The organism is Streptococcus rifensis (assembly GCF_053203525.1).
The window spans coordinates 1-115,343 of record NZ_JBRUCW010000002.1 but is presented as its reverse complement, the minus strand read 5'-3'; the positions used below and the strand labels follow the sequence as shown (position 1 = coordinate 115,343).

Annotated in this window: 107 protein-coding genes, 3 tRNA genes, 1 other RNA gene and 4 pseudogenes (1 of these 115 running past the window's edge); 84 read left to right on the top strand and 31 right to left on the bottom strand. The window is 41.5% G+C overall.

Annotation, left to right across the window (positions count from 1 at the left end; genetic code table 11):
- The 4 genes from ACVRYP_RS01755 to ACVRYP_RS01740 all read left to right on the top strand — a co-directional run.
- Positions 1 to 668, top strand: the 3' end of a protein-coding gene (locus tag ACVRYP_RS01755; protein WP_447467054.1) for a xylulokinase. 922 nt of this gene lie to the left of the window's left edge; 668 of the gene's 1,590 nt are visible here — the last part of the coding sequence; the start codon falls outside the window, past its left edge; the stop codon is at positions 666 to 668.
- Between the two features lie 8 nt (positions 669 to 676).
- Positions 677 to 1,372: an L-ribulose-5-phosphate 4-epimerase gene (locus tag ACVRYP_RS01750; RefSeq protein ID WP_447467053.1), complete on the top strand. Its 696-nt coding sequence runs from the start codon at positions 677 to 679 to the stop codon at positions 1,370 to 1,372.
- A 45-nt stretch (positions 1,373 to 1,417) separates the two neighbouring features.
- Positions 1,418 to 2,839 carry an L-arabinose isomerase gene (araA, locus tag ACVRYP_RS01745; protein WP_447467052.1) on the top strand — a complete coding sequence of 474 codons (1,422 nt, stop codon included), beginning with the start codon at positions 1,418 to 1,420 and terminating at the stop codon, positions 2,837 to 2,839.
- A gap of 158 nt (positions 2,840 to 2,997) precedes the next feature.
- Positions 2,998 to 4,350 carry an MATE family efflux transporter gene (locus ACVRYP_RS01740; protein ID WP_447467051.1) on the top strand — a complete coding sequence of 451 codons (1,353 nt, stop codon included), beginning with the start codon at positions 2,998 to 3,000 and terminating at the stop codon, positions 4,348 to 4,350.
- 134 nt (positions 4,351 to 4,484) lie between these two features.
- Here ACVRYP_RS01740 and ypfJ read toward each other — a convergent pair whose 3' ends face one another.
- Together ypfJ and ACVRYP_RS01730 are read right to left on the bottom strand one after the other, a co-directional pair.
- Positions 4,485 to 5,399: a KPN_02809 family neutral zinc metallopeptidase gene (gene ypfJ / locus ACVRYP_RS01735; protein ID WP_447467050.1), complete on the bottom strand. Its 915-nt coding sequence runs from the start codon at positions 5,397 to 5,399 to the stop codon at positions 4,485 to 4,487.
- 71 nt (positions 5,400 to 5,470) lie between these two features.
- Complete coding sequence (locus ACVRYP_RS01730) at positions 5,471 to 6,346, bottom strand: MurR/RpiR family transcriptional regulator (RefSeq protein ID WP_447467049.1); 876 nt, start codon at positions 6,344 to 6,346, stop codon at positions 5,471 to 5,473.
- Positions 6,347 to 6,518: 172 nt separating this feature from the next.
- On the opposite strand from ACVRYP_RS01730, the gene ACVRYP_RS01725 reads away from it, so the two are divergent.
- From ACVRYP_RS01725 to ACVRYP_RS01695, 7 genes are all read left to right on the top strand, one after another.
- On the top strand, positions 6,519 to 7,685 hold the full coding sequence (locus ACVRYP_RS01725; RefSeq protein WP_447467048.1) for an MFS transporter: 1,167 nt from the start codon (positions 6,519 to 6,521) through the stop codon (positions 7,683 to 7,685).
- Between the two features lie 115 nt (positions 7,686 to 7,800).
- Entirely contained in the window at positions 7,801 to 8,169 is a 369-nt protein-coding gene (locus tag ACVRYP_RS01720; protein ID WP_447467047.1) for a Lin0368 family putative glycerol transporter subunit, read from the top strand.
- Entirely contained in the window at positions 8,166 to 8,498 is a 333-nt protein-coding gene (locus tag ACVRYP_RS01715; protein ID WP_447467046.1) for a Lin0368 family putative glycerol transporter subunit, read from the top strand. Before ACVRYP_RS01720 ends, ACVRYP_RS01715 begins: the two co-directional genes overlap by 4 nt.
- Before the next feature lie 135 nt (positions 8,499 to 8,633).
- Positions 8,634 to 10,070 (top strand): 6-phospho-beta-glucosidase, encoded by a 1,437-nt coding sequence (locus tag ACVRYP_RS01710; RefSeq protein ID WP_447467045.1) that lies wholly within the window; start codon positions 8,634 to 8,636, stop codon positions 10,068 to 10,070.
- 334 nt (positions 10,071 to 10,404) lie between these two features.
- Complete coding sequence (locus ACVRYP_RS01705) at positions 10,405 to 11,232, top strand: alpha/beta hydrolase (RefSeq protein ID WP_447467044.1); 828 nt, start codon at positions 10,405 to 10,407, stop codon at positions 11,230 to 11,232.
- 280 nt (positions 11,233 to 11,512) lie between these two features.
- Positions 11,513 to 12,253: an esterase family protein gene (locus tag ACVRYP_RS01700; RefSeq protein ID WP_447467043.1), complete on the top strand. Its 741-nt coding sequence runs from the start codon at positions 11,513 to 11,515 to the stop codon at positions 12,251 to 12,253.
- Positions 12,254 to 12,265: 12 nt separating this feature from the next.
- Positions 12,266 to 13,429, top strand: coding sequence for an ATP-grasp domain-containing protein (locus ACVRYP_RS01695; protein WP_447467042.1), 1,164 nt, complete (start codon positions 12,266 to 12,268; stop codon positions 13,427 to 13,429).
- 106 nt (positions 13,430 to 13,535) lie between these two features.
- Here ACVRYP_RS01695 and ACVRYP_RS01690 read toward each other — a convergent pair whose 3' ends face one another.
- A complete protein-coding gene (locus ACVRYP_RS01690) occupies positions 13,536 to 13,949 on the bottom strand; it encodes an OsmC family protein (RefSeq protein ID WP_447467041.1) in 414 nt (137 codons plus the stop codon).
- A 116-nt stretch (positions 13,950 to 14,065) separates the two neighbouring features.
- Here ACVRYP_RS01690 and ACVRYP_RS01685 point away from each other — a divergent pair, with 116 nt between their 5' ends.
- The 6 genes from ACVRYP_RS01685 (at position 14,066) to ACVRYP_RS01660 (ending at position 18,974) form a co-directional block, all read left to right on the top strand.
- A complete protein-coding gene (locus ACVRYP_RS01685) occupies positions 14,066 to 14,440 on the top strand; it encodes a RidA family protein (RefSeq protein WP_447467040.1) in 375 nt (124 codons plus the stop codon).
- Between the two features lie 14 nt (positions 14,441 to 14,454).
- Positions 14,455 to 15,222 carry an alpha/beta fold hydrolase gene (locus tag ACVRYP_RS01680; RefSeq protein WP_447467039.1) on the top strand — a complete coding sequence of 256 codons (768 nt, stop codon included), beginning with the start codon at positions 14,455 to 14,457 and terminating at the stop codon, positions 15,220 to 15,222.
- Positions 15,223 to 15,260: 38 nt separating this feature from the next.
- Entirely contained in the window at positions 15,261 to 16,151 is an 891-nt protein-coding gene (gene rapZ, locus ACVRYP_RS01675) for an RNase adapter RapZ (RefSeq protein WP_447467038.1), read from the top strand.
- Positions 16,148 to 17,122 carry a gluconeogenesis factor YvcK family protein gene (locus ACVRYP_RS01670; RefSeq protein ID WP_447467037.1) on the top strand — a complete coding sequence of 325 codons (975 nt, stop codon included), beginning with the start codon at positions 16,148 to 16,150 and terminating at the stop codon, positions 17,120 to 17,122. The genes rapZ and ACVRYP_RS01670 overlap by 4 nt, the downstream gene beginning before the upstream one ends.
- Positions 17,119 to 18,030 (top strand): DNA-binding protein WhiA, encoded by a 912-nt coding sequence (gene whiA, locus ACVRYP_RS01665; protein WP_447467036.1) that lies wholly within the window; start codon positions 17,119 to 17,121, stop codon positions 18,028 to 18,030. The genes ACVRYP_RS01670 and whiA overlap by 4 nt, the downstream gene beginning before the upstream one ends.
- 68 nt (positions 18,031 to 18,098) lie before the next feature.
- Entirely contained in the window at positions 18,099 to 18,974 is an 876-nt protein-coding gene (locus tag ACVRYP_RS01660; RefSeq protein ID WP_447467035.1) for an aldose 1-epimerase family protein, read from the top strand.
- A 306-nt stretch (positions 18,975 to 19,280) separates the two neighbouring features.
- On the opposite strand, the gene ACVRYP_RS01655 is transcribed toward ACVRYP_RS01660, so the two are convergent.
- Complete coding sequence (locus ACVRYP_RS01655; RefSeq protein WP_447467034.1) at positions 19,281 to 20,285, bottom strand: LacI family DNA-binding transcriptional regulator; 1,005 nt, start codon at positions 20,283 to 20,285, stop codon at positions 19,281 to 19,283.
- 144 nt (positions 20,286 to 20,429) lie between these two features.
- Between ACVRYP_RS01655 and ACVRYP_RS01650 the strand changes: the two genes are divergently transcribed.
- The 7 genes and pseudogenes from ACVRYP_RS01650 to rplS all read left to right on the top strand — a co-directional run bounded on the left by ACVRYP_RS01650 (position 20,430) and on the right by rplS (position 27,430).
- Positions 20,430 to 21,605 (top strand): galactokinase, encoded by a 1,176-nt coding sequence (locus tag ACVRYP_RS01650; RefSeq protein WP_447467033.1) that lies wholly within the window; start codon positions 20,430 to 20,432, stop codon positions 21,603 to 21,605.
- A 22-nt stretch (positions 21,606 to 21,627) separates the two neighbouring features.
- Positions 21,628 to 23,094, top strand: a complete 1,467-nt coding sequence (gene galT, locus ACVRYP_RS01645) for a UDP-glucose--hexose-1-phosphate uridylyltransferase (RefSeq protein WP_447467032.1) — start codon at positions 21,628 to 21,630, stop codon at positions 23,092 to 23,094.
- 201 nt (positions 23,095 to 23,295) lie between these two features.
- Complete coding sequence (locus ACVRYP_RS01640) at positions 23,296 to 24,252, top strand: ABC transporter permease (protein ID WP_447467141.1); 957 nt, start codon at positions 23,296 to 23,298, stop codon at positions 24,250 to 24,252.
- Entirely contained in the window at positions 24,245 to 25,210 is a 966-nt protein-coding gene (locus tag ACVRYP_RS01635) for an iron chelate uptake ABC transporter family permease subunit (protein ID WP_447467031.1), read from the top strand. Before ACVRYP_RS01640 ends, ACVRYP_RS01635 begins: the two co-directional genes overlap by 8 nt.
- Positions 25,207 to 25,956: an iron ABC transporter ATP-binding protein gene (locus ACVRYP_RS01630; protein ID WP_447467030.1), complete on the top strand. Its 750-nt coding sequence runs from the start codon at positions 25,207 to 25,209 to the stop codon at positions 25,954 to 25,956. Before ACVRYP_RS01635 ends, ACVRYP_RS01630 begins: the two co-directional genes overlap by 4 nt.
- 21 nt (positions 25,957 to 25,977) lie before the next feature.
- Positions 25,978 to 26,934 (top strand): annotated as a pseudogene (locus tag ACVRYP_RS01625) (siderophore ABC transporter substrate-binding protein).
- A gap of 148 nt (positions 26,935 to 27,082) precedes the next feature.
- Positions 27,083 to 27,430: a 50S ribosomal protein L19 gene (gene rplS / locus ACVRYP_RS01620; protein ID WP_447467029.1), complete on the top strand. Its 348-nt coding sequence runs from the start codon at positions 27,083 to 27,085 to the stop codon at positions 27,428 to 27,430.
- Positions 27,431 to 27,652: 222 nt separating this feature from the next.
- Here rplS and ACVRYP_RS01615 read toward each other — a convergent pair whose 3' ends face one another.
- Genes ACVRYP_RS01615 through ACVRYP_RS01600 form a run of 4 tightly spaced genes read right to left on the bottom strand, consistent with a single transcriptional unit; the run spans position 27,653 to position 30,334 of the window.
- Positions 27,653 to 28,468, bottom strand: a complete 816-nt coding sequence (locus ACVRYP_RS01615) for a hypothetical protein (protein WP_447467028.1) — start codon at positions 28,466 to 28,468, stop codon at positions 27,653 to 27,655.
- A gap of 13 nt (positions 28,469 to 28,481) precedes the next feature.
- Entirely contained in the window at positions 28,482 to 29,252 is a 771-nt protein-coding gene (locus ACVRYP_RS01610; protein WP_447467027.1) for an ABC transporter permease, read from the bottom strand.
- A gap of 13 nt (positions 29,253 to 29,265) precedes the next feature.
- On the bottom strand, positions 29,266 to 29,967 hold the full coding sequence (locus tag ACVRYP_RS01605) for an ABC transporter ATP-binding protein (protein WP_447467026.1): 702 nt from the start codon (positions 29,965 to 29,967) through the stop codon (positions 29,266 to 29,268).
- A 1-nt stretch (position 29,968) separates the two neighbouring features.
- Positions 29,969 to 30,334 carry a GntR family transcriptional regulator gene (locus tag ACVRYP_RS01600; protein WP_307120910.1) on the bottom strand — a complete coding sequence of 122 codons (366 nt, stop codon included), beginning with the start codon at positions 30,332 to 30,334 and terminating at the stop codon, positions 29,969 to 29,971.
- Between the two features lie 147 nt (positions 30,335 to 30,481).
- Between ACVRYP_RS01600 and lepA the strand changes: the two genes are divergently transcribed.
- The 4 genes from lepA to ACVRYP_RS01580 all read left to right on the top strand — a co-directional run bounded on the left by lepA (position 30,482) and on the right by ACVRYP_RS01580 (position 34,944).
- Positions 30,482 to 32,305, top strand: coding sequence for a translation elongation factor 4 (gene lepA, locus ACVRYP_RS01595; protein ID WP_447467025.1), 1,824 nt, complete (start codon positions 30,482 to 30,484; stop codon positions 32,303 to 32,305).
- A gap of 76 nt (positions 32,306 to 32,381) precedes the next feature.
- Entirely contained in the window at positions 32,382 to 33,137 is a 756-nt protein-coding gene (locus ACVRYP_RS01590; RefSeq protein WP_447467024.1) for an alpha/beta fold hydrolase, read from the top strand.
- Positions 33,138 to 33,298: 161 nt separating this feature from the next.
- Positions 33,299 to 34,324 (top strand): YeiH family protein, encoded by a 1,026-nt coding sequence (locus tag ACVRYP_RS01585; protein WP_447467023.1) that lies wholly within the window; start codon positions 33,299 to 33,301, stop codon positions 34,322 to 34,324.
- A gap of 122 nt (positions 34,325 to 34,446) precedes the next feature.
- Positions 34,447 to 34,944, top strand: coding sequence for a YkgJ family cysteine cluster protein (locus ACVRYP_RS01580; RefSeq protein WP_447467022.1), 498 nt, complete (start codon positions 34,447 to 34,449; stop codon positions 34,942 to 34,944).
- Between the two features lie 77 nt (positions 34,945 to 35,021).
- Here ACVRYP_RS01580 and ACVRYP_RS01575 read toward each other — a convergent pair whose 3' ends face one another.
- On the bottom strand, positions 35,022 to 35,984 hold the full coding sequence (locus tag ACVRYP_RS01575) for an NAD(P)H-dependent flavin oxidoreductase (RefSeq protein WP_447467021.1): 963 nt from the start codon (positions 35,982 to 35,984) through the stop codon (positions 35,022 to 35,024).
- Between the two features lie 99 nt (positions 35,985 to 36,083).
- Positions 36,084 to 36,464 carry a winged helix-turn-helix transcriptional regulator gene (locus tag ACVRYP_RS01570; protein ID WP_447467020.1) on the bottom strand — a complete coding sequence of 127 codons (381 nt, stop codon included), beginning with the start codon at positions 36,462 to 36,464 and terminating at the stop codon, positions 36,084 to 36,086.
- Positions 36,465 to 36,612: 148 nt separating this feature from the next.
- Here ACVRYP_RS01570 and ACVRYP_RS01565 point away from each other — a divergent pair, with 148 nt between their 5' ends.
- From ACVRYP_RS01565 to ACVRYP_RS01530, 8 genes are all read left to right on the top strand, one after another.
- The gene (locus ACVRYP_RS01565) at positions 36,613 to 37,941 is read left to right on the top strand and encodes an NtaA/DmoA family FMN-dependent monooxygenase (RefSeq protein ID WP_447467019.1); all 1,329 of its coding nucleotides are present in this window, start codon (positions 36,613 to 36,615) and stop codon (positions 37,939 to 37,941) included.
- An 87-nt stretch (positions 37,942 to 38,028) separates the two neighbouring features.
- Positions 38,029 to 38,922, top strand: coding sequence for a MurR/RpiR family transcriptional regulator (locus ACVRYP_RS01560; RefSeq protein ID WP_447467018.1), 894 nt, complete (start codon positions 38,029 to 38,031; stop codon positions 38,920 to 38,922).
- 143 nt (positions 38,923 to 39,065) lie between these two features.
- Positions 39,066 to 40,904, top strand: a complete 1,839-nt coding sequence (locus ACVRYP_RS01555; RefSeq protein WP_447467017.1) for a beta-glucoside-specific PTS transporter subunit IIABC — start codon at positions 39,066 to 39,068, stop codon at positions 40,902 to 40,904.
- Between the two features lie 61 nt (positions 40,905 to 40,965).
- On the top strand, positions 40,966 to 42,426 hold the full coding sequence (locus ACVRYP_RS01550; RefSeq protein WP_447467016.1) for a glycoside hydrolase family 1 protein: 1,461 nt from the start codon (positions 40,966 to 40,968) through the stop codon (positions 42,424 to 42,426).
- A 33-nt stretch (positions 42,427 to 42,459) separates the two neighbouring features.
- Positions 42,460 to 43,239, top strand: coding sequence for a sulfite exporter TauE/SafE family protein (locus tag ACVRYP_RS01545; RefSeq protein WP_447467015.1), 780 nt, complete (start codon positions 42,460 to 42,462; stop codon positions 43,237 to 43,239).
- A gap of 199 nt (positions 43,240 to 43,438) precedes the next feature.
- The gene (locus ACVRYP_RS01540) at positions 43,439 to 44,443 is read left to right on the top strand and encodes a hypothetical protein (RefSeq protein WP_447467014.1); all 1,005 of its coding nucleotides are present in this window, start codon (positions 43,439 to 43,441) and stop codon (positions 44,441 to 44,443) included.
- Positions 44,440 to 44,631, top strand: coding sequence for a hypothetical protein (locus ACVRYP_RS01535; protein ID WP_447467013.1), 192 nt, complete (start codon positions 44,440 to 44,442; stop codon positions 44,629 to 44,631). Before ACVRYP_RS01540 ends, ACVRYP_RS01535 begins: the two co-directional genes overlap by 4 nt.
- A 172-nt stretch (positions 44,632 to 44,803) precedes the next feature.
- Positions 44,804 to 45,490, top strand: coding sequence for a YjjG family noncanonical pyrimidine nucleotidase (locus tag ACVRYP_RS01530; RefSeq protein ID WP_447467012.1), 687 nt, complete (start codon positions 44,804 to 44,806; stop codon positions 45,488 to 45,490).
- A 45-nt stretch (positions 45,491 to 45,535) separates the two neighbouring features.
- Here ACVRYP_RS01530 and ACVRYP_RS01525 read toward each other — a convergent pair whose 3' ends face one another.
- Positions 45,536 to 45,700 carry a hypothetical protein gene (locus ACVRYP_RS01525; RefSeq protein ID WP_447467011.1) on the bottom strand — a complete coding sequence of 55 codons (165 nt, stop codon included), beginning with the start codon at positions 45,698 to 45,700 and terminating at the stop codon, positions 45,536 to 45,538.
- Positions 45,701 to 45,904: 204 nt separating this feature from the next.
- Between ACVRYP_RS01525 and uvrC the strand changes: the two genes are divergently transcribed.
- The 3 genes from uvrC (at position 45,905) to ACVRYP_RS01510 (ending at position 50,472) form a co-directional block, all read left to right on the top strand.
- Complete coding sequence (uvrC, locus tag ACVRYP_RS01520; RefSeq protein ID WP_447467140.1) at positions 45,905 to 47,719, top strand: excinuclease ABC subunit UvrC; 1,815 nt, start codon at positions 45,905 to 45,907, stop codon at positions 47,717 to 47,719.
- A gap of 86 nt (positions 47,720 to 47,805) precedes the next feature.
- A complete protein-coding gene (tpx, locus tag ACVRYP_RS01515; protein ID WP_447467010.1) occupies positions 47,806 to 48,303 on the top strand; it encodes a thiol peroxidase in 498 nt (165 codons plus the stop codon).
- A 405-nt stretch (positions 48,304 to 48,708) separates the two neighbouring features.
- On the top strand, positions 48,709 to 50,472 hold the full coding sequence (locus ACVRYP_RS01510) for a CAP domain-containing protein (protein WP_447467009.1): 1,764 nt from the start codon (positions 48,709 to 48,711) through the stop codon (positions 50,470 to 50,472).
- Between the two features lie 67 nt (positions 50,473 to 50,539).
- Here the strand turns inward: ACVRYP_RS01510 and ACVRYP_RS01505 are convergent, their stop codons facing one another.
- Positions 50,540 to 51,133 (bottom strand): TVP38/TMEM64 family protein, encoded by a 594-nt coding sequence (locus tag ACVRYP_RS01505; RefSeq protein ID WP_447467008.1) that lies wholly within the window; start codon positions 51,131 to 51,133, stop codon positions 50,540 to 50,542.
- Between the two features lie 73 nt (positions 51,134 to 51,206).
- Between ACVRYP_RS01505 and ssrA the strand changes: the two genes are divergently transcribed.
- From ssrA to thiI, 4 genes are all read left to right on the top strand, one after another.
- Positions 51,207 to 51,553: a transfer-messenger RNA gene (gene ssrA, locus ACVRYP_RS01500) on the top strand.
- Between the two features lie 144 nt (positions 51,554 to 51,697).
- Positions 51,698 to 54,175, top strand: a complete 2,478-nt coding sequence (locus ACVRYP_RS01495) for a bifunctional DnaQ family exonuclease/ATP-dependent helicase (RefSeq protein WP_447467007.1) — start codon at positions 51,698 to 51,700, stop codon at positions 54,173 to 54,175.
- Between the two features lie 104 nt (positions 54,176 to 54,279).
- Positions 54,280 to 55,425 carry a cysteine desulfurase family protein gene (locus tag ACVRYP_RS01490; RefSeq protein WP_447467006.1) on the top strand — a complete coding sequence of 382 codons (1,146 nt, stop codon included), beginning with the start codon at positions 54,280 to 54,282 and terminating at the stop codon, positions 55,423 to 55,425.
- Positions 55,426 to 55,432: 7 nt separating this feature from the next.
- On the top strand, positions 55,433 to 56,647 hold the full coding sequence (gene thiI, locus ACVRYP_RS01485) for a tRNA uracil 4-sulfurtransferase ThiI (protein WP_447467005.1): 1,215 nt from the start codon (positions 55,433 to 55,435) through the stop codon (positions 56,645 to 56,647).
- 113 nt (positions 56,648 to 56,760) lie between these two features.
- Here thiI and plsY read toward each other — a convergent pair whose 3' ends face one another.
- On the bottom strand, positions 56,761 to 57,399 hold the full coding sequence (gene plsY, locus ACVRYP_RS01480; protein WP_447467004.1) for a glycerol-3-phosphate 1-O-acyltransferase PlsY: 639 nt from the start codon (positions 57,397 to 57,399) through the stop codon (positions 56,761 to 56,763).
- 104 nt (positions 57,400 to 57,503) lie between these two features.
- Between plsY and parE the strand changes: the two genes are divergently transcribed.
- From parE to parC, 4 genes are all read left to right on the top strand, one after another.
- Positions 57,504 to 59,459 (top strand): DNA topoisomerase IV subunit B, encoded by a 1,956-nt coding sequence (gene parE / locus ACVRYP_RS01475; RefSeq protein ID WP_447467003.1) that lies wholly within the window; start codon positions 57,504 to 57,506, stop codon positions 59,457 to 59,459.
- 9 nt (positions 59,460 to 59,468) lie between these two features.
- Positions 59,469 to 60,074 carry a protein adenylyltransferase Fic gene (gene fic / locus ACVRYP_RS01470; RefSeq protein WP_447467002.1) on the top strand — a complete coding sequence of 202 codons (606 nt, stop codon included), beginning with the start codon at positions 59,469 to 59,471 and terminating at the stop codon, positions 60,072 to 60,074.
- Positions 60,075 to 60,161: 87 nt separating this feature from the next.
- The gene (locus tag ACVRYP_RS01465; RefSeq protein WP_447467001.1) at positions 60,162 to 60,575 is read left to right on the top strand and encodes a YkvA family protein; all 414 of its coding nucleotides are present in this window, start codon (positions 60,162 to 60,164) and stop codon (positions 60,573 to 60,575) included.
- A 268-nt stretch (positions 60,576 to 60,843) separates the two neighbouring features.
- Positions 60,844 to 63,300 carry a DNA topoisomerase IV subunit A gene (gene parC, locus ACVRYP_RS01460; protein WP_447467000.1) on the top strand — a complete coding sequence of 819 codons (2,457 nt, stop codon included), beginning with the start codon at positions 60,844 to 60,846 and terminating at the stop codon, positions 63,298 to 63,300.
- 62 nt (positions 63,301 to 63,362) lie between these two features.
- On the opposite strand, the gene ACVRYP_RS01455 is transcribed toward parC, so the two are convergent.
- Complete coding sequence (locus ACVRYP_RS01455) at positions 63,363 to 64,358, bottom strand: MBL fold metallo-hydrolase (RefSeq protein WP_447466999.1); 996 nt, start codon at positions 64,356 to 64,358, stop codon at positions 63,363 to 63,365.
- 300 nt (positions 64,359 to 64,658) lie between these two features.
- Here ACVRYP_RS01455 and ACVRYP_RS01450 point away from each other — a divergent pair, with 300 nt between their 5' ends.
- The 5 genes from ACVRYP_RS01450 (at position 64,659) to rpsA (ending at position 67,645) form a co-directional block, all read left to right on the top strand.
- Positions 64,659 to 65,681 (top strand): branched-chain amino acid aminotransferase, encoded by a 1,023-nt coding sequence (locus tag ACVRYP_RS01450; RefSeq protein ID WP_447466998.1) that lies wholly within the window; start codon positions 64,659 to 64,661, stop codon positions 65,679 to 65,681.
- Between the two features lie 68 nt (positions 65,682 to 65,749).
- Complete coding sequence (locus tag ACVRYP_RS01445; protein ID WP_447466997.1) at positions 65,750 to 65,983, top strand: DUF2969 domain-containing protein; 234 nt, start codon at positions 65,750 to 65,752, stop codon at positions 65,981 to 65,983.
- A 49-nt stretch (positions 65,984 to 66,032) separates the two neighbouring features.
- Positions 66,033 to 66,113: transfer RNA gene (locus tag ACVRYP_RS01440), tRNA-Tyr, on the top strand.
- Between the two features lie 138 nt (positions 66,114 to 66,251).
- A tRNA-Gln gene (locus tag ACVRYP_RS01435) sits at positions 66,252 to 66,323 on the top strand.
- A 122-nt stretch (positions 66,324 to 66,445) separates the two neighbouring features.
- Positions 66,446 to 67,645, top strand: a complete 1,200-nt coding sequence (rpsA, locus tag ACVRYP_RS01430) for a 30S ribosomal protein S1 (RefSeq protein ID WP_447466996.1) — start codon at positions 66,446 to 66,448, stop codon at positions 67,643 to 67,645.
- 293 nt (positions 67,646 to 67,938) lie between these two features.
- On the opposite strand, the gene ACVRYP_RS01425 is transcribed toward rpsA, so the two are convergent.
- Positions 67,939 to 68,124 (bottom strand): 4-oxalocrotonate tautomerase, encoded by a 186-nt coding sequence (locus ACVRYP_RS01425; RefSeq protein WP_447466995.1) that lies wholly within the window; start codon positions 68,122 to 68,124, stop codon positions 67,939 to 67,941.
- A gap of 127 nt (positions 68,125 to 68,251) precedes the next feature.
- Here ACVRYP_RS01425 and ACVRYP_RS01420 point away from each other — a divergent pair, with 127 nt between their 5' ends.
- From ACVRYP_RS01420 to pyk, 11 genes are all read left to right on the top strand, one after another.
- Positions 68,252 to 68,470: a hypothetical protein gene (locus tag ACVRYP_RS01420; RefSeq protein ID WP_447466994.1), complete on the top strand. Its 219-nt coding sequence runs from the start codon at positions 68,252 to 68,254 to the stop codon at positions 68,468 to 68,470.
- Between the two features lie 583 nt (positions 68,471 to 69,053).
- Positions 69,054 to 69,632 (top strand): thymidine kinase, encoded by a 579-nt coding sequence (locus ACVRYP_RS01415; protein WP_447466993.1) that lies wholly within the window; start codon positions 69,054 to 69,056, stop codon positions 69,630 to 69,632.
- A gap of 14 nt (positions 69,633 to 69,646) precedes the next feature.
- Complete coding sequence (prfA, locus tag ACVRYP_RS01410; protein ID WP_447466992.1) at positions 69,647 to 70,726, top strand: peptide chain release factor 1; 1,080 nt, start codon at positions 69,647 to 69,649, stop codon at positions 70,724 to 70,726.
- Positions 70,727 to 70,728: 2 nt separating this feature from the next.
- Positions 70,729 to 71,565 (top strand): peptide chain release factor N(5)-glutamine methyltransferase, encoded by an 837-nt coding sequence (gene prmC, locus ACVRYP_RS01405; protein WP_447467139.1) that lies wholly within the window; start codon positions 70,729 to 70,731, stop codon positions 71,563 to 71,565.
- Positions 71,552 to 72,172 carry an L-threonylcarbamoyladenylate synthase gene (locus tag ACVRYP_RS01400; RefSeq protein ID WP_447466991.1) on the top strand — a complete coding sequence of 207 codons (621 nt, stop codon included), beginning with the start codon at positions 71,552 to 71,554 and terminating at the stop codon, positions 72,170 to 72,172. The genes prmC and ACVRYP_RS01400 overlap by 14 nt, the downstream gene beginning before the upstream one ends.
- Positions 72,173 to 72,423: 251 nt before the next feature.
- Positions 72,424 to 73,683: a serine hydroxymethyltransferase gene (glyA, locus tag ACVRYP_RS01395; RefSeq protein WP_447466990.1), complete on the top strand. Its 1,260-nt coding sequence runs from the start codon at positions 72,424 to 72,426 to the stop codon at positions 73,681 to 73,683.
- A 22-nt stretch (positions 73,684 to 73,705) separates the two neighbouring features.
- The gene (locus ACVRYP_RS01390; protein ID WP_447466989.1) at positions 73,706 to 74,680 is read left to right on the top strand and encodes a nucleoid-associated protein; all 975 of its coding nucleotides are present in this window, start codon (positions 73,706 to 73,708) and stop codon (positions 74,678 to 74,680) included.
- Positions 74,677 to 75,279, top strand: a complete 603-nt coding sequence (locus ACVRYP_RS01385; RefSeq protein ID WP_447466988.1) for a lysozyme family protein — start codon at positions 74,677 to 74,679, stop codon at positions 75,277 to 75,279. Before ACVRYP_RS01390 ends, ACVRYP_RS01385 begins: the two co-directional genes overlap by 4 nt.
- Positions 75,280 to 75,531: 252 nt before the next feature.
- Positions 75,532 to 78,645 carry a DNA polymerase III subunit alpha gene (locus ACVRYP_RS01380; protein WP_447466987.1) on the top strand — a complete coding sequence of 1,038 codons (3,114 nt, stop codon included), beginning with the start codon at positions 75,532 to 75,534 and terminating at the stop codon, positions 78,643 to 78,645.
- 82 nt (positions 78,646 to 78,727) lie between these two features.
- Positions 78,728 to 79,738, top strand: a complete 1,011-nt coding sequence (pfkA, locus tag ACVRYP_RS01375) for a 6-phosphofructokinase (RefSeq protein ID WP_447466986.1) — start codon at positions 78,728 to 78,730, stop codon at positions 79,736 to 79,738.
- 52 nt (positions 79,739 to 79,790) lie between these two features.
- A complete protein-coding gene (gene pyk, locus ACVRYP_RS01370; RefSeq protein WP_447466985.1) occupies positions 79,791 to 81,296 on the top strand; it encodes a pyruvate kinase in 1,506 nt (501 codons plus the stop codon).
- A gap of 518 nt (positions 81,297 to 81,814) precedes the next feature.
- Here the strand turns inward: pyk and ACVRYP_RS01365 are convergent.
- Positions 81,815 to 82,050, bottom strand: a pseudogene (locus ACVRYP_RS01365) (GNAT family N-acetyltransferase); the annotation flags it as partial.
- A gap of 585 nt (positions 82,051 to 82,635) precedes the next feature.
- Here ACVRYP_RS01365 and ACVRYP_RS01360 point away from each other — a divergent pair.
- The 7 genes from ACVRYP_RS01360 to ACVRYP_RS01330 all read left to right on the top strand — a co-directional run bounded on the left by ACVRYP_RS01360 (position 82,636) and on the right by ACVRYP_RS01330 (position 85,955).
- Complete coding sequence (locus tag ACVRYP_RS01360) at positions 82,636 to 83,283, top strand: GntR family transcriptional regulator (protein ID WP_447466984.1); 648 nt, start codon at positions 82,636 to 82,638, stop codon at positions 83,281 to 83,283.
- A 231-nt stretch (positions 83,284 to 83,514) separates the two neighbouring features.
- Positions 83,515 to 84,120, top strand: a complete 606-nt coding sequence (gene amaP / locus ACVRYP_RS01355) for an alkaline shock response membrane anchor protein AmaP (RefSeq protein WP_447466983.1) — start codon at positions 83,515 to 83,517, stop codon at positions 84,118 to 84,120.
- Between the two features lie 9 nt (positions 84,121 to 84,129).
- Entirely contained in the window at positions 84,130 to 84,324 is a 195-nt protein-coding gene (locus ACVRYP_RS01350; RefSeq protein ID WP_447466982.1) for a DUF2273 domain-containing protein, read from the top strand.
- Between the two features lie 43 nt (positions 84,325 to 84,367).
- Positions 84,368 to 84,925, top strand: a complete 558-nt coding sequence (locus ACVRYP_RS01345; RefSeq protein ID WP_447467138.1) for an Asp23/Gls24 family envelope stress response protein — start codon at positions 84,368 to 84,370, stop codon at positions 84,923 to 84,925.
- Positions 84,926 to 84,978: 53 nt separating this feature from the next.
- Positions 84,979 to 85,173 (top strand): CsbD family protein, encoded by a 195-nt coding sequence (locus ACVRYP_RS01340; RefSeq protein WP_447466981.1) that lies wholly within the window; start codon positions 84,979 to 84,981, stop codon positions 85,171 to 85,173.
- A gap of 47 nt (positions 85,174 to 85,220) precedes the next feature.
- Positions 85,221 to 85,763 (top strand): Asp23/Gls24 family envelope stress response protein, encoded by a 543-nt coding sequence (locus tag ACVRYP_RS01335; protein WP_447466980.1) that lies wholly within the window; start codon positions 85,221 to 85,223, stop codon positions 85,761 to 85,763.
- Between the two features lie 120 nt (positions 85,764 to 85,883).
- A tRNA-Arg gene (locus tag ACVRYP_RS01330) sits at positions 85,884 to 85,955 on the top strand.
- A 98-nt stretch (positions 85,956 to 86,053) separates the two neighbouring features.
- Here the strand turns inward: ACVRYP_RS01330 and rpsN are convergent.
- The 4 genes from rpsN to ACVRYP_RS01310 all read right to left on the bottom strand — a co-directional run bounded on the left by rpsN (position 86,054) and on the right by ACVRYP_RS01310 (position 89,317).
- Complete coding sequence (rpsN, locus tag ACVRYP_RS01325; RefSeq protein ID WP_447466979.1) at positions 86,054 to 86,323, bottom strand: 30S ribosomal protein S14; 270 nt, start codon at positions 86,321 to 86,323, stop codon at positions 86,054 to 86,056.
- A 109-nt stretch (positions 86,324 to 86,432) separates the two neighbouring features.
- Entirely contained in the window at positions 86,433 to 87,266 is an 834-nt protein-coding gene (locus ACVRYP_RS01320; RefSeq protein WP_447466978.1) for a PepSY domain-containing protein, read from the bottom strand.
- Between the two features lie 79 nt (positions 87,267 to 87,345).
- Complete coding sequence (locus ACVRYP_RS01315) at positions 87,346 to 88,665, bottom strand: HAMP domain-containing sensor histidine kinase (RefSeq protein ID WP_447466977.1); 1,320 nt, start codon at positions 88,663 to 88,665, stop codon at positions 87,346 to 87,348.
- Complete coding sequence (locus ACVRYP_RS01310) at positions 88,646 to 89,317, bottom strand: response regulator transcription factor (protein WP_447466976.1); 672 nt, start codon at positions 89,315 to 89,317, stop codon at positions 88,646 to 88,648. The genes ACVRYP_RS01315 and ACVRYP_RS01310 overlap by 20 nt, the downstream gene beginning before the upstream one ends.
- A 223-nt stretch (positions 89,318 to 89,540) precedes the next feature.
- Between ACVRYP_RS01310 and ACVRYP_RS01305 the strand changes: the two genes are divergently transcribed.
- On the top strand, positions 89,541 to 90,728 hold the full coding sequence (locus ACVRYP_RS01305; protein ID WP_447466975.1) for a cation:proton antiporter domain-containing protein: 1,188 nt from the start codon (positions 89,541 to 89,543) through the stop codon (positions 90,726 to 90,728).
- 61 nt (positions 90,729 to 90,789) lie between these two features.
- Here ACVRYP_RS01305 and ACVRYP_RS01300 read toward each other — a convergent pair whose 3' ends face one another.
- On the bottom strand, positions 90,790 to 91,053 hold the full coding sequence (locus ACVRYP_RS01300) for a chorismate mutase (RefSeq protein ID WP_447466974.1): 264 nt from the start codon (positions 91,051 to 91,053) through the stop codon (positions 90,790 to 90,792).
- A 464-nt stretch (positions 91,054 to 91,517) separates the two neighbouring features.
- Here ACVRYP_RS01300 and ACVRYP_RS01295 point away from each other — a divergent pair, with 464 nt between their 5' ends.
- The 8 genes and pseudogenes from ACVRYP_RS01295 to ACVRYP_RS01260 all read left to right on the top strand — a co-directional run bounded on the left by ACVRYP_RS01295 (position 91,518) and on the right by ACVRYP_RS01260 (position 95,876).
- The gene (locus ACVRYP_RS01295; protein ID WP_447466973.1) at positions 91,518 to 91,826 is read left to right on the top strand and encodes a hypothetical protein; all 309 of its coding nucleotides are present in this window, start codon (positions 91,518 to 91,520) and stop codon (positions 91,824 to 91,826) included.
- Between the two features lie 57 nt (positions 91,827 to 91,883).
- Entirely contained in the window at positions 91,884 to 92,393 is a 510-nt protein-coding gene (locus ACVRYP_RS01290; RefSeq protein ID WP_447466972.1) for a DUF3278 domain-containing protein, read from the top strand.
- 14 nt (positions 92,394 to 92,407) lie between these two features.
- Positions 92,408 to 92,962 (top strand): annotated as a pseudogene (locus ACVRYP_RS01285) (DUF3267 domain-containing protein).
- Between the two features lie 23 nt (positions 92,963 to 92,985).
- Positions 92,986 to 93,201 (top strand): helix-turn-helix transcriptional regulator, encoded by a 216-nt coding sequence (locus ACVRYP_RS01280; protein ID WP_447466971.1) that lies wholly within the window; start codon positions 92,986 to 92,988, stop codon positions 93,199 to 93,201.
- Positions 93,198 to 93,965 carry a DUF3169 family protein gene (locus tag ACVRYP_RS01275; RefSeq protein ID WP_447466970.1) on the top strand — a complete coding sequence of 256 codons (768 nt, stop codon included), beginning with the start codon at positions 93,198 to 93,200 and terminating at the stop codon, positions 93,963 to 93,965. The genes ACVRYP_RS01280 and ACVRYP_RS01275 overlap by 4 nt, the downstream gene beginning before the upstream one ends.
- A 24-nt stretch (positions 93,966 to 93,989) precedes the next feature.
- On the top strand, positions 93,990 to 95,072 hold the full coding sequence (locus ACVRYP_RS01270) for a hypothetical protein (protein WP_447466969.1): 1,083 nt from the start codon (positions 93,990 to 93,992) through the stop codon (positions 95,070 to 95,072).
- Positions 95,073 to 95,168: 96 nt separating this feature from the next.
- Positions 95,169 to 95,531: a hypothetical protein gene (locus ACVRYP_RS01265; RefSeq protein ID WP_447466968.1), complete on the top strand. Its 363-nt coding sequence runs from the start codon at positions 95,169 to 95,171 to the stop codon at positions 95,529 to 95,531.
- Between the two features lie 33 nt (positions 95,532 to 95,564).
- Complete coding sequence (locus ACVRYP_RS01260) at positions 95,565 to 95,876, top strand: CPBP family intramembrane glutamic endopeptidase (RefSeq protein WP_447466967.1); 312 nt, start codon at positions 95,565 to 95,567, stop codon at positions 95,874 to 95,876.
- A 112-nt stretch (positions 95,877 to 95,988) separates the two neighbouring features.
- Here the strand turns inward: ACVRYP_RS01260 and nrdF are convergent, their stop codons facing one another.
- The 4 genes from nrdF to ACVRYP_RS01240 form a co-directional block, all read right to left on the bottom strand.
- Positions 95,989 to 96,948: a class 1b ribonucleoside-diphosphate reductase subunit beta gene (nrdF, locus tag ACVRYP_RS01255; protein WP_447466966.1), complete on the bottom strand. Its 960-nt coding sequence runs from the start codon at positions 96,946 to 96,948 to the stop codon at positions 95,989 to 95,991.
- A 22-nt stretch (positions 96,949 to 96,970) separates the two neighbouring features.
- The gene (nrdE, locus tag ACVRYP_RS01250; RefSeq protein ID WP_447466965.1) at positions 96,971 to 99,130 is read right to left on the bottom strand and encodes a class 1b ribonucleoside-diphosphate reductase subunit alpha; all 2,160 of its coding nucleotides are present in this window, start codon (positions 99,128 to 99,130) and stop codon (positions 96,971 to 96,973) included.
- Between the two features lie 45 nt (positions 99,131 to 99,175).
- Positions 99,176 to 99,394, bottom strand: coding sequence for a glutaredoxin-like protein NrdH (gene nrdH, locus ACVRYP_RS01245; RefSeq protein WP_447466964.1), 219 nt, complete (start codon positions 99,392 to 99,394; stop codon positions 99,176 to 99,178).
- 147 nt (positions 99,395 to 99,541) lie between these two features.
- Positions 99,542 to 100,663: an NAD(P)/FAD-dependent oxidoreductase gene (locus tag ACVRYP_RS01240; RefSeq protein WP_447466963.1), complete on the bottom strand. Its 1,122-nt coding sequence runs from the start codon at positions 100,661 to 100,663 to the stop codon at positions 99,542 to 99,544.
- Between the two features lie 145 nt (positions 100,664 to 100,808).
- On the opposite strand from ACVRYP_RS01240, the gene ACVRYP_RS01235 reads away from it, so the two are divergent.
- Together ACVRYP_RS01235 and lepB are read left to right on the top strand one after the other, a co-directional pair.
- A complete protein-coding gene (locus ACVRYP_RS01235) occupies positions 100,809 to 101,486 on the top strand; it encodes a P-II family nitrogen regulator (protein ID WP_447466962.1) in 678 nt (225 codons plus the stop codon).
- 125 nt (positions 101,487 to 101,611) lie between these two features.
- Complete coding sequence (gene lepB / locus ACVRYP_RS01230) at positions 101,612 to 102,169, top strand: signal peptidase I (RefSeq protein ID WP_447466961.1); 558 nt, start codon at positions 101,612 to 101,614, stop codon at positions 102,167 to 102,169.
- Positions 102,170 to 102,553: 384 nt separating this feature from the next.
- Here the strand turns inward: lepB and pulA are convergent, their stop codons facing one another.
- The gene (gene pulA / locus ACVRYP_RS01225; RefSeq protein ID WP_447466960.1) at positions 102,554 to 104,653 is read right to left on the bottom strand and encodes a type I pullulanase; all 2,100 of its coding nucleotides are present in this window, start codon (positions 104,651 to 104,653) and stop codon (positions 102,554 to 102,556) included.
- Between the two features lie 186 nt (positions 104,654 to 104,839).
- Here pulA and malQ point away from each other — a divergent pair, with 186 nt between their 5' ends.
- The 3 genes from malQ to ACVRYP_RS01210 all read left to right on the top strand — a co-directional run bounded on the left by malQ (position 104,840) and on the right by ACVRYP_RS01210 (position 108,982).
- Positions 104,840 to 106,378, top strand: a complete 1,539-nt coding sequence (gene malQ / locus ACVRYP_RS01220) for a 4-alpha-glucanotransferase (RefSeq protein ID WP_447466959.1) — start codon at positions 104,840 to 104,842, stop codon at positions 106,376 to 106,378.
- A 4-nt stretch (positions 106,379 to 106,382) separates the two neighbouring features.
- Positions 106,383 to 108,650 (top strand): glycogen/starch/alpha-glucan phosphorylase, encoded by a 2,268-nt coding sequence (locus tag ACVRYP_RS01215; RefSeq protein WP_447466958.1) that lies wholly within the window; start codon positions 106,383 to 106,385, stop codon positions 108,648 to 108,650.
- A 167-nt stretch (positions 108,651 to 108,817) separates the two neighbouring features.
- Entirely contained in the window at positions 108,818 to 108,982 is a 165-nt protein-coding gene (locus ACVRYP_RS01210) for a hypothetical protein (RefSeq protein ID WP_447466957.1), read from the top strand.
- 119 nt (positions 108,983 to 109,101) lie between these two features.
- Here ACVRYP_RS01210 and glgB read toward each other — a convergent pair whose 3' ends face one another.
- The 5 genes and pseudogenes from glgB to ACVRYP_RS01185 form a co-directional block, all read right to left on the bottom strand.
- Positions 109,102 to 110,964: a 1,4-alpha-glucan branching protein GlgB gene (gene glgB, locus ACVRYP_RS01205; protein ID WP_447466956.1), complete on the bottom strand. Its 1,863-nt coding sequence runs from the start codon at positions 110,962 to 110,964 to the stop codon at positions 109,102 to 109,104.
- 13 nt (positions 110,965 to 110,977) lie between these two features.
- Positions 110,978 to 112,420 (bottom strand): glycogen synthase GlgA, encoded by a 1,443-nt coding sequence (glgA, locus tag ACVRYP_RS01200; protein WP_447466955.1) that lies wholly within the window; start codon positions 112,418 to 112,420, stop codon positions 110,978 to 110,980.
- 130 nt (positions 112,421 to 112,550) lie between these two features.
- Positions 112,551 to 113,669 carry a glucose-1-phosphate adenylyltransferase subunit GlgD gene (gene glgD, locus ACVRYP_RS01195; protein WP_447466954.1) on the bottom strand — a complete coding sequence of 373 codons (1,119 nt, stop codon included), beginning with the start codon at positions 113,667 to 113,669 and terminating at the stop codon, positions 112,551 to 112,553.
- Between the two features lies 1 nt (position 113,670).
- On the bottom strand, positions 113,671 to 114,828 hold the full coding sequence (locus tag ACVRYP_RS01190) for a glucose-1-phosphate adenylyltransferase (RefSeq protein ID WP_447466953.1): 1,158 nt from the start codon (positions 114,826 to 114,828) through the stop codon (positions 113,671 to 113,673).
- A gap of 337 nt (positions 114,829 to 115,165) precedes the next feature.
- A pseudogene (locus ACVRYP_RS01185) lies at positions 115,166 to 115,343 on the bottom strand (5-methyltetrahydropteroyltriglutamate--homocysteine methyltransferase); the annotation flags it as partial.

Sequence of the window (115,343 nt, the reverse complement as noted above, 5' to 3'; positions counted from 1 at the left end):
ATACTGTCGCAATGGTTCACGCCAATAACTGTAGTTCAGATATCAACGCCTGGGTGAAACTGTTCCATGAATTTAGCCGATTAGCAGGCCAAGACTTGTCTATGGATTCTACTTACCAATTGCTCTTTAAAGAAGCATTAAAAGGTGAAAAAGATTGTGGTCAACTCTTGAGCATCGGTTACTATTCAGGAGAAAGCATTACAGCTATCGATGAAGGACGTCCGATGTTAGTCCGCACACCAGAAAGTCGGTTGACAGTGGCCAACCTCATGCGCAGCCATATCCTATCAGCCTTTGCGACCCTGTCCTTAGGGATGGATATCTTAACCCAAGAAGAAAAAATCCAAATTGACCGTATTTTAGGGCATGGCGGTATCTTTAAAACCCCAGAAGTGGCTCAACGCCTCTTGGCTTCAGCTATTGAAACACCGGTTTCTGTCATGGAAACAGCTGGAGAAGGGGGAGCTTGGGGAATCGCCCTCTTGGCAGATTACCTCAACCATTCAGATCTTTCATTGGCAGAGTATCTGGAAACGAAAGTGTTTGCTACAGCTGCAACGGAAACTATTGCACCAGAAGCAGATGATATTGAAGGCTTCAAGCAATTTATGGAGCGCTACCAATCAGGTTTAGAGCTGGAAAAATTAGCTGTTGATCTGATCAAATAGGAGGAAACATGTTAGAAGCATTAAAAGAAGCCGTATTTCAGGCCAATCTTGAACTACCTAAGCGTGACTTGATTAAGTACACTTGGGGAAATGTCAGTGCCGTCGATCGTGAATCAGGATTGTTTGTCATTAAGCCATCTGGCGTTGACTATGACATCATGACTGCCGATGATATGGTAGTTTGTGATTTTGACGGAAATGTCGTTGAAGGTAAATTACGCCCGTCATCTGATATGCCAACGCACGCAGTCTTATATAAAACCTACGACAGCATTGGCGGTATCGTCCATACCCATTCACCGTGGGCAGCTAGCTGGGCCCAATCTGGTCAAGATGTTCCTGCTATGGGGACAACACATGCCGATACTTTTTATGGCACGGTACCTTGTGCTCGCTTTTTAAGCAAAGAAGAATTAGATGCTGGTTATGAGCATGAAACCGGTAATGTGATCGTTGAAACCTTTGAAAAACGCGGTCTTGATCCTGTTGCTATACCAGGTATCTTGCTACAAGGTCATGGTCCCTTTACGTGGGGGAAAGATGCAGCTGACGCTGTCATGCATGCCGTTGTCCTAGAAGAAGTGTGTAAAATGAATTTCTATACCCGCATGCTTAATCCATTTGCCCCTGAACTGCCACAATATGTCTTGGATAAACACTACCTCCGTAAGCACGGTAAGAATGCTTACTATGGTCAAAAATAATCGTAAACAAAAAATAAGAATCATCTCAAAAAGGAGAAATACAACATGTCTGATAATAAAGTTTTTTGGTTTGTCATCGGTTCCCAACACCTTTATGGTGAAGATGCGCTAGAAGAAGTACGCAAACACGGTCGTGAAATGGCTGATGTGCTTAACAAGTCTGGTCATTTGCCATATCCTGTTGAATTCCAAGAAGAATTAGCTGTCTCAGCAGATGTGATTACAAAGCTCATGAAGGAAGTGAACTACCGTGATGAAGTAGCCGGTGTTATCACTTGGATGCATACCTTCTCACCTGCTAAAATGTGGATTCGTGGCACAAATCTTCTTCATAAACCATTGCTTCACTTGGCGACCCAATACAATGAGTCTATTCCATGGGCAACCATCGATATGGACTTCATGAACTTGAACCAAGCTGCTCACGGGGACCGTGAATATGGCTTCATCAACGCTCGCCTCAAGAAAAACAACAAAATCATCGTTGGTTACTGGCAAAATGAGTCTGTCCAAAAAGACATCGGTGCCTGGATGGATGTTGCAGTTGCTTACAATGAAGGATTTAACATCAAGGTAGCGCGCTTTGGCGACAACATGCGTGACGTTGCTGTAACAGATGGTGACAAAGTCGAAGCTCAAATCAAATTTGGTTGGACAGTAGACTACTATGCAGTTGGTGATTTGGTTGAAGTGGTCAATGCTGTTACAGATGAAGAAGTCAATGACTTATTCGCAACTTACGAAGAGTTGTATGACTTTGACTATGCTGACTATGACAAAGAAACATGGGAACACCATGTTAAGGAACAGGCGAAATATGAAATTGCTTTGAAACGTTTCTTAGACGAGGGTGGCTACACAGCCTTTTCGAGCAATTTCCAAGACCTGTATGGTTTAGAGCAATTACCAGGGCTTGCCGTACAACGGTTGATGGCTGATGGTTATGGGTTTGCAGGAGAAGGGGACTGGAAAACAGCAGCTCTCGATCGCTTCATGAAGATTATGTCTCACAACCAAAACACTGGTTTCATGGAAGATTATACTTATGAAATGGGACTTGGTAAAGAAGCCATCTTGCAATCACACATGCTTGAAGTAGACCCAAGTCTTGCGAAAAACAAGCCAAAAATCTTGGTATCGCCATTAGGTATCGGTGGGAAAGCAGATCCAGCCCGTCTTGTGTTTGATGGTAAGGCTGGTGACGGTGTCGTTGTGTCAATGGCTGACTTTGGTTCTGAGTTTAAACTCTTGATCAACGAAGTGACAGCCTTTGAACCGACTGTTGAAGCACCAAATCTCCCAGTAGCGCGTGTGCTTTGGGAAGTTAAACCCAACTTCCAAGACGGCATTAAAGCTTGGATCGAAGCTGGTGGTGGTCACCATACAGTTGTTTCTCTTAACTTAACCAGTGATCAAATCATCACTTGGGCTAAGTTAGTTGGATTAGACTACGTGTTGATTAAATAGACAGTTTGAACTGAAGAACCCTCCCTATAAAATAGAATGCTGGAAGACAGAAGGCGTCTTCTAGCATTTCTATTAGTATTTCATTATTGACATCCCTATCTAATTAGGGTATTCTGGTTCATGCAATTAAAGATTTAGTGGAATTTTAGGAGATAAGCATGCATGATTTAACCAAGGGGAAGCCGATAAAGGTTATTCTCTTATTTACCATTCCTCTTGTTATAGGAAGTATTTTTCAATTATTTTATAACTTCGCAGACAGTATGATTGTCGGTCATACCTTAGGAGAACAGTCTTTTGCAGCTGTGGGAGCAACAGGCAGTATTGTCTTTTTCATTCTTGGTTTTGCCCAAGGGTTAACAGGAGGTTTCTCTGTTATCTTGGCTCAACGCTATGGAGCCAAAGATGATACAGATATTAAGCGATCATTTATTACGGGCTTGACACTCTCCCTTGCCATTGGGTTAGGTTTATCCCTCATCGCCCTTACCTTTTTGGGTAATCTTTTAGAACTCATGCAAACACCTTCTGAGTTAATCGATCAATCAAAACAATTTTTGACGGCTATCTTTGGCGGTAGTTTAGCAACCATATTGTATAATTATTTATCCAATAGTATCAGAGCTTTAGGTGATAGTCGAACACCCCTTTATGCCTTAATGGTTGCTGTCATTTTGAACGTTATTTTGGACTTCATCTTTATTTTGAATTTTAAAATGGGTGTTTTTGGAGCTGGGGTCGCAACCATAATTGCTCAGATTTTATCAGTCCTCTTCCTAATCTGGCACATCAAGAAGAAAGTTCCTCTACTACAATTATCTAAAAATGATTGGCATCTCGTTAGCAAAGAAGAATGTCAAAAACACCTCCAACTTGGCCTTCCTATGGGCTTTCAAGCTTCAATCATAGCTATTGGGACTATGACCTTACAGTATGCGCTTAACCAATTAGGAACGGAGGCCATCGCAGCACAAGCAATTGCTAGTCGTACCGACCAGCTTGCTATGCTTCCCATGATTAATTTAGGTCAAGCTATTTCGACCTTCACAGCCCAAAACTACGGTGCAAAAGCATATAGAAGGATTTTCGATGGGGTCAAAAAAACAGTAACATTATCTGTGATATGGTCTTTACTTTTTGTGGTCATTCTTCTCTTAGGCAATCGCTTTTTCTCATCCTTGTTCCTACCTAATGGATCGGAATCAATTTACCAAATGGCATTTACTTATTATGTGATTAACGGGATTTGTTACTGGATTTTAGCGATTCTTTTCGTTTTAAGAGGTTTCATACAAGGACTTGGTAAGAGCTTTGCTCCAACGCTTGCTGGTATTATGGAGTTAATCATGCGGGTTGTTGTTGCTCTAATTGGCTTGCATTATTTTGGTTTCTCCGGTGTTGCAGCGGCTAATCCAGCAGCCTGGATTGGTAGTGTGGCCATTTTGATCCCTACGACGTATATCGTGATAAAACAGCTCAAAGGATTTATCGCAAACGAAAAGAAGAGCTGATTTTGTCAGCGCCTTTCTCTCAAAATAGGAACTAAAAAGGACCTAGCTCTGACTGTATCAGAAGTAAGTCCTTATTTTTGCACGTTTTAGTGGTATCGCGGGCAATCTCTTATGGATCACCTATTGATGTCAGTCTAGATGTCCCCACTGAAGGTATCCCCGTGAGCGAGATCACCATATTGGTAGCCACGATCAAACCATTTACGACGTTGCTCTGAAGTTCCGTGTGTAAAGCTATCAGGGACAACACGTCCATAAGCCTGTTCTTGGAGAGTATCATCACCAACTGCGTGGGCAGCAGCCATGGCTTCATCAATATCGCCAGGCTCTAAGAGACCTTGACCTTCGACGTATTTTGCCCAAGCACCAGCATAATAATCTGCCTGCAATTCGAGTCGAACGGTCAATGCATTGGCATCTTTTTCAGAAAGTTGCTGCCGAGCACGAGAGAACTCTGTCATTGTTCCGAGCTCATTTTGGACATGGTGCCCAACCTCATGGGCAATAACATAAGCCATGGCAAAGTCACCTTCTGCATTGTACTTAGTGGATAAATCACGGTAGAAAGATAAATCAATATAAACTTTATTATCCCCAGGACAGTAGAATGGCCCTGTTGCAGCATCACCTAGCCCACAAGCAGTACTCGTACGACCGCTGTATAAAACCAGAGTAGGTGGATTGTAGGTCAAACCTTCACTAGCAAATTCTTCCGTCCAGAAATCTTCAGTACTTTGGAAAACCTTACTTAAGAAAACAGCTTCTTCATCAGTTACATCTGTACTGCTTGATTCCGCAGCCTCCTGGTAAGTATTGGAGTAGCCACCTGTATCTAATCCGACAAGGTTTCCAAGATTAGAACCTCCTCCTATAAAGGTTAATAATAGTAATCCAAGGATTAACCATTTCCCTTTGCCAGACGATAGAAGTAGTTGAAGTAGAAGTCCCGAACCGAGACCGCCTGAAGAGCTGCCGTATCCAGCACCAGAAGAGCGTTGCCCACGTCGATCTTCAACGCGATTACTCTTTTTTAAATCATCTATTTTCATATCGATATCCCTTTACGTTTTATATACTTATATTATAAACTAAAATAGCTAAAAAGAAAACTAAAGCCCTTTCATTCTTGTAATATAACCGAATTTGAGGAACGGTCGACCTCCAATAATTTAGAGGCTGAAATTCTCTTTTGACGATTCTCATCATAGTTTAGAGAAAACAGACTAGCATATAACGTATCAAGCAAAAACAAAATGGATTCATCTGTAGCAAAGGAACTGATTTTAGAATAGAGCTTTTCTCGTGTTGACAACCTGAGGATGTATTCAGTTTGATTGGTTAAATAATTTTCGCCAAGACTAGTTATGAGGACGATAGGGATGCCATGGTCTTTTAAGAGATTGGCAATTGTATTAAGATTTCTATTTTCGCCAGAATAGGAAACCACAATAGCACAGCTATCTTTCTCAGCAAAATAGGCTTTAAAAACGGTTTCTCCGTTCAACTCATGAACTCTGACGTCTTTTCCGATACGTCCCATTTGCAAGGCAAATTCTTTTGTTAATAAAATATTATTACTGATGGCAAATATGTGAATTGTTTTCGTTTTTCCTAGTATGTCAACCACTTGTTCCAGCATGTTAGGGTCCAGTAATTCTAAGGTTTCCGAAATCACTTCTTGCTTAAGTTTGGCAATTTTATGAGCAATACGACTAAGTCCATCATAAGCACTAAAAGGATAGTTGGCATCTACATAGGAGACGGTTTTATCGAGATATTCAACTTCTGCTAAAAAAGCATGTTTAAAATCATTCCAACCTTGAAAGGAGAGCTTTTGGGCGACTCTGACTAAAGTAGATTTTGAGGTAAAGGTTTGATCAGCAATTTGAGCGGTTGTCAAATCCTTAATGGTATGAGGATTTTTTAGCAAAAAGGAGACAATAGATTGTTCGCTAGGTGAGAATGAAAAGGTTTCTAATTTTTCCGTAATTAACATGCAGACCCTTTCTAAATGTATTGAAATGTAGTAAGGCTGGAACCGATTGAAGGCTTTGTTCTATCAAACAAGGCTAAAGGTGTAAACAGTGTTCCAAGATTATTTTTCCAGGAGAGTTATGGTCAAATTCATGGTATCATAAATAAGATGAATTCTCAAAAAGTAGGATAAAATGAAAGCGTTTAAAAATTCATATAGGGCATATCTTTTAATGTACCTCACTTACTATCTCTCATGGGCCTTGTTCTCGTCTCTTATTTCTGTCTATTTATTAGATTTGGGGTTTAAAGCGAGTCAAGTCTCTCTTGTCGTGTCGATTTCCTTTATTGCCTCTATGATTAGTCAGCCTCTGATCGGTTGGTTAAATGACCAGTTAGGTATTCGAAAAGTGACCTGGATCTTGCTTTCCTCCAGTTTACTTGGTGGCGCAGCCATGTTAGTTGTCAAAGACTTCTTGTGGATCGCCATTGCCTATAGTTGGGTTCTGCTTTTAGTCAATGGTTCTGTCCCCGTCATGGAAAAAATCGCGACGAGCAGCCCTTTTCCCTATGGCAAAATTCGGATTTGGGGAACCATTGGCTTTGCTCTAGGGAGTCAGTTATCTGGGCTTATCTATGATTACATCTCACCTAAAGCTCTCTTTGCAGGCTTTATTCTGGCCATGTTAATGACCTTATTAGGAATCTGGGGGACAGAGGTTTCTGAGGAAGTCCCTTTAGAGACCGTTGACTACGAGATTCCTTCCTCAGCTCGGCAGGTGCTTTTTTCCAATAAAACCTATCTAGGCTATCTTGTCATCGCCATGGTCTTTTCTGGAGTGACCAATACTGGGCATACCTATATTCCAGCTATGCTAGAGGATGCTGGCCTGTCGATTCGCCTAGCAACGACTGTTGTGGCGATTTCTGTCCTTTGTGAGGCCCCCTTAACCCTATTCTCCTACAAATTCATGGACCAAATGACCAGTCAGAGAATTTTTATGCTGGCGACATTGCTAGTATTTCTTCAGTATGGCATCTATGCCTTGGACTTAGGGCTTCCGTCTAAAGTGATCATGACTCTTCTTGCAAAACATACAACAGGAATGTTATTTATTATGGTTAATATGAAAATAGTTAGTTCTTTGATACAACCCAGATATTTCATCACAGCTTTATCTTTGGTGCAAGCTGTTAGGAGCTTAGGATCAATTGCGACTCAAAATATTGTGGGGCACATTTTGGATCATTATTCCTATACAACTATGAGCTGGTTCTTAGCAATTGTATCCGTGTTACTTCTTGTTTTTATTCCATTTTTAAAATTACCGACTGGTCAAGATCAAAAATTATACAGTTAGCTTTACCATAAAACAGATTTTTACGATCTTTTAGGATGACTTCCTGTTTCAAAATAATCTTGTTGGTGATTTAATAATGAATAGTTGATGGATGATATCCGTAGGAGGTTAACGGATGAAGTGGTTAAAAAGTGTTTCAGCTTATTTTTTCGCAGCCTTGACAGTCCCTTTGCTGTGGCCATTTATTAGTGGACCGTTCGGGATATGGAGTGGGTTTGTAGCAGGTGTTCTTTTACTGGGTCCAGTCTGGTACTTGGTTCATTATCGGGAATGGATTGAAACTCGACAAGGAGGTAGTCCCATAGACATGGGACTTACTATTGCGGTTGCTGTTTTTGTCAAAGATGTTATTCAAAAAGGACCGAAGGAGTTAGAGTGGAGTTTAGTGACTGTTCTTGTTGTGAGTGTCGGTGCTATTATAGGGGGGTGGATAGCCTTTACGCTTGATCACAAGTGGCGAAAGAAAGGGTGGAGGGAGCATTGAAAATTCTATTAAGCCTTTTAGGGAGTAGCTTGTTACCTTTTTTGATTCTTATTTTGATGGGGAGCCTTATTCGAAAATGGCAGGTTAAGGGTGCATTTCTAGCTTTACTGCTCATTATTGGGCCTTTATGGTTTTTTAATCATGGCCAAGTTAGTCCTTGGATTACTCAGTATGGCCCTCATCAAATCGATATGGGTTTGGCAACAGGTGTCGGTATTTTAACCTATCATTTCTTGACAGGAGCAAAGTGGAAAAAGACCCTGTTTAACCTGAGTGCAGCCCTTGTTGGTGGGTGTTTAGCGGGCATCTTGCTCGCCTTGCTATCTTAACTTAAACACTTGTTTCAATGAAATGACGATTAAGCCTCTATAATTTGAAACCTTGTTCCAGAATATAGAAGTGGGCTTGAAGTAGATAAGCATAAATGCTATGATAAACCTAATAACAGATAAGGAGAAAATCACATGACGTTTCCAAAGGATTTCTTATGGGGTGGCGCTTTAGCTGCTCATCAATTTGAAGGTGGTGTTCTTGAGACCACTAAAGGGCTCAGTGTTGCAGATGTGATGACAGCAGGAGCTCACGGTGTTCCCCGTGTCATTACGGATGGTGTCATTGAAGGGAATTACTATCCTAACCATGTCGGCATTGATTTTTACAACCGTTACAAGGAAGATATTGCCATGTTTGGAGATATGGGCTTTAAATGTTTCCGTACCTCGATTGCTTGGTCACGGATTTTTCCAACAGGCTTTGAAACAGAGCCTGATCAAGAAGGTTTGGCATTCTACGATGCTGTTTTCGATGAACTCTTGAAGTATGGGATTGAGCCCGTAATTACCTTGTCGCACTTTGAAATGCCCTACGAATTGGCTAAGAGAAATGGTGGCTTTATGAGCCGTGACACCGTTGACCAATTTGTCAAGTTTGCAAAAGTTGTCTTTAGTCATTACAAGGATAAGGTTAAGTATTGGATGACTTTCAATGAAATCAACAACCAAATGAACTTCCGAAATGACATCTTTGGTTGGACCAATTCAGGAGCTCATTTTGGCGACTATGACAATCCAGAAGAAGCAATGTACATCTGTGGCCACCATACCCTCGTGGCGTCAGCCTTGGCAGTTAAAGCTGGTAAAGAAATCAACCCAGACTTTAAGATTGGGAACATGATTGCCATGGTTCCTATTTATCCTTATTCTTGTCGCCCAGAAGATGTTTTGCTGGCTAACCAGGCCATGCATGACCGCTGGTTCTTCTGTGATGTCCAAGTCCGTGGCCATTATCCGGCTTATGCCCTTAAGATGTTTGAGCGTAAAGGATTCCAGATTCCGATTACGGAAGAAGATAAGAAAGTCCTCTCTGAAGGAACAGTTGACTACATTGGCTTTAGCTATTACATGTCAAACGTTGTTGATTCTCAAAAAGCCCAATCAGATGTCTCAAGTGCGATTGAAGCCTCTAACCCGTACAGCGTGAAGAACCCTCACATCAAAGAATCAGACTGGGGCTGGGCGATTGACCCTGTTGGTCTTCGCTATGCGCTGAATGCTTTCTATGAACGTTATGAATTGCCACTCTTTATCGTTGAAAATGGCTTTGGAGCTATTGACGTCAAAGAAGAAGACGGTTCCGTTCATGACCAGTACCGCATTGACTATCTTGGTGCCCATATTAAGGAAATGGAAAAAGCGATTAATGAAGACGGTGTTGAACTTTGGGGCTACACGCCTTGGGGCTGTATCGACTGTGTATCCTTTACAACCGGTGAAATGAAGAAGCGTTATGGCTTTATTTACGTGGACCGTGATAATGAGGGTAACGGTAGCCTTGAGCGGTCTAAGAAAGACTCTTATGATTGGTACAAACAAGTCATCGCTTCAAACGGTGAAGTGGTTTAAAAGGGTAAGATTAATTAAATAGGTCCTTGATAGCTTTAACTATACCGTGCTGATTTCTGGATGAAAGTGGGACAGAAGTCATGATTTCGCAGAAATTGACTTCGTTGTCCCACCTCCGCACAGTTGATTAGGAAGGCCTCTAACGATTGCGTAGCAAGGGTTTTAGGGCTTCCAATCAACCACTGCGTCTTGTTTAACTGATGATAAATGATTAGAAGGCTAGGAATTATTTCCCAGCCTCATCTTTTCCGAATATTTAAATGGCAAATCGCCCTTTCAGTTTTCATGATAGCGTTTTTAGTGTATAATCAAGAAAATGGTCTGGAGGTGAGGAATGAACAAGCATTATTATTATTTAGAGATGAAGGAACACCATCTGGAAGTCCCATACTTAGGTGAAAAGCGTCGAATAAGGGTTCTACTTCCGAAGGATTATGACCGTGATAAGGAGCGACATTACCCAGTTGTCTATATGCACGATGGGCAAAATGTTTTTTATAGTAAGGAGGCCTTTACAGGTTATTCTTGGAAGGTGATTCCAACCATCAAGAGAAATCCTGATATTCCAAGGATGATTGTCGTCGGGATTGACAACCATCCAACTCGTATGAACGAGTATGCTCCCTGGCGGTTCTCAAACATTCATCATGAAGTGGATCAAAATATGGGTGGTAAGGGAATGGAATATGCAGAATTTGTCATGCAGGTGGTCAAGCCCTTTATAGACCAAACTTATCGGACCAAGCCAGATAGAAAACATACCGCTATGGTGGGATCATCCTTGGGAGGGAACATCACCCAGTTCATGGGCGTTATCTATCAGGATCAAATTGGTGGATTAGGCGTTTTTTCTTCTGCTAACTGGCTTAATCGAGTAGAGTTTGACAGGTTTGTCAAACGTTACCCATTAGATGAGAAGCAACGTGTCTATATCCAAGTGGGGACTGACGAAGGTGACGATACTGATGAGACATTAACGCAAGGAAATATCAAGCAACTTTATATCGATGAGTCCTTGCTTTATTATCGCCAATTGTTAGAGGGTGGTTTACCACTTGACCATATTAGACTTAATGTCGTAGTAGGTGCGGTGCACCACGAACATGTCTGGGCAACCTATCTTCCAGAATGCTTGAGGCATATCAGTGAGGAGTGGGAGTAGTCACATATAGAGCAGAGGTTGGGCAATTGTCCAACCTCTTTTTTCCTACTATTGGGAAATACAAGAAGGTAGTCATCATTAAGCGAGTAACTGACAAAACCAATGAAACCTAAAACCTTATCCATCATGTCATTTTAAAATCTCCATTAATTATGAAGGGAGGAAAGAACAAATTATTAAATTATGAAAACGATTGAAAGAATTTTCTGAAAATAAAAATTTGTAAAACCCTAAAATTGTGGTAAAATAAAAGGAGAAACGAGGAGTTAGAGGTATTAGTATGCATTTTGAAGGACTAAGTCATTGGTCAGGACAACTCGGTCGAGAGATGGCTCTGAATCGGTATGGTCATGCTGGAATGCCAGTAGTGGTCTTTCCATCATCTGGAGGCACCCACAATGAGTATGCTGATTTTGGCATGATTGAGGCTTGTCAAAGTTTTATTGAGGCGGGCAGAATTCAATTCTTTACCTTGAGCTCAATTGATGCAGAAAGCTGGTTGGCTGACGGCAAGTCTATGCATGATAAAGCCTTAGCCCATCAGGCTTATGATCGTTATGTGATTTCAGAAGCTATTCCCTTCATCAAGCATAAAACAGGTTGGTTTGATCCTATGATGACCACGGGATGCTCGATGGGGGCTTACCATGCACTCAATTTCTTTTTACAACACCCTGACGTTTTTAACAAGGTTATTGCTCTGTCAGGTATCTATGACGCGCGGTTCTTTGGTGGAGATTTTGGTAATGATTTAGCAGTTTATTATAATTCACCATCTGACTACATTTGGCAACAAAATGACGGTTGGTTTGTTGATCGCTACCGCCATTCTGATATTATTGTCTGCACAGGACTTGGCGCTTGGGAACAAGATGGTTTGCCGTCTTATTACAAGCTGAAAGAGGCTCTTCAAGAGAAAAATATTCCTGCTTGGTTTGATGAATGGGGAGAAGATGTCGCCCATGATTGGGAGTGGTGGCGCGTGCAGATGCCTTATTTTTTGAAAGCTTTGGGCTTCTAAGAGGAGGTTTTTATGAATTATTTAGTCCTATCTCCTTACTATCCGGAGAATTTTCAGCAGTTTTCAATCGAATTAGCTAAAAAAGGAGTGACCGTATTAGCCATCGGTCAAGAGCCTTATGAACAGTTAGGTCAGGGTTTGCAAGCCGCCATTACTGAGTATTTTCGAGTGGAAGACTTGGAAAACTTAGATGAAGTGAAGCGCGCAGCGGCTTTTCTCTTTTACAGACATGGGCCTTTTGATCGAATTGAGTCTCAAAATGAACACTGGTTAGAGCATGATGCTGCCCTACGCGAGCAGTTCAATGTCTTTGGTATGCGTTACAAACACCTCAAGAAGACTAAATTTAAGTCTAAAATGAAGAAACACTTCAAAAAAGCAGGTGTTCCAGTAGTTCCTGGTAAAGTAGCTAAAGAACTTGATGATGTCGATAAAATTGTTAAAAAAATTGGTCTTCCTTTAATTGCAAAGCCTGATAGTGGCGTTGGAGCGTCTGGCATCTTCAAATTAACTGATGATGCCTCGGTTCAAGCCTTTAAAGAAGCTTGGGATGGTGTAACCCCTTATTTCCTAGAAGCCTTTGTTGATAAGGCAGTGGTCTGTACTTACGATGGTCTTGTCGATATTGATGGGAATATCATATATGAAACCAGTTTAACCTACAATAAGACTCCTTTTGATATGGTTGAACATCAGCTTGATATGGGCTATTATGCTGAGAAAGAGATTGATCCTGTTCTTCGGGATTATGGACATGCCATTGTTAAAGCGTTTGACATGCGAGAACGGTTCTTCCATATTGAATTTTTCCGCTATGAAGATGGTTCTTATGTAGCCATTGAGTATAATAACCGTGCAGCTGGTGGTTATACAGTGGATGTATACAACCATGGGCATCGGATGAATATCTTTCACGAGTATGCCTCTATGATGGCAGGAGAGCCAGTCGCAAAAGTTGAATTTTCACAGTACTGTCTAGCTGTGTCCCGGCGCGATAGTGGCCAATACCGTTACAGTGAAGATGAGATTAGAGCCAAGTACGGTGCTTATTTAATCGATCAAAAGCGCTTAAGTGGTGCTTTTGCCGAGCTTCTGGGAGATGTCAACTATTTCTTTGTCTTTGATAATCCAGCGGATGTGGATGCCATCTATCAGTTTGTGACGATGAGACAGTAAGAAAAGCCATAGGAACAGCTCGTTCCTAAGGCTTTTTAGCTGCTTAGCTGGCTTATTTCATATCCCTGTTAATAATAGGGGATAACAAGGAAAGTGAGGTGTGTTTTTAGTATGGTCGATAAGGGACTGTCTCAAGGCTGACAGACTGAGCTGCACTGATTAGTTTAGACACTGGGCAGCGGGTGTGAGCTTCTTGGATGAGGATTTTGGCCTCATCTAGGGGAATACCTTGGATGCTGGCTTGTCCTCTAACTGCAAAAAAGTAACCGAGTGCTGTCGGTTCTTTTTCGAGGTCAACTTGAACCTCTACATAGCAACGGTTGCTCATCGCTTTTGCTTCTAAAATAGCATCTAAAGTTGCTTTGAGGCAAGTGGACCAGGCGAGGGCGATGAGTTCTTCTGGGTTAAACCCCGGTTGGTCGTTAAGGGGATGATTGGTTGCAACCGTTTTTCCATTTGACAGGCGCACACTGCCATCAATGCCTTGATCGTTACGGGAAGTGACAGAGTAAAGAGACATGATTTTCCTCCTAAAGAGTTCTTGCTTTTATTTTACCCAAAAAAGAGGATGGACGAAACGGATAGTATTGAAATGTGCTATAATATAGGAAATAATCGATTATAAGGAGATGTCACATGAAAGTTATTAACACGGACAAAGCACCAGGAGCTATTGGACCTTACGTGCAAGGAAAAGTTGTTGGCAACCTACTGTTTGCAAGTGGGCAAGTTCCCCTTTCACCTGAAACAGGTGAAGTTGTGGGAGTGACTATTGAAGAACAAACGGAACAAGTTTTAAAAAATATTGCAGCTATCTTAGAAGCTGCTGGAACAGACTTTGACCATGTGGTTAAGACAACATGCTTCCTTAAAGACATGAATGACTTTGTAGCTTTTAATGGTGTTTACGCCACAGCTTTTAAAACAGACTTCCCTGCTCGTTCTGCGGTTGAAGTGGCACGCCTTCCACGTGATGTCAAGGTAGAAATCGAAGTCATTGCTGAGATTTAAAAAGGCTAGGACAGATGACTAAACATATTGTATTGATCCATGGCACCTGGTGTAACGGGAAGGTCTGGGGAACTTTTGCGGATAAGTTGGCAGCTATGGGGTTGGTTGTCCATACCCCTAGTCTTCGCTACCATGACCTGCCCTATGAGGAAGTAGAAACCAAGGTCGGCGCTGTCAGTTTGACAGACTATGCGGATGATCTAGTAGCCTTGGTAGAGAGCCTGCCTGAGAAGCCCTTATTACTAGGACACTCTTTGGGCTGTCTTCTCGCTCAAATGGTTGCTGAGCGGACGGAGGTTGCTGGCATGATTTTGATGGGGCCAGCTCCGACAGCTGATATCTTTGTCCTTTATCCAACAATGGTCCGCTGCTTTATACGGCACTTCCTTCGTTGGGGCTTTTGGAAAAAGCCAATGCCGCCTTATAAGGTGGAGTTCTTTAAGTATTGTATGAACGTTCAAGAGCCAGAGCTGAAAAAAGATGTTTTTCGGGACTTGGTTCCAGAGTCTGGGAAAGTTTATACCCAGATGGCTTTTCCATTTGCTGATAAGTCACGTGCCAGTTATGTGGATTTTTCTAAAATTAAGGGGCCGGTCTTGGTCATTACGGGAAGTGAAGACAAGATGACGGTATCCCCGATCGCACGAAAAACAGCGCGAAATTATCCAGGATCGCTTTTAGTATCCATTACTGGGTCAGATCACATGTATGAAACAGGAAAATTCCAAAATCAAACCTTAGCTGTGATACGGGACTGGCTGGGTCAAAAGCAGTTTATCTAAACGGTAGTGATGGATAGAGAATCTATTAGGAGGAGAAAATGTCAGAAAATCCTTTGCAATTAGTTGTTATTACAGGAATGAGCGGTGCTGGTAAAACAGTCGCGATTCAGTCATTTGAGGATATGGGTTATTTTACCATTGATAATATGCCACCGGCACTCTTGCCTAAGTTTATCGAGCTCTTAGAGGCTAGTCAGGATAACGATAAAGTTGCTGTTGTCGTGGATATGCGCAGTCGTTCCTTCTTTTCTGATGGAGGATCGATTATTGATCAGCTGGACAGCAATGCATCTGTAGATGTCAAAATCCTATTCTTGGACGCTACTGATAATGAATTAGTTGCGCGTTATAAGGAAACGCGCCGAAGTCATCCAATGGCTGCTGGTGGTCGCGTCTTAGATGGGATAGTAAAGGAGCGAGAACTCCTGGCGCCTTTAAAAAGTACCAGCCAGCATGTTATTGACACGACAGATTTAACACCTCGAAAACTGCGTCAGGCTATTATTGATTCCTTTTCAGATGCTGATCATCAAACAGCTTTTCGAATAGAGGTGGTCAGCTTTGGGTTTAAGTACGGTTTGCCCCTTGATGCAGACTTGGTATTTGATGTTCGTTTCTTGCCAAATCCACACTATGTCCCTGAATTGCGTCCTCAAACAGGCCTAGATCAGGCTGTCTATGATTATGTGATGGGACATGAGGCATCAGAAGCTTTTTACCGGCATTTGGCAGCCCTTATTAAACCGATTTTACCAGACTACCAAAAAGAAGGAAAATCTGTGTTAACGATTGCGATTGGTTGTACAGGTGGTCAACATCGCTCTGTTGCATTTGCCAAACGACTGGCAGAAGATTTGCAAACGGATTGGGCTGTCAACCTTGGCCATAGAGATAAAGATCGACGGAAAGAGACGGTAAACCGCTCATGAGAAAACCGAGAATAGTGGTTATTGGGGGAGGAACGGGTATTCCTATACTGCTTAATAACCTTCGTCAGCATGCCGTTGACATCACGGCTATTGTCACTGTGGCAGATGACGGAGGCTCTTCAGGACAATTGCGGGAATCCATGCGAATGGCGCCGCCAGGAGACCTAAGAAATGTTTTGGTAGCCATGTCAGACATGCCTAAAACCTATGAGCAGATATTTCAATACCGGTTTCATGAAAATGATGGACCTTTAGCAGGCCATCCTTTAGGGAATCTGATTATTGCAGGAATTTCTGAGATGAAGGGCTCTCTCTACAATGCCATGCAGCTTTTGACGAAATTTTTCCATGTTACTGGGAAAATTTACCCATCTAGTGATAATGCATTAACCCTACATGCTGTGTTTAAGGATGGTACTGAAGTTATAGGAGAAAGTCAAATCGCTAAGCATCAGGGTCACATTGATCATGTTTTTGTGACCAATAGTTATAACGACGAGGCACCGACAGCCAGTCGCAAGGTGGTTTCCGCTATTATGGAAGCTGATATGATTGTTTTAGGACCGGGTTCTCTGTTTACCTCAATACTGCCTAACTTAGTCATTCCTGACATTTCAAAAGCCTTGCTGGAAACAGCTGCAGAAGTGGTTTATGTCTGCAACATCATGACCCAGAGAGGCGAGACTGAACACTTCACGGATGCTGATCATGTTGCAGTTCTCAATCGTCATTTAGGCCAACCTTTTATCGACACGGTTTTAGTCAATATCGAGGAAGTTCCCCAAGATTATATGGATCTTCATCAATTTGATGAGTATTTGGTACAGGTAGCCCATGACTTTAAGGGACTGCAGGACCAAGTACCAAGAGTTATTTCATCACATTTTGTTGAATTTGAAAATGGCGGAGCCTTTCATGACGGGCCTCTAGTTGTCGAGGAACTCCTCAATATTATACGGGTGGCAAGATGAGCTTTACAGTAACTGTGAAAGAGGAATTAATCATTTTATCAGGCCATGACAAGTCAGAGTTATCGGCCATGATTAAGCTATCGGGGAACTTAGGAATAGGTCAACAGGGCTTAACCTTATCACTGTCTAGCGAAAACGCTAAGGTAGCCCGCCACGTTTATGAACTTATCCATACAAATTATAACGTTAAAGCAGATATCCGCTATCACCAAAAAACTAACCTCAAGAAAAATAGGGTATACCAAGTTTATTTGGACCATTGCGTTGAGGAAATCCTAAATGACCTCCACCTAGCCGATAGTTTTTTTGGTATGGAAACAGGCATTACATCTTTTATCCTCTCTAACGAAGAAGCAAGTCGAGCGTATTTGAGAGGAGCTTTTTTAGCGAGTGGTTCAGTCAAAGATCCTGAAAAAGGCAAGTATCAGCTTGAAATTGCCTCTATCTATAGTGATCATGCCAATGATTTAGCCCAGTTGATGCAAGGTTTTTTGCTGGATGCTAAGGTCATTGAGCGTAAAAAAGGAGCGGTTACCTATTTGCAACGGGCCGAGGATATCATGGATTTCTTTATTGTGATTGGCGCGATGGCCACAAGAGACAATTTTGAAGAGGTTAAGATTTTAAGAGAGACACGGAATGATCTCAATCGTGCTAACAATGTCGAAACAGCTAATATCGCTCGGACAGTGTCAGCAAGTGTTCGGACCATTAATAACTTAGTCAAATTAGATGGTACAATCGGTCTAGATAATCTTCCACCTGATCTTCAAGAAGTTGCAATCTTGCGTTTAGAACACCCAGATTATTCGATCCAACAATTGGCGGATAGCTTAAGCCAGCCAATTAGCAAAAGTGGTGTTAATCACAGACTCAGAAAGTTAAATAAAATGGCCGATGACCTTTGATTGAGACACCTGGAAAGGACCTTGTCCTTTTTTAACAAAAGATAATGTAATCGCTTTAAGGAGGCCTTATGTATCATTTGAAAAACGATAACCTATCTATAGCTATTAAAACACTAGGTGCTGAGCTCAGTTCCTTGAAAGATAGCTCAGGAGTAGAATATCTGTGGCAAGGAGACCCTGCTCACTGGCCTGGTCAAGCACCTGTCTGTTTTCCCATTTGCGGAAGTCTCAGAGATGGGAAAGCTGTGACACAGACTGGTAAGTCAATCACTTTAGGCCGCCATGGTCTGGCGCGACGACAAGAATTTGAACCCTTAGATCAGGAGGAACACTCTATACGTTTCATTTTAAGAGATAGTGCGGAAACACGGGAAGTTTTCCCCTTTGCCTTCGAATTAATAATTGGCTATGAGTTGGATGGGACATCGGTTAAAACGACTTACGAAGTTCGTAATACAGGAGATGAAGCTCTGCCCTTCTTTATCGGTGGCCATCCAGCCTTCAATTGCCCAATAGAAGAAGGTCTGGATTACAAGGATTATCAATTGAATTTTGAAAAATTAGTTGAGCCTTATAGTTTTAATCATCTTCCTGGAGGATTGTTAGCTAAAACAGATAGAGTTTCTGTCCCTTTTGAAGGAGAGGTTTTGCCATTGGATCAAGCCCTTTTCGCAGATGATTCTCTAGCATTTGAAGCCATCTCAGCCAAATCTGTTAGTCTTGAAACACGAGGTGGCCAGAAAGTTTTTACGTTTGACTACGAGGATTTTCCAAATTTGGTGATCTGGTCTGCAGGAACCAATGCGCCCTTTATTGCTCTGGAACCTTGGACAGGCCTTGCTACCTTTGACACAGAATCGGATATTTTTGAAGAGAAGACGGGTGCGACCGTCCTGCCAGTTGGCGCCTCAAAAAGGTTTAGTTATACCGTGACGATTGTATAGAAAAAGGAGCAACAGCTCCTTTGAGAACGTAGACAAACCCTAGTTTTTCTGTCACCAGGACATTACAAAGTTCTAGCAAGGTTTTAAAGAGATGATCTTTTGCGAGCTAAGCGAGCAATTATCGAAACTTTCCGCTGTGATAAAAGTGCCTGAAACGCAATAGTTTCAGGCACTCGGAAGTTTTGAGACCTTAGGCTCAAAACTTAGGTTTGGAATCCCGAAGGGAGTCGCTACCGTCCGTTATCAACTAAGGAAAGTTTCAAAAGAGACTTTGTCTTCAATCTGAAAGGAGCAACAGCTCCTTTTTTATATACTTGATGCTCTGATGGTCAATTTTGTTGCTAATGTCACTTGTTTGACTGGCAAATCCGTTTCGTCACTGCTTAATACTTGGTGGATGAGGTCCACAGCAGCAGCTCCCATTTCTTTGGTAAAAACGGTAACACTGGATAGCGCTGGAAACACATAGTTGGTCACAGCTGTATCATTAAAGGAAATAAGGCTGACGCGTTCAGGAACTGCAATTCGTTCTTCTTGAAGCGCTTTAAGGGCACCGATGGCAAGATTATCATTAGCAATAAAGAAGGCATGAGGAAGTTGATCTTTTTCCTGATGAATGAGTTTTTTCATCATTTGATAACCACTCTCAGCTGTAAACGCCCCTACTTTCAGCCATTGAGACTGATATGCTTGGCGTTTTTCTAAGTACTGTTGAAAAGCAATCAATCGTTGATCGGCAACTATTTCTCTTTCATCAGCAGTATTTTCTTGACCGGTTAACATGCCGATGTCTTTTATACCCCGTTGCCAAAAATAGTCCAGAGCAGACTGAACCCCATAGGTGAAATCAGTGGTGACACAAGAAATACCATGGGCTAAGGTATTACTGTCTACCACTACCAAAGGAAGGTTATAGCCGGCAAGGTCTTTCAATTGGGGTTTACTAAATTTACCGATAGCAATGATGCCGTCTGATTGCTTAATAGGCTCCAGATCTTCTTGGTCAAAAATTCGGATGATTTCATAATGAAGTTCCTGAGCTTGTTTTTCTATACCTGTTCGGATGGCGTAATAGTAGAGGTCATCGAGTTCCTCGTGTTCACTATACCACTGGATGATCGCGAGTTTTGACTGACTCTTCTTAACAGGAACTTTTTTCATATGCTTGGTATAATTAAGCTCATCAGCAGTGTCAAAAATTTTTTTGCGGGTCTCATCACTAACGGATAAGGTTTGATCGTAATTAAGTACTCGAGAAACAGTTGCGCTAGAGACCCCGACCTTTTTGGCGATATCTTTAATGGTTGCCATACTATCTCCTTCTCTAGTTTTATTCAAACATTATACCACCAAATGATCAGTAAGTAAAACACTTAAAAAGTTTACTAAATATATTGAAATATTTACTTAAAAAATGTATAATAAAAGAAAAACAGCTCAAAACGGAGGTTTTTTATGACAACAGAGGAATTACAACAAGCTTTTTTAGACATTTTTGGACTGGAAGCTGAGGCGACTTTCTTCTCACCAGGCCGTATTAACTTGATCGGAGAACATACAGATTATAATGGTGGCCATGTCTTTCCGTGCGCCATCACAGTGGGCACCTTTGGTGCAGCCCGTAAGCGTGATGACAATCTCTTGCGGTTCTATTCTGCTAACTTTGAAGACAAGGGGATCATTGAAGTCGATCTTAAGCAACTTGCCAATGAGCCCGAGCATAACTGGGCTAACTACCCTAAGGGTGTGCTCAAATTCTTGAAGGAGGCTGGGCATCCTATTGAGACAGGGATGGATGTTTATGTTTATGGTAATATTCCTAATGGCTCAGGCCTTTCGTCATCAGCCTCATTGGAACTTTTAACTGGTATCATCGCCGAAGAACTGTATGGCCTCAATCTTGAGCGTCTCGATTTGGTCAAAATTGGGAAACAAACAGAGAACGACTTTATCGGTGTTAATTCAGGCATTATGGATCAGTTTGCCGTTGGGATGGGTGCTGAAAATCAAGCCATTCTGCTTGATACCAATACCCTGAAATACCAACTCGCTCCGCTTGATTTGGGCGATAATGTCGTGGTCATCATGAATACCAAGAAACGCCGTGAGTTGGTAGATTCCAAGTACAACGAACGCCGAGCAGAGTGTGAAGAAGCAGTCAGCGAGCTGCAAGCCGGTGGTGTAGACATTCAGACCCTTGGTGAACTAGATGGGCAGTCCTTTGATCAGTATGCCTACTTGATTAAGGATGCTAACCGCCTCAAACGTGCTCGTCACGCTGTCTTGGAAAACGGTCGTACCATGCAAGCTTTTGCGGCTTTAGAAGCTGAAAATATACCAGAATTTGGCCGTTTGATGAATGCTTCTCATGTTTCATTGGAGCATGACTACGAAGTAACTGGCCTTGAGCTTGATACCCTGGTTCACACAGCATGGGAGCAAGACGGTGTTGTTGGTGCTCGCATGACAGGAGCAGGCTTTGGTGGCTGTGCCATTGCTATTGTTGCGAAAGACAAGGTAGATAACTTTATTAAAACTGTTGGTGACCACTACCGTGAGGTTGTGGGTTATGATGCAGAGTTTTATGTTGCTGAGATAGCTGACGGGGCTAAAGTCTTGTGGCGTGCTTAATCGCTAGAATAAGGAGGAGCAGATGCCAACTCTAGTTCAACAATTTGTGACCAAAGTCATCGATCATGGACTCTTTGAAGAGTTGGATCGTGCTTATCTGGTCAATCGTGTCTTAGCCTTAGTTGGAGAAGATGACACTGAAGCACCTGAAGAGCTGTCCATTTTGCAACTCAAGGATGCCTTGGTAGCGCAAGCTATTGTTTCTGGAAAGATTTCTGATTTAGCGGATGAGCAGGACATGTTAGGGGCTGAGCTCATGAACCTTATCACGCCGAGTCCTAGCCAGGTTAACCGTCAGTTCTGGGCGACTTATGCGGAAAGTTCCGAAAAGGCGATTGCTGATTTTTACCAACTTAGTCAGGCCAATGACTACATTAAAGTGAAGGCTATTGCCCAAAATATTGCCTTTACAACAGAGACCGAATTTGGAGACTTAGAAATCACCATTAACCTTTCTAAGCCTGAAAAAGACCCTAAAGCTATTGCGGCTGCTAAAGCCATGCCATCTTCTGACTATCCGAAGTGCATGCTTTGCCTTGAAAACGAAGGCTATCAAGGGCGTATTGGCTATCCAGCTAGGACCAATCACCGGATTATCCGTTTTGATCTGCAAGGGCAAACATGGGGCTTTCAATATTCACCTTATGCCTATTTTAACGAACATTGCATTTTCCTGCATGGCCAGCATGTTCCCATGGGCATCACACCTGCAACCTTTAGTCGTCTTTTAGATATTGTCGAACAATTCCCTGGTTACTTTGCCGGGTCTAATGCCGATCTTCCGATTGTTGGCGGTTCTATCTTGACCCATGACCATTACCAAGGGGGTCGTCATACCTTCCCTATGGAAAAGGCCCCTATTGAGACACCAGTTTCGTTTGCTGGTTCTGAATCGGTGGAGGCAGGTATTGTCAAATGGCCGATGTCAGTGCTTCGTTTGCGCTCGAAGAGTAAATCAGACATCTTAGCCTTGGCTGAAAAGATTCTGGCTGCATGGCGATCTTATTCAGACGATTCTTTACAAATCAAGGATCAGACTGATGGGACACCACATCACACGGTGACTCCAATTGCCAGACGAGTGGGTGAGGATTTTGAACTGGATTTGGTCTTGCGTGACAATCAGACCTCGGCAGAATTTCCAGACGGGATTTACCATCCCCATCCGGATGTTCAACACATCAAAAAGGAAAATATCGGCTTGATTGAGGTCATGGGACTGGCTATTTTACCGCCACGTCTTAAAGCGGAAATGGCAGAAGTAGAAGACTATTTGCTCGTAAAAATCGACCAAGTGGCCCCTTATCATCAAACGTGGGCGGATCAGATTCGTGATAAATACAGTAATATCACAGCAGAAACCGTGACGGACATTGTCCAGCAGGAAATTGGACTGGTCTTTAGCCGGGTCCTTGAGGATGCTGGGGTCTATAAACGTACACCAGAAGGACAGGCAGGTTTTCTAAAGTTTATTAATAGTATTCGTTAACATCAACCGACTTATAAAAACTGAGGACAGCAATGCTGACTTCAGTTTTTTTGTAGATATGACCGTTCTGATTAACTGGCAACCTTTTTAAACTTCTTTAAATTCATTAAATTGTCAGATAATTTTAATAAAACCTTGCATTTTGTGAAAAATTTTGTTAAGGTAGATGAGTAAAAAAATTTAATGAGGGGGTGGTTTAGCATAAAAAGGAATTTCTTTTTAGGAGGTCTTTTAATAGTACTTTCTCTATTTTCCTTAACAATCGGGGCTAGAACAGGATTTTCTTGGTCCGCTTTGTTGGCTGGCGATCAAAACATGTGGCTTATTTTTCAAGCCTCTAGGTTACCTCGTACGCTAAGTATACTCCTTGCTGGGTCGTCCATGTCCGTGGCTGGTCTTTTGATGCAAACCATGACCCAAAATCCCTTTGCGGCACCATCGACAGTCGGTACTGTCGAAGCTGCTCAATTAGGGTTGTTGCTGAGTCTCTTTGTCTTTCCACAGTCAACATTAGCTCAGAAAATGACCTTTTCGTTTTTGACAGCGATTCTATTAACACTGATTTTCCTCAAATTGGTCAAAACTTTACCGATTAAAGAGCAGTGGGTCTTGCCCTTAATTGGTGTTGTTTATAGCGGAATAATCGGTTCCCTTGCCACCATCGTTGCCTATCGTTTTAATTTAGTGCAGTCTATGTCTTCTTGGTTACAAGGCTCCTTTGCCATGATTCAAACCAATCAGTACGAATGGCTTTTTCTTAATTCGATTATCTTAATATTGGCCTGGAGCTTGTCATCAGGGTTAACTCTGATGGGGTTGGGCGAAGATTCTAGCCGTGTTTTGGGATTATCTTATTGGCGTTATGAAGTGTTAGTCATTATCCTAGTGGCGCTGACGACTAGTGTCACGATTATGACGGTTGGCTCTCTTCCTTTCTTAGGAGTGATCGTTCCAAATGTCGTGAGATTATATCAAGGGGATCATCTGAAGCGCTCTTTTTCGACAGTAGCTTTAGCTGGGGCTTGCTTGGTTATGATTTGTGACATTCTGGCTCGAGTGGTTATTGCACCCTATGAAGTGTCGGTTAGTGTGATTTTGGGGATTCTTGGAAGTTTAGGATTTGTCATTCTTTTATGGAAGGGACGTGTTTATGAGTAACTCAAGTTCCTCAAGGAAATGGATCACTAGTCTACTGGTCCTGGCTATACTGGTGGCAGTGCTTTACTTCCTTCCCTTTAGTTCTCCTTTAACGACTTACGCCTTAAAAGCAAGAAGTCAGAAAGTACTTGCTTACTTTATAGTCGCTGTAGGTGTTAGCTTTTCAACTATTAGCTTTCAAACCTTAACAGGTAACCGCTTTTTAACGCCTAGCATTTTAGGGTTAGAAGCTGTCTATGTGTTATTACAAACCGTCTTGTATTGGCTATCCTGGCGCTTAGTGGGCGATCTATTTCTCCACCCTATCCTTGAGTGCTTGATTTTGATTGCTGTGCAATCTAGTTTCTTCCTCTTTTTACAGCCAGCCTTGAAACAGTTATTAAACCAAGGATTGCTCTTGATTTTACTCATCTGTATGGCGTTGGGTACCATGATTCGCAGTTTATCGACCTTTATCCAAGTCACCATGGATCCCAATGAGTTTGACCAACTTCAATCTAGATTATTTCCAAGCTTTCAGCGAATGAACGTCTCAATTCTAGGTCTTGGATTCGTTTTAATAAGTCTGTTTGCTATTGTTCTTTGGAAGAAATCAGCCATCCTTGATGTCCTCCATTTAGGGGCAGAGACAGCCACCATTCTAGGGGTTGATGTTGTGAGAGAAGAGCGGCTATTCCTCTGGATTATTACCATGATGGTGGCGACGCTCACCGCCTTGGTTGGCCCATTGAGTTATTTAGGGTTTTTGGTGGCTAATCTTACTTATCAGCTCGTTAAAACCTATCGTCACCAAGAGCTTTTTATTGTAGCGAGTCTCCTAGGATTTCTGATTTTAATCATTGGACAGTTCGTCATTGAACGCTTATTGGGCTATCGTTTTAACATCAGCATGATTATAGAGCTCATCGGAGGCCTGCTCTTCTTTTATTTAATCTTTAAGGAGAAAAAACACCTATGAAAATAGAAGCCATTTCCAAACGTTTTGGGGATGAAGCCGTTCTGACCGATATCTCCATGGAAGTCCCAACTGAGGGCTTTACAGCTTTTATCGGGCCAAATGGAGCCGGAAAATCCTCTCTCATTAATATTATGAGCCGTTTGTTGCCTAAGGAAAGTGGCTACCTCTGGATCAAGGAGCAGGAAATTGAGGCTTGGGACCATAAGGCGTTAGCCAGAGAACTGTCATTACTCAAGCAATCCCAGCATTACCACACCCGATTGCGAGTGGATGAGTTAGTCAGCTTTGGACGTTTTCCATACAGTGGGAACCGCTTGACGCAGGAAGATCAAATTAAAATTCAAGAAGCCATTGCTTATATGGGATTAGACGGTTTTAAGGATCGCTACATCCATACCTTGTCTGGTGGACAGTTGCAACGGGTTTATATCGCTATGGTTCTAGCCCAGGATACGGACATCATTCTCCTTGATGAGCCACTCAATAACTTGGACATGAAGCAGAGTATTGCCATGATGACCATTTTAAGGAAATTAGTGGACGATCTAGGAAAAACAGTAGTAATTGTCATTCATGACATCAATATTGCTAGTCGTTATGTCGACCATATGGTTGCTTTTAAAGATGGCCAAGTGTTTCAATCTGGCCCCACAGCTACCGTTATGACCAAGCCAGTCTTGGACAAGCTCTATGACATGTCAGTGCGAATCGTCGATATAGACGACAAACAACATTGTATTTATTAAAAAAGAAAAGGAAAATATAAAATGAACAATTGGTTTAAAAAATTATCAGCCCCCTTAGTTGCCATGCTAGCAATCTTCATGCTCATCGCCTGCTCTAACACATCGAACACGACATCAGAAACGACTAAAACAAGTGAAACTGCAGCAGAAGTGACCATTGGTGATGTGACTGTGCCAGTCAACCCTCAAAAAATTGTGACCTTTGATCTCGGAGCTGCAGATACCATTCGAGCACTTGGCTTTGAAGAGGCAATTGTAGGTTTGCCGACTCAGGGTCTACCAGCTTATCTCTCAGACCTGTCAGATCTCACCAGTGTCGGAAACATGAAAGAACCTGATTTAGAAGCTATTGCAGCACTTGAACCAGATCTGATCATTGCTTCAGGACGTACAGCGGATTATGTGCCTCAGTTTAGCGAGATTGCTCCAACGATCACGTTTGAGACGGACAATACAGACTACTGGACCTCTGTAAAAGCTAACATCACAGCACTTGCTAGCATCTTCGGTGAAGATGCTGTGGCAGAAGCCGAAAAACAACTGGCTAATCTCGATAGCCAAATTGCTGACATAGCATCAGCCAATGAAGCCTGAGATAAAAAAGCCCTTGCCATGGTCTTGAACGAAGGGAATATGGCCGTGTCTGGCCCTAATTCACGCTTTGCTTTCCTATATAGCACACTTGGTTTCCACCCGACTGATGCAGAGATTGAGGAGTCACGTCATGGTCAAGAGATCAGCTTTGAAGGGATTAGTGAAATAAACCCAGATCTTATTTTTGTCTTAAACCGTACCTTAGCCATCGGCGGGGATAATTCTAGCAATGAAAGCCTCTTACAAAACGAGTTGGTCCAAGCCACGAAAGCAGCTCAAAATGAAGGCATTGTGACCTTAACCTCTGACCTCTGGTATCTTTCAGGTGGCGGTCTTGAATCCACACAATTAATGATTGACGATGTCAAAGATTTTGCGAAATAATGGATATTTCCTATTAAATGGCAGGTTTACCCCTTGCCATTTTTTTCTAATTGTGGTAATATATTGCTTGTGTGTAATGGACGCACGTAAATACAGTTTATCCGCTGGGTTTAAAAGCACCTATGATTGACAAAGATAGGAGAAAAAAATGAATCCATTAATCCAAAGTTTGACTGAAGGTCAACTTCGTACTGATATCCCATCATTCCGTCCTGGTGACACTGTTCGCGTACATGCGAAGGTTGTCGAAGGATCTCGTGAACGTATCCAGATCTTTGAAGGCGTGGTCATCTCACGTAAAGGTCAAGGGATTTCAGAAATGTACACCGTTCGTAAAATTTCTAGCGGTATCGGCGTAGAACGTACCTTCCCAATCCACACGCCACGTGTTGACAAGATTGAGGTTGTCCGTTACGGTAAAGTACGTCGTGCGAAATTGTACTACTTGCGTGCGCTTCAAGGTAAAGCAGCCCGTATCAAAGAAATCCGTCGTTAAAATTAAGATACAAAAGGCGTTAAAAAATCGGTATGAAAATAGGAAATTAGCTGAAAATCAAAGATTTTCAAGCAAATTTATCTTTTTCACTAGGATTTTAGCCTGTGTTCAATTCGGATTGAAAGGTTCTCACTAGAGAGCCTTTTTTGTTATAGCTGGAAGCCATAACGAAAAAGAGAAGGCCCGATGACCTTCTCTTATCCGGCATTTCAGCCCAAGGATTTATTCTAGATTTAATCGATGTTTTAGCAGATAACTGGTAGCAAAGTAACTACTTGCAAGGCATATCAGATGAAAGACTAAGCTAAAACTAGCATACCAATAACGGCCAATATAATAATCTGAATAAGCGGGTATGAAGACCTCATAAAGAACAAAATATAGAAAACCGATGACAAAAAAGCTTAAAAACGAAAGCAAGGTCCGATGATTTTCAAAACTATGCCCAATAGCAATGGCCAGGTAAGTGATCAGAATAAAAGAGGATAACTGGGAAATGGTTACCAAAAAGTCGAAAGCAATGAAACCAAAGTCTCGGAACCATAAGCTTAAGCTATTCCATAAAGCGATGAAAGGGTCTGTGATACTGCTGAAAAAGTGAATTCCACTTAATAGTGTAAAACTAACAATGATAATAATCAGTGAAATGAGTGACCAGATGAGACTAGACAGTAGCTTACTCCCCAATATGTGATGGATGTTAGCAGGTAAAGTCATGGTCAAGTAACCCTGCTTGCCAAAAATATTCTCCCTAAAACGCTTGACGATTAGAAAAATGGTGGACAAAACGATGGTCATCATGACAACGCCATAGGACATCATCAATAGCATCAAAAGAATGGCCATGAATCCTTTTTGGCCACCAGATGCCAGCAGTTGGCCAAAAAGATAGGCAGAATCGTAAGATGATACGGTGTTTTCAACCATGTTATGGTACCAAAGTCCAACGACCACAGATAACATCAAGCTGATAACGTAAAGCCCGAGGTACCATTTGCTGACGGATTTGAATTCATACTTCAAAAGTCTTCCAAACATAAAACCTCCAGCGCTATTGGATATTTAGCTTGTATTTAATCATGTAGTGGGTTGCAAAATAAGTGATCAGACAAAAGACAATGTTAAAAGCAGAATTAAACCAATAGTAATGTTCCGTGATTCCTGTCCTATTAAGAACCAACATAACCATTATTGAAAGGAGAGCATAAAGAACAAAGAAGGCAACGAATGATAAAAGCACACGGTGACTTTCTGCCAGATGTCCTAGAGCTATGGCACAATAAAGCATAAGAACATTACCAACAGTTCCAAGTAAAAAGCTGATGATATATGGGGTTAGGTTTCCGGCAAAAATTTCTTTAAAAATCATCTGAAAATCTGCATTTACCCAGATTTCTTTAAGGCCAGTGAGCAAGTCAGTCCAGCCAGTATTAATCAAAACGATAATAAAGATAGACAGTCCGACAGCTAAAATGGATAGAAAATACCAAATGATGGCTGCTGTTAGTTTACTGAGTAGAATCTGGTGAGTAGTAGCAGGCAAGGTCATTGTTAGATACCCTTGACGACCATAGATATTGTCCTTGAAGCGTCTGATAATAAGCACCAAGGTTGATAATCCAAGAGCTGCAATGATTGCTCCAAAACTCGTAATGGTCAGTATAGTTAGTATAATAGTAATAAAAGAATCACTATCGGCAGTCTGAGACATGTGAGATACCCAGAATCCTAGGATAATAGCAAAGACGATGCTCAGACCATAAAGTCCGAGATACCATTTGCCAACAGATTTAAATTCCTGTTTTAAAAGTTTTCCAAACATACCTAACTCCTTTCTAAGCTCTGAAGTCGTCCCGGAAAAGTTCATCGATGGATTCACCGTGCTCAACACGGAGGTCATCGACATTTCCTTGGCGAACGATATGGCCATTATGAATGAAGACGACATGATCAAGAATACTTTCAATATCTGAAATCAAGTGGGTTGAAATCAGAACAGAAGCGTCGGGAGAATAGTTGTTAATGATAGTTCTCAAAATATAGTCACGGGCTGCAGGATCAACACCTCCGATGGGTTCATCAAGAATGTAAAGTTTGGCCTTGCGACTCATGACCAAGATTAACTGAACTTTCTCCTTATTTCCTTTAGATAATTTCTTAAGTTGAATATCAAGGTTGATATTCAAATCTTTCAATAGCAGTAGGGCTGTCTCCATGTCAAAATCATCATAAAAGGTTTTAAAGAAATCTAGAGTATCAACAACCTTCATATTATCGTCGAGATAGGTGGTATCGGGTAGATAGGACACAATTTTCTTGGTTTCCGGCGAGGGTTTCATGCCATTGATAAAGATTTCACCTTCATTTGGTTGTAAAAGCCCATTTAGAAGTTTAATTAAGGTTGTTTTGCCTGAGCCATTAGGACCTAAAAGACCAATAATGCTCCCTGGCATGAGGGTAAGGTTAATGTTATCTAGAGCAAGGCTATTGCTGTAACGTTTGGATAAGTTTTTAATCTCAACAAGTGGTTGGGACATTTTAGTTTCCTCCTAAAAACGATTCTAATTCAGGGATAATCTCGTTGTCTTTGAAGCCAAGATTGCCCATATTAGTGACAAAGTTTGAAAGTTCCTCTTGAGCAAGTGTGTGGCGCGTGACAGTGATCAACTCTTGATTATCGGTAACAAAGCGACCAGATGTTCGTCTGGAATAGACAAATCCTTGATTTTCAAGATCTGATAAGGCTCGTTGAATGGTATTGGGATTAACACCAGCAATTTCTGCAAGGTCTCGAACCGAAGGAAGACGGTCGCCGCTTTGAAGTTGCCCTGTTACGATTTGCAATTTGATGATGTTGCAAATTTGGATGTATATCGGTTGATTATTATCAAATTTCCAGGCCATAGCAGTTCCTTTCTGTTGTATTGTTCTATTTATATAATACAATAGATTTTTTTATCTTGCAAGTATTTATGCCTATTCTGAGAAAATATTTAGAAAGCCGTCCTATTTTCTGGTATAATGGGTTAGATGACAGAAAAAGGAACTAGTATGCAAATCGAAGATTTAAAAAAACGTCAAGAAAAAATTCGTAATTTCTCCATTATTGCTCATATTGACCATGGGAAATCAACCTTGGCTGATCGTATTTTAGAACAGACAGAAACTGTATCGACACGTGAAATGCAGGCCCAGCTATTGGACTCTATGGACTTGGAGCGAGAGCGTGGGATTACCATTAAGCTCAATGCTGTACAACTTAACTACACAGCTAAAGATGGCGAAACCTATATTTTCCATCTGATTGACACACCGGGACATGTTGACTTTACTTATGAGGTATCTAGATCCTTAGCGGCCTGCGAAGGAGCCATTCTTGTTGTAGATGCGGCTCAAGGAATTGAAGCCCAGACACTGGCTAATGTTTATTTGGCTTTGGACAATGACCTTGAAATCATGCCTGTCATCAATAAGATTGACTTGCCAGCAGCGGATCCTGAGCGGGTGCGTGGTGAAATAGAGGATGTCATAGGTTTAGATGCTTCTGAAGCCGTTTTAGCATCTGCTAAAGCAGGCATTGGGATTTCTGAGATTCTAGAACAAATCGTTGAGAAGGTACCGGCACCAACAGGTGATGTTGCAGGTCCGCTCAAGGCCCTTATTTTTGACTCTGTTTATGATCCTTACCGTGGGGTTATTTTGCAGGTCCGGGTAATGGATGGTGTGGTGCGACCAGGCGATCGCATTCAGATGATGTCCAACGGTAAGACCTTTGATGTCACAGAGGTTGGTATTTTCACACCAAAAGCCATTGGGCGTGAGTTCTTAGCAGCAGGTGATGTTGGCTATATTGCCGCCTCTATCAAAACGGTGGCAGATACCCGTGTCGGAGATACGGTAACTCTTGCTGATAATCCTGCTGATGCCCCCCTTTCAGGCTATAAACAGATGAACCCGATGGTCTTTGCGGGGATTTACCCGATCGACTCTAATAAGTACAATGATCTGCGTGAAGCATTGGAAAAACTGCAACTCAATGATGCCAGTCTTCAGTTTGAGCCTGAAACGTCTCAAGCCCTTGGATTTGGCTTTCGTTGTGGGTTCTTAGGGCTTCTCCACATGGATGTTATCCAAGAGCGGATTGAGCGCGAGTTTAATATTGACCTCATTATGACAGCACCATCGGTTGTCTACCATGTCAATACGACAGATGGGGAGATGATTGAGGTTTCCAACCCATCTGAGTTCCCAGATCCAACCCGAGTGAATAATATTGAGGAGCCTTATGTCAAAGCCCAAATCATGGTTCCACAGGAATATGTCGGGGCGGTTATGGAATTAGCCCAACGGAAGCGTGGGGATTTTGTGACCATGGACTATATTGACGACAATCGTGTCAATGTCATCTACCAGATTCCACTTGCTGAAATTGTGTTTGATTTCTTTGATAAATTGAAATCCTCTACCCGTGGTTATGCAAGCTTTGACTATGAGCTATCTGAATACCGACCAAGTCGTCTGGTTAAGATGGATATTTTGCTCAATGGGGAAAAAGTCGATGCCCTCAGCTTTATTGTTCACAAGGAATTTGCCTATGAACGTGGTAAATTAATTGTGGATAAGCTTAAGAAAATCATTCCACGTCAACAGTTTGAGGTGCCGATTCAGGCTGCGATTGGTCAAAAGATTGTGGCCAGAAGCGACATCAAGGCCCTCCGTAAAAATGTCCTAGCCAAGTGTTATGGCGGTGACGTTTCCCGGAAACGCAAACTCCTTGAAAAGCAAAAAGCTGGTAAAAAACGGATGAAGGCGATTGGTTCTGTTGAAGTTCCGCAAGAAGCTTTCCTCAGCGTACTGTCAATGGATGAAGAGTAAAATGGTGTAGAAATTGAATAGAAATGTTACACAAGAACTGTGTCCACAATTAATTGGGACACGTATCGGGACATTAATGACTTATCATAAAGAAGGTTATCAAACGATTTTATTTCTCAGTGGAGTTGGAGACTTTTCCACCAAGGAAAATTTTGCACCTGTCTGGCAAAACTTCCCGAAAGATGTAGGGATATTAACAATCGATTACCCAAATGTTGGAGGGAGCAGTATTCAAGACCAGTCCTCTTTCCACTTGCAGGATTGGGTAGAGGCTACTAGAGTCGTGTTGGACTACTATCAAGTATCTGATTATATCTTAATAGCGCATAGCATTGCAGGATTATTAGCATTAAAATTAATTGAAACCGCAGAAGGCTGTAAGGGTTTTTTAGGGATTGAACCGACAACTCTTGCAGTTATGAAGGGGCAAGTCCTCTATCCTGAATTTGAAAGAGTTAGTGAACAGATATCTGAGCTGGGAACAGAGCAGTATTTTCAAGCTATTTCAAAGCGTGGCATGTCAGATCAACAACACAAGGATTTATGGAAATCCTTTGCTGAAACTCAAGAGCGACATTTTCAAATTGGTAATGAAACATTTCAGTTTTACCCATCGCTTGGTGAAAAAGAGTTGGCTGAATGTAAATCTTTTCCAGCAAATCTCCCTAGCATTGTGATATCACAAGCATTTCGAGAAGAAGAATACTTAAGTTCTGAATATAAGACTGATCATCCTCTGAGTCAGTTAATTTTAGCAGGTGATTCTCATTATCTCCATTGGACTGAAAGTCAAATAGTACTAGACGCCGTTAACACTTTACTTGGGCGGTAATATGCAATAAAAAAATAGTTTGACAGACTCTATTGATTCATGAGTTGATAAGTCTCAGGTCTTTATATGCAGAAATGAAGATTAAAATAGGGATAAACAGGTTAACCTAACAGCCTGTTTTTCCTTTTGAACAATGATAAAAATGCTAAAAAGGAGTAACCATGCCTTTTGAAACTCAAAAAATACCCGGTATTTTCTTATGCCTGCTGATAGCCATACCTGCTTGGGTTTTGGGACAGGCCCTGCCCTTAATCGGGGCACCCGTGTTTGCTATTTTACTAGGCATGCTTGTCGGTCACTTCCACACCAAACGGGATAAGACTCAGTCAGGAATTGCTTATACGTCTAAGATGATTCTCCAACTAGCCGTGGTCCTTCTAGGCTTTGGCCTTAATTTAGGGCAGGTTGTGTCTGTTGGATTGACCTCTTTGCCGATTATCCTTTCAACTATCTCAGTGGCTCTTATCGTCGCCTTTGGCTTACAGAAGGCCTTTAAGTTAGAGGTCAATACCGCTACTTTGGTGGGTGTCGGTTCCTCGATTTGTGGTGGATCTGCCATTGCTGCGACAGCCCCCGTCATAGGAGCCAAGGATGAAGAGGTAGCCCAGAGCATCTCTGTCATCTTTCTCTTTAACATCTTAGCAGCTCTGCTATTTCCTACCCTGGGACAGATGCTTGGTCTGTCTCATGAGGGGTTTGCCCTCTTTGCCGGGACAGCTGTCAACGATACGTCATCAGTAACCGCGACCGCAACGGCCTGGGATGCTATACACCAGAGCCATACCCTGGATGGAGCGACCATCGTCAAACTGACGCGAACCTTGGCTATTATCCCTATTACTCTCGCCTTGTCCTGGTACAAGTCGTCAAAAGGTCTTGAAAATAGCGGAGCTTCTCAAGCAAGTTTCCAACTGAAGAAAGTCTTTCCGACCTTTATCCTCTATTTCCTAGCTGCTTCTCTGATTACGACAGTAGTAGCGGCTTTCGGTGTTCAGCCTGTTCTCTTTAGCCATCTCAAGACCCTTTCCAAACTCTTCATCGTCATGGCCATGTCAGGGATTGGTCTAAACACCAATCCCATTCGGTTGGTTAAGACAGGTGGCCAGGTTATCGCAGTTGGCGCCATCTGTTGGTTAGCGATTACCCTGACTAGCTTAGGCATGCAAGCAGTGATGGGCGTCTGGTAAATCGAATCCCTACAAATGAAATAACTGATAAAAGTAGGTAACTTCCCTGCTTACAAATGCAATCTGTGGAAACACGGCTTGCATTTTTTTGATATAATAATAGCTAAAGGAGACGAGAAGCTATGCCAACTGACCAGATCGATATTGAACGCTACCACGAGCTTGCCCTGCAAAAGCAAAAGGAACACCGACTTTTTCTGGCTACTTTAAAACGTAAAGCACCTAAAAATTTGGATAAGATTGTCCAGGAGGTGCACACAGAAGTATTTAACGAGATTGATTGTACCAAGTGTGCCAATTGTTGTCGAACGCTTGGTCCACTCTTTACAGAAGCAGATATTACACGGATTGCTAAACATTTTCGCATGAAGCTACCAGCGTTTGAAGAAGCTTTTTTAAAGACAGACGAAGATGGGGACAAGGTTTTTCAAAGCATGCCCTGCCCATTTCTAGGCGAGGATAACCTTTGCAGCATTTACGATGTGCGGCCCAAAGCCTGTCGGGAGTTTCCTCACACGGATCGCAAGAAAATTTATCAGATCAATAACCTGACCCTTAAAAATACCCTGTTCTGCCCAGCAGCCTACCTCTTTGTCGAAAAGCTGCGGGAGAGGGTTTGAGGAAATAACATCAGTTGAGTAGAAAATAGAAAAAGGACACAGGCCTATTCGTCAGGCAAGTGTCTTTTTTAATATGCTTATTTAAAGTCTGCCATCAGATCATCAATGACTTCTTGGACAGGTCGAATCGCTTTAATGGGTGTAATTCCTGTCCCTACAGAGATAAAGCCTTCTTGGGAATTACCTTCGACCATGCCTTTCAACATGCCCATACCGCCATTTTGGAGTTTGGCTAATTCTTCACGAGAAGCCCCGGCTTGATCGCGCTCCACGATTTGATGCGCCAAGTCTGTTGGAAGAGAACGGTAGTAGGCTGGAAGGGTACGGAAGAGCAGAAGGTCTTCTGCTGTGGCGTTAACAATCTTTTCTTTAACAGATGGGTGTGCTGGACTTTCAACCGTTGGTAGGAAAACCGAACCAGCAAAGACGCCTTCAGCACCGAGGGCAAAGGCTGCTCGAACACCACGAATATCCCCGATACCACCAGCTGCCATCACGGGGATAGATACCGCATCAACAATCATTGGCACAATGGAGAAGGTTCCGATCACTTTCTCTGGTACGGTACCGCCTTCATCAAAGCCAGTAGCAACATAGATATCCACGCCAAAGGCTTCAGCAGCTTTGGCATCGGCTATCGATGGATTGCCAGGACGGTAGACGATTTTAATGTCATTTTCTTTCAAGGGATTGAAAATACGTTCGTCCAAAATCCCATTAATCAAGACAACTGGAACTTTTTCTTCAAGGACGACTTGAAGGATTGGCCAAGTATAGGTTAAGTCATAATCAACGACGAGAGTCGAGGCAAACGGTTTGTCAGTCAAAGCTTTGACTTTTTGGATTTCACGGCGCATGCGCTCAGCGGTTTCTTGAGGGTCACGCGTGATGGTTGTTTGACCAGCGTTCGGTCCGAGGATACCAAGTCCTCCAGCGTTGCTGACAGCAGCGACAAATTCTGCATTGGTTAACCAGGCCATTGGCCCCTGGATGATGGGGTATTGAATGCCGAGGATTTCGGTCACACGGGTTTTCATCATGGGTTTATCTCCTTTTCAAATGAATGCCTTCATTATAACAGGGAGGCACTTTCTTGAGAAGACGGCAATTTTAAAAGACCTAGTACACTTTTGTGTACCTTAGGCCTTGATATGATTTTTGTAGCTACCATCTTTGGTGTGTTTTTCCCCGTATTCCACCATTAGTTCCAGAATGGGAAGTAAATCGCGCCCTTTTTCGGTCAATTGGTAATCGACTCTAGGAGGAACTTCTGGATGGATGGTCTTCGTGATGAGGCCATCAGTATCCATTTCCTTGAGCTGCTTGGTGAGGGAACCTTGGGATAAGTTATTGAGGTGTTTTTGAATTTCGTTAAAGCGTTTGATGCCATCAGCCAAATAATCCAAAATCATTAATTTCCAGCGGCCGTCCATGACTGTCTGGGTATAGAGAAGGTGGAAGATGGGGGTTGGATTTTCTAAATCTTCTGGGCGAAACCCTTTCGGGCAGATTTTAGCCATAAAATTTTCCTTTCCTTTGATGTCAATGGAACCCTAAACAATCAAAAGCAACAGAAAAGTGTACCTTGTCTGTTATTTTTGCCTTCTTTTAAGGGCGACAAAAGTCTGGTATACTCATTCTATCATAAAAATGAAAAAGGATAAACGAATGACTACAAACCAAAATCAAATGAAAATTGTCCTCCAAATGGTCTCAGGCTATGGGGGTGAGTTCAAAACCTGGCGCCTGCCAGAAGCAAAAGCAGATGCTTACACAGATATGGATTTATACGTTGAAATGGCCCAATTAGCTGAAAAAGGGAAACTTCATGCCCTCTTTATGGCGGATACACCTGCGCTGGTCAACAACATCGGAGTCGATACGCCTATGCACTCTATGGATCCGCTCATTGCCATGACCTCTGTGGCGCGTGCGACCAAGCATATCGGGTTAGTTGGGACTTTTTCAACCACCTTTAATGAGCCTTATAACCTAGCTCGTCATTTAAAAACCCTTGATGTTATCAGTCACGGACGAGTTGGCTGGAACACAGTGACGACTTCGACAGGAGCGACAGCCGATAACTTTGGTACCCATATCGCAACTCGTCAAGAGCGCTATGGTCGAGCGCATGAAGTGATCGAAGCGGTGCAATCTCTCTGGGGGTCTTGGGGAGAAAAGGCCTATATCCATAATAAGGAGACTGGGCAGTTTGCTGACTTGGGTCAGATTAAGCCCGTTAACTATCGCGGCGAGTATGTCAAAACATCAGGCCCCCTTCCAATTCCGCCATCCGAACAAGGCCAACCCGTTCTTTTTCAAGCTGGACCTAGTGGCGAAGGTGTTGAGTTAGCTGGACGCTTTGCGTCAGGCGTTTATGCTAATCCCTTTACCATCGAAGAATCTCGGGAATATCGTGACATCCTGAGAGATGCTGCTGTTCGCCATGGTCGTGAAGCAGATGAGATTAATGTCTTTACAGGCTTTATGTTTACCATTGCAGATACGAAGGAAGAAGCTCTTGCCCGTCGGCGCCAGGTCATGGCCTTCGACCCAGAAGAGACTAGTCAACGCTTACGCTACCTCTCAGCCATGGTCGGGCTTAATTTGACCAGTCTTGATGTTGACAAGCCATTGCCAGAAGGAGTGCGCCGTATGCTGCAAGCCAATTGGCAAGATCCCCGTTCGTCACGAGCTGTAGAATTGCTCCAAGAAGGCTATTCGCCGCTGGACACTTTAGCCATGGGTGTCATCAATTACCATCCTGTGGTGGTTGGAACTGCTACGGATGTTGCTGACTTCTTGCAAGAATGGTTTGAATCAGGGGCCACAGATGGTTTTTCAATCGTCCCTGATTTGGCCCATGATGGGGTTAAACGCTTTGTTGAAGAAGTGGTCCCAATCCTACAAGAACGTGGCATTTTCCATAAAGACTATGAAGGCACAACGCTTCGAGAGAATCTCGGCCTGCCCTATCAATACGGTCTTAGAAAATAATGGAGTCTCCACCGCCTGCTGTATGTCAGGTGGTTTTCTATCTTTACTGTGTTATAATGGACTAAGACGATACCAAGGAGGTCAGCTATGCTCATTAAGGAACGCTTGCTAGATCACAGTGAAATGACTGAAATTGAGGTAGAGATTGCCGATTACTTTTTAGGTGCAGGTCATGACCTGAAAACCAAGAGCTCTCGTGCTATTGCTAAGGAGCTCTTTGTTGCACCATCGACCATCACACGCTTTTGCCAATGGCTAGGGTTCGATGGATTCAACGCTTTTAAGGAGGCATATCTGTCAGAAGTCACTTACTTAGACACAAATTTTAAAGACATTGATCCCAATCGACCTTTTAGCAAGCGGGATCAAAATTTGGCTGTGGCGTCCAAAATGGCTAGCCTATATCAAGAGACGGTCCAAGATAGCCTGTCTCTCCTTAACCATGATGTCCTCCAACAGGCGACCCGTATACTGGAAAAGGCAACCAGTATTCAATTTGGAGTGGTTGGCGATGCTTTTGAGATGGCTGAGACCTTTAAAAACAGAATGGTGAAGCTCGGGAAGCTTGTCACTATTGAGCGACGCTTGGACAACCTCTGTTTCACCACCCTTCAAGCCAGAGAGGACACTTGCTTTATCTTAATTTCCTACTCTGGAGAGACGGAGTCGATTTTAAAAGTAGCAGAGGTTTTGAAAAAAAGGCAGTTGCCGACCATTGTACTGACTTCTTTTGGGGACAATACCCTGTCACTGCTTTTTGACGTGGTCATTCGTATATCGACCAGAGAGCGCTTGATTGAAAACCTTGGCAATTTCAGCTCATTGATTTCCATTTCCTTTATTCTCGACAGCCTCTATGCCAGTTATTTCCAGAGAGATTATGACAAGCATTATGACCAAAAAGTCAAGGTGTCCCGAGCCTTTGAGCAAAAACGGAAATCTAGCAATCCCTTGTTAAAAGAAGGGTTAGAAGACTATTAATCATCCAGTCCGCAACAGTGTTGCGGATTTTTGCTGTTTTTATGGGACAATTTAGCAACGCTAGTGAAAGCAGGTCAGAAACTATTGTTTTAAGAAATGAAAGGGAATACAATCATATCATCAAACAATAAGGAGTTGACGTCATGGCTAAAGATTATACAGCATTGGCACAAACGATTATCGACAAGGTAGGGGGCGAGGATAATGTGAATTCCCTGATTCACTGTGCGACCCGCCTGCGCTTTAACCTCAAGGATGAGGGCAAGGCTGACACTGAGAGCCTCAACAATACCCCAGGTGTGATTAACGTGGTTCAGAGTGGGGGACAGTACCAGATTGTCATTGGACCAGAAGTTGCTTCGGTCTTTAAGGCGATCACTGCCCAGGCAAATTTTAGCGTTGGAGAAGAAGCGCCTCAAGAAGAGGATGATAAGGGGAAAGTCGCTAAGGTCTTAGATACCATTGCAGGTATGTTTGTACCAATCGTGCCTGTCATGGCCGGTGCTGGGATGATCAAGGTCATCAACTCCTTGAGCCTCATGTTTGGCTGGTTAACGCCTGAAGACAATACGTTTAAGTTCTTAAGTATTTTTGGGGATACGATTTTCTATTTCCTTCCTGTCATTCTAGCCGCATCCGCTGCTAAGAAGTTCAAAACCAACCAATACCTCGCTATGGCCATTGGAGCTAGTTTGATTAGCCCCACCTTCGTGGCCATAGTAGGAGCAGCGCGTGAGGCAGGAACAGGGCTCGATTTTCTAGGCTTACCTGTTACTCTTGCTAATTATAGTTCCTCAGTTATTCCGATTATCCTTGCGGTATGGTTCTTGTCTTACGTTGAGCCAGTGGTGACTAAGTACACGCCAGCAATCTTACGGATTTTCTTGGCACCGATGGTGACCTTGCTCATTGTCATGTCAGCGACTTTCCTCTTTATTGGTCCTTTGGGAACCTGGATGGGGGATGGCTTGAACGCCCTTGTATCGATGATGAATGGTGTTGCGCCTTGGTTAGTGCCAATGCTTATCGGGGCAACGACTCCACTCTTAGTCATGACTGGCATGCATTACGGCATTATCCCAATTGGGATCAATATGTTGGCGACAAAAGGAATCGATACAGTAGCAGGACCAGGGATGATGGTTTCAAACATTGCTCAGGGTGGTGCAGCTCTTGCGGTTGCCTTTAAAACCAAAGATAAGGTCCTCAAAGGCTTGTCTATCTCAACAGGTATTTCAGCTGTATTAGGGATTACAGAGCCTGTGCTTTATGGGGTCAACCTTAAATACAAGCGTCCCCTTTACGCAGCCATGATTGGTGGTGGCGTGGCTGGACTTTATCTTGGTGTTATGGGTGTCGGGCGTTTTGCGCAGGTACCACCAGGTCTCCTGTCATTACCTAGCTATTTCAGCGCCGAATTTCCAAATGTCATCGTACATGCAGGCATCGGTTGTGCCATCGCTTTTGTGGCTGCCTTTGTAGCTTCCTTTATCCTAGGGCTTCCAAAAGAAGCAGATGTCTCAAATGTCCCGACGACAACTGTCTCTGACGACACTGTCGTAGCCGTCGCTACAGGTACATTGGTACCTCTTGAAACTGTAAAAGACGAAGTCTTTGCCAGCAAAGCAATGGGGGATGGTGTTGCTCTTGTGCCTACCACAGGTGAGATTCTTGCCCCTGTCAATGGTGTGGTCTCAACGGTCTTCCCGACGGGGCATGCTTATGGGATTGTCCGTCCTGATGGTGTTGAAGTTCTGGTCCATATCGGCATTAACACAGTTGAATTAGCTGGTCAAGGCTTTAAAGCTCTGGTACAACAAGGTCAGACCGTTAAAGCTGGTCAGGCCCTCGCATCCGTTGATTTAGACCTTGTGAAAGCAAAAGGATACGATACTAGCATCATGACCATTATCACTGATGCCAAAGGCAAAGACATTACGCTCAAAAATACAGGAGAGGTTTTTGCTGGAGATTTAATTTAAGTAATATGAGAGGGAGGGGGTTCCCTCCTTTCGTTTAAACTGTTTGAAAAAGGAGTTTGCAATGGGATTTAAAACAGATTTTCTCTGGGGCGGAGCAACAGCTGCTAACCAGATTGAAGGCGCTTATGACCGAGACGGTCGTGGCTTGACGACCATGGATACCCTGACGGTTGGGGATAAAGATAGACCGCGTCAGATTACCTTTAAAACCTTGGAAGGCGAGGTTAAGCATGCAGAGCGTTTGGCTGCCGTTCCAGAAGGGGCTGTTGGTCATATTGCTCCGGATGTTTTCTATCCTTCTCACACAGGGATAAACTTCTATGACCATTATAAGGAAGACATCAAACTTTTTGCGGAGATGGGCTTTAAGGCTTACCGCATGTCCATTGCTTGGACGCGTATCTTCCCAAATGGTAACGAGACGGAGCCTAATGAAGCTGGCCTCGCCTTCTATGATGCGGTATTTGACGAATGTCTGAAATACGGGATTGAGCCAGTTGTTACCTTGTGTCACTTTGATACTCCTCTTTACTTGGCAGACCACTATGATGGCTGGTCCAGTCGTGAGGTCATTGGCTTTTTTACCCATTACTGTGAAACAGTATTTAAGCGTTACAAGGACAAGGTCAAGTATTGGATGACCTTTAATGAAATCAACGTCTTGAGGTCTTGGTTGCAGATTGGTATCCATCAAAACGATGATCAGACTAAGTTTCAAGCCCTTCACCATATTTTCCTTGCGTCAGCCAAGGCGGTGCAGCTCTGCCATCGGATCATACCAGATGCCATGATTGGCAATATGGTCATGTATGCACCGAGCTATGCCATGACAGCGAAGCCAGAAGATGTCTTAGAAAATATCGCCTACAAACGCCAAGTGGAATTTTACCTAGACATTCAGGTCAAGGGTTATTACCCACCCTACAAATTAAAAGAATTTGAACGTAAGGGTGTGCAAATTGCCATGGAAGAGGGGGATTTGGACTGTCTCGCTAATGGCACGGTTGATTTTATCGGTTTTAGCTACTACATGTCGACCATGTCCACAACGGACACCAGTGTGCCTAAGACACCAGGCAACAATGTCCTTAGCTACAAGAACCCTAACCTAGAAGTGTCCGAATGGGGTTGGACCTTAGACCCTCTGGGCTTGCGCATCGCCCTTTCGGAGATGTATGACCGTTACCATGTGCCCCTTTTTATCGTGGAAAATGGACTGGGTGCCATGGATACCTTAGAGGCTGATGGCTCAGTCACGGATGATTACCGGATCGATTACCTGCACACCCATATTAAGGCCATGAAAGATGCCGTGGATTTGGATGGGGTTGACCTGATGGGCTACACACCGTGGGGCTGTATTGATTTGGTCGCTTGGTCAACAGGTGAGATGAAAAAACGTTATGGCTTTATCTATGTGGATGTGGATGACTGTGGGCAAGGAACCTTCAAACGCTATAAGAAAAAATCCTTTGAATGGTATCAGGCAGTTATTGCCAGCAATGGTGAAAACATCACCTAATGGAGAGAGAACCTATCTAGAAAGAAGGCTAATGTGGAAATCTTACTTTACACACTTATCGTTTTGTTTGCAACGGCCATTGGGGCGACATCAGGAGCAGGAGGAGGGGCGATTATCAAGCCTCTCTTTGACCTGATTGGCATTGATAACGCCACGGTGATAGGTATGTATGCAACGATCGCTGTCTTTGCCATGTGCCTGTCCTCTATCTACAAACATGCCAAAAACGGGGTAACGTTTGACAAGAAGATTCTCTACGGTTTGTCCATCGGCTCTGTTATTGGTGGCATACTGGGCGATATGGTGTTCAAGCGCTTGACCCAAGCGGTGCCAAATCACACGGTTACTTTGGTGCAATCCATCCTACTCTTTATCGTGCTCTTATCTGTTTTACTCTTTACCCAATTTCGAGACAGATTCCGCAAATATCAGCTCAAATACCTACCGACCATTGTTGTGGTCGGAATGCTAGTTGGGGCCCTGTCTGTTTTCTTGGGAATTGGTGGTGGGCCATTGAACATCATCGTCCTCGTAGGAATGATGTCTTACACGACTAAAGAGTCGGCTCCCTATTCCATCGCTATGATTTTCTTTGCCCAAATCCCCAAAGTTCTAAAACTGATCACCGTATCACCTCCAGAGAACTTCAGGTGGGCCCTTGTTCCCCTGATAGTTATTGCCGCCATTCTAGGTGGCCATATCGGAACGGTGATTAATCATAAAAGTACGGACAAACAGGCCAATCGTATCTATGCAGTCCTGATGACAGGACTTTTGACGGTATGCCTCTATAATATTGTTAGTAATTTTTAGAAAAAGTGAACTCAGCTATTTCTGATGGTTGAGTTTTTATGTTAGGGCTATTTTATTTATAACTAACTGTTCATGGATGGTTATTAGAGTTATTTTTTAGTGAATAATTGCATAAAATAATATCTCGAGAAATAGCAGTTTTGAATGTGGAGTATGCTATAATATGAATATCGATTATTTTAAAGGGAGACTCTAATAAGTGCATGATAAAATATTATATTTTGGGCCGGAAGATTATGAAATTATTGATTTTAAAGAATATCAGACTAAACCCAAAAAACTTGTGAACAAACTTCCTAATATTGCTAAACCCCTCTTAAGAAATGCCAATGATATTTTTTCGAAGCTTGAAAAATTACTTTATACAGCACCGTCATTCATAAATGCGGTAAAGGCAGCTATTCCTGAGGAGATTTTACAAGCAGTACTATCTAATGATCAAAAACGAGCTATTGCAAAAGGTGCTTTAAAATTAATGACCAAGACAGATGGTTCGTTAATGGCAACTTTATTGGATACAGAGACTGGGAAAATCGTTGCTGTTGTACCATTAAAGTCTGTAAAACTTTCACCAGAAATTACTCAAGCGACTGCCAATTACGCTAATCAACTTCAAATGGCACAGATAGCGGAGCAGATTGAAAACGTACAACTTGCAATTGAGGATGTTAGAAAAGGGCAAGAGTCAGATAGGCTTGCGATTGCATATAGCTGTCAGCAAAAACTGATACAGGCTAGAGAAATCGTGAATCCGCAATTAAGAATGTCAATGCTATTGCAAGTGATATCTGATGCCGAAGATAGTCGAAATCTCTTGATGCTTAGTCAAAAATCTAATGTTGCTTTTATATATGAACAACCTGAGGATATATTTGGTAAGTTGATTAAAGGAGCTAAACAAGAGAATATCGATTCTAAGATTAATGAGATCAGAGACGGTTTATCAGCAGTAAATCTTGTATCACTATCTGCTGCAATGGCTTATGTTGAATTGGGAGAAGAGAAGGCAGCTCAAAAGAGCTTAGAGTATTTTGGAGAGTTTCTTAGCCAGACCTATCTAACTACACCTGGTTTAGTTGAGAGATTGGACTTACTCGACCCATCACCGACCAATTATTGGAGTGAAGAACTCATAAAACTTGAGTCAACCATTTTAAAATTACCAAATCTTATAAAAGAAATAGAAACCGAGGAAGCAATATGATGGAAAGTAATACGTGTAAAAAATGTGTAAGAAACCTACCGACAAATTATAAATACAAGAATTGTGAATCATGTAGGAATAAAAAAATTGAAACTGCTAAACAATTAGGAGTGGGCACATTAAAAGTATTAGGAACTGTTGGCACTATTGCTGTAACAGTATTTTTTGGTGGAAAAAATAAAAGATAATTATGTCCGCTTTTTGCTCTTTACCCCTACCGAGGTTATTCTATAGAATACAAAATTTCTTCATTAGAATAGCTAGTAAGATATTTAGGCGAGATCCAATAGGGATTGCCGTCCACTCTTGAGCAACTTTAGTCGCCCAGAATAGTAATGAATTGAAAGGAAAATCTCAAAAGTGTGTTACAAATTTCTCCTCTTCGACCTTGACCACACGCTCCTTGATTTTGATGCGGCTGAAGATGCCGCTTTGGATTCTCTTTTTGCAGAGCAAGGGGTTGAAGATATTCAAGCCCTGAAAGCTTACTATATTCCCATGAATCAAGATATGTGGCGGGCCTTGGAGCGAGGAGAACTCACGAAGAAAGAATTGGTTTCTACCCGCTTTGCTAAGGCCTTTGCCCATATTGGACGAGAGCTTGACGGTGTCTATCTAGCTGATCGGTACCAAGACTTTCTGTCCCAGCAAGGTCAGACTTATCCAGGCGTCTATGAGCTCCTCGATACCCTAAAAGATCGTGATTACAAGCTCTACGCAGCGACCAATGGCATCAGTGGCATCCAACGTGGACGCTTAGCCCAGTCGGGTCTGCTTAACCGCTTTGACGCCCTCTTTATCTCTGAAGAGATGGGCACTGCCAAGCCCTCAGCGGCTTATTTTGAAAAAATAGCAGAGCAGATAGGCGGGTTCCAACCAGATCAAGCAGTCATGATTGGAGACAGCCTGACAGCTGATATTCCTGGTGGCATTGAAGCAGGAATAACTACGATCTGGGTCAATTTTAAGCATCTCGAAAACACCAGCCAATGGCTGCCTGATTACACGGTTACGGATCTGGAGCAGTTGCTGACTATACTAGATTAAAGGGAGTGGGACAAAAATCCTATCCTCCTAATTTTTTATTATCAGTTAAACAAGACGCAGTGGTTGGGAGTGACACTCACTGGCTTTACCAGTTTTAGTGTTACCCCTGCATAGGTCATTAGGTGCTTTAGCACCAATGAGCCACTGCTGAGTAGGCTCTAATTCGGCGATTTCATCAGCTTTTATAGCCCAAACAAAAGAGGGAAACACCGTTTCCCCTATTTCCAACCTCAAACAGTCACTTTATGACTGTTTGAGCTATGCGGGGGTGGGAGTGAGAAGGTCTGGGGATAGACCTTCTCAGCCCTAACCTAAAAAATGAAAAAGGGAGGGGAAATGGAACCTATTCGGTTACCGATTTTTTCCCACTCCCTCTTTTTTCATTTGTCTACTCAGCTATGGTATAATAAACCCATGAGCAAAACGATTCAAGCTAAGTTGGAGCTCTTGCCGACCAGCCCTGGTTGCTACCTCCACAAAGACAAAAATGGTCAGATTATTTATGTGGGTAAGGCCAAAAACCTCCGCAATCGCGTGAGGTCTTATTTCAGAGGCAGTCACGATACTAAGACAGAGCTTTTAGTGTCTGAGATTGAGGATTTTGAGTTTATCGTCACGACCTCAAATATCGAGGCCTTGCTGCTTGAGATCAACCTCATCCAGGAAAACAAGCCCAAGTACAACATTCTTCTCAAGGACAACAAGTCTTATCCCTTTATTAAGATTACCAATGAGCGTCACCCTCGCATCATCATCAGCCGCCAGGTGAAAAAAGGGTCAGGGACCTATTTTGGCCCTTATCCTGATGCATATGTGGCCAATCAGATTCAAAAACTTCTCAACCGTCTTTACCCTTTTCGCAAGTGCAAACTTCCTGAGAATAAATACTGCCTCTATTACCATCTCGGACAGTGTTTAGCGCATGGGGACAAGATGCCAACCCGTGAAGATTATGCACAGATGACCAAGGAGGTTGGTCAGTTTTTGAATGGGCAGGACGATAAGATTGTTCATGAGATTAAGGCCAAGATGGCTAAGGCTTCGGAGAATTGGGAGTTCGAGAGAGCAGCCGAGTACCGAGACATGCTCGAAGGGATTTCGAGCCTGAGAACCAAGCAACGGGTCATAGCCCATGACATGCAGGACCGCGATGTCTTTGGCTATGCCGTCGATAAGGGCTGGATGTCTGTTCAGGTTTTCTTTGTCCGCCAAGGCAAGCTCATCGAGCGTAATAGCCAACTGTTTCCATATTATGGAGAGGCAGAGGATGATTTCTTGACCTTTTTAGGGCAATTTTATCAAGATAGTCAGCACCTCATGCCAAAGGAAGTCCTGCTGCCCCATACTATTGAGGCAGAGTCAGCCCAAGCCTTGGTTTCAGCCAAGGTGATTCAGCCCCAAAAGGGGGAGAAGAAACAACTGGTCCAGTTGGCCATCAAGAATGCCAAGGTCAGTTTACAGCAAAAATTTGACCTCTTGGAAAAAGATGTGGTCAAAAACCAAGGCGCTATTGAAGGTCTCGGCCAAGCTTTAGGGCTTGATAAACTTCGTCGCATTGAAGCCTTTGATAACTCTAACATCATGGGAACCAGTCCTGTCTCCGCCATGGTTGTCTTCATCGATGGTAAATCCAGCAAGAATGATTACCGCAAGTACAAGATCAAGACTGTCCAGGGGCCTGATGACTACGCCAGTATGCGAGAAGTGATTGAGCGCCGTTACAGCAGAGTGAAGCGTGAGGGACTGGAAGATCCGGATCTCATCATCATTGATGGTGGCTTAGGCCAGGTCAATGCGGCTAAAGAAAGTTTAAAAGCTATTGGTATGGACCACATTCCAGTTGCCGGTCTGCAAAAAAATGACCGCCACCAGACCCATGAACTACTCTTTGGGGAACCTTTAGAGGTCATTGAGCTCAAGCGGAATTCTCAGGAATTCTTCTTGCTCCAGCGCATTCAGGATGAGGTCCACCGCTTTGCCATTACCTTCCACAGGCAGGTGCGCAGCAAAAACACCTTCTCGTCAAAACTGGATGACATCGAGGGCCTCGGGCCCAAGCGGAAACAAAACCTCCTCAAGCATTTCAAATCCATTACCAAAATCGGCCAAGCCAGTGTGCAAGAAATTGCAGAAGCAGGAGTGCCCTACCAAGTGGCTGAACGGGTTAAGGAGAAGTTGGGGAAGGACAAAGAAAAGGCTGGTCATGGTGAAAAGTTTCAATCAAAATAATTGGTTTTGTCGCCTAATTTCATTACAATAAAAGAAAAGGGTTTCATATCAGACTTACCCCAAAAAGCCTGTAAAGGAGACAACTTATGCCTACATTTATTGGAAAACCAGTTACAGTCGATACAGCTAAGCAATTACAAGTGGGAGACATAGCGCCTGAGTTTAGCTTGATGGCAACGGATTTATCGACGAAATCCCTATCGGATTTTGACGGCAAGAAAAAAGTTATCAGTATCGTACCATCAGTGGACACTGGTATCTGCTCTACCCAAACCCGTAAATTTAACGAAGCTTTGTCAGAACTTGAAGACACCGTCGTCATTACTGTTTCTGCTGACTTGCCGTTTGCTCAAGACAAGTGGTGTGCGGCAGAAGGGCTAGATAATGCTATTTTGCTATCTGATTACTATGATAATCGCTTCGGAAAAGCCTATGGTGTGCTTATGGAAGAATGGCATCTTTTGGCGCGTGCGGTCCTTGTTCTTGACAAAGACAATAAAGTGACCTATGTCGAGTACCTTGACAATGTCAATTCGGAGCCTGATTATGAGCCAGCCATTGAGGCAGTAAAAGCGATCAATTAGGAAACTGAATTTTAAGCTTCAGAATTAGTGATTTTTGAACAATGCTTGAGCAATTTGAGAAGCTCTTATAAGATTTCAGTCATTATGGCACATGGACCAGAGTTATCCGTAACTCTGGTTTTTGCATGATTAAGATCCCTTTTTATACATAGCCATTCGGATATTAGTGGATTTTGTCTTTGTCGTCTCAAAAAGTGTTACAAAATTTTGAAACTCTTGTGCTAACCCTGTAACAAGTCTCTCATTTAAATGGAATAATCAGTTTAGATTGCATGCGTGTTAAGATAGGGTATTGAAAAAGCTATCTGGTGACATGTTGACTTGAGATTGTTTTTAGCTTGTAAAAGCATTGTCTCCTTTCGCGTGTTACAATGTCTCCATCATAACACTGGTGAAGGAGAAAAAATGTTAAAAAGCAAAAATAATAAGCTAAAAGCAAGGCACCATAAACAAAACAGATTTCTATCGTTTGTCAATAAGTTTACCCTTATGACCATTATTGGAATAGCGAGTGGACTCAGTGGGACAGCAAGTGTTCTAGGAGAAAGCCCAGTAGCTGAAGTGACTTATCACTATGTTACGGAAGCTGAATTAACGACGGAAGAATACGCTCAAATGGTTACAAGTGTACCTGAAACCGTTCAAGAAGATAGTGTCTATTATGTCGTCTACCAAGCAATCGGAGCGACAAGTCACGGTCAAGAACCGTCTAAAACACTACCTGTTACTGCTGGCGAAGACAATTTTCTCTTTATCTGCCTAGGTTTTATACTACTTGGCAGTCTCTTTCTTCTTGGATTTCACAAGAAAACAAAAGGGGTACGTTTCCTACTAATGGTGGGGACGATTGGTGTTTTGACAGTCTTTTCAGCTCAGTCTGTTTCTGCCATAACAGTCCAGATTCTCTCTCATTACAGTCACACACACTACCTTACGATTGGTAGCAAATTACCTGATCATCGAATTGCTATTAAAGGGTATCGATTTAAAGGATACATCATTGGAAAACCTAAGCAATCGCAAGCTACTATTATAGAAAAACCTGCTTTTCAAATACCACTCAATGACCTTTTAGAAAAAAATTCTTTTGAACAGTATGGAGAAGCAGATGATGTTAGATTGGGGATAGTTGGCCAAACAGTAAGTGAATCAGAAACAAAAGCTGACTATCAGGCAAATGAAGATACTCATCTAGACAAAGCCCTTCAAGAACAAACACCCCTTCAAGAACCACAAGAGATCTCTGAAATGACAGAGTTTGAGATAACTCAGGCAGTCGATGTTATCTCAGAGACAAGTAGTTCTCAATCTGAAGACCAAAATGATCCAAGGAACGATGAGCAAACCATTGTTACTGAGGGTATTGCAACTCCTGAATCAGAGACTACTGAAGAGGTCGGAGATACCCTAGTGGAAACAGATGGCGACGAGTCCTCTATTTCTGAAACGACTGATTCTTCCAATGAAAACAGTACTGATCTTGTAACAAATGCTTCAGGGGATACGATAGAGACCGCACAGTTACATGTCTCCTTAGGAGACACTGTTGGTCAAACAGCCAGCATACAGGTCGTCCTCAATCAATCGTCTGTAAAAACCCAAGCCATGACGCAATTAGCAAATCTGAGACGAGATATGTACCAAAATGTTAATCCGAAATTTAACGGAACAGACCTAAGAAGCTACCTTGCAACACTAGGGATTACCTCGGCAGAGCAGTATGCTACACTCTTTACATGGGATAATTCTCTGGAACGTATCGCCATTCAAAGAGCTGTAGAAACTGGAACACATCGCCAAATTGCTCATTTGCGAGCTAATGGGGAAAGTATCTTCACAGCCAGAGACCTACTAAGTGGCCAGAGTTTCAACAGTGAAATTATACAGTGGGGGCTCGATAGTCAGTCTGCTTTGACCGATGCAAATGGTTTTGCTTATGGTGAAGTGGGTGCGTTAAATAGCGCTAATGGTTATGCAAACAGTGCTAATGGCCATCTCCATACCTTGCTTGACCCAGCTTACACGTCCTATGGTTTTGCAAGCATCAGTCACCCTGATTTTCTATATGGACAAGTGACGCTTGGCCTTGCACGGCAAACCCAGTCGATAGATGAAACAGGAACGAGCCTCGATGGAACTTATGAAATTACTTATGCGACTGGTTCTTAAAGACAGTTAGTCTTCAAAAAAGAACCCCTGCTTCCAATAAATGGGAGCAGGGGAATTTTGATTTCTTTTAAAGGAGGAACCGTTGAAGGAGTTCGCCACCATTAATTAATAAAAAACTATAAACAACAATGGAGACCGGGCGGCACAGCAGGATAATCATAAAAAATCTGCGATAGGACATGCTGGTTAAGCCTGTGATCATGACCATGATATCGGCAGGAGCCATCGGCGAAATCATACATAGGATAAAGAAAATCTCAAATCCTCGCTTGTTATCGATTTTTTGCTCGTATTTGTAAAAGGTTTCCTCAGACATAAAGAGAAGGCAAAATTTTTTTCCATAAATCCGAGCCAAATGAAAAAGAATGAGGGAACCAAGGATGATACCACCTGAATTAATCAAAAAAGCGAGGATTGGTTTAAAAATAAGAAAACCAACAACAGTGGTTACGCCACCTGGAATAATGGGAAAAACCACCTGAATGACTTGAATTAAGAAAAAAGCAAATGGGGCAATCAGCGGATACCGCATTGCCCAATCTTTCATGGCATTTTGATCGTTGAGGATGCCATTTTTATAAAGAATAATCACAACGATAAAGGAAGCGATTAAGGCGATGATGCCTAAAACTTTAAAGGTTTTTTGCCAGAATCTATACATACTATGATTATACCATGCAAAGTAATTTTTTGTGATTTGAAACCTTATTTGGTATAATGAAGTATCTCAATTTGGGGTCGTTACGGATTCGACAGGCATTATGAGGCATGTTCTGCAACTCGTGTGGCGACGTTAACGCTCAGTTAAATATAACTGCAAAAAATACAAACACTTACGCTTTAGCAGCTTAATAACCTGCGGGCGTGACCAAGGGCCGTTTGCTTACGGCAGCCTGAGGTCTTAAAATAGTAAGCTGGTAGCTTGAGTTTGTCTCGCCTCAAGTTACGAGATCCAGAGACTCGCCAAAGTTGGGCTTGAGCCTTGTGTCGAGCCTTGGTTAAAGCAATACAGGGCCTATGGTTGTAGACGAATATGTTGGCAGATGTTTGGACGTGGGTTCGACTCCCACCGGCTCCATTTTATTGTAAGACAGAAGTATTCATTTGGAGTATTTCTGTTTTTGTTTTAAGGATAAATACGCTCATCTTCTATCGTAATAAGGATATAGTATGAAAAATTTCCTTCCTCCAATCAATAGCCAATTTATGGTATAATAAAACCACTATGAAGCACGAAATCAAGACCAAGAAATATGCCGTAGTTGACTTAGAGGCGACCTCAGCTGGAGCGGATGCGCAGATTATTCAGGTCGGAATTGTCATCGTCCAAAACGGTCAGATTCTTGAGACCTATGAAACGGATGTTAACCCGCATGAGGCCTTAACCCCTCATATTAAGCAGTTAACAGGAATTACTGATGCTCAGCTAGCAAGTGCACCTGATTTTGGACAGGTGGCGCGTGATATTTATGAGCTAATTGAGGATGCGGTTTTTGTCGCACACAATGTTAAGTTTGATGCTAATTTATTGGCAGAAGCCCTTTTTTTTGAAGGGTTTGAACTTCGGACACCACGGGTGGACACGGTAGAGCTGAGTCAGGTCTTCTTTCCGACTCTGGATCGGTACAATTTAAGTTATATTACAGAAGAACTAGAGATAGAGTTAACCGATGCGCACACAGCTATTGCGGATGCTATGGCAACGGCCCAGCTTTTCCTCAAACTCCAGCAAAAAATTATGAGTCTACCGCAAGTAACGCTCACTAAAATCATGCAATATGCGGACCATTTCATCTACGAGTCCAGTCTGGTGTTAACAGAATTACATCCCTACGCTCAGGAAAACATCTCTAAGGAATATGAACAGGTTCTGGATATAATCTTGAAAAAAACGATGGTTTATCCTGAAACTTATCATCTGGCTCCGGATTTTGAACATAATGTGGCTTTGCTTGACTTGGATGCGCGCCCCCAGCAAGCTGATTTTGCCAGTCTAGTCACTCAGCATTTGGATGACCAGAAGATTAATTTTATTCAAGGACAAGCAGGTATTGGTAAAACTTATGGGTACCTCTTACCGATTTTAGCAAAACATCCCAAAAAGAAATTGGTTATCTCTACCCCTACCAAACTCTTGCAGGACCAAATTATGGAGACCGAAGGGCGACGATTGGGAGAAGTGTTTCATATCAATTGCCATAGCCTTAAGGGGTTTGACAACTACATTAAGCTAGATAACTTTTGGACAACCTTGGAGCGGGATGACGATAATCGCTTAGTTAACCGTTATAAGATGCTAGTCTTGGTCTGGTTAACAGAGACCAGAACTGGAGACCTTGATGAAATCAAGCAAAAACAAGGTTATACGCCATACTTTGATGAGTTGCGTCATGATGGTAAGGTTAGCGAGCTTAGTCTGTTTCGTGATGTTGATTTTTGGCAACGAAGCTATGAGCGATCCAAGGTCAGTCAAGTCATTGTCACTAATCACTCATACCTGTTAACTCGAATTGTAGATGACAAAGCCTTCGTTGAAAATGCTATTTTAGTCGTTGATGAGGCCCAGAAAATGCCGTCTCAATTAGAAAATTTCTCGCGACGACAAGTTCGTTTAGCTAGTCTGATTAGCGAGGTTGAGGTTCTTTATCAGCAAAGCCCAGATCTGTTAACCAGAAGATTGCTTGAGAGCATTTCCTATCATATCGAGCAATTAGCAGAAAGTGCCGGAAAACCAGGGAAAGAACCCCTTGTTGAAGTGAGTGTGTCTCAAATACGGCAAGATTTGAGAGAATTAGGTGTCACGGTTTTACCCTGTTTAGCTGAGGTTATCGCCCCACAGTTTGATGATTTTTGGGTGACCCAGGAAGTGTCTGATGACAAACGCATACGTGTATTGCATGCAGCAAGTTTGAATTACCTCTATTTTAGGGACTTATTGCCTGAGTCCACCAAATTATTTTGTATCAGTGCGACTCTTGAAATCAGTAAGCGAGTTAATTTAGCGCAACTTTTGGGGTTTTCAACAGAGCAGGTAACGGAGGACCATCTGCCTCAAGTCCGTCAGGCCAATCAAAAAGTATGGCTCTTGAAAGATATTCCGCCAATTCAAGATCTGTCCCTCGAAGCCTATGCTGACTTAATCGCTAACCAGATAAAACGGTTAGAGCGGCTGCGCCAGCCGATGCTGGTTCTCTTTAACGCCAACCAAACACTGCTAGCGGTTTCTCAACTACTTAGTTATTCCGGTGTTAATCATCTAGCCCAACATGTTCACGGGACAGCCGCCAATATCAAAAAACGGTTTGAACGGGGAGAGGTCTCAATTTTACTTGGATCTGGCGCTTTCTGGGAAGGAGTTGACTTTGTTAATCACAAGCAACTACTGGTTCTGATTACACGTCTGCCCTTTGATAACCCACAGGATCGCTTTGTCCAAAAGATCAATCGCTACCTCAGATCAACTGGTCGAAAGCCGTTTGAGGATTACCACCTGCCTCAGACCATTCTTAAATTGAAACAGGCTATTGGTCGCAGCAGTAGATCCCCCCTACAAAGCTCTGCCATTGTCATTATAGACAATCGGGTTCTCAACCGAAAATATGGCAAAAGCTTTAGGGACATGCTGGAGAGTGTTTGTGAAGTGGAGAGTGTTAGTGTTCAGCAATTACCGGCAGCTCTTTCAAAACAGTTTCAAAATCACTAGGAGAGAGAGGGTGACCTCTTTTTTCATGCAAACTTTGCCGTAATTAGACCTTAATATGGTATAATAGCAGGATACGGCATTTGCCAAACGAAGAAGGAAACGCAATGATTTATTTAGACAACAGTGCTACGACAAAGCCTTACCCAGAAGTGCTTCACACCTATAAAGAAGTGTCCGAAAAAATTTGGGGAAATCCTAGTTCTCTGCACAATTTAGGGACGCAGGCGACACGAATTTTAGAAGCTTCCCGCAAGCAAATAGCAGATTTACTTGGTCAATTGCCAGAGGAGATTCTGTTTACGTCAGGTGGTACAGAAGGGGATAACTGGGTCATAAAGGGTGTTGCTTTTGAAAAACAGGCCTTCGGCAAACATCTGATCGTCTCAGCGATTGAACACCCAGCCGTGAAAGAATCAGCCCTCTGGCTACGTGAACTTGGTTTTGAGGTGGATTTAGCGCCAGTGACTACGAAAGGATTTGTGGATGTGGATGCGCTAAAGAGCTTGATTAGACCAGATACCATTCTTGTCTCTGTTATGGCAGTCAACAATGAAATCGGAGCTATCCAGCCTATACAGGCTATCTCTGAGGTTCTTGCCGATAAACCGACCATTTCCTTTCATGTGGATGCTGTTCAGGCTGTCGGGAAAGTTTCTACGGAGTCTTACTTGACGGACCGTGTCGACTTTGCAACCTTTTCCAGCCACAAGTTCCATGGTGTCAGAGGTGTCGGATTTATCTACAAAAAAACAGGTAAAAAGATTAGCCCCTTATTAACAGGAGGTGGGCAAGAAAAAGAGCTACGCTCAACCACTGAAAATGTAGCAGGTATTGCGGCCACAGCAAAGGCCTTGAGGATGACTCTAGAGCAAGCAGATGTCGTCCAAGCACGTCAAGCCAAACTTAAAAAAGTCCTGGTCGACGCATTGAAAACCTATCCTGACATAACCCTATTTTCGGGTCACGAAAATTTTACAGACAATATCGTCACCTTTGGCTTGAAAAATGTTCGTGGGGAGGTTGTGGTGCATGCTTTTGAAAATCATGCAATCTACCTCTCAACGACCAGTGCATGCTCCTCTAAAGCTGGGCATGCTGCTGGCACTCTTTTGGCCATGAAAATCTCTAATAAGATCGCAACGACAGCTGTCCGTGTCAGTCTCGGAGATGACACGGATATGAGCCAGATGGAACAATTCTTAACCATTCTCAAGCAAATTTACCAACAAACTGAAAAAATTAGGAAGTAATAAACTCATGCAATACTCAGAAATTTTAATCCGCTACGGGGAACTTTCCACCAAAGGAAAAAACCGGATGCGCTTTATCGGAAAACTTAGACGCAATATTGCTGACGTTTTGAGCATTTTCCCCGAAGTAAAGGTCACAGCTGATCGTGATCGTGGTCACGTCTACCTCAATGGTGCTGACTACAAAGGGGTGTCAGAAGCACTCTCTCATGTCTTTGGAATCCAGACTTATTCTCCGTCTTATAAGGTTGAGAAATCTGTCCCTGCACTGAAAGAAGCGGTGCAGACCATTATGAAACGTGTTTATCAGCCTGGCATGACCTTTAAAGTGGTGACCAAACGGAGCGACCACAGTTTTGAACTGGATTCCATTGAACTGAACCATACTCTAGGTGATGCTGTTTTTGAAGCGATCCCTGAGATTGAGGTCAAGATGAAGGGAGCAGATGTTGTTCTTCGTGTTGAAATTCGCACGGATGCCGCCTATATTTCCCATGAAACCCTCAAAGGTGCCGGAGGACTTCCAGTTGGAACCTCTGGCAAAGGAATGCTGATGCTTTCTGGGGGGATTGATTCTCCAGTTGCTGGCTATCTGGCCTTAAAGCGTGGGGTTGATATAGAGGCTGTTCACTTTGCCAGTCCTCCTTATACCAGTCCAGGTGCCCTTAAAAAAGCGCATGATTTGACTCGCAAATTGACCAAGTTTGGTGGTAAGATTCAGTTTATCGAAGTACCATTTACGGAAATTCAGGAAGAAATCAAAGAAAAAGCCCCAGAAGCTTATCTCATGACGTTGACTCGACGTTTCATGATGCGGATTACGGATGCTATTCGGGAAAAAAGAGGTGGTTTTGTCATTATTAATGGTGAAAGTTTGGGGCAAGTGGCTAGTCAGACCTTAGAATCCATGCAGGCCATTAATGCAGTCACCAGTACGCCAATCATTCGTCCAGTTGTTACGATGGATAAGCTTGAGATTATCGAAATGGCAGAGAAGATTGATACCTTTGAGATTTCCATTCAGCCTTTTGAAGATTGTTGTACCATTTTTGCGCCGGACCGCCCTAAGACCAACCCAAAACTCAAAAATGTCGAACAGTATGAGCAACGGTTAGATGTAGAAGGCTTGGTAGCACGAGCAGTTGATAGCATCATGATTACTGAAATCACACCTGAGGGAGAAGTTGATCAGGTTGCCGAATGGATTGATGATTTGCTTTAAAGACTCAAAAAGCCTTTAGAAATGGATATTTCTAAAGGCTTGATTTTTAAGTTTTAGAACGAGAACTCTGTTCAATACAGGCACAGCTCTATCGTAGTGAGTTCTCTAATCTATTATTCTTTGAGAGGTTTCTGTTTAGTTAGGTTTAATCCCCAGGGAATGAGATTTTCCCTTTTTCGTTTTATCCTCTGGATATTCTCACGGTGTCGGATAATGACGATGCTGGCTGCAATTAAAACCACCAGAAGCAATACCCAGTCTTTAGGAAGTAAAACCCCGAGTTGGGGCAGAATGACTACCGTTATGATAGCTGTTGCTGCAGCCACAACACTTGAAAAGGAAATCATAGATGTCAGATAGAGACAGCCTGCAAAAATGCTAAGCAAAATGATACAGTAGACTGGATTGTATCCAAAAAGCATGCCTGCGCTGGTTGCAACAGCTTTTCCACCCTTAAACTGGGCAAAAATAGGGAAGGTATGGCCAATGACTGCCATCATCCCAAAGATGAGGGGGGAGACATCAGTGACACCAAACCAAATTGGTAGTAAAACTGCTAATGTTCCTTTGAAGAAATCCAACAAGAAAACAATAATCCCAGCTTTTTTACCCAAGATTCGAAAAGTATTGGTTGTACCAGTGTTTCCAGAACCATAGGCACGTAAATTTTTCTTGTAAAAAAACTGTCCAATCCAAAGTCCAGATGGGATTGAGCCTAAAAGGTAGGCAATTAATAAAAATAAAATAGTCATAAACCGATTATAGCACAGTTCACAAGGGATTAACTAGTGAAAACTTTTGCATTTTAGACAAAAAATAGGTAATATAATAACGATGACAATTCTGGAGGTTAGCTTTGGCTAAAAATAAGAACGAAATTACAATAACTAATTATAACGACGATGCCATTCAGGTATTGGAAGGACTGGATGCGGTCCGTAAAAGACCGGGGATGTATATTGGATCGACCGATGGTACTGGTCTTCATCACCTGGTTTGGGAAATTGTTGACAATGCTGTTGATGAGGCTCTCTCAGGTTTTGGAGACAAGATTGAGGTTACGATTAACAAAGACGGGTCCTTGACAGTTTCTGACCATGGACGGGGGATGCCTACTGGTCTTCATGCTATGGGGATTCCAACGGTAGAGGTTATTTTTACAGTCCTACATGCTGGCGGAAAATTTGGCCAAGGGGGCTATAAGACATCTGGTGGTCTCCACGGTGTTGGATCTTCGGTTGTTAACGCCCTCTCCAGCTGGCTTGAAGTAGAAATCATGCGTGATGGTCATGTGTATCGGCAACGATTTGAAAATGGCGGAAAGGCTGTCACAACGCTTGAAAAGGTAGGCGCTATCCCTAAGTCAAAAACGGGCACCAAAGTGACCTTTATGCCAGATGACACCATTTTTTCAACGACTGAGTTTAAGTACAACACTATTGCAGAACGCCTGAACGAATCAGCTTTCTTGTTAAAAAATGTGACCTTGACCCTGACGGATGAACGCTCTGGCGAATCTAGTGCATTTCATTACGAAAATGGGGTTCAGGACTTTGTGGAATATCTGAATGAGGACAAAGAAACCCTAACGCCAGTCCTTTATTTTTCAGGGGAAGAGTCTGGTTTCCAGGTTGAAGTGGCCATGCAGTACAATGATGGCTTCTCTGACAATATCTTGTCTTTTGTCAACAATGTCCGCACGAAAGATGGGGGTAGTCATGAAACAGGACTTAAGGCGGCCATTACTAAGGTCATGAACGACTATGCACGTAAAACAGGACTTTTAAAAGACAAAGACAAGAATCTAGACGGTTCTGACTACCGAGAAGGTTTGTCAGCCATCCTGTCTATCTTGGTACCTGAAGAGCACCTCCAATTTGAAGGACAGACCAAGGATAAGCTGGGTTCTCCCTTAGCTCGTCCAGTTGTTGATAGTATTGTCTCTGAAAAGTTGACCTTCTTCCTGATGGAGAATGGTGAGTTGGCAGCTAATTTAATTCGCAAGGCTATCAAGGCTAGAGATGCGCGTGAAGCCGCCCGTAAGGCCAGGGATGAAAGCCGAAACGGCAAGAAGAATAAAAAAGACAAGGGGCTCTTGTCAGGGAAATTAACCCCAGCCCAGTCAAAAAATCCCAAGAAAAACGAACTCTACTTGGTCGAAGGGGATTCTGCCGGAGGATCCGCCAAGCAAGGACGTGACCGTAAGTTTCAAGCTATTCTTCCCCTTCGTGGTAAGGTACTAAATACAGAAAAAGCTAAAATGACCGATATCCTCAAAAATGAGGAAATCAATACCATGATTTACACGATTGGCGCAGGAGTAGGAGCGGACTTTAACCTTGAAGATGTCAATTACGATAAGATTATTATTATGACCGATGCGGATACCGACGGTGCCCACATTCAGACTCTTTTGTTAACCTTCTTTTACCGTTACATGCGGCCCCTCGTAGAAGCAGGACATGTTTATATCGCATTACCACCCCTTTACAAGATGTCTAAAGGCAAAGGGAAAAACGAGCAGATTGCTTATGCTTGGTCAGATGGAGAGCTAGAAGACCTGCGCCAGCAATTTGGCAAGGGTTCACTGTTGCAACGCTATAAAGGACTGGGTGAGATGAATGCTGACCAACTTTGGGAAACAACCATGAACCCCGAAAGTCGCACCCTGATCCGTGTAACGATTGACGATTTAGCGCGTGCGGAACGCCGTGTCTCTGTTCTCATGGGAGACAAACCAGCTCCACGCCGACAATGGATTGAAGACAATGTCAAATTTACCTTAGAAGAAGCAACAGCCTTTAGCAAGTAAGGAGCCACTATGGTCTTAGACAATAAGTTAGGGATAGACGATTCTCTGAAATTAGCAGAAGTAGAAGAAAAACTCAGTAAGCTCCGTGCGAAACAACTGTTTGAAAAACAATTGTTGAAGGATAAACCAGCAGGCGTATTTGAAACACTATCCTATATCCATGGCTATCTTTTTGAAGAGATCTACGATTTTGCTGGCAAAATCCGTACGGTCAATATGGCTAAGGGGGCTTTTCGATTTGCACCAGTTATGTACCTCCAAGTTTCTCTGGAGAACATCGACAAAATGCCACAAGATAGCTTTGATACCATTGTTGAAAAATATATCGAGATGAATATTGCCCACCCTTTTCGTGAAGGGAATGGCCGCAGTATGCGTATCTGGCTAGACCATATCCTATCCAAAGAGTTAGGCCAAGTGGTTGACTGGTCACAGGTTGATAAAGATGACTATCTTCTTGCCATGGAACGCAGCCCTATTCGTGATATTGAAATTAAACACGTTCTAAAAAGTGCGCTGACAACTGAAACGAATAATCATTCCCTCTATATGAAAGGTGTAGACCACTCCTATTATTATGAAGGGTATAATCTGTATCAGACAGAAGAGTTGTAAGAAGTTAAAGATAAAAATTGGAAAGTTATGTGTTAGGAGAAAAAACAGCCTTTTCGAAATCCTAATTAGAAATTAAGAGGTAATAGTATGCCTAAAAAAATGACCAAAGAAGAAGCTTTTGCCCAGTTACAAAAGCGATTTGACAAAGCCGAAACACTTTTGAAAGACGATTCCAAAGTACAAACCTTTCTGGATAAGCTGGAACGCAAGATTAAACGGATTCCCTTTGTCAGTCAAGACATTAAAAATATTCCAGTCCTGATTAGCATGGTCAGAAGTTATTGGAAAAAAGACTATACGAAGGTACCTTTTAAGACCATGCTTGCCATCGTTAGTGCATTGCTTTATTTTCTATCCCCGTTCGATGTCGTACCGGACTGGATTCCAGTACTAGGTCAAATGGATGATGCTCTTGTGATTGCAACCTGTTGGAAATGGGTTAATGACGATATTGAAGCCTATCGCAAATGGCGCAAGGACAACAGTCAATCAGATCAATAGGTTGCTGGCATCTCCACCACTTAAGACAGTACCGAAGAAAAATCAAAAGAAGGAATCATTCTTTCATATACGAAGAAATAAGAAAGGACCGTTGGTTAGTCTTTCTAACTGAACACGCCCTAAAGGTTGTGTCAAAAAGGGACACAGGTGTTTAATTTAAAATTTTTACTGCTGTGGCTACTTTAGTGTAAATCGTCTAGAAAATCAGGATTTTCTACCGATTTCCTGTTTTGACTTTGCCTTTGTAACGGGCTTTGTATCTTATATTATGTCAAACATTCAAAACATGTCCCTTGAGGACATCATGGGAGAGCGCTTTGGGCGTTACTCCAAATACATTATTCAAGAGCGGGCCTTGCCTGATATTCGAGATGGGTTAAAACCAGTGCAACGCCGTATCCTTTATTCCATGAATAAGGATGGCAACACCCACGACAAGGGCTACCGAAAATCAGCCAAATCTGTCGGTAATATCATGGGGAACTTCCACCCGCACGGGGATTCGTCCATATATGACGCTATGGTCCGTATGTCTCAGGACTGGAAAAACCGGGATATCTTAGTTGAAATGCACGGGAACAACGGTTCTATGGATGGCGATCCACCGGCTGCTATGCGTTACACGGAAGCCCGTCTTTCTGAGATTGCTGGCTATCTCTTGCAGGATATCGACAAAAAGACCGTGCCTTGGGCGTGGAACTTTGACGATACTGAAAAAGAACCTACGGTATTACCAGCTGCCTTTCCTAACCTCCTGGTTAATGGGGCAACAGGGATTTCAGCTGGTTATGCGACGGATATTCCGCCCCACAACTTGGCTGAAGTGATTGATGCAGTCGTTTATATGATTGATCATCCTAAAGCCAAGTTAGAGAAACTCATGGAGTTTTTGCCTGGACCAGATTTCCCAACCGGTGCTATCATCCAAGGCCAAGATGAAATCAAGAAAGCCTATGAGACAGGAAAGGGCCGTATCGTTGTTCGAAGCCGGACAGAAATTGAGCAACTTAAAGGCGGCAAGGAACAAATTGTCATTACAGAGATTCCTTATGAAATTAACAAGGCGGTTCTTGTTAAAAAGATTGACGATGTGCGTGTCAATAATAAGGTTCCAGGAATTGCCGAAGTTCGTGATGAATCCGATCGAGACGGTCTGCGCATTGCCATTGAACTCAAAAAGGATGCCGATAGCCAAACCATCCTCAACTATCTCTTGAAATATACTGATTTACAAGTCAACTACAATTTCAACATGGTAGCGATTGATAACTTTACGCCGCGTCAGGTTGGTCTTCAGAAAATCCTTTCTAGCTATATCTCTCACCGCCAGCAAATCATTGTGGATCGCTCAAAATTCGATAAGGCCAAGGCTGAAAAACGTCTTCACATTGTGGAGGGCTTGATTCGTGTGATTTCTATCTTGGACGAAGTCATTGCTCTCATTCGTGCCTCAGAAAACAAGGCGGACGCCAAGGAAAACCTTAAGGTTAGTTATGAGTTTTCAGAAGAACAAGCCGAAGCCATTGTGACCTTGCAACTGTATCGGTTGACCAATACCGATATTGTCACCTTGGAAAATGAAGAAGCAGAGCTTCGGGACACCATCCAAACCTTGACAGCTATTATCGGAGATGAGGCGACCATGTTTAATCTCATGAAGCGCGAACTCCGTGAGGTTAAGAAGATCTTTGGAACCGAACGCCGCTCAGAATTGCAGGCAGAAGCAGAAACGATTGAGATTGACACAGCTAGCTTGATCACTGAGGAAGAAACCTATGTCAGCGTGACCCGTGGAGGTTATATCAAGCGAACAAGTCCTCGTTCCTTCTCTGCTTCACAGTTGGATGAGATCGGAAAACGAGATGAAGACGAATTAATCTTCTGGCAGTTAGCCAAAACGACACAGCACCTCTTGCTTTTTACGGATCAAGGCAATGTCATCTACCGACCGGTCCATGAATTAACTGATATTAAATGGAAAGATATCGGGGAGCATTTAAGCCAGACCATCACCAATTATGATACCAGTGAAAATGTGCTTTATGCTGAAATTATTGATCACTTTGAAGATAGCACTACCTATTTTGCAGCAACTAAGATGGGGCAAATTAAGCGAGTTGAACGAAAAGAGTTTACTCCTTGGCGGAGCTACCGTTCTAAGTCTGTTAAGTACGCCAAACTCAAAACTTCGGATGATCAGGTGGTTGCTGTTGCACCGATTCAATTAGACGAAGTACTAATTCTAACGACCAATGGGTATGGCTTACGTTTTGCTATTGATGAGGTGCCAGTAATTGGTGCCAAAGCAGCTGGTGTTAAAGCCATCAACTTAAAAGGCGGTGACACGGTGGCAGCAGCACTAATAGCCAATACTAGCAGTTTCTACCTCTTGACGCAGCGAGGCAGCCTCAAACGCATGGCTATGGCTGATATTCCTGTTACAAGCCGTGCCAATCGTGGACTTCAGGTCCTTCGTGAACTTAAGAGCAAACCTCATCGTGTCTTTGCTGCAGGAAACGTTACCACAGAAGCGACAGGCGATCTTGATCTTTTTGCCACTGAAGTTAAAGAAGTCGAGAGCCAGGTTCTCATGGTTACTTCAACAACTGGACAAACCACCGAAATCGCTCTTGAAAACCTAAGTATTTCAGAGCGAACCAGCAACGGTTCCTTCGTCTCAGATAGTATTTCTGATCAAGGTGTCTATTCTTCTCGAATAAAATAGATAAAAAAATCAGTAGTGCCTAACTTATCCGCTACTGATTTTTTATGTGACTACTAATAAGGTTATAGGGTTGGAATCCTGTTTTTTTCTTTTTTAAAGTAGAGGCAACCATCAACGGTTGACATGCTGATAAAATCTCTCCATGACAAATACTCTAAATGGGCCATAGTTTCTCCACCAGCAAACCATTTTTGAGGAGATGGAAATTCCTCCCAATTATTTGCACGGATGCGCCATGTTAATTGGCTGGCAATTTCTTTGACGGTGTAAGAACGATTTCCAGTCATAACATCCAAGATTTCTTGTAACCGGTCGAGATGATGCTGTTTTAACTCTGCAATACGCTTAGAAGGGTCTGTGATAACTTGCCGATGAGCTGCTAAGAGGGTGTTGGCTCCTAAATGTTCTACAAAATCTAAGGTTTTAAAATAGGAATTGAGAATAACAGGGTATTCGTTGCCCCAGTAACAAATATTTGGTGTGATGGGATCCAGTACGGTATCCCCGCTAAAGACAATTCCTTTTTGAGCGTCATAGAGACCAATATGGCCTGGGGTATGACCGATTAGGTCAATCACTTGGAAATGGAAATCACCGATATCATAGGTATCTCCCGGATTCAGGGGGATAAAATCTACCGCACCGTTTGGGCGGAATTTATAATTCGGTGTTTGGTACCAATCCAATTCCCCAGACATACCATATAGGACTGAGTAGGCCTGGAAATCCATAAAGTCATCTTGTGTCGCATTGGTATTGACAATCTGCCCATCAACATCACCAGTATATACTGGGCAACCAATGTCTTGGAAATAGCGGGCCAAGCCAACATGGTCGACATGAAGGTGGGTAATAACGACCTCTAATTTGGACAAATCAACATCAAGTTCTTTTAGACCAGCTAATAGATGGTCACGACACTCATCTAATTGAAAAGCAGTGTCAATCAGTAACGCCCGATTATCAGATTTAACGATGTAAGCATTGATTTGTTTTAAGGGGCTTTTTGGTAAGTCAATAGAGAAGGTGAAAACATTTGGTAGGACTTCAGTGATCATGAGAAAACTCCTTGAAAGCGTTTTATATAATCATTTTAAGACTTAAATGAGACAAAAACAAGTGGATTCCCTTATGAGTTAGTTATGAATTATATTAGAAAGGCTTATAGTTTTTTCGATAATGCTAATAGTTCTCTATTCACTGGGTTTCAGAATAGTGTTTCTGTCGAAAAACTGTAAAAAAGAATTGAATTTTCAGAATAGATTGCACTTTAAGCAAAAATAGGATATAATGCTAACCAAACTCTTAGATAATATTTGAAGAGAAAAAAGTATCAGATGGTAAAGGAAAATGTTATTATGACAGTAGTAATTGATTGGGATAATCTAGGATTTAATTACATGAACCTTCCTTATCGGTATATTGCTTTCTACCGAAATGGGAATTGGGAGAAAGGGGAGCTAACGAAAGATAGCACACTCCATATCTCTGAAAGTTCACCGGCACTTCATTATGGCCAACAAGCCTTTGAAGGGTTAAAAGCTTACCGCACCAAGTCCGGGACAATTCAACTCTTCAGACCTGATGAAAATGCTAAGCGTCTTCAACGGACTGCAGATCGTCTCTTGATGCCTCAGGTTCCAATTGACATGTTTGTTGATGCCTGCAAACAAGTTACCAGGATTAATGAAGCGTTTGTTCCACCTTATGGAACAGGAGGAACACTGTACTTACGCCCACTTTTAATTGGTGTTGGTGACATTATTGGCGTACAGCCTGCACAAGAATACATTTTTACAGTTTTTGCCATGCCTGTTGGAAATTATTTTAAGGGTGGGTTAACCCCGACGAATTTTTTGGTTGCTGATGATTTTGACCGAGCAGCTCCCTATGGTACAGGTGCTGCAAAGGTTGGCGGAAACTATGCAGCTAGCCTTCTTCCAGGTAAGAAAGCAAAGATGGCGGGTTTTTCTGATGTCATCTATTTAGATCCTGCAACTCATACAAAAATTGAAGAAGTTGGGTCGGCTAATTTCTTTGGCATTACAGCTAATAATGAATTTATTACACCATTAAGCCCATCCATTTTACCATCTATTACCAAGTACTCTCTCTTATACTTAGCTGAACACCGTCTTGGATTGACGCCTATAGAAGGCGATGTTTATCTCAGTGATTTAGACAACTTTATCGAAGCTGGGGCCTGTGGGACAGCTGCTGTCATATCCCCGATCGGTGGTATTCAACACGGCGATAACTTCCACGTTTTTTACAGCGAAACAGAAGTTGGACCAGTCACTCGTAAACTTTATGATGAATTGACAGGAATCCAGTTTGGTGATATTGAAGCACCAGATGGATGGATTGTAACTGTAGATTAAGAAAACAAGGCTCTGGCACTTGCCAGCGCTTTGTTTTTCATGTAGAATAGGTGGAGTGAGGTAATAGCATGAGTAAAAAAGAAAAGAAAATTGAAATTCAGTTGGCAGATGCAACAGTACCAGTTAACGGAGAAAATTATGACGGTTATGTGCTAACTCTTGGCAAAAAAGAGATTGGCCAAATTGCCGAACTTTCTGAAAAACAGTTTGCAATTGTAAAAAACGGAAATGCCGAAACTTTTTTTAAATCTCTTGAAAAAGCTGTCGAAAACACCATAGAAAATTATAATCTGACTCACTAAAAGGCTTGTAATATAAAGAAATTCATGTTACAATGGTTTAGTTAGTGTTGGAGAGATAGCGAAGAGGCTAAACGCGGCGGACTGTAAATCCGCTCCTTCGGGTTCGGGGGTTCGAATCCCTCTCTCTCCATAAAGATACGAGTGCGTTAAAAATCCCGTATGAAAACAGGAAATCAATGCAGTGTCTTTAGACGCAAGTTGATTTATCTTTTTCACTAGGGATTTAGCGCGAGTTCAGTTATTATCCAACTGAAAAAGTATCTGTCATTGGGGTATAGCCAAGCGGTAAGGCAAGGGACTTTGACTCCCTCATGCGTTGGTTCGAATCCAGCTACCCCAGTCAAGGTATCAGGCTTTGCCTGACGTCGTTTAAAAGCGTTGTTGTCGTTGCGGGTGCCTTAAATAAAATATATTTTTGTCAGTTAGCAATCGGGCTGGCTGATGTCGGAGGTTTTTTTAATAATGAACGAATTTGAAGATTTGTTGAACAGTGTAAGCGAAGTTAACACAGGTGATGTGGTAACTGCAGAAGTGTTGACCGTTGATAACGATCAAGCCAATGTTGTTATTGCTGGCACCGGTGTTGAAGGTGTCTTAACACGCCGTGAATTGACTAGCGACCGCGATGCAAATGTTGCTGACTTGGTGAAACCAGGTGAAACACTTGAAGTTTTGGTTCTGCGCCAAGTTGTTGGTAAAGATACTGACACTGTGACTTATCTTGTTTCTAAGAAACGTTTAGAAGCTCGCAAGGCATGGGACAAACTTATTGGTCGTGAAGAAGAAGTGGTAACTGTTAACGTTACTCGTGCTGTAAAAGGTGGACTTTCAGTTGAGTTTGAAGGTCTTCGTGGTTTCATTCCAGCGTCAATGATCGATACACGTTTCACACGAAATACTGAGCGTTTTGTAGGTCAAGACATCGAAGCCAAAATTAAAGAAGTTGATCCAGCTGAGAATCGCTTCATCCTTTCACGTCGGGAAGTTGTGGAAGCTCAAGCAGCTGAAGCGCGTGCTGAAGTCTTTGGTAAACTCGAAGTTGGTTCAATTGTAACTGGTAAAGTTGCACGTATCACAAGCTTTGGTGCTTTTGTGGATCTCGGTGGTGTTGATGGATTAATCCACTTGACTGAATTGTCACATGAGCGCAACGTTTCACCAAAATCAGTTGTAACTGTTGGTGAAGATGTAGACGTTAAAGTCTTGGCACTTGACGAAGAAGCAGGCCGTGTATCATTGTCTCTTAAAGCAACTACCCCTGGACCATGGGATGGTGTTGAGCAAAAATTGGCTGCTGGTGATGTCATCGAAGGGAAAGTGAAACGCTTGACTGACTTCGGTGCCTTCGTTGAAGTATTACCAGGTATTGATGGTTTGGTTCACATCTCACAAATTTCACACAAACGTGTTGAAAATCCAAAGGATGTTTTATCAGTTGGTCAAGATGTTACTGTTAAAGTTCTTGAAGTGAATGCTGAAAACGAGCGTGTATCACTTTCTATCAAAGCTTTGGAAGAACGTCCAGCTCCTGCTGAAGGTGAGCAAACAGAAAAACGCCAATCACGTCCACGTCGTCCGCGTCAGGAAAAACGTGACTTCGAATTGCCAGAAACACAAACTGGTTTCTCTATGGCAGACTTGTTCGGTGATATCGAATTGTAATTTTAAAAAAGAAGAGATTGGTTTCCCAATCTCTCAGATTGAAGAAAAAGTCCATTTTGGGTAATTTTCTTCAATCTTTTTTCATATACTTGAGAAATAAAGAAACTCTTTTAAATACTGCTACATCAGCTTTTATGAGAGTTTCTATCATATCGTAGCCAGCTTCTATAATAACAATTTTTCTATTAAAAATAGGGTTTGTCTACGTTCTGAGAGATTGGTTTCCCAATCTCTTTTTTCTGTATAAAAGACCAAGGATTTGTCCCCGTCTTCTAACGTTTTTGATTTAGACCTTAGCCCTTACGTTTCATTTCACCCTGAGGGAAGTAAGTCCCTTCTTTGAGGTCATTGATAAAGACATGAATAGCTTCTTTACTCGCACCCGTGTGCTTCATAACGACTTCGGTAACTTCTTTTGCGAGGGCAATTTTTTGGTCATCTGTACGTCCTTCAAAAAGGTCAATTTTTACGAATGGCATAGGTATCTCCTTTGGTTTTGATACTTTTGAGTATAACACAAACAACATTAAAATAACAGTTTTAGAGGGTACTTATGCTATAATATAGTTAGGAAGATGATGCGTGTATCTAATTAGGAGGCTGACCATGAAAAAATATTTTCTTGCTCTGTTCTTAAGTGCTATTTCTTTAGCATTAGCTATGACTGTTTTTGCGGAGTCGGTTATTGTAGGTCCCGTATTAATTACGCTATGTTTATTTGCCTTAACCTATGGCTTAATTGGAACCTGTCGACGGCATAAAAGGTTGGGAAAGTTTCTTTCTGCCTTCTTAGAAGCTTTTCTGTATTGGCCTGGTCCTTTTTAGATTACAATTGTTACTGTTTACTAAGGATGTTTGATAGTTTTTAAACGATTTCTGTGTCATATTCTCAGTCTCTACTGATTATAAAGCAAGCAAGTCATTATTTTGACTTGCTTCAGATTGAAGACAAAGTGTCTTTTGAAACTTTCCTCAGGTGATAACGGACGGTAGCGACTCCCTTTGGACGTCTGACTCAAGCTATTGCTTGCTCTATTTCCAACCTTTAACAGTCTCCCAGACTGTTAAAGCAAACCTAAGTTTTGAGCCTTCTTCGCTTTTTCATTTCCAAGCTCAGACCTGAAATAGTCCACTGGACTCTTTCACCCCAAAACTTCCGAGAGCCTGGAACTACTGCGTTTCAGGCTCTTTTATTACGGCGGAAAGTTTCCATTTTTGCTCGCCTCGCTCGCTAAAAATCCATTATTTTAAATCATTAGGCAAACTTTTGAAGATCATTAACACAGAAAACAGGGTTTGTCTACGCTCTCAAGCAAGTCATTATTTTGACTTGCTTTTTTTCTATCTAAAGCCTTGTTTTTATGATAAAATAAAAGAAGTGATTTTAACATAGATTGGACGTAAAGGTGTGGCACAGTTATACTATAAGTATGGAACAATGAACTCTGGCAAGACCATTGAGATTCTAAAAGTAGCTTATAATTATGAAGAGCAAGGCAAGTCTGTTGTCTTGATGACCTCAGCTATTGATACCAGAGATGGTATAGGCGTTGTTTCTTCTAGGATTGGCATGAAGCGTGACGCAATCGCTATTGATGATACTATGAATGTTTATGACTACGTTGAGAAGTTATCGCCTAAACCTTACTGTATCTTGGTAGATGAAGCGCATTTTTTGTCTCGCAAATCTGTCTACGAGTTGGCACAAATTGTTGATGAGTTAAATATTCCCGTGATGGCCTTTGGCCTCAAAAATGATTTCCAAAACCATCTTTTTGAAGGATCACAATACTTGCTACTTTTAGCTGATAAGATTGATGAAATAAAAACTATTTGTTATTTCTGTAAAAAGAAGGCAACCATGGTGCTTCGGACAGAAAATGGCAAGCCAGTCTATGAAGGCGCTCAAATTCAAATCGGGGGCAATGAAAGTTATACGTCTGTCTGCCGAAAACACTATTTCCACCCAGAATTTAAAGAGAATTAAAGAAGGAGTTGTCAATGAATATTTACGATCAACTACAGGCTGTAGAGGACCGTTACGAAGAACTAGGAGAACTGTTAAGCGATCCAGATGTCGTCTCAGATACGAAACGTTTCATGGAATTGTCACGTGAAGAGGCTAGTACACGTGAGACTGTTGCAGCATATCGTGAGTACAAGCAGACCATTCAAGCCATTGCAGATGCCGAAGAGATGATCAAAGATGCTGGCGGTGATACTGAGCTGGAAGAAATGGCGAAAGAGGAGTTGAAAGACTCTAAAGCAGCCAAAGAAGGCTTAGAAGGTCGTTTGAAAATCTTACTCTTACCCAAAGACCCTAACGATGATAAGAATATTATCTTAGAAATTCGTGGTGCTGCCGGAGGTGATGAAGCAGCGCTCTTTGCAGGTGATCTCTTAACCATGTACCAAAAATACGCTGAGAGCCAAGGCTGGCGCTTTGAAATTATGGAAACCTCTTTGAATGGTGTTGGTGGTTTTAAAGAAGTGATCGCCATGGTATCAGGCCAATCGGTCTACTCCAAACTGAAATATGAATCAGGAGCTCACCGTGTGCAACGTGTGCCAGTGACTGAAAGCCAGGGTCGTGTACACACTTCAACGGCAACTGTTCTTATCATGCCTGAGGTTGAAGAGGTGGAATATGATATTGATCCAAAAGACCTTCGTGTGGATATTTATCACGCCTCGGGAGCTGGTGGTCAGAACGTCAACAAGGTAGCAACCGCCGTTCGTATCGTACACTTGCCAACCAACATCAAAGTTGAAATGCAAGAAGAACGGACGCAACAGAAGAACCGTGATAAGGCCATGAAAATTATTCGTGCCCGTGTAGCAGACCATTTCGCCCAAATTGCTCAAGACGAACAGGATGCGGAGCGTAAGTCAACTATTGGTACAGGGGATCGTTCTGAACGTATCCGCACTTATAACTTTCCTCAAAATCGGGTGACGGACCATCGCATTGGTTTAACCCTTCAAAAATTAGACACGATTTTAGCCGGAAAGCTAGATGAAGTGGTAGATGCACTTGTCCTCTACGATCAAACCCAAAAACTTGAGGCCTTAAATAAATAATGGTGACATACGGTCAATTCATAGTTGAGTTAGAATCAAAACTCCGATTACTTGGAGAAGAACCTGAAGCTTTAAAAATTGTTTTTAGAGAATTAAAAGAATGGACTCTAACTGACCTGGTCACTTCTCTTAGAGAACCTCTAACAGTTGCTGATGAGGAGCTCTTGCTGTCTATTTTTGAACAGTTGGCCAAACATATTCCGGCTCAATACATCTTAGGCTATACCTATTTTTCAGAGATGAAGCTTAGGGTTGATGAGCGAGTTCTTATCCCAAGACCTGAGACGGAAGAGCTAGTGGACCTTATTGTGCGTGAAAATGAGCCAACACCTTTAAGGGTTTTGGATCTTTGTACGGGTTCAGGAGCTATCGCCCTAGCTTTGAAAAAAGCACGTCCGGATTGGGAAGTGCTCGGAACTGATCTTTCAGCGGATGCGATAGCAGTGGCGTCTGAAAATGCGAATGTTCAGGGTTTTCCTATAAACTGGCTTGTTTCAGACCTATTTGATGCGATTTCTGGAAAATATGATATCATCGTATCGAATCCCCCTTATATTGCTCGTGAAGATCAGGATGAAGTTGGTCTAAATGTTTTAGTCTCTGAACCTCACTTGGCGTTATTTGCGGATGAAAATGGCTATGCTATTTATAGGCAAATCATTGAACAAGCGAGTGATTATCTGACTTCTACTGGGAAGCTTTATTTTGAAATTGGCCATAAACAAGGTCAGGGCTTGGTCAATCTTTTGAACCAACACTTCCCCAGAAAGCGGATACGAATTATTCAGGACCAACTTGGTCACGATCGAATGGTGGTGATGGATCATGAATCTGCTTAATGAACAAGAGCTTAGTCGCTTGGTAGAGATCATTGGTAAGGGAGGAAGTCTTATCCTACCAACGGAGACTGTCTATGGTCTCTTTGCGGATGCCTTATCTGAGGCTGCTGTTCGTCATGTCTACAAGTTGAAACAACGACCGTTAGACAAGGCCATGAATCTCAATGTAGCAACGGTAGAAGCCATTTATGCTTTTTCTAAAGAGCAACCTGACTTTTTGCCTCAACTGGTCGATCACTTTTTACCAGGACCGCTAACGATTATTTTAAAAGCAAATGAGAATGTACCCGTTTGGGTCAATTCTGGACTAGACACAGTCGGTTTTCGACTTCCTAATCATCCTGTCACTCGAGAAGTCATTAAGCGAACTGGACCATTAATTGGCCCATCAGCAAATACCTCTGGGACATCGAGTGGAAAAATCTACAAGGACATTGAAGCACAGTTTGAAGAGAAACTTTTTGGGTTTTCTGATGACAAGGCTATAACAGGCCAAGATTCGACCATACTAGACCTCTCAGGAGAACACGCTAAAATTTTACGGCAAGGACTGATTACCGAATCTGACCTAAAGGCAATTGTTTCGCAAATTCAGTTTAAAGCCTAATTTGGCTTGTGTCTTAACTTGTTTTTTTAGCCCTATTCTGTTAGAATAATTTTTAAAATGTGGGATAACTCGGTAAGGTTTAGTGAATGCCGTAAGTTCTCTATCTGCTTTTCCCTTTTATTGGTTGTTTCAATTTTTTTAAGGAATTGAAGTGGTCAATAGTAGAATTTCTGCCTTGTAACAAGGCCATCCCTGCAAGGATTAACGAAAAACTATTTTTCTTAGTCTTTGGTATAAAAAAGGAGTACCCAATGATTTTTGATAAGCCGGATTATAAAGCATTTGATCCAGAAGTTTGGTCAGCTATTGCTGATGAAGCAACGCGTCAGCAAGATAACATCGAGTTAATTGCCTCAGAAAACGTGGTATCTAAGGCAGTAATGGCAGCTCAAGGGTCTATCTTGACTAACAAATATGCTGAAGGTTACCCAGCTAAACGTTACTATGGTGGAACGGATGTGGTAGATGTGATCGAAAATTTAGCCATTAATCGGGCTAAGGAGATTTTCGGGGCTAAATTTGCCAATGTTCAACCACATTCTGGTAGCCAAGCTAATGCAGGTGCTTACCTGGCTTTGATTGAGCCTGGCGATACTGTACTTGGGATGGACCTTTCTGCAGGAGGACACTTGACTCATGGGTCGCCAGTTAATTTCTCTGGAAAAACCTATAACTTTGTTCCTTATACTGTTGACAAAGAGACGGAAGAGCTTGATTATGATCAAATTGCGACCGTTGCCCAAGAAGTCAAACCAAAACTCATCGTAGCAGGCGCTTCAGCTTATTCACGGACTATTGATTTTGCTAAGTTCCGTGAAATTGCTGATCAGGTTGGTGCTAAATTGATGGTTGACATGGCTCATATTGCAGGACTTGTCGCTGCTGGTCTCCACCCAAGTCCAGTTCCATATGCTGATATTACAACGTCTACGACTCATAAAACCCTTCGTGGTCCTCGTGGCGGCCTTATTTTAACAAATGATGAAGCACTGGCTAAGAAAATCAACTCAGCGATCTTCCCTGGGATCCAAGGGGGCCCGTTGGAGCATGTGATTGCAGCAAAAGCGGTCGCTTTCAAAGAATGTTTAGACCCAGAATTCAAAACTTATGCGGCAAATGTGATTGAGAATGCTAAAGCAATGGTAGAGGTCTTTAACGCTCATGGCAAGTTGCATGTGGTTTCAGGAGGAACGGACAACCACCTCTTCCTCGTTGACGTTACAGCCTTGGTTGAAAATGGGAAAGTCGCACAAGATCTTCTGGAAGAGGCTAATATCACCCTCAATAAAAATTCTATTCCTTACGAAACCTTATCACCATTTAAAACATCTGGTATTCGTATTGGAACACCTGCGATTACCAGTCGTGGTATGGGCATAGCTGAAAGCAAGAAGATTGCTGAAGCGATTATTACTGTTCTTGAGAATGCTGACAATAAAGAAATTATTGCAAAAGTGCGTCAAGATATCAAGGCTTTAACTGACGCTTTCCCACTTTACGACAATTTATAATTAATAAGGAAAAGAGAATAGGATGGATATTTTTATCAAAAAAGCCATCATCCATCAATTTTCCCCTGAAGATACAGAACTCATCCTAGCAGATGAGCTGCTCAATTTGACGCCTAAAATGGAAGATTACTTGCGAAAGAAAATTGAGCGTGTCTACTCGGATCAGGCAAAAACGGGCATTTTTGATCTCGAAAATGCCTTTTTGTCACGATTGACGGATGACTTTTTAGAGACTTCAATTGCTGTAGCTAACACTTGGCGAGAAGCCTTTATCCTCTCTGAAAATCAAAAAACCAATGATTTAGTGTTTATCGATTTTGAAAGCCATGGGGTAAAGCATTTTTGCTTTATGCGATTGGCCTTAAGAGAGACTTTGGCACATGTTGGGACAGAGTTATCAAATCCCATCGTCTTAACCCAAAACAACCTACCAGGAGCTGGCTCGCCTCCTGATGAGGCTCTCATTGTCAACCTAGAGAATCGCCATTACCTTCTCATCGAAAAACGGATCAAGCATAACGGTGCCTTTCTTAATTATTTTTCAGAGATGATTTTAGCAGTTGAACCTGTTATTTCCGCTCAAAAATCAATTAAAACTTTGGAACAAACAGCTCAAAAAGTGGCTGCTAGCTTCAATCAAGATGATTTTCAATTTCAATCAAAAGTGAAGTCTGCTATACATAAAAACTTAGAAGAAAACCAAGAGTTGTCTCCTGAGAAACTAGCAGACCAGCTGTTTGAGAATAATTTAACCGCTAAGCTAAGTTTTATAGATCAAGCGAGTGAAACCATTTCAAAACCCGTTAAATTAGACCAAATCGATACCAGCCGCCAACTTAAAAAATTTGAAAGTCAAAAGCTTTCTCTTTCAAATGGTATTGAATTAACGGTTCCTAATGTGGTTTATGAAGATGCAGAATCTGTTGAGTTCATTCTCAATCCTGATGGAACATACTCCATCCTAATTAAAAATATCGAGGCCATTCAGACAAAATGATGAAAAAAATATGGCGGTTTTTCCTTCTCATTTTAACGCTCGGCCTGCTCTATCAAGGGTATAAGCTTCATCAGGATGTTAGCCATGTGCTTACCTATCGTCCGCTCGTCAGGGAGGTTATTGCAGAAACCGAAAGCTCAGCTGATGAGGATTTGGTTTTAGCTATGATTTATACCGAGACCAAAGGAAAGTCTGACGATGTCATGCAGTCCAGTGAGAGTATTCATGGGACAGCTAACACAATAACAGACAGTAAGGAAAGTATTCGACAAGGAATTCAGGTCTTGGTTGACAACGTTTCTTATGCTGAAGAACTGGGACTCGATACTTGGACCGCTGTTCAAGCCTATAATTTTGGGAAAAATTACATGGATTATGTTGCCTCTCATGGTGGGGAGAATCTGATTACGGTTGCTAAGTCCTATTCCCGAGATGTTGTGGCTCCTAGTTTAGGTAATAGGACTGGTAAAACCTATCGTTATTTGCACCCTATTGCTCTATTACATGGAGGGGAACTTTATGTTAATGGAGGTAATATTTATTATTCAAGACAAGTACGCGTGAATATGTATCTACTAGAAATCATGAGTTGGTTCTAAAACTCATGATTTTTTCTTTGTCTCTAAAAATTTGGTATAATTAAAAAAGTAACATACAGTGGACCATTTGCTGAAAAATAGGCATTTTCTGTTTAAGCTATTTATTTGATATTAGTAAAGTATGGTACACAGCTTTTTACCCTTAACAACTAAGAAACAGAAAATCGGTTTCTATAAAAAATTAGTCTTCCCTTGATTTATGATAAAACAAGGCATTTGTCAATCTAAACCAGAATAGTGAGAGGTGACACCATGTTTGTACCTTTGGATACAAAAACTGTTTATAGCTTTATGGATAGTGTTATAGGAATCGAGTCCTACGTGGCAAGAGCCAAGGCTATGGGCTATCAATCCCTTGGTATGATGGATATAGACAACCTGTATGGCGCCTATCACTTTTTAGAGGTTTGCTATCGTTTTGGCATTCGCCCTATTCTGGGGGTGGAGATGGTGCTTGAACATAATCAACTGCCACTAAGGATTTACCTTGTCGCCCATGATACACAAGCTTATCAAGCTCTAATGAAGCTTTCTACTCAAAAAATGATGGGAGAAAACAAGGTTGAAAACCTGATGCCTTATTTAGAACAAGTGACCCTTATTTTGCCCTATCAAGAAGGCATTGATCAGATTTCTTTGGACCTGCCTTATTACATAGGTGTTTTTCCTGAGACGCCACAGCAGTCTTTTGGTCATCCGATCCTGCCGATTCAGACCGTTCGCTATTTCGATTTAGAAGAACGTCGTCTCATCCAGATGCTTCATGCTATTCGGGACAATCAGACCTTGCAAGAAACCCCTCCGATTCTAACGAAAGAAGTCCTACAGACACCGTCTGAAATGGCTCAGCTCTTTAAGGATAACTTTCCAGATGCCTTAGATAATTTGGAGGCTTTCACCTCCTCTATCGCTTATCAATTAGAGCAGTCTTTGGTCCTCCCACGTTTCAATCGGGAGAGGCCAGCCGTTGAAGAACTACGGGAACGCGCATTTGAAGGTCTTTCAGCGAAAAAGCACTTGTCTGCTGTTTACCGCGACCGCTTAGAAAAAGAACTCGATATCATTCACCAAATGGGCTTTGATGATTATTTCTTAATCGTCTGGGATTTATTACGTTTCGGACGGAGCCAAGGCTATTACATGGGGATGGGGCGTGGTTCAGCTGTCGGAAGCCTTGTTGCCTATGCTTTAGATATCACCGGCATTGATCCCGTTGACAAAAATTTACTGTTTGAACGCTTCCTTAATCTAGAGCGTTTTAGCATGCCCGATATCGATATTGATATGCCAGATGTTTATCGGCCAGAATTTATCCGCTATGTTCGGGAGAAGTATGGCAGTCGGCATGCCGCTCAAATTGTGACCTTCTCAACCTTTGGTGCGAAACAAGCAATACGTGACGTTTTTAAACGATTTGGCCTTGCTGAATACGAACTGACTAACTTGACTAAAAAAATCGGTTTTAGAGATACACTGCAATCAGCCTATGAGCGCAATGCTAGCCTTAGGCAGCACATTCTAAGCAAACCTGAATACCAAAAAGCATTTGAAATGGCAAAAGCGATTGAAGGACAGCCTCGTCAGACCTCCATTCATGCAGCAGGTGTTGTGATGAGCGACCATGATTTGACGGATCGAATTCCCTTAAAACAAGGCGAAGAAATGCATCTAACCCAATACGATGCTCATGGTGTTGAGGCAAACGGTCTACTGAAAATGGATTTTTTGGGCCTAAGAAACCTGACCTTTGTCCAACGCATGGCAGAACGCGTTGCCGATAAGTATGATGTCACTATTGATATTGCTAAGATTAATCTTGAAGACCCTGACACCTTAACCCTCTTTGCCAAGGGCCAGACTAAAGGAATTTTCCAATTTGAGGCAGCAGGAGCCATTTCACTCTTAAAACGAGTCAAACCAAGGTGTTTTGAAGATATTGTGGCGACAACGTCTTTAAATCGGCCCGGTGCTAGTGATTATATTGATAATTTCATCAAGAGACGACGGGGCAAAGAACGCGTCGATTTATTAGACCCTAGCATCTCTGATATCTTAGAGCCGACCTATGGGATTATGCTCTATCAAGAACAGGTGATGCAAATTGCCCAACGTTACGCTGGCTTTAGCCTGGGTAAGGCTGATATTTTAAGACGGGCCATGGGTAAGAAAAAACCTGAAGAAATGGCTGCCATGGCTTCGGAATTCATGACAGGCGCCCTCAAAAACGGCCATTCTGAGCACCACGCCAAACACTTATTTGCCATGATGGAAAAGTTTGCCGGCTATGGGTTTAACCGTTCGCATGCTTACGCTTATGCAGCCTTGGCCTTTCAGCTAGCCTATTTTAAAGCTCACTATCCGGATGTCTTCTTTGATGTCATGCTCAATTATTCTAATAGTGGCTATATCGAAGATGCTCTGACCTTTGATTTTCAAGTAGCTCAGTTACACATTAACACGGTTCCTTATTATGATAAGTTTGACAAAGGAAAGATTTATCTTGGTTTAAAAAATATTAAAGGGTTACCTAAAGATTTTTTTCACTGGATTATTGATCATCGTCCTTTTGTCAGTATAGAGGATTTTGTTCACCGCCTTCCAGAGCAATACGCCAAGCCTGCCCTAATAGAGCCACTGATTAAGATTGGCTTGTTTGACCAATTTGAACGAAATCGTCAAAAAGTCCTGGTTAATTATCAAGGTCTCCGTGAACACCATAAACTAGGGCAGTCAAATCTCTTTGAGGATAATCCTGATATGGCCTATGGTTGGACAGACGTTGCTGATTTTTCAGAGATTGAAAAATTTCACCAAGAGCAAGAAATCATGGGAATTGGGCTCAGTCCACATCCCTTAGTTACACTAGCGCGGCATGCTGTTTATCCCATCACACCAATCCGAGATTTAGTTGCCGAGGAGCAGGGGCAAATCATGGCCGAAGTACTAGATATTCGTCAAATTCGCACTAAAAAAGGGCAACCCATGGCTTTTCTAAAAGTAACAGACGCTATCAACCAGATGGAAATCACTGTCTTTCCAGATGTTTATGTAGCTATTGGGAGAACGCTTGAAATCGGACAGTTTTATTACTTGTCTGGAAAAATCCAAGCCCGTGATGGTCAGCTACAAATGCTTTTGGAAAAAGCACTTAGCGTCCCAACTGAAAAATTCTGGATCCAAGTTGAAAATCATGACGATGATGAGCTAATTGCTAGATTACTGAAAGAGTATCCTGGGCCAATTCCGGTTGTCCTGCGCTATAAAGAATCCAATGAAACTGTTCAACTTAAATACCTAGGAGTTAAGAAAACGGAATCATTAGTAGAAGCATTTGAAAAAAGAAATATGAAAACGATTTTTTACTAATTTTTTGTGATAAGACAAGCATTACTAGGGGTTTTATGTTATAATAAATGGGTTAGAAACTAAAAAGGGAGCAAGAGTTAAAATGAAACGAATTGCTGTTTTAACCAGTGGTGGAGACGCCCCTGGTATGAACGCGGCAGCGCGTGCAGTTGTGCGAAAAGCCATCGCAGAGGGTATGGAAGTATATGGAATCCAGCACGGTTATGCTGGTATGGTTGATGGAGAAATTTTCCCACTTGATTCACGAGCGGTTGGGGATAAAATCTCACGTGGAGGAACTTTCCTATACTCAGCTCGTTATCCAGAATTTGCATCACTTGAAGGCCAATTAAAAGGCATCGAACAACTGAAGAAATATGGCATTGAAGGTGTTGTTGTGATCGGTGGTGATGGTTCTTATCATGGTGCTATGCGCCTTACTGAACATGGTTTTCCAGCAGTAGGTGTGCCTGGGACAATAGATAATGATATCGTCGGTACTGACTTCACTATTGGATTTGATACTGCTGTGAATACTGCTATGGAATCCATTGACCGCTTACGAGACACATCATCCAGTCACCGTCGGACCTTTATTGTTGAGGTAATGGGACGCCATGCTGGAGATATTGCTCTTTGGTCAGGAATTGCTTCAGGAGCTGATCAAATCATCATTCCAGAACATCCTTATGATATTCAAAAAGTCGTTGAAAATATCAATGTTGGTTTTGCTAACGGAAAAAATCACCACATTATTGTCTTAGCTGAAGGTGTTAAATCGAGTACTGAATTCGCTAAAGATTTAAAGGCAGCTGGTTATGTCGGAGACTTACGCTTTACTGATCTTGGGCATACGCAGCGCGGTGGTTCGCCGACTGCCCGCGATCGCGTCTTAGCTTCTCGTTTAGGAGCTCGTGCAGTTGAATTGCTTAAAGAAGGTATTGGTGGTGTAGCAGTTGGTATCCAGGATGAGGAAATTGTAACAAGTCCAATTCTTGGAACTGCTGAAGAAGGAGCCCTCTTTAGTCTTGGGGACGATCGTGAGATTATTGTCAATAACCCTCATAAAGCCGATATTGATTTAATTAAGTTAAACGAAGACTTATCTATTTAAACGTGTTATTATTGCCATTAAAGGCCTAAAATAAAAGGAGACAAACATAATCATGAACAAACGTGTTAAAATCGTTGCTACCCTTGGACCTGCCGTTGAAACTCGCGGCGGTAAAAAATATGGAGATGACGGTTATTGGGGCGAGCCTCTTGATGTTGAAACATCAGCGCAAACCATTGCTAAATTGATCGAAGAAGGCGCTAATACTTTCCGTTTCAACTTCTCACACGGTGATCACGAAGAGCAGGGTGCCCGTATGGCAACGGTTAAACGTGCTGAAGAAATTGCTGGAAAACGCGTCGGTTTTCTTTTGGATACTAAGGGACCTGAAATCCGTACGGAATTGTTTGAAGGCGATGCTAAAGAGTATAGCTACACAACTGGCGATCAGATCCGTGTTGCAACTAAGCAGGGGATTAAATCAACACGTGATGTGATTGCTTTGAACGTTGCTGGTGGACTAGATGTTTTTGATGATGTTGAAGTTGGCAAACAAATCCTTATCGACGATGGGAAACTTGGTTTGACAGTTATCGCTAAAGATGAAGAAACACGTGAGTTTATTGTTGGTGTTGAGAATGACGGTATCATTGCAAAGCAAAAAGGTGTAAACATCCCTTACACTAAAATTCCATTCCCAGCCTTGGCTGACCGAGATAATGCGGATATTCGTTTTGGTTTGGAACAAGGCATTAACTTCATCGCCATTTCATTTGTTCGCACAGCTAAGGATGTTGAAGAAGTGCGTGCTATTTGTGAAGAGACTGGAAATGGTCATGTTAAACTTTTTGCTAAGATTGAGAACCAACAAGGTATTGACAATATCGATGAAATCATCGGAGCAGCTGATGGTATCATGGTAGCTCGTGGCGATATGGGTATTGAAGTACCATTTGAAATGGTACCAGTATACCAAAAAATGATTATCACTAAGGTTAATGCGGCAGGAAAAGTTGTTATCACAGCAACTAACATGCTTGAAACCATGACCGAAAAACCTCGTGCGACGCGCTCTGAAGTATCTGACGTTTTCAATGCTGTTATCGACGGCACAGATGCTACCATGCTTTCAGGTGAATCTGCAAATGGTAAGTACCCTGTGGAATCTGTTCGCACAATGGCTCAAATCGCTAAAAATGCACAAGGTCTTCTTAGCGAATATGGTCGTTTAGATTCTACTGAATTTGAACGATCAGGTAAAACAGAAGTGATGGCTTCTGCTGTTAAAAACGCTACAGAATCAATGGACATCAAATTGGTTGTATGTATCACTCAGACTGGTAAAACAGCTCGTTTAATTTCTAAATACCGTCCAGAATCTGACATATTAGCAGTAACTTTTGATGAATTGACACAACGTAGCTTGACACTTAACTGGGGTGTCATTCCAGTTGTAACTACAAAACCAAACTCAACTGATGATATGTTTGTATTAGCTGAGGAACAAGCTTTGAAACATGGTCTTGTTGAATCAGGTGACGATATTGTTATCGTAGCTGGAGTACCTGTTGGTGTTGCCGGCTCTACAAACACAATGCGAGTTCGAACTGTTCGTTAACTATAATATTAAAAATGACGCTGGATATATTGTCCGGCGTTTTTTTACTTATGGTGTTTAAGAGTTGCAGTAATCGTTTTTCTGACACGAAGTTCAATTAAAATCAGCTCTTTGTCAACTGTAGTGGGTTGGTGAAAAGCTAACATCTGGAGAGAAACAATTTGGTTCTCTCTTTTGATGTTTAAAGCAATGAGAATTTTCGTTTAAAAGTTGTCATCTTCCGAAACTCAAAAGCATCTGATTTTAGCATTTCATTTATGGATGGGGTAGACACTATTTGTCAGCATTTTAAGAAGTAGGCCTATAGGAAAACATTCAAACAAAACAAAAAGGACTTATCCCTTTGTAGCACTAAAATCAAACTCTTACAATTATATTTTAGGATTATCTCTTGGGACGAGTTCATTTTCATTATACTTTGTTTCTAGATGTGTGATATTTCAATCTATTCTAAAATACGATTGTGTAGATTGATCCTGTATATCATTTTATCAATCCATTTGTCCTTTTCAAATGCTACCACTTTTTAGAAAAACAGCAAATATATATACCTGATCCTTTTCCCACAGTATTTTATGTCTATCAATCAAGCTATCATCCCAATCCCTATCACACATAGACATATCACGTTTTCCGTCATCAAACGGGTTTAACGATTTCCACGATTTGCAAAACTGGTGTAGCAGCTTGCATAATCCCCTTCTTCGAGTGGCCGTATGACCAATCGTTTTGTTTCTAACATAAATTTATTCAAATTTGACTTCCCTCTTTCTGAAATAAAAAATAGAACGTGTTTTAATTACAGTTTCCATGGCACTTCCTCCTTGTAATAATACTTGTAATAATAATAGTAACTCTATTATTCGAAATAAGATGCTTAAAAACAAAATAAAGGTCTAAAACCATGTCATTTCACTTATACTAATGACTGAATGTAAAGCATCAGGTCCTTGAAGAAACTGGCTTCCTTTTGCAGTAGTAAAAAAAGAGTAAGATTTTTTAGTACATATTCATTGAGTGTAATATTTTTCAATTCTGTAGACATCTACCTCAGATATTCTATTTTATAGTTTTTCCAGGTATATACGTTTTTTAACAATTCCTATGGTGAGCCCTTAAAATTTAACGGTTTTGATTTTATTTCTTTAATGTATTATAATGATAGTAGAAGGGTTGTGGCTAAGTGACGGATTTTAGCTGATAGGAATGCTATTTTTGTCTAGGTCTTTTGCTTCTGTCACATATTGGCTTGCAAATCCCTAATAATCTACTTTTAACTAACCATATAAACGAAATCTATTGCCACTATATGCTTGGAGTGGCTAGAAGGAGGAGGACAATGCCTAAAGTTGACGTCTTAAATGTAAGTTATCAAAAAGTTGCCTTAGAAATTGCTAAACAAATTTCAGAAGGTAAGTACAAGGTTGGTGAACGTGTTAAATCGCGTTCGACTCTAGCAGCCTTTTTTCATGTATCTCCTGAAACTGCCCGTAAAGCCATTAACATCCTAGCTGATTTAAATATCATGAAAGTCAAGCAAGGTAGTGGAGCAACAGTCATCTCAAAGGAGAAAGCGGAGCAATATGTTCAGCAATTTGAAGCAACGACGACACTTAAACGTCTTGAGAAGGAGTTGGAGGCTAGCCTCAAGCGGCAAAATGCCGAGCTACTCCGGACGAAAGAACTGGCGCAAGCCATCAGTAATCAAGCAACTCTTGTCCATAAAGAATACCCGTTTCATCCTTTTGAAATGGTAGTGCCTAGCTCAGATCAATTAGGTAAAAATATAAGTGAACTAAATATCTGGCACCAAACAGGCGCTACTATCATTGCTGTAATGCGAAATGACAAAATAATTCTTTCTCCCGGTCCCTACCTCTCAATTGAAGAGGGAGATACATTCTATTTTGTAGGAAACGAGGAATCGCAAGCAAGGATGAGAAATCTCTTTGGCCAAACCGACAGTGTGATAAAAAATGAAGATTAAGATTGGCTTGTGTACTCTTAAAGGACCAGGATTTTAACCTGACCATCAATATCTGTTTGAAATACAAACAGGCTTTGATGGTTTTTTTGTTTATAAAATTTTAAAATGAAGCTTTATACTTGCAATTATAAAAATAAAACGGTATACTGACAATATAGATTCAAAAAGGTGTGGTCACTTTTAAAGAAATTTTATCTTTTCTTAGATTAGGGGTAAAAAGGAGGACAATAAATGTCAAAAAATAAAAAAATAGTAATATGGATAATAGGGTTATGGGGAATGTTGCTTCTGGGGTTTAATGTTTTTGCTTACCATGAAGCTGCAAGACATAGTTTAATTTCATTAGGCCTAAATACTAATTGGTTGACAAGACTGGTTAATCAAATGAATTTTAGAACACCACCAGTCAATCCGTTTTTAGGTCAGATAATTTTTTGGAGCTCACTCATTCTCTTATCTTTGATTTTTATAGCTTTGCTAATTATTTCGTTTTATCCAAAATCAAGAACAAGGATTAACCTTAAGGAGAGTCAAGGAAGCCTTGATTTATCAAAATCAGCAATTGACGGACTAGTAAAATCAGTTGTTTCTGAACAAAGTTTTATGAGGAACCCTTCAATCTCTTCAAAGCTCTATAAAAATAAGATTAAAGTTGATGTTAAAGGTGGTATTATACCGCGAGTAGCAGTAGCAGAAAAAGCGAGATTACTTGAGGAAGGGATTACTCGTACATTACAAGAATTCGTTGGTGTCGACTATCCTTTAAAATGTAAAGTTATAGTAACAGACACAGAAGAAATGAGACTATCTTCTTCTGAAAGTCCAAGAGTAGTTTAGGAGGAAAATATGGAATTTTTAAATCGATACAAGTATCCTATAGTTGGAGGCTTAATAGGGTTAATTCTCGTTTCATTAATTATGACCCTAGGATTTTGGAAAACAATACTATTAATTTTAGCAGTTGGAATTTTTGCATACTTAGGAGCACTTTTTCAAGATTCTGGGCTTCTTGAAGCAATCGCCAATCGAATGAAGCGCTAAAACTAAATAACAACTTAAACAAAAAATATATAAAAAAGCATATATAAAGGAGACTTATATGACAAATACTTATGAATCAAAAGAAATCTTACCTGTTGAATCTCATGATCTTAATCCTAGTTTTACAGCTGGTTTATTAACTTATGAGGATAAAGTTATTGAGAAAATTGTTGGTTATGCTCTTGAGTCTGTAGATGGGTTGCTATCAGTAGATGGCGGATTCTTCAATAATATTAAAAATAAAGTGGTAAATTCAACCAATGTAAGAGATGGCATAAATGTTGAAGTTGGTCATCGTCAAGTTGCAGTGGATTTGAACGTGGTTGTTGAATATCAGAAACATGTTGCTACAATTTTCGATAACATTAAGCAAGTTATTATTGATGAAGTAGGTCGCATGACAGACTTGGAAGTTGTTGAAGTTAATGTTAATGTTGTGGATATAAAAACTAAGGCTCAACACGAGGCTGATTCTAAAACGGTTCAAGATCAGGTTTCACAGGCTGTTCAAACCACAGGCGATTTTACTTCTACGCAGATTAATAATGCTAAAACAGCTATCTCTGATGGAACCCAATCTCAACAGCCTCGTGTTGTCTAACATATGCTTTCTCTAATAAACTATAGAATAAATAATAATAAGGAGTATTTAAAATGTCTAAAGAAAAATTTGGCGCTAAGATTGATCAAGCAAAGGGTGGTATAAAAGAAGCCGCTGGGAAAATCACTGGTAATAAAGGGATGCAAGCGGAAGGGAAAACTGAAAAATTAGCTGGTAAAGCTAAAGAATTTGCGAAAGATGTTAAAGATACTGTATCAGGAGCAATTGATAAGGTTACAGACAAATAATTTTTTAAACAAATAAATTTACCTAAATAATGGAAAGAGGTTTAAATATGACAAATACTCATCAAAATGAAATCAACCAACTATCTGTAGATCATGAAGGTTCAAATCTACGTGGTACCATCACTTATGAGAATAAGGTGATTGAGAAAATTGTTGGTAAATCACTTGAAACTGTTCCTGGTTTGTTAGCCGTCAGTGGGGGTTTCTTCTCTAATATTAAAAATAAAACGATTAATTCTGACAATGTTACTGAAGGAGTAAATGTTGAAGTTGGTCAAAAAGAGGTTGCAGTTGATTTAGACATCATAGTTGAATATGGTAAGGACATTCCTAATATTGTAGATCAAATGAAGGAAGTAATCAGTTCAGCTGTTTCTGAAATGACTCATTTAAATGTTGTTGAAGTGAATGTCAATGTTGTCGATGCCAAAACAAAAGCCGAGCATGAGGAAGATTCAATCACAGTTCAAGATAGACTTTCTGAAGCTGCAAAAGCTACCGGGGAATTCGCATCAAAACAAAGTGCTAACGTTAAAAATGCTGTTGACAACAGTGCGCAAGCTATTAATTCTGATAAGCGAGTTTATTAAAATAATATTTGTGACTAACGAAATTGAGCTAGGCTCAGTTTCGTTTTCTTCATTTGATCATTTTAAAATTTAAGCTTGACAAGTTTTTGATAATTCAGTATGCTAAGGTTATCTGATTTTCTCCCCTTAGTTAAGTGGATATAACAAGTTCCTCCTAAGAATTAGTCGCTGGTTCGATTCCGGCAGGGGAGATTATTTATGCTTTTCCAAACTTTTTTAAATAGTGATGAGTCTGCTTTAAAACAAAAAGGCCTAAAGGGGCCTTTTTGTGGAATGAAAATGAAAGCAGTTTACCAGCTAGCTTTTTTGACACCAGGTAATTGCCCTTTATGGGCCAATTCACGGAAAGTAATCCGACTAACACCAAACTTTCGCATGTAAGCATGAGGCCTTCCGTCTGTTCTATCCCTATTTTTTAAACGATTAGGATTCGAATCCCTAGGAAGTTTACGCAGTGCTTCGTAATTACCTGCTGCCTTCAGTTCGCGCCTTAAATCAGCATACTGCTCAATGAGTTTCACTTGCTTATTGTAACGTGCTATTTTGGATTTTTTTGCCATGAATTCTCCTTGTCTAAACTAACTTAACTAGTTAACTGTATATAGTATACCAGTTAAGTTTATAGAATGCAAGAAAAAACCACAATATTCCTGTGGCTTTTTCAAGTAGTTAATCATTATCGCGTTCAGCACTAGTTTTTAGAACTTCTCCAGTAGTAGCGTCAATATCTAAGTCGTATGCAATACCATCTGCATAAGCTGTAATATCGTAGATAAGGCGATTATTGTAGTCGTCCTTTTCTTGGCTTAGTTCTATTTCAGTGAAAACCAAGTTGCTAGCTTGGGTCGATTTTGAGACAATTTCCTTAACTTGATCAATTGAAAGTTTAGCTGAAGCTGTCAGGGCTGATGGACTGGTTTTGATGGTGTCCTCTTTTTCGTGGGACAAAACGCTGCCGGCCTGCGCATCAAGTTCTAGTTCATGAGTAGTGGTCCCGTCAGTAACTTTAACCTTAAAGATTTGTTTGCCGTCCTCTGTGCTTGTCTGCAGTTTAGCATAGTTGAGGTCACTGTGACCAATGGCTTCACCAACCTTAGCCTTGATCTCGGTCTCAGTAAGGGTTGATTGGTTAGAAGTAACTGAAACATCAGGTGAGCTACTAGTAGATGTTAGTTGTTCTTCCGATGCGCTGGTGACCTCCCCTGTAACCGCATCGACTTCATAATCATATTCGGTTTGATCTTTAAAAGCTTCAATCTCATAATAAGGATTGATACGGTCATCATCTGTTTCGAGTTGTACCTTGGAAAAGGTTAAATCTGTCTGGCCTGTCTTTTCACTGACAATTCGCTTGGCTTCAACTTCTGAAATAGTGTTTGTTGATTGCCTGATTGCCAGTGTTTGCCGTTCACTTCTGTCTTCCAATAATTCTGAGCCTAAAGCGAGTCCGCCAAAAGCAATGACTCCTGCCCCGAGTCCTAAGAGTAGTGTTTTCTTTTTCATAGACATAATCGTCACCTCTTTTATTTAAAATTTTAGGATGCTTATCCTTATAGTTAAAGTATAGCAAGCTAAGATGAATCTAAGATGAAGAGGGGAAAAAAATTTCAAAGGTTGTTTTTTCAGGAAGACTTGTCACAGTGACTTTTGCCTGATGGAGCTCGGCTATTTTCTTAACAAAGGAGAGACCTAGGCCCAAACTCTGGCCATGACGTGACTGATCTTCCTGGTAAAAGCGATCCCATATATAATCAATATCCCTATCTGGAATTTGTGGACCATCATTACTGATTGCTAAGTGAATTTGATTTTCTTGCTGATAGGCCTTAATGTGGATATGTTTCTGGCTAAACTTGACGGCGTTACTCATGAGATTGTCCAGTAGCCGGTAGAGTAAATCAGTTTGTCCTTTTATCTTAAGATTTTCTTCAATGGAAACTTGGAGTTTTTTATCTTGAGAGTGGGCTAAGGCTTCAAAATCTGGGATTTGCTTACCTAACCAGCTCGATAAAGATAGCGTCTCTAGAGTTACATGTTCTGTTTTGTCCATACGTGTCATATCAAGAAGGTTCGTAACCAAGCGATTCATTTGTCGGGTCTGGCGTTGAATGATTGTTAGAGAATCTGTCACCTCAGGGGATAAGTGCTTTAGGCTACTAGCATACTGAGTTTCGGAGTGGATTATTGTTAACGGGGTACGCAATTCATGGGAGACATCGCTGGTGAACTGGCGTTCCCGTTCGTAGGAGGATTCTACCTTTTCTAGCATACGGTTAAAAGAAAATCCAAGCTGGTGCAGTTCTTTCGGTGTTTTTTCTGTTGTAATCCGTTGGGAGAGATCTAGGTGATCTTCGATTTGTTTAGCTGTTCTCGAGAAATCTTGTAAGGGAGCAAGGGCGCGCTTTATGATGAGGTGACCGCCCCCAAGCACTAAGATTAAGACAATGGGTAAGAGAATTAGCAAAATAATCGACAGATTTTGACTGATAAGATCAGTTTGTTGGAGGGACAGGACGCCACGAAACCAAATTTGGCTGTCAGCATGGTAATGGTCGTAATACAGAAATTTACGATTATCTACAGTAATCTCAGCCATTTGCTGATCAATAAAGTCAGCAGTAATGGTGACCGGTAACTGCCCCTCTAACAGCTGTCCCTCTTGGTTGTAGTAGGAGAGGTATACGCCATCATCAAAGGCTTCAAAATCTCCCTCCTGCTGGTCACCGATGCTATCGCTGACGGCTGCTTGTAGCTGCTCTCTGGCACTTTGCCCCATGTAAAAATCTGACAAGAGGTAAATTGCTGTAAAAAGAAAGAGGCTTAATAGCATAAAAAAGCTACTGTACCAGAGGGTCATGCGTTTTGATATAGATAAACCGGCTTTAGGAGCTGTGAATAACATAGCCTAACCCCCTTTTCGTTTCGATAATGGTGTCATCAGTGACTTCTGCTAGTTTTTTACGGATATTTTTGATCAAAACATCTACGATATTAGAACCCCCTTCATAGTCTAAATCCCAAACATGACTTAGAATTTGGTCACGGCTTAGAATATGGTCTAAATGTTGCATCAAATAGAGAAGGACCTGGTATTCTTTGGCAGTGAGAGGTAGTACTTGGTTATCAAAACTGGCAACTTTCTGCACAGTATCCAGCATCAAGGCTCCTTTTATGAGTTGGTTGCTTGTTTGATGAAATTGTTGTCTAGCCTGTACCCGTAAGCGAGCCAAAAGCTCTTCAAATTCAAAGGGTTTCACAATGTAGTCATCAGCTCCAGCATCCAAGCCCTTAATTCTGTCTTCCAGGCTATCGCGCGCTGTCAGAAAGATAACTTTTGTCGTATTCTGACAATCTCGAAGGGTTTTTAAAAAGCTAAAGCCATCGAGATGAGGCATCATAACATCACAGATGATAACATCATATGGACTGATGGCAACATAGTCGAGGGCTTCTTGACCATCAAAAGCACTGTCGACTGTGTAATTTTCAGACCGTAAGCGTTTGGTTAGATTTCGATTTAAATCGAGCTCGTCCTCAACAAGTAAAATTTTCATAGCTAATCCTCTCTCAGTCTTGCTATAACTAGTATAGCATGGAAAGATGAAGATGGGATGAATAAGTGTTGGAAAGAGGAGGAGAGAAGCTGTTAAAAAGAGAGTTTGACCTTCTATCAGTATTTGATAGATCTTTCCCTTTATGTTAAAATAATAACAATTTAAAAACAACTGGAATGATCGGATGTGTAACGTTATTCCGTTAGCTATTAAAGGAGTTTTTATGTTAGCCTCTCTCGGCTTTATTTTTCTTTTTGGGCTCTTGTTTGCCTCTCTTTTTCAGCGGGTAAACCTACCCCGTATTATTGGAATGTTGCTGGCTGGTATCTTAATCGGTCCATTTGCCTTAAATTTACTAGATGCCACTATTCTTGAGATTTCGGGGGATTTAAGGAGGATTGCCTTAATCGTCATTCTCTTAAAGGCTGGTCTAACCTTAAATCTGGCAGATCTCAAAAAAGTAGGACGACCAGCTATCCTCATGGCTTTTCTTCCAGCTAGTTTTGAAATAGTAGCCTATTACCTTTTAGCTCCGAGCTTGCTAGGCATCAGCCCTATCGATGCCTTGGTCATGGGGGCTGTCTTAGCGGCGGTGTCGCCAGCGGTTGTCATCCCTCGTATGGTTTACATGATTGAAAATGGCGTCGGCAGTGAAAAAAAGATTCCACAATTGATTCTGGCCGGTGCTTCCTGTGATGATATCTTTGTCATTGTCCTCTTTAGTAGCTTTACGAGTATGGCCCAGGGCCAACAGCTATCTGCCATCAGTTTTCTTAATATTCCCCTGTCCATTATTTTAGGTCTTCTCATGGGAGCGGGCCTAGGACTTGTTCTTTCTTATCTTTGGGAATGGTTTGCAGTTAAGAAGCGTGCTGTGAGATCCAGTCTTAAACTTTTAATCCTTCTTTCCCTAGCCTTCTTGCTAATGGCCTTAGAAGGCTGGTTAGATGGTTGGATTCCGTTTTCTGGCCTACTAGCTGTTGTTAGTATGGCTGTCGCTTTAAAAGTTAAAAGTCCCCATGCTGTCACAAGTCACTTGTCTGAAAAAATGAGCAAGGTCTGGTTGGGAGCAGAAGTATTGCTCTTTGTCCTTGTTGGAGCTGCGGTCGATGTCCGCTATACGCTGGGAGCTGGTCTGATGGCAGTGCTTCTAATCTTTGGCGCTCTTTTGATTCGCACCATCGGTGTTATGCTGTCACTCTATGGAATGCCGTTATCCCCTAAAGAAAAATTATTTTGCGTCATTGCTTACCTGCCAAAGGCTACTGTTCAAGCAGCCATAGGCTCTGTGCCCCTTTCTCTTGGTCTAGAATCAGGACCAATCATCCTGGCAGTAGCCGTGCTTGGTATTCTGATCACAGCGCCTTTAGGAGCCATTGGCATAGATTATTCCTATAAGAAGCTTCTCTGATATGACAAAGCCCTCTAATCGCTGATTAGAGGGCTAATTTGCTATTATAGGCTTATAAAAATCATTGTTTCGCTTGATATTCTCTGGAGCGGGCCATCATGTCGGAGAAGGTTGCCACAATCGTCTCTTCATAGCTCTTTTCTTGGACTAATTGAGCCACTTTATCAAGAACGGCTTGTTCGCGCCCGCTGTCCAGCACAGGGATGGCATACGCTTTTTTATAAGCGATGACCTGACTCACCTCTGTCATTCGCTTTTCCAAAAGAGCAACCAATTCACGGTCAATCTGATCAATATGCTGACGGCTGGTTTCTAAATCTTGCATAACTACCTCCAAAACCTTTGTACTATTGTAACAAAAAAAACAAAAGGAGGCTAGTTTATGACTATTTCTAGGGACAAATCTAGTCAAATTGACTATAATCCTTGCCTTTTTGACAATAGGTGTAGTTATTTTGACTAGAATTATTATTTTTTTGACAAATATAATTGTCAAAATGAAAATGAAGTGTTACAATAAAACCATCAAAAGGAGATGTAAGGAGCTAAGAAGTATTAAATTTTTAAAATAGCTCCCACAAAAAGTTACAATACTAGAAGTGTTGATCTGTTTAGTACTTCTTACCATGTTATTCTTAGATATATTTAAGATTCAGGCCATTAGCAGAGAATTCCTGCTTATCCTCATCTGTCTATTTTGTGTAGTTGATGAAAACACAAAGAAAGACAAGAGAAAAGAAACAGGTGAATAAGAAATGAAAAAATCATCTATCAAGGAGAAATAAATATATGGAAACAGTTTTAGCATTGTGGGCTGTTTATTATGCCTATACCAGTCAAAGAAAAGTGAAGACACTTAATCTTAAACTCAAAAAATTTGAACGCAAAAATAAAGGAGAAAACACCATATCACAACTTATCACCAAATTAATCAATCAAAATGTCCAAGTTAGCTTTTATTCTCAATTAGAATCCTATGTTTGGACAAACCTGGAAGTAGATGAAGAATGGGTAAAATTAACCAAAAGCACTAAAAAAGGAAAAGTAACAACATGCTTGGTACGCGTAGATGATATCAAAACGATCGAGTTAGTTTAATACTGTTTTCATAAAAATTTAATTATGCAATCAGCGGAAAGAATTGAGGAATGAAAGATGCCAAAAGAAAATATTTATTTGAAAGCTATTCAATACTTTTACGGTGTTCCAGGGGAACTAGATGAAAAAGACCACAAGGCACTAACTACCTTTGGGAATAATGTGTACATGTCCCTTATAACCGTTATATTCTTTTCCTTTATCATTGGCCTATTTATGAATAAAGATGTGGTAACGTATAGTGTCTTTGTGACAATAATCGTTGCCCTGTTTCGACAAGATGTTCTTGTGAAGAAGCTTGGAGTGGATAAATTATATATTCAGAAGTCTGAGGTGCAGCAGGCACAGGGAAAAATGTTCCGCAGAACGCTTGCCCAAACAGGAATGCTAGTAGTATTGTCCATTATCGTGAGCTTGGCCTTATGGCAATCAGGGATTCCGCAAGAGAGTGGAACGAGTGCCTCAATCTATTTCCAAATAGTATTACCAGGAACCGTTGCTATGATGTCGGTCATCGGATTTATCAGTATCTTTATCGCTAATCGTCGTAAGATTGAGGTCAAGTAAGGAGGATAGTCTATATGAAACTTTTATATGAATTAAATATTTTAACGAGTAAAAAAATTGCTTTTTGGCTTAATGTTGGGGCGCTTGTCTTGCTTTTTCCATTCTCTTTCCTCTTTAGTTACCTTGTTATCATCCTAGGGGGAAAAACACAAGAATATGTCTTTGGTATTGGAGAAATCTTTCTATAATTGTTTGGATTTCTTGTGCTTATTGTGGTACATGAGTTGATCCATGGTCTTTTCTTTAAAATTTTTAAGCCTGAAAACAAGGTAAAATTTGGGATTAAATGGAAGCAAGGCATGGCCTATGCGACTAGTCCAGGGTCACTTTACATAAGAGGTCAAATGCTTGTGATAAGTCTAGCACCTTTTGTTCTTATCACTATTGGATTAACAATAGCACTTGTACTGGGATGGCTATCACCCACTCTTTATCTTCTGTTAGCAGCAATGCATGCAGCTTGTTGCATTGGTGATTTTTATTACACCTATCTTTTAGTGGTGAAATATAGAAACTGTCATATTTTGGTAGAAGATACTGAGACAGGTCTATTGATTTACCAAGCTTAACTTATAAACATTAGGAGGTTAATATGACACTGATATTAAAAAATCGGCTCAAGGAATTACGAGCCAGAGATGGGGTTAACCAGACCGAGATGGCAAAACTGGCAGAAGTATCTCGCCAGACCATCAGTCTGATTGAGCGAGGGGAATATACCCCATCTGTCATTATTGCATTAAAGATTGCTCAAGTATTCAATGAGCCACTAGAAAATGTCTTTCGGATTGAGGAGGTAGGAGAATGAAACAAGGAAAACAATTAACACTAGGAAAACGAATTTTACGCAATGTTCTCATCTTTCTTTCGGGAGTGCTCGGAGCTGGTATTTTGGCATTTCTTGCAGGATTTTTTGAAGGGGCTGGTATTGATTTAGATCTCATCTTTAATGGAAAGAATTTACAAATACTATTACGTCTTTTCGTCGTTGTTCTCTTTCTTGCCTTTTTGATTTTGATTTATCGCGCTCGTAAAAGCCATACTCTTTACCAAATGATTGATGAAGAAGAGGACGAGCAATTGGAAATGGTTTACAAACAGATGCACCGCCATCTCGAATATGCGACCATTATTTTCAATATCATGTCAGTTGTTTCACTTTTACTTATTATGATGAGTTTTTCTATTATTTTTAAAGAAGACTCGGCCAGCATGGATTTTCAAATTTTAGATTTTCTTTTGACCATGGGTATTTTGATTGGTGGACAAATTTTAGTGTTTAAGACTACTCAAAAGATTCGGGAATACAGATTGTCAGCCTTCCCAACTATCAATGAGGTAAAAGACTATGTCTATTCCTTGGATGAAGGTGAGCAGCAAGTTAACTTTGAACAGGCCTTTCTCACCGTCTTTAATCTCAATCAACGCGTGCTACCTGCTTTGTATGTATCTGTCTTTGTATTGGATATTATATTACAAGAAAAACAGTATGTGGCTTACCTGGTTCTAGCGATTGTCCATGTTTATATCAATGTAACCAATATGAATATGGTCCGGAAGTACTTTAAATAAAGGTTAAGTCATAGGGGGAGAGTTATGAAAAAGTTTTTGAAGGTGTTAGGGAGTTTGGTTCCGTTGGTCTTTTTTGGTGTGATAGGCTATTTTGCTGGCGTCCAAGCAGGAAGAAATTCGGCTGATGTTGTTATTTTTCCTGGATTATTATTTCTTTATACTGTGATTGCTGGAATACTGCAATTAGCGATTCATGAAGCAGGTCACTTGGTGTTTGGGCTTTTAACTGGCTACCGTTTCCTAAGTTACCGAATTTTAAACCTACATTGGCAAAAGCAAAAGGATGGTCGCTTACGGTTTAGTTTTCATTCTGTTCCAGGAACTTTGGGTCAATGCTTGATGATTCCGCCTTCGCCAGTTGATGGTAAAATCCCTTATGTATTATACAATCTTGGAGGAGGTCTGGCTAACTTGATTTCAGTAGGTGTATGGTATCTCACCAGCTTGACAGACTGGGTAAGTCCAGAATTTGGAAATACATTTGCCCTGTTGGGGCTGATGTTCGCTGTGGTGAATCTGGTCCCAACTTCAAGCCTGATTACAAATGATGGTGCTAATATTGTGAGTATTAAAAAGCATCCAAAAGGAGCACTTTTCTTCTGGTCAACATTAGCCATGAATGCCAAGTTAGCAGAAGGTGTGGCATTAAAAGATTTGGATGATACTTATTTCATCCCGATTGATAAAGAAGACTTGACGAATGCGATGGCGTTTGGCATGGCAGTGAATACCGTATCTCGTATGATGGATAAAGGAGATTTTATCGGTGCTCGAAATTATCTTCTAGACCTTAAGCTGACGGAGCAAAAAACGCTTGAGATTTATACGATTTTTGCAAAAACGTTGCTCGGTTATTGTGATTTAATGCTTGATGATTCGACTGAAGTTTCTTTCTCTAAGAAAGAATGGAAAACAGTTCAGAACTTAGCCAACTCTCAGCCAGCTTTCCTAGTCTTTCTCTATGCTTACCACATGCTTGTGGAGAAGGATGAGCAAAAAGCAGAGAAGCATCTGGAGAAGTTTTACAAACTGAAGAAGACCTACCATCTACCAGTAGAATACATTTCGGAAGAACGGAATCTGGCAATCTTAAAACAAAAGTTATAACAATAAAGACAGAACTTCATCTCTGTCTTTTCTTTTTCATCTTGACAAATTTTTTTAAAATCTTATATTAAATCATAAATGGTTTTGGAGGGAGATATGAAGGGATTAGAGTGGCTAAAAGCTGAGCCAAATCGTAGAGATTACGTGATATTAGGAGTGCTGGTTCTGCTGATGCTGCTGGTGATTTATGATCCCTGGTATTGGATTTACGATGGTTTGGTATGGTTGGGGGTAGATGAGTTTGCAAGGACACTTGTCTTTACCTTGGTTAAGTTTGGTTTGGGGCTTGTTCTATTAATTGTTTTACCCAAGTGTGTCGGGTCGGCTGAGTTTCGCTTGACCAAAATCAGTTGGAAAGTCGTTTTGGTTTGGATTCTGTTGTTTATCGCTGGCGAGTATTTAACCCATTACCTCTATGAGGTTATGCCTACGCAAAATGGTCAGGCTATTGAGGGTTAGCTTCGTCAGGTCATTACCGATAGGGATTTGTATGTGTTTTTAGGGATGGCGATTATCGTTTCCCCGCTATACGAAGAGTTGCTCTGCCGTGTGGGGCTCATGTCCTTGGTCTTTAAGGACTCACGCTATTATTTAGATGTTTTGCTGTCGAGCACTGTCTTTTCCTTGATGCATATTGTTCGCTACCAGTGGAACACTATGGATTTTGTGATTTATTTTATACTGGGTTTTGTTTGCTCGATGATATACAGGACCAGCAAGTCAGCTTACTATCCAATATTGGCCCATGCTCTGGCGAATACCTACAGGTCTTGGGCCATCATCACTTATCTCTTTTTGAGGTGATTATACTTGAAATGCCTGTATGGGTAGATAAGCATATGGATACCATAGATATAAGAAAACCATCTCCAGCAATCAATCTGCTAGAGATGGTTCTTTTATGGAGTAATATTTTTTACATACCGTAGAGGTAATCGTCGTCCTGCATGGATTCCACTTCACCGAGGAGGTAGCCATTACCGACTTGAGAGAAGAAGTCGTGGTTGGATGTTCCGGTAGAGATACCGTTCATGACGATTGGGTTAACGTCAGAAGCTGAGTCTGGGAAGAGCGGGTCTTGTCCGAGGTTCATGAGGGCCTTGTTGGCATTGTAGCGCAAGAAGGTCTTCACTTCCTCCGTCCATCCAAGACCATCGTAGAGGGACTCTGTATAGCCTTCCTCGTTCTCGTAGAGGGTGTAGAGGAGGTCATACATCCATTCACGGAGGCGTTCTTGCTCGTCTTCTGGCAACTCATTGTAGGCTAATTGGAATTTGTAACCAATGTAAGTGCCATGGACAGATTCGTCACGGATGATGAGTTTGATGATTTCAGCCACGTTAGCCAGTTTGTTATTACCAAGGTAGTAGAGTGGCGTGAAGAAACCAGAGTAGAAGAGGAAGGTTTCTAGAAAGACACTGGCGATTTTCTTTTCAAGCGCTGTGCCGTTAAGGTAGATTTCGTTGATGATTTTAGCCTTGCGTTGCAAGTATTCGTTGTTGTTGGTCCAGTCAAAAATCTCATCAATCTCAGACTTGGTGTTGAGGGTTGAGAAGATAGAAGAGTAAGATTTGGCATGGACAGATTCCATGAACTGGATATTGTTGAGGACGGCTTCCTCATGTGGCGTGCGGACGTCCTGACGGATGGCTTCAACCCCTGTTTCAGACTGCATGGTGTCAAGAAGTGTCAAGCCGCCAAAGACTTTGCCGACAAGGTCTTTTTCCTGGTCCGTAAGGCTGCGCCAATCATCCAAGTCATTTGAGAGGGGAATACGGGTATCGAGCCAGAATTGCTCGGTCAGTTTTTCCCAAGTCGACTTATCAATAGCATCTTCAATGGCATTCCAGTTAATGGCTTTATAGTAAGTGGTCATAATTTCTCCGATTCAATAAGTGTTAAATCACACAGCTTTCACATTGGTTAGCACCAACCTCATCCCCATCATCTGTAAAGGTACGGATGTAGTAGATAGACTTGATGCCCTTGTTGAAGGCGTAGTTACGAAGGATAGAAAGGTCACGGGTTGTTTGCTTGCGTTCTTTTTTCCACTCGTAAAGGCCTTCTGGGATGTCGCTGCGGAGGAAGAGGGTCATCGAGAGACCTTGGTCTACGTGCTCAGTTGCGGCAGCATAGACATCAATCACCTTACGCATGTCCATATCGTAAGCCGAGGTGTAGTAAGGAATGGTCTCTGTTGAAAGACCAGCAGCAGGGTAGTAAATCTTACCGATTTTCTTTTCTTGACGCTCTTCAATTCTCTGAGTGATCGGGTGGATGGAAGCAGACACATCGTTGATGTAGCTGATTGAGCCGTTTGGTGCCACAGCGAGACGGTTTTGATGATAGAGACCGTCAGCCATTACTTTTGCTTTAAGGTCTGCCCAGTCTTTCGCTGTTGGGATAAAGATATCCGAGAAGAGTTCTTTGACCTTGTCAGATTGAGGGACATATCGACCATCAGTGTATTTGTCAAAGTAGCTACCGTTCGCATAATCAGACTTGTCAAAGTTATGGAAGGTCACGCCACGTTCACGGGCAATGTTATTAGACTCAACCAAGGTCCAGTAGTTCATTAACATAAAGTAAATGCTGGTAAACTCGATAGACTCAGGGCTACCATATTCCATGAGGTTTTGTGCGAGGTAAGAGTGGAGTCCCATTGCCCCCAAACCAAAGGTATGCGCCAACTCGTTACCGTGGTTAACCGTTGGTACGGCCTGGATATGAGAAGCGTCTGTCACATAGGTCAAGGCACGTGTCATAGTACGGATAGACTTTCCAAAGTCTGGAGAGGTCATCATGTTCACCACGTTAGTAGATCCCAAGTTACATGAAATGTCAGTCCCCATCTTGACAAATTCTTGCTTGTCATTGATGATAGATGGTTCTTGAACTTGAAGGATTTCTGAACAGAGGTTTGACATGGTAATCATACCATCAATGGGATTGGTTTTGTTGGCCGTATCAATGTTTATAACGTATGGATAGCCCGATTCTTGCTGAAGTTTAGAGATTTCTGTCTCAAGGTCACGCGCCCGAATCTTAGTTTTGCGGATACGTGGGTTAGCCACCAATTCATCGTATTTTTCAGTGATGTCGATATAGTTAAATGGCACACCGTACTCTAACTCTACCGAATAGGGGCTAAAGAGGTACATGTCCTCATTTTTGCGGGCCAATTCGTAGAATTTATCAGGAATGGTAACACCTAGTGATAAGGTCTTCACACGCACTTTTTCATCGGCATTTTCTTTCTTAGTCGATAAGAAAGCAATGATGTCTGGGTGGAAGACATTAAGGTAAACGACACCAGCTCCCTGACGCTGACCAAGTTGGTTGGAGTAGGAGAAGCTATCTTCAAAGAGTTTCATAACAGGAACAACGCCAGAAGCAGCCCCTTCGTAGCCCTTGATAGGCGCACCCGCTTCACGGAGGTTGTTGAGGGAAATCCCAACACCACCCCCGATACGAGAGAGCTGAAGGGCTGAGTTGATGGAACGCCCGATTGAGTTCATGTCATCTGTTACTTGAATCAAGAAACAGGACACCAATTCACCACGACGGGCACGGCCAGCGTTCAAGAACGATGGCGTAGCAGGCTGGTAACGCTGATGGATCATCTCGTTAGCCAAATTAGTCGCTAATTCTTCGTCACCATTAGCAAAGTAAAGGGCGTTGAACATGACACGATCTTCCAGAGATTCTAAGTAGTAGCGGCCATCATTTGTTTTGAGGGCGTACTGGTTGTAGAACTTGTATGCCGCCATGAAAGACTTAAACTGGAAGTTTTGACTCTTGATAAAATCGGCTAATTCGGTGAAAAACTCACGACGGTAAAGAGAAATGAACTCTTTTTCAATATAGTTTTCAGCAAGCAAGTAATCGATCTTATCAGTGATGGTCGTAAACACCTTAGTGTTTGGAATGACATTCTCACGGAAGAAAGCATCAAGAGCTTCCTTGTCCTTATGAAGGGGGATTTGTCCGTTAACTGGACGATTGATTTCGTTGTTGAGACGGAAATAAGACACGTCTCCTAAATCTTTAAGGCTCATAATTTTCCTTTTTCTAATAAGTTTATAGGTAAAACAAAAAAACGGTTAGGCTAGAGCCTTTAACTTGGCAGGTTGAAAACCGGCCCAAACATCCGTCGGGGTTTGAATAACAGGAGCAGCCGAAAACCCTAAGTCTTTGACTTGTTGAATATATTCCGGTTGCTCATCAAGATTGATTTCCTTGAAATCAACTCCTAGTTTGACCAATTCTTTTTTGGTCATGTTGCATTGCATACAGTTATTCTTAGAATAAACAGTTACCATGGTAAACTCCTTTAACTTCAAATGATTCTCATCTAGTATACCAGATTTAGAAAGAATGTCAAGATTAAAACACCAGATATTGTGTTATATGTTTTACAACCTCACAATATATGGTGTTCAAATCAATAGAGCAGAAAGCTTATCACATCAAGCTTTTGAGCGCTTTTGGATGTATTTTGCTGGTGAATAAGGAGTAATATCGTAATCAGGATCCTGCCCCAAAATGTGCTGGGCTATTTGCCACGCGATAAAGGGGCCGTTCGTTAAACCTGATGACCCTAGACCAGAAGCTACCCAAAGGTGATCATGATTAGGAACAGTACCGTAAAATGGGGCATAATCAGACGTGTAAGCGCGTATACCAACGCGAACTTTTGTGATGTCTTGATCGGCTAAGGCTGCGATAAAACCGCTAGCTTTTTCCTTTAATCCCGAAATAATTTCTTGGTCCACAGAAATATCATAGCCCATATCATTTTCATGACTCGCCCCTATTACTAAACGCCCGTTTTCAAATGGTAGAAGATCAATCTCACCTGGAGGCATACAGACAGGCCATGATTCTGTGTCAAAGTCTGTTTGAAATTCTAATAATTGGCCTTTTTGCGGGCGAACATCCACCTCGTAGCCGAGAGGGGAGAGGAGCTGTGGTAGCCAAGCACCGACTGCTAAGATGATCGTCTCAGCTACATGTTTTTTGCCTTGATAAAGAACAGTGTGTTCATTGAGAAGTTGTGCTTCTCCTTGCAAATAGATTCCTCCATTTTGGATAAAGAGCTTCCTTAAATCATCAACAAGTTGCGCGCCGTTGAGTCGACCACCGCCAGTAGCAAAGACAGCACCATAGTCGCTTTTAAACGGAGGAATGACTTCAGTGACTTCTTCTGGGGTATGGATAGTAACCTCACCGATTCTTGGACAATCGACCCGCCTTTCATCGGCTAGCTGAACTGCACGTTCCAAATGCTCATCTTTTTTCTTCAAGATAAAGGTTCCTGATTGTCTATATGGTAAGGCTTCTAAACCATCCTTACTCAAGTCTTCCATAAAGAACTCATAGAAAGCAGCTCCTTGACTGGTTAGACGGTACCAATCCTTGTTTCTTTTTAGGGTAAACCAAGGACAAATGATGCCTGCAGCTGCCTTAGTCGCTTGGCCAGTTCCGTCGTCGATAAGAGTGACCTGGAGATCTGAAGATTTAGAAAGGTAGTAGGCGGCTGTAAAGCCTACAATCCCTCCACCGATTATTATAATTTGCTTCTTTTTCATAAGAGCATTATAGCATTGTTTAACCAGAATATCGACAAAATAAAGAAGAAATCCCAAAAGTTGGTTTGAAATACCCTTATTCATTTGTTATACTGGTAACAGATCAAACCTAGTGGTCCGATCTGTTAAATAGGAGAATAAAGACGTGAATACTGTAGAACACACGAATCAGCTTGAACTGCTATACGCCATTGTTAACTCTGGCCAGGGAAACCATATTTTAAAACTAGCTCAAGAAGCAGGCATCCAACATGGGACAATCGTTTCAGCATTAGGGACTGTTAAGCATCCCTTTATGGATTTTTTGTCACTTTATGATGCTGAAAAAGACATCGTTTTAATGGTTAGCTGGCAAGAAAAAACGCAAGAAATAATGGACTATTTAGAGCAGAAGGTTCATTTTGAAAAACCAAACCATGGCTTACTATTTAGCATTAGTGCTTGTCAGGTCATTGGAGCAGAAGGATTTCCAACGACCTTTATGGACACCGACCAAGCTAAAGGAGAAAAGAAGATGTACCATTTAATTACAACGATTGTGGAGCAAGGATTTGCGGATAATGTGATAGAAGCTGCAGAAGTAGCAGGATCACGTGGTGGGACGATTATCAATGGTCGGGGCTCTGGTTCTAGCGAAATGACGAATCTCTTTAATATGACCATCGAGCCTGAGAAGGAATTGGTTTGGATTGTGGCTCCTAAAGAAGACTCTGATAAAATTATTCAATCGATACGTCACTACCTACGTATTGACGAGCCTGGTCGTGGTATTATTTACGTCCAAACGATAGATGACATCTATGGTCTTTATAAGGGGGAATAAGGTGAGAAAGAAATACTCTTTTCATCTTATTTCATCTTTTTACTGAAAATGACTACTAAATCCTTAAATCAACCTGTACTTTTTTGTAATTTATGATACAATAAAAGTGTGAGGAGTGAGATTGTATGGTTAAAAGAGATCTGATAAAGCATATTATTTTTGTAGTCGCTATAATTTTAAGCCTAATTGGATTAAGACTATATATTTTTGAACCATATACCGTTGCTGAACAAGACGCCAATAACTATATTCGTCAAGATGATATGGTAGTGGCTTTTAAGACAGTTAAAACAGATTACAGTGACTTGGTTCTCTATCAAGTAGAAGGAGACAAGCAAGTTGGTCGTATTATTGCCAAACCCGGTGATTCAGTAACTTACATGGATGATGTTCTCTACCTGAACCATGAGATTAAGGATGAACCTTACCTAGAAAATCTGAAAACAGCCTACCACAAACAGTTTGTCAATGGTGCCTACTTCACCAATGATTTTAGTATCGAGACACTTACTCAAACAGTCGATGGAGTGATTCCTAAAAGTAAATACCTTATTCTTAATGATGACCGTACCAATTCCAAGGATAGTCGTGAGTATGGCTTAATCAATAAATCCGATATTATTGGTGTTATCAGATTTAGATTGGCCCCATTCGCAGATTTTGGTTTTGTAGATAGTATTTAAAAAGATGAAGAAGAGGAAGGACGATCGTCCTTCCTCAGATTGAAGACAAAGTCTCTTTTGAAACTTTCCTTAGGTGATAACGGACGGTAGCGACTCCCTTCGGGATTCCAAACCTAAGTTTTGAGCCTAAGGTCTCCAAACTTCCGAGTGCCTGAAACTATTGCGTTTCAGGCACTTTTATCACAGCGGAAAGTTTCGATAATTGCTCGCTTAGCTCGCAAAAGATCAACTCTTTAAAACCTTGCTAGAACTTTGTAATATCCTGTTGACAGAAAAACTAGGGTTTGTCTACGTTCTCAGAGGAAGGACGATCGTCCTTCCTCTTTCTGCTGATATGATGACTCAAGTTTCAGATGACACAACCCATGGAGGCTCTATGTTAAGCTAAAATGGGTTATTTTTCAGGACAATGAGCGATAACCCCTTAATTTCAACAATACTTGGTGATGTTTCTAACGGGCTGTCGAGACTTATGTCCATATTATGAAGGTAAAGGTCGTAACCTTTTGGAACTTCAAAAGAGTAATGGTCCTGCCCGAAGTTAAAGATAATCAGCAAATCATCAGCACCATTTTGCAGACTGTATTTGAGAACTGTTGGTGTTAACCAATAAAAATCCAAACTGTCTTCCATTTCTTGGGCTGTCTCTAAACTAAGAATTGGGTGAGCTTTTCGAAAGGCAATCAGTTTACTGATAAAGGAGACATGATCTTTGTAAGTAATGGTGCGTTTCCAGTCAAAGCGATTAATGCGATCAGGTTGATTATAAGTGTTATCAATTCGGCCTTTAGTGCGAAAGGCTTCCTGACCAGAGTGAAGGAATGCCACACCTTGGGATAGGAGTATAATTTGTTGAGCAAAGCTTGCACGATGCCGTTTTTCATCATGGTTAAGGCTAGGATTATGGATGGTTAAATAATCAAAATAAGTCGCATTATCATGGCACTCAACATAATTAAGCGATTGGCTCGGTTGGTAATAACGACCGGGAATCTCAATCATTCCAATACTAGCAGTTAAAATTTCTTCAATGACCTGTTTTTTCTTTCCGCCATAAATAATATCAGGATGGCAGATTAATTCCTTGATTTCTTCTCTAAATCGATCATTGAAAAATCCGATTCCTGGCGTTTGATAACTGTTGAACTGGTGGGCCAGTTGTGAGGCATCAAGGCCAGACATCATTTGCCATCCTTCCCCATATAGATAGATGTTAGGATAGATAGCCCGCGCTTGTTTTTCGATTGCCAACATGGTGTCAATATCGAGAACTCCCATTAGGTCAAAGCGAAAGCCATCCATACCGTAATACTTCATCCAGATAAGAATAGAATCTATGATAAATTTGCGGACCATGAGTCTCTCTGTACCCATGTCATTTCCACAACCTGTACTATTAAACCGACGATTGTTGGCGTCATACCTTGAACAATAGCCTGGAACAATTTTTTCAAGAACAAAGTTGTCTACATCGTATACATGATTATAAACGACATCCATGATGACCCCAATACCATTATCATGGTAGGTTTCAATCGCTTTTTGAAGCTCGGTAATGCGCGCATAAGGATCATTAGGATCTGAGGCATAGCCCCCTTCAGGGACATTATAGAGCATGGGGTCATAGCCCCAATTGTAGACAAGATCGATGTTGTTCTCATCAACACTTCCAAAATCATATACAGGCATGAGTTGAACGTGTGTGACGCCAAGATTTTTAACATAATCTAAGCCCAGACGGTGTTGGCCAACTTGAGGAGATTCTGTAAGACCTAGATACTGCTTGCGATTTTTAAATGGAATAGTATTCTGAGATGAAAAATCTCTAACACTCAGCTCATAAATGACCGATTGGTTAACAGGAATTGGATTAGTGTAGCTTGAACGCATTTGAATTTTATCAGGATTGATAACGAAGCTGTGTCCACTATTTGCCTGAGCCGATAACGCATAAGGATCTTGAGTTTCACGCCACTCTCCATTCACTAAATGAAGGTAGTAGTAGGCTTTTCCATCCAGATCACCCTCAACTTCAGCATTCCAAACACCTTTGTCAAGTCTGCGCATTTGCCTAGGAGTTTCTTCTACAACCACAAAAACCTTTTCAGAAATAGGTGCCCAAAGTTTGAACTGAGTTTTTTCAGGTGAATAGTATGCTCCTAAGTCATTCCCATCATAATAAAAGTAATCATCAAAGATAGAAGTTCTGACAATCGCACCCCACTCTAATTGGGTGACATTCCGATCGTTGTCATAAACAATATATTGCTCATCAAAATCAAGCGCTTGCACAGTTTGAAGCTCAAAAATATAATTGTTCTCATTCTTAAAATAGTTAATGATAAGGAGAGGTAACTCATGGGCTAAAAGGTCATTTTTTAACGCTAGCGTAAATTTTAAGCGATGATCAAAAAAACGCTCCTCGATTGTAATTCTTATTGTTTGTTTATCTTGAAGCTGAGCTCGAAAGCTACGATAAGCCATAATCTGTTCTCCTTGGTATAAAAGTACTACGAAACATTTTACTTTAAAAAAAAAAATTAGTCAACGACTTGTAATCTCTTTTTAGGTATAGTATAATGGTTACAGATACGCAAGCGATTGCATGTATTATTCATGAAACCATGCATGAATGATAACTGAAATGAAAAGAAGGATGTCGGTGACTATATGGAAAAAAGATATAGTGGGATTTTAATGCACATATCTTCCTTGGCCAACCGTTTTGGTATTGGAAGTTTTGGACAATCAGCCTACGACTTTGTCGATTTTTTAGATCGAACAGAGCAAAAGTTCTGGCAAGTCTTACCGCTTGGTCCGCTAAGTTATGGTGATTCTCCTTATCAGTCTTTTTCGGCTTTTGCTGGAAATACCTACTTTATTGATTTAGAGCGTTTGATTGAAGAGAGGTTAATCGATTGGGAAGATCTGAATGGTCTTGATTTCGGAAACCAGAATGACACGGTTGACTATACTAAGATTTTTGAGACGCGACGCCCTATTTTGGAAAAAGTTGTTCAAGCCTTTAAGGAAAACGGGAATCAAGAAGCTTACCAACATTTCCTGGCTGATAATATGGAATGGATCTATGATTTCGCCGATTACATGGCTATTAAAGAATACTTCGATAATAAGTCTTGGATTGATTGGCCAGATGAGGGAATTAGGAGACGTGATTTTGGCAGCTTAGCCTACTATCGTGAACTCTTAGCTGATCAAATCATGTATCACCGAACTACCCAATACCTTTTCTTTCAACAGTGGCAAGATTTAAAGGCTTATGCTAACCACAAGGGAATTGAAATTATCGGTGATATGCCTATCTACGTTTCAGCAGATAGTAGTGATATGTGGACATCGCCTCATTATTTCAAAACAGATGAAGCTGGGAGACCAACAGTAGTAGCAGGTTGTCCACCGGATGCCTTTTCGGATACAGGCCAACTCTGGGGGAATCCTATCTACGACTGGAACGCTATGGCATCGGACGGTTTTCAATGGTGGGTTTTAAGGATGAAAAAATCTTTAGAGCTTTATGATTGGATTCGTATTGATCACTTTCGAGGTTTTGAAGCTTACTGGGAGGTTCCAGCCGAAGATGATACAGCTCTTAATGGTCGCTGGGTCAAAGGGCCTGACAAACTCTTGTTTGATGCTTTTAAAGAAGGGCTAGGCGAAAATCTTCCCATTATTGCTGAAGATTTAGGATTGATAACAGATGAAGTGATTGAACTACGAGACCATCTTGGCTTACCGGGAATGAAAGTGTTGCAATTTGCGTACGACAGTCTCGGAGATAGTATCTATCTACCTCATCGTTGTGATTACAATACAGTAACTTATACAGGGACCCACGACAACAATACCATTCGGGGGTGGTATGAAGAGGATATTACTGAAGCTACTAGGGTGTTTTTTGACCAATACAGTCATCGCAAAACTGATGAAACACCAAGTCAGGCCATGATTCGACAGGCTTGGGCGACCAATAGTCAAATAGCCATTACTTCTATGCAGGACTTGTTGGATCTAGATAGTAAAAGCCGAATGAACACCCCATCCACACTAGGAATTAATTGGCAGTGGCGCATGGGTTCTGCTATAATAGATGATATGGTCGAAGACTACTTGCTCAACCTCACGAAGCTTTATAGTAGGGAAAGAACGCATCAAGTCCCCACTCAAGAAAGCCATTTATTAGGAGATTAAATATATGTTAAATTTACAACAATTTGTCCAGGAAATCTATGCGAAACGCATTGAAGACTGTACTAACGAAGAACTGTACTACGCACTACTAAGCTTGACACATCGAGCTAGTGGGGCTCTTGCGACCAATTCCCAAAAGAAAAAAGTGTACTATATCTCAGCTGAATTTTTGATTGGAAAACTCTTGTCCAACAATCTGATCAATTTAGGCCTTTACGCTGATGTTAAAGACCAATTAGCAGAAGCTGGGAAGGACCTTATTCAAATTGAGGAGGTTGAAATGGAGCCATCCCTTGGGAATGGCGGTTTGGGTCGCTTGGCAGCATGTTTCTTAGATTCTATCGCGTCATTAGGTTTAAATGGGGATGGTGTCGGTTTGAATTATCATTTCGGACTCTTCCAGCAGTTATTTGAAGACAACCAACAAAAAGCAGTGCCTAACCCATGGATCACCCCAGAATCTTGGCTTAAGCCCTCTAAAATCAGCTATGAGGTTCCTTTCGCTAACTTTACTCTGACCTCCAAACTTTATGATATTGATGTCCCAGGTTATAAGACCGCTACCAAAAACCGTCTTCGTCTCTTTGATTTGGGGTCAGTCGATGACAATATTGTCTATGACGGGATTGAATTTGATAAGCAAGATATTTTCCGAAATCTGACACTTTTCCTTTACCCAGACGACTCTAACCGAGAAGGGGAATTGCTTCGTATCTTCCAGCAGTACTTTATGGTGTCAAATGCGGCGCAGCTCTTGATCGATGAAGCGTTAGCTAAGGGCTCAAATCTCTATGATTTACCTGAATATGCTGTCGTTCAAATTAATGATACACACCCATCTCTGGTAATTCCTGAGTTAATCCGTCTTTTAACGGATCGTGGCATTGATTTTGATCAGGCTGTTGAAATTGTTTCTCAAATGACAGCCTATACTAACCATACGATCTTGGCTGAAGCTCTTGAAAAATGGCCACTTCGTTTCTTAGAAGAAGTTGTCCCTCACTTAGTTCCGATTATTATTGAATTAGATCGACGTGTCAAAGAAGCACATGCGAATCCATCTCTTGCCATTATTGATGAGGATAATCGAGTTCACATGGCTCACATGGACATGCACTATAGTTTTTCAGTTAATGGTGTGGCGGCACTTCATACTGAAATTTTAAAAACATCAGAACTTAAACCGTTTTATGATTTATACCCTGAGAAATTTAACAATAAAACAAATGGGATTACTTTCCGTCGCTGGCTCATGCACGCTAACCCTCGCTTGGCTAGCTATCTTGATGACTTATTAGGTCATGGCTACCATCATGAAGCCAGTGAATTAGAGAAGTTTTTAGAGTATAAAGGGAATGCTGAAACTCGGGCTAAACTGGAAAAAATCAAGCAACACAACAAACGTAAGCTAAAAGCTCATTTGGAATCGTCCCAAGGAATTACCATTAATCCGGATGCTATTTTTGACATTCAGATCAAACGGATGCATGAGTACAAACGTCAGCAGATGAATGTTCTCTATGTGATTAATAAGTATTTGGACATTAAGGCCGGAAATATTCCATCAACCCCATTAACGGTCTTCTTTGGAGGTAAGGCTGCGCCAGCTTATACAATTGCGCAGGACATCATTCATTTAATCCTTGCCTTGTCACAATTAATTGCTAATGACCCAGAAGTTGCCCCTCATCTGCAAGTTGTCATGATTGAAAACTATAACGTCACAGCTGCAAGTTTCTTGATTCCAGCAGCAGATATCTCGGAGCAAATCTCATTGGCATCTAAAGAAGCTTCAGGAACAGGAAACATGAAATTCATGCTAAACGGAGCTCTAACTCTCGGAACGGATGATGGCGCTAACGTTGAAATTCATGAATTAGTCGGTAGTGATAATATCTATATTTTTGGTGAGGACAGCCAAACCGTTATTGATGCCTATGACAACCATTCCTACAATGCGCGGGAGTTCTACGAACGACCAAACATCAAACCATTGATTGATTTTATTATCAGTGATGCTGTTCGTCACTATGGTAACGATGACCGTCTTCACCGCTTGCATAATGAGTTAATCAATAAAGATTGGTTCATGACCTTGCTTGATTTAGAAAGCTACATTGAGACCAAGGAACAAATGCTTAAAGACTACGAAGACCGAGATACATGGCTAGATAAGGTCATTGTCAACATCGCAAAAGCAGGATTCTTCTCTTCTGACCGTACGATTGCAGACTATAACCGTGATATCTGGAAATTAGAACCAGAAAAATAAGACAAGGGAGTGGGACAAAAATCGGTAACCGAATAGGTTCGATTTCCCTCCCTTTTTCATTTTTAGGTTAGGGCTGAGAAGGTCTATCCCCAGACCTTCTCACTCCCACCCCCGCATAGCTGAAACAGTCATAAAGTGACTGTTTGAGGTTGGAAATAGAGGAAACGGTGTTTCCCTCTTTTGTTCGGGCTGTAAAAGATGATGAAATCAGCGAATTACAGGCCACTCAGCAGTGGCTCATTGGTGCTAAAGCACCTAATGACCTATGCAGGGGTAACACTAAAACTGGCAAAGCCAGTGAGTGTTACTCCCAACCACTGCGTCTTGTTTAACTGATAATAAATTATTAGGAGGCTAGGACTTTTGTCCCAGCCTCTTTGAATTGGAACAATAGTTTTGAGAAAAATAAAGCTCAGTCAGAATATTTCTGGCCGAGCTTTGATAGTTTAGATTATTTTTTATATTTTGCGGCATCTGGTTGAGATTTCACGCGCTCTAAGTAGTAAGTTGTAAACCGTGGAATGGTGAGATGGGTTTTTCCATCTTTGACATAGAGGTTAAAACTTTCTGTTGGAATCGCATTTGAAGAAAAGACCAAACGATATTCAGCAAGATCAGGTAGCTCGAGTTCAACTTCATAGAGGTTTTGATCGTTAAAATTATTGACGATTAAGAGCTCTTGGTCATCACTAAAGCGACGGAAGGCGTAGAAATTAGCGCTGGCATCGATTTTAGCCCATTCAAAAGTCTCCGGTTGGAAATCCTTAGCCCATAAGGCATCATTATCATGATAAAACTTGGTTAAGGTTTTCATCATATCATGAAAGGCTTGATGAATGGGATAATCCAGTAAAAACCAATCCATTTGTCGGTATTCGTGCCATTCTCTCACATGGGCCCATTCGTTCCCCATAAAGAGGTGATTTTTACCGGGATGGGCATAGAAGTAGGCATAGTAAGCCCTGGCTTGATGGAATTGATCTTCGTAGGAGCCTTGCATTTTTTCAACAATTGAGAGCTTGCCATGGACAACTTCATCATGCGATAGTGGCAAAATAAACTGTTCATTATGATGGTAAAACATGCCAAAGGTTATTTCATTGCTATGGTAGGTTCTATGGATTGGCTGGCGTTCAAAAAAGCTCAGCGTATCGTTCATCCATCCTAAATCCCACTTGAGGTCAAAACCGAGACCACCATCATCCAAAGGATGAGTGACTTTTGGATAGCTTGAGGAATCTTCAGCAATCATCATCACGCCCTTGAACTCCGTATGCACGAGCGCATTAACGCGCTTGATAAATTCTAGGGCAGCATGATTGATTTTATCTTCCTCGGTCTCCCCGCGCCAATAAATGAGATAGGATAGGGCATCTACACGAATGCCATCAAAGTGGAATTGCTCTAACCAGTACTTGATATTGGAAAGGAGGAAACTTTGCGTTGATCCTTTTCCAAGATCAAAGTTTGCAGTTCCCCACTGATGATTTTCTCGGTCGTGTTCTGGACTATATTCATATAGCGGACTTCCATCAAACATGTACAGGCCATGGGCATCTTTGCAGAAATGAAGAGGAACCCAGTCTAGAATCACGCCGATCCCAGCCTGATGGCATTGGTCGATAAAATATTTCAAGTCATCCGGTTTACCGTAACGACTGGTAGCACTGTAGTAACCCGTCACTTGGTACCCCCAAGATGCATCTAGTGGATGTTCCATAATGGGCATGAGTTCGATGTGGGTAAAGCCATGTTCTTTCACATGCTCAATAACAAGAGGGGCCAACTCTTTATAGGAATAGAAGTAGTCGAGAGGTGGCATATCATCAGACTGTTCATCTTTCCGACGTTTCCAAGAACCCAAGTGCAACTCATATATGGAAACTGGAGAGGATTTGAAATCATAGTCAACTCGCTGGTACATCCAGTCATCGTCTTTGAATTTGTATCTAAAATTATAGGTAGAAGAAGCAGTACCTGGACGAGTTTCACTATAGAAAGCATAAGGGTCTGCCTTAGTGATTTCTTGACCATCATGAGTCACAAGGAGGTATTTATAAAGGACCTGAGATTTGACATCTGGAATGTAACAATCAAAAATTCCTGTACCGTCAGAAGTCATCGGATGCGTTTTTTGCCAGTTATTAAAATCTCCAATGACAAAGACTTCCTTGGCATTAGGGGCAAAAACACGAAACTCTGTCCCCAGAATCTTGTTACGCTCTTTGACGATATGAGCCCCCATGACTTCATATAGATTAGTGTGCTGACCCGTATTAAGAAAATACAGATCTTGTTCTCCGAATTGGGCCATAATCTCCCCTTTCTTAGCGCGTTATTCCTTGATAAAGATTTAAGTAGGATTCTGCGGAAGCTTGCCAGCTAACATCTTTACTCATGGCATTTTTGACGAGAGCCTGCCAATCTTGAGGGCGGTTGTAGTAAGTGTCTAAGGCATAGTCATAAACCATTCGCATAGCGTCGGCTGATTTTCCTGTAAAGACAAAACCAGTACCCTCTTGGTTGAATTGGTTATACGGAGAAACAGTATCCTTCAAGCCACCAGTTTCTCTGACTAACGGCAACGAACCGTAGCGCATGGCAATTAATTGGCTAATGCCACAAGGTTCAAACATGGATGGCATAAAGAAGAGGTCGCTCCCAGCATAAATCTGATGGGCTAGAGCTTCGTTGTATCCTTGATAAAAAGCGAATTTTTCTGGATAGGCTTCTTTATAGTAATTAAAGGTGTTTTCAATATTGGCTTCACCATTTCCTAAAACAACAAATTGAACACGTGCTTGAAGCATTTCTGGTAATTTTTCAACCATGAGATAGAAGCCTTTTTGCCAAGTGAGGCGAGACACAACACCAACAAGTATCGTGTCTTTATCTTGTGGCAACCCAAATTGTTCTTGTAAGGCTAATTTATTAGCAACTTTATCTTCAATAGTGTCTAAGCTATAATTCTTTGCTAAAGCGGTGTCTGTTTGACTATCCCAAACATCATAATCAATGCCATTGACGATGCCTGATAGGTCAAAATAACGTAGTCCGAGAACATGTTGCATGTTTTCACCGAACTCATCCGTTAGGATTTCTTGGGCATAAGTGTGAGAAACTGTAGTTACTTTGTCTGCATAAAGAATGCCCAATTTCATGTAACTAATCTGATCATCATAGAAACGAGCAGTGCCATCACGGAAATAGCCATAGTCCATGCCCAAACTAGCCCAAAGTTCATGTTCAGGAAAGACCCCTTGAAAGGCGAGGTTATGAATGGTTAAGACATGTTTGATATTGCGAAATTCTTCCCGATAGCTGTAAAACGTTCGGCATAGGAAAGGAATTGCTGCCGTATGCCAATCATGAGTGTGAATCACATCAGGGAAAAAGCTGAGCGCTTCTAAGAGACGGCAAGTGGCATGTTGGAAAAATCCGAAGCGGTAGGCGTCGTCACCGTAGCCATAAAGCTCATCACGTTCAAAAATATCTCTGTGCTCAATAAAGTAAAAGGTCACACCGTCACGATCTTCCTTGTAGACATTGGCCATGGTGTGAATATTACCTGCATTGACATCATAACTGACGACATAGTCAAATCGACCATGGTCATTTATGGCCATTTTTTTATATAGGGGAAGAACGACCCGGACATCAGCTCCACTTTTGGCTAGCTCTTTTGGTAGGGAACCAATCACATTCGCCAAACCACCACTTTTGATATAGGGTAGTCCTTCTGAGGCAACAAATAAAATAGATTGTGACACAATAGAATCCTTTCTTCAAATAAGACGGGTTAAAGGAAATCGGAGCAAGGACTAAGCCTAGCTCCGACCATTACCCATTACTGCTTTATAAGGCTAATGAATAACCGTAAAATTGACAGTTACAAGTCAATTAAATAATTTCACGTGGTTTGATATAAACGGGTGTTTCAGGTGTTCCATTGATATCAATCGAGTGCTTAATCTCAGTTTCTTTATCAATAATGGCATTTTCAATCGTTACACCAGATCGAACTGTTACTCCATTTAAAATAATAGCGTTTTTGATAACGACACCATCTTCAATAACAACATCACGATCAATAACAGAATTTTGGACCTGACCATTGATGATACCACCATTGGAAATCAAACTACCAGATACTTCAGCGAGCGGTCCATACAAGGTTGGAGAACTGTCTGTCGTTTGTGTATGGATTGGCCAATTGGGCTTGAAGAGCAGTCTGCGGTTATCAGGATCGATGAGGTCAATCTGTGTTTTATAGTAGGATTCAATCGTATTGATACAAGCTACGTAATCTCGGTGAGCGTAACCAACCATTTTATAATCATCTACAACATCTGCTAAGATTTCCTTGAACCAATAGAGCGAGGAAACTTTGTTGGCTCTTTTAATGAGTTCAATAAAAAGCGTACGCTTCATGAAGTAAGCTTCTAAAGAAACTTGACGGTTTTTATACTTACCATGGTTTTCTTCAAAGCCAACAATCCGTTTTTTCGTATCAAACTTTAAGGTGTCACAACCGATAAAGGCTTCCTTAGCATCGCTAATGTTTTTGTAAAGGACCGTGATATCAGCACCAGTCGCTTTATGGTTTTCTTCAACCTTGTTAAAGTCTTGGCTATAGACAAAATAACTTGGTGCAATAAGCACATATTCTTTTTTAGAGCGTTCAATGTAACGCATGTTATCAGTGAAAGCTTTAATATCATGTTGGTAAATTGAAGTAGCATTAGTTTCACTATTTAAGAGTCTTAATCTGCCTCGTTTAGTATTGATATTGTATTGATCGCCAGTTCCGACATGCTGAATGGTAGAGCGCATCTTAGAAGACATGTAGACCTGAAATTCTGAAATGCCAGAGTTAGAAAAATTCGAAAGTATAAAATCAATGACTCGGTAGCGACCTAAGAAGCCATAGGCCTGTGTACTGCGGTGAGGCATAAATTCAGGTCCAAAGTCAACGTTATTTCCGTCAATGTTAACAATTCCTAGAGTGTTTCTAAGCATTTTAATCCTCCTTGTCATCCTTTTTATCCTTGTTATAGGCAATATCTTTATCAACTAATAAGATATTGTCTGGTGTCCCAGATAGGACAACACCTGGTCCAACCTTCACTCTATCGGCAACGATAACATAATCTAAAGAAGTATCATTGGCAATTTGAGAACCAGGTAAGAGAACAGAATTTTTGACAACAGCACCTTTAGCGACACGGACATCAGTTGATATAACAGAATGTTCCACGTGACCACCAATAATGGCACCTTTATCGATATAAGCCGATTTAACAACAGCTTCCTTGCCAATCACTTGCGCTGGAGATCCAGAGTCTTCTGAATAAATTCTCCAAGTCGGATCAGCCAGGTCTAAATCATTGCTCGTATCTAATAAATCCATATTAGATTCCCAAAGACTGTTGACAGTACCAACATCTTTCCAATAGCCCTTATAAGGATGCGCATAAAGTCTAAGACCATCTGCGAGGTATTTAGGGATAATGTCATGACCAAAATCATGAGTAGATTCTTCAATCTCTTGATCTTCTAGCAAATATTTTTTCAAGGTCTTCCAGTTAAAAATGTAGATCCCCATAGAAGCTAAATTGCTTTTTGGTTCAGAAGGTTTTTCTTCAAATTCCTCGATTCGATAGTCCTCGTCTGTATTCATAATACCAAAACGAGAAGCTTCTTTAATGGGAACCTCGATAACTGCAATGGTAGCATCGGCTTTGTTACGCTCATGAGTTTCTAGGAGTTTATCATAATTCATCTTGTAGATATGGTCCCCAGAAAGCACCAAGACATACTCTGGATCGTTAAAATCGATAAAATCAATATTTTGCGTAATAGCATCAGCAGTACCTTTATATAGTCCAAAGCCACCAATTTTTTCGCGAGGCGGTAATACAAAAATACCTGAATCTTTAACATCAAGACCCCAGCGCTGCGACTTAGCAACATAGGAGTTAAGTTGAACCGATTCATACTGGGTAAGGACTCCAACCACCTCGATACCTGAATTTGCACAGTTACTTAATGGAAAATCGATGATACGATATTTTCCACCAAAAGCTACGGCAGGTTTAGCGACTTTTTTGGTAAGTCCTTCTAAACGTGTTCCTCGACCACCAGCAAGGATCATTGCCAACATTTTATTGTTTGCCAAATCAACCAACTCCTTTAATTTTAGTATGGTTACATTATAGCATAACTCTTTAGGAATTGAAACCGTTTTCTGTAGTTTTTGATTATTTTTCCAAAAAAATTTCCATGGTTTTTACAAAATGCTATGACACATAAAACTAATAGAATTAAATAGTATATTAAACAAGACATGATGTCATTTTTTTTTTCATAAAATAGACTAAATTTATGAAAATCCTGTTAGGGGTTTCATAGTACTCAAAACTGTAAAACGTTCTTGTCCATTTTACACTTGTCTTACTCTATTCATCAATCAAAAAAAGAAGCGTCAGGATGCAACCGCATTCTTGACACTGTGGTTAATTTTGCCAGAATTTCTTAGCAATTTCTTGGCCTTGTTTGATTTTTGCCCATTGTTGAGGAGTGGCTAACTCGTTACCTGAATCGCAAGAAGCAAAGCCGCATTGGTGAGATAGGAAGAGGCGCTCTTTAGGGAGAATTTGGCTAGCTTCTTCCAAGAGGTCTAAAGCCCGTTTT

Coding starts and splice junctions, on each gene's coding strand:
- nrdE (WP_447466965.1), bottom strand. CDS start 99,130: ATGAGCCTTAAAGATTTAGGAGACGTGTCTTATTTCCGTCTCAACAAC.
- ACVRYP_RS01690 (WP_447467041.1), bottom strand. CDS start 13,949: ATGTCTCTTTACTCTGTCACTTCCCGTAACGATCAAGGCATTGATGGC.
- ACVRYP_RS01425 (WP_447466995.1), bottom strand. CDS start 68,124: ATGCCATTCGTAAAAATTGACCTTTTTGAAGGACGTACAGATGACCAA.
- ACVRYP_RS01705 (WP_447467044.1), top strand. CDS start 10,405: ATGAACAAGCATTATTATTATTTAGAGATGAAGGAACACCATCTGGAA.
- ACVRYP_RS01685 (WP_447467040.1), top strand. CDS start 14,066: ATGAAAGTTATTAACACGGACAAAGCACCAGGAGCTATTGGACCTTAC.
- ACVRYP_RS01555 (WP_447467017.1), top strand. CDS start 39,066: ATGGCTAAAGATTATACAGCATTGGCACAAACGATTATCGACAAGGTA.
- ACVRYP_RS01305 (WP_447466975.1), top strand. CDS start 89,541: ATGTTAGCCTCTCTCGGCTTTATTTTTCTTTTTGGGCTCTTGTTTGCC.
- ACVRYP_RS01490 (WP_447467006.1), top strand. CDS start 54,280: ATGATTTATTTAGACAACAGTGCTACGACAAAGCCTTACCCAGAAGTG.
- ACVRYP_RS01700 (WP_447467043.1), top strand. CDS start 11,513: ATGCATTTTGAAGGACTAAGTCATTGGTCAGGACAACTCGGTCGAGAG.
- ACVRYP_RS01720 (WP_447467047.1), top strand. CDS start 7,801: ATGAAGTGGTTAAAAAGTGTTTCAGCTTATTTTTTCGCAGCCTTGACA.
- ACVRYP_RS01465 (WP_447467001.1), top strand. CDS start 60,162: ATGCCTAAAAAAATGACCAAAGAAGAAGCTTTTGCCCAGTTACAAAAG.
- rpsA (WP_447466996.1), top strand. CDS start 66,446: ATGAACGAATTTGAAGATTTGTTGAACAGTGTAAGCGAAGTTAACACA.
- lepA (WP_447467025.1), top strand. CDS start 30,482: ATGCAAATCGAAGATTTAAAAAAACGTCAAGAAAAAATTCGTAATTTC.
- ACVRYP_RS01610 (WP_447467027.1), bottom strand. CDS start 29,252: ATGTTTGGAAAACTTTTAAAACAGGAATTTAAATCTGTTGGCAAATGG.
- nrdF (WP_447466966.1), bottom strand. CDS start 96,948: ATGACCACTTACTATAAAGCCATTAACTGGAATGCCATTGAAGATGCT.
- tpx (WP_447467010.1), top strand. CDS start 47,806: ATGCCTACATTTATTGGAAAACCAGTTACAGTCGATACAGCTAAGCAA.
- lepB (WP_447466961.1), top strand. CDS start 101,612: ATGGTTAAAAGAGATCTGATAAAGCATATTATTTTTGTAGTCGCTATA.
- ACVRYP_RS01710 (WP_447467045.1), top strand. CDS start 8,634: ATGACGTTTCCAAAGGATTTCTTATGGGGTGGCGCTTTAGCTGCTCAT.
- ACVRYP_RS01535 (WP_447467013.1), top strand. CDS start 44,440: ATGATGGAAAGTAATACGTGTAAAAAATGTGTAAGAAACCTACCGACA.
- ACVRYP_RS01320 (WP_447466978.1), bottom strand. CDS start 87,266: ATGAAAAAGAAAACACTACTCTTAGGACTCGGGGCAGGAGTCATTGCT.
- rpsN (WP_447466979.1), bottom strand. CDS start 86,323: ATGGCAAAAAAATCCAAAATAGCACGTTACAATAAGCAAGTGAAACTC.
- ACVRYP_RS01510 (WP_447467009.1), top strand. CDS start 48,709: ATGTTAAAAAGCAAAAATAATAAGCTAAAAGCAAGGCACCATAAACAA.
- ACVRYP_RS01455 (WP_447466999.1), bottom strand. CDS start 64,358: ATGATCACTGAAGTCCTACCAAATGTTTTCACCTTCTCTATTGACTTA.
- amaP (WP_447466983.1), top strand. CDS start 83,515: ATGTCAAAAAATAAAAAAATAGTAATATGGATAATAGGGTTATGGGGA.
- ACVRYP_RS01605 (WP_447467026.1), bottom strand. CDS start 29,967: ATGTCCCAACCACTTGTTGAGATTAAAAACTTATCCAAACGTTACAGC.
- ACVRYP_RS01655 (WP_447467034.1), bottom strand. CDS start 20,285: ATGGCAACCATTAAAGATATCGCCAAAAAGGTCGGGGTCTCTAGCGCA.
- malQ (WP_447466959.1), top strand. CDS start 104,840: ATGGAAAAAAGATATAGTGGGATTTTAATGCACATATCTTCCTTGGCC.
- ACVRYP_RS01750 (WP_447467053.1), top strand. CDS start 677: ATGTTAGAAGCATTAAAAGAAGCCGTATTTCAGGCCAATCTTGAACTA.
- pulA (WP_447466960.1), bottom strand. CDS start 104,653: ATGGCTTATCGTAGCTTTCGAGCTCAGCTTCAAGATAAACAAACAATA.
- ACVRYP_RS01445 (WP_447466997.1), top strand. CDS start 65,750: ATGAGTAAAAAAGAAAAGAAAATTGAAATTCAGTTGGCAGATGCAACA.
- ACVRYP_RS01270 (WP_447466969.1), top strand. CDS start 93,990: ATGAAAAAGTTTTTGAAGGTGTTAGGGAGTTTGGTTCCGTTGGTCTTT.
- ACVRYP_RS01740 (WP_447467051.1), top strand. CDS start 2,998: ATGCATGATTTAACCAAGGGGAAGCCGATAAAGGTTATTCTCTTATTT.
- ACVRYP_RS01385 (WP_447466988.1), top strand. CDS start 74,677: ATGATGAAAAAAATATGGCGGTTTTTCCTTCTCATTTTAACGCTCGGC.
- plsY (WP_447467004.1), bottom strand. CDS start 57,399: ATGACTATTTTATTTTTATTAATTGCCTACCTTTTAGGCTCAATCCCA.
- ACVRYP_RS01380 (WP_447466987.1), top strand. CDS start 75,532: ATGTTTGTACCTTTGGATACAAAAACTGTTTATAGCTTTATGGATAGT.
- ACVRYP_RS01650 (WP_447467033.1), top strand. CDS start 20,430: ATGACAACAGAGGAATTACAACAAGCTTTTTTAGACATTTTTGGACTG.
- thiI (WP_447467005.1), top strand. CDS start 55,433: ATGCAATACTCAGAAATTTTAATCCGCTACGGGGAACTTTCCACCAAA.
- ACVRYP_RS01725 (WP_447467048.1), top strand. CDS start 6,519: ATGAAAGCGTTTAAAAATTCATATAGGGCATATCTTTTAATGTACCTC.
- ACVRYP_RS01630 (WP_447467030.1), top strand. CDS start 25,207: ATGAAAATAGAAGCCATTTCCAAACGTTTTGGGGATGAAGCCGTTCTG.
- fic (WP_447467002.1), top strand. CDS start 59,469: ATGGTCTTAGACAATAAGTTAGGGATAGACGATTCTCTGAAATTAGCA.
- ACVRYP_RS01550 (WP_447467016.1), top strand. CDS start 40,966: ATGGGATTTAAAACAGATTTTCTCTGGGGCGGAGCAACAGCTGCTAAC.
- pfkA (WP_447466986.1), top strand. CDS start 78,728: ATGAAACGAATTGCTGTTTTAACCAGTGGTGGAGACGCCCCTGGTATG.
- parC (WP_447467000.1), top strand. CDS start 60,844: ATGTCAAACATTCAAAACATGTCCCTTGAGGACATCATGGGAGAGCGC.
- prfA (WP_447466992.1), top strand. CDS start 69,647: ATGAATATTTACGATCAACTACAGGCTGTAGAGGACCGTTACGAAGAA.
- ACVRYP_RS01600 (WP_307120910.1), bottom strand. CDS start 30,334: ATGGCCTGGAAATTTGATAATAATCAACCGATATACATCCAAATTTGC.
- ACVRYP_RS01340 (WP_447466981.1), top strand. CDS start 84,979: ATGTCTAAAGAAAAATTTGGCGCTAAGATTGATCAAGCAAAGGGTGGT.
- uvrC (WP_447467140.1), top strand. CDS start 45,905: ATGAGCAAAACGATTCAAGCTAAGTTGGAGCTCTTGCCGACCAGCCCT.
- ACVRYP_RS01335 (WP_447466980.1), top strand. CDS start 85,221: ATGACAAATACTCATCAAAATGAAATCAACCAACTATCTGTAGATCAT.
- ACVRYP_RS01280 (WP_447466971.1), top strand. CDS start 92,986: ATGACACTGATATTAAAAAATCGGCTCAAGGAATTACGAGCCAGAGAT.
- glgD (WP_447466954.1), bottom strand. CDS start 113,669: ATGCTTAGAAACACTCTAGGAATTGTTAACATTGACGGAAATAACGTT.
- ACVRYP_RS01495 (WP_447467007.1), top strand. CDS start 51,698: ATGAAGCACGAAATCAAGACCAAGAAATATGCCGTAGTTGACTTAGAG.
- whiA (WP_447467036.1), top strand. CDS start 17,119: ATGAGCTTTACAGTAACTGTGAAAGAGGAATTAATCATTTTATCAGGC.
- ACVRYP_RS01275 (WP_447466970.1), top strand. CDS start 93,198: ATGAAACAAGGAAAACAATTAACACTAGGAAAACGAATTTTACGCAAT.
- araA (WP_447467052.1), top strand. CDS start 1,418: ATGTCTGATAATAAAGTTTTTTGGTTTGTCATCGGTTCCCAACACCTT.
- ACVRYP_RS01420 (WP_447466994.1), top strand. CDS start 68,252: ATGAAAAAATATTTTCTTGCTCTGTTCTTAAGTGCTATTTCTTTAGCA.
- ACVRYP_RS01315 (WP_447466977.1), bottom strand. CDS start 88,665: ATGTTATTCACAGCTCCTAAAGCCGGTTTATCTATATCAAAACGCATG.
- pyk (WP_447466985.1), top strand. CDS start 79,791: ATGAACAAACGTGTTAAAATCGTTGCTACCCTTGGACCTGCCGTTGAA.
- nrdH (WP_447466964.1), bottom strand. CDS start 99,394: ATGGTAACTGTTTATTCTAAGAATAACTGTATGCAATGCAACATGACC.
- ACVRYP_RS01730 (WP_447467049.1), bottom strand. CDS start 6,346: ATGTTAATTACGGAAAAATTAGAAACCTTTTCATTCTCACCTAGCGAA.
- ACVRYP_RS01215 (WP_447466958.1), top strand. CDS start 106,383: ATGTTAAATTTACAACAATTTGTCCAGGAAATCTATGCGAAACGCATT.
- ACVRYP_RS01295 (WP_447466973.1), top strand. CDS start 91,518: ATGGAAACAGTTTTAGCATTGTGGGCTGTTTATTATGCCTATACCAGT.
- ACVRYP_RS01670 (WP_447467037.1), top strand. CDS start 16,148: ATGAGAAAACCGAGAATAGTGGTTATTGGGGGAGGAACGGGTATTCCT.
- ACVRYP_RS01450 (WP_447466998.1), top strand. CDS start 64,659: ATGACAGTAGTAATTGATTGGGATAATCTAGGATTTAATTACATGAAC.
- ACVRYP_RS01390 (WP_447466989.1), top strand. CDS start 73,706: ATGGATATTTTTATCAAAAAAGCCATCATCCATCAATTTTCCCCTGAA.
- ACVRYP_RS01565 (WP_447467019.1), top strand. CDS start 36,613: ATGACTACAAACCAAAATCAAATGAAAATTGTCCTCCAAATGGTCTCA.
- ACVRYP_RS01560 (WP_447467018.1), top strand. CDS start 38,029: ATGCTCATTAAGGAACGCTTGCTAGATCACAGTGAAATGACTGAAATT.
- glgB (WP_447466956.1), bottom strand. CDS start 110,964: ATGGCCCAATTCGGAGAACAAGATCTGTATTTTCTTAATACGGGTCAG.
- rplS (WP_447467029.1), top strand. CDS start 27,083: ATGAATCCATTAATCCAAAGTTTGACTGAAGGTCAACTTCGTACTGAT.
- ACVRYP_RS01680 (WP_447467039.1), top strand. CDS start 14,455: ATGACTAAACATATTGTATTGATCCATGGCACCTGGTGTAACGGGAAG.
- ACVRYP_RS01585 (WP_447467023.1), top strand. CDS start 33,299: ATGCCTTTTGAAACTCAAAAAATACCCGGTATTTTCTTATGCCTGCTG.
- ACVRYP_RS01400 (WP_447466991.1), top strand. CDS start 71,552: ATGAATCTGCTTAATGAACAAGAGCTTAGTCGCTTGGTAGAGATCATT.
- ACVRYP_RS01660 (WP_447467035.1), top strand. CDS start 18,099: ATGTATCATTTGAAAAACGATAACCTATCTATAGCTATTAAAACACTA.
- ACVRYP_RS01695 (WP_447467042.1), top strand. CDS start 12,266: ATGAATTATTTAGTCCTATCTCCTTACTATCCGGAGAATTTTCAGCAG.
- ACVRYP_RS01350 (WP_447466982.1), top strand. CDS start 84,130: ATGGAATTTTTAAATCGATACAAGTATCCTATAGTTGGAGGCTTAATA.
- ACVRYP_RS01505 (WP_447467008.1), bottom strand. CDS start 51,133: ATGTATAGATTCTGGCAAAAAACCTTTAAAGTTTTAGGCATCATCGCC.
- ACVRYP_RS01265 (WP_447466968.1), top strand. CDS start 95,169: ATGAAGGGATTAGAGTGGCTAAAAGCTGAGCCAAATCGTAGAGATTAC.
- glyA (WP_447466990.1), top strand. CDS start 72,424: ATGATTTTTGATAAGCCGGATTATAAAGCATTTGATCCAGAAGTTTGG.
- ACVRYP_RS01615 (WP_447467028.1), bottom strand. CDS start 28,468: ATGTTTGGAAGACTTTTGAAGTATGAATTCAAATCCGTCAGCAAATGG.
- galT (WP_447467032.1), top strand. CDS start 21,628: ATGCCAACTCTAGTTCAACAATTTGTGACCAAAGTCATCGATCATGGA.
- ACVRYP_RS01240 (WP_447466963.1), bottom strand. CDS start 100,663: ATGAAAAAGAAGCAAATTATAATAATCGGTGGAGGGATTGTAGGCTTT.
- ACVRYP_RS01290 (WP_447466972.1), top strand. CDS start 91,884: ATGCCAAAAGAAAATATTTATTTGAAAGCTATTCAATACTTTTACGGT.
- ACVRYP_RS01590 (WP_447467024.1), top strand. CDS start 32,382: ATGACTTATCATAAAGAAGGTTATCAAACGATTTTATTTCTCAGTGGA.
- ypfJ (WP_447467050.1), bottom strand. CDS start 5,399: ATGAAAATAGATGATTTAAAAAAGAGTAATCGCGTTGAAGATCGACGT.
- rapZ (WP_447467038.1), top strand. CDS start 15,261: ATGTCAGAAAATCCTTTGCAATTAGTTGTTATTACAGGAATGAGCGGT.
- ACVRYP_RS01300 (WP_447466974.1), bottom strand. CDS start 91,053: ATGCAAGATTTAGAAACCAGCCGTCAGCATATTGATCAGATTGACCGT.
- ACVRYP_RS01310 (WP_447466976.1), bottom strand. CDS start 89,317: ATGAAAATTTTACTTGTTGAGGACGAGCTCGATTTAAATCGAAATCTA.
- ACVRYP_RS01360 (WP_447466984.1), top strand. CDS start 82,636: ATGCCTAAAGTTGACGTCTTAAATGTAAGTTATCAAAAAGTTGCCTTA.
- ACVRYP_RS01570 (WP_447467020.1), bottom strand. CDS start 36,464: ATGGCTAAAATCTGCCCGAAAGGGTTTCGCCCAGAAGATTTAGAAAAT.
- ACVRYP_RS01580 (WP_447467022.1), top strand. CDS start 34,447: ATGCCAACTGACCAGATCGATATTGAACGCTACCACGAGCTTGCCCTG.
- ACVRYP_RS01635 (WP_447467031.1), top strand. CDS start 24,245: ATGAGTAACTCAAGTTCCTCAAGGAAATGGATCACTAGTCTACTGGTC.
- ACVRYP_RS01575 (WP_447467021.1), bottom strand. CDS start 35,984: ATGATGAAAACCCGTGTGACCGAAATCCTCGGCATTCAATACCCCATC.